Origin of the sequence: Allobosea sp. FBZP-16 (assembly GCF_002831785.1) — a bacterium.
GTDB lineage: Bacteria > Pseudomonadota > Alphaproteobacteria > Rhizobiales > Beijerinckiaceae > Allobosea > Allobosea lupini.
The window spans coordinates 56748-168980 of sequence record NZ_LNCQ01000022.1; the positions used below are offsets into that span (position 1 = coordinate 56748).

Here is a 112233-nt window from a genome sequence, read left to right on the forward strand (position 1 = left end):
CCGGCGCTCAGTGCGCTGCCTTGCGCCCCTTCGCGATCGCATCCTCGATGCCGCTCCAGGCCGGTTTCTCCGGCGCGAAGCGGCCGCGCAGATAGGCTGCGAGATCCGCGATCTGGCGATCGTCGAGCGCAGTCGCGAAGGACGGCATCGAGCCGATGCCATGCTGGCCGCCTTCGAGCAGCATGTTGACCAGGTTGGCCGGCGTCGCGGCATGGAGCTTGGACGAGACGCCCAGCATCGGGCCGGCATTGAGCAGCGGCGCGGCGCGGCCGGTCTCGTGGCAGGCGGCGCAGGCGCCCTCATAGAGGCGCGCGACCGGGGAGGTCGTAGGGTTTGTCGCCCGCGCCGTCTGCTGCTCGATACGCGCCGCCAGCGCTTGGGCCTCGGCTGCTGGAAGGGGCTCGCTCAGCGAAGCCAGATAGGTTGCCATCGCCCGCATATCGGCGTCGGGCAGCTCTTTCAGCTCGGCGATCACCGGCGCCATCGGCCCGGAAGCTGCGCCGTGATGCTGCGAGGTGCCGGTCTTGAGATAGGCGTAGAGTTCAGCCTCGCTCCAGGGAATCGGCCCGGCCGAGAGCTTCGTCAGGGCCGGGGCCTCCCAGCCTTCCGCCTCGCCGCCGGCGAGATAGGCGCTGCCGGCCTTCTCGGCGCCGAGCGCGTTGCGCGGCGTGTGGCAGGCGCCGCAATGGCCGAGCCCGTCGACGAGATAGCGTCCGCGACTCCACTCGGCCGAGCGGGCGGGATCGGGCTTGAGCTCGCCGCCACGGTTGAACAGCAGGTTCCAGCCGGCCAGCAGCGGGCGCAGGTTGAATGGGAAAGTCAGCCGGCTCGGCTCGTTCTCCTGCCGTACCGCCGGCTGCGACATCAGGAAGGCATAGAGCGCCTGCAGATCGGCCTCACTCGCCTTGGCGAAGCTCGGATAGGGAAAGGCCGGGTAGAGCTGGCGGCCGTCACGGTGCAGGCCGGCGCGCATCGCCCGCTCGAAGGCGGCATAGGACCAGGCGCCGATGCCGGTTTCGACATCGGGCGTGATGTTGGTGGTCATCACCGTGCCGAACGGCGTCGGCAGACCGAGCCCGCCGGCATAGGGCACGCCGTCCTTAGCCGTATGGCAGGTCGCGCAGGCGCCGAGCGCCGCGAGCTGGCGGCCGCGCTCGATCGTCGCCACCGACCAGGTTGACGGGTCCGGCCGGGCGATCGGCGCGATCGAGGGCGCGAAGGCGAGCGAGACGGCGGCGAAGGTCGCGGCGCCTGCCACGGCAGCGCGGAGCTTGCTCCACCAGGGAATCCGCTTGGCTGGCTCGCGCGGCGGTGGCTTCAAAAACGGGGCGCCGTTGAGGCCGGCGAGCACGCGCTCGGGCGTCAGCGGCAATTCGCGGAAGCGCACCCCGGTCGCGTCATAGACGGCGTTGACGATTGCGGCCGCGCTCGGGACGGAGGCCGACTCGCCCGCGCCCATCGGCGGCAGATGCTGGCGATCCATCAGCATGATGTCGATCGCGGGCAGTTCCGGGAAGCTCAGCACCGGATAGGAGCCCCAGTCGCGGCTAGCGACGGCGGTCGTCTGCGAGAACGTCACCTCCTCGCGCAGCACCCGGCTGGTCGATTGCAGGACGTTGCCATGGATCTGGTGCGTCACCCCGGCGGGGTTGACCATCATGCCGGTGTCCTGGCCGACGGTGACGCGGGAGACGGTGACTTCGCCGGTCGTCCGATTGACCGCGACATCGGCGACCCAGGCGGCCCAGGCGGCGCCGACACCCGGCCAGCCGCCATGGACATAGCGCGCCTGGGCGAAGCCACGCCCGCGCATGATGTCGCCGTCCTGCTCCAAGCGCGGGCCGACATGCGACTGCCAGTTCGCGCGCTCTGCCGTCGCCCGCGTCAGCTCGGCGGCGCGCTCGTCATTGATGTGGCGCAGGCGGAACTCTACCGGGTCGACGCCGGCTTCGTGCGCGAGCTCGTCGATATAGCTCTCATGGGCGAAGACGTTCGGCATGGCCGAGACGCCGCGCAGCCAGGACGCCCGCACGATCGGCGGCATGTCATAGGCCGTCAGCCGCATGTTTTCGTAGGTGTAGGACGGCAGCGCGGTGCGGTCGCCCATGCGGAGCGTCGCCGGCTGGTTCGGGATGCGCCCGGTCAGCAGCAGCGCCAGGGTCGGCGCGGCGTTCGACGGGTACCAGGTGTGGAAGTCGTAGGCTTTCAGCGAGCCGCCCGGCCCGAGCCCGCCCTTGATGTCGATCAGCTGGGCAGCGCCCTTCGGCTCCCAGAGATGCTCCTGCTCGCGGGTGAGCTGGACTCGCACCGGCGCGCCGACCGCACGCGAGAGCAGCACCGCGTCGGCGACGACGTCGTCGGCACAATTGCGGCCATAGCAGCCGGCGGCCTCGAAGCGGATGACGTCGATCCGCTCCTTCGGCAGTCCTGTCAGCACGGCCAGGTCGTTCTGCAGCGGATAGGGATTCTGGCTGCCGGTCCAGACGGTGATGCTGTCCGCGCGCACATCGGCGACGGCGCAGGACGGGCCGATCGAGCCGTGCATGTGATAGGGCCAGACATAGGTACGGTCGAGGCGCGTCTCGAGGTTCTCAAGCGCCGTATCGACGTCGCCCTCCTCCGCGAGAAGCCTCGGTGTCGAGGGATGGGTGCGCAGCGCCTGGCCGAGATCGGAGAGGTCCGGCGGGGTGAACTCGCGCCATTGCGTCCTGAGCTTGAGCGCGGCTTCCGCTGCCCATTCCTCGCGCTCGGCGACGATGCCGATGAAGTCGCCTTCGATCACGACTGCGCGGATGCCGGGCACGTCGGCAATCGAATCGCGATCGACCGCGATCAGGCTCCTGCCGACGAAGTCGCCGGCATCCATGCCGGCATAGGGCGGGCGCACCACCCGGCCATGCAGCATGCCCGGCACGCGGACATCGTGGACATAGGTGAAGTTGCCGGTGACCTTGTCCGGAATGTCGACGCGCGCGACCGAGCGACCGACGAGCTTGTGCTGGTCGACCTGTTTGAACTCAGCGCTCCCGGCCAGCGGCAGCAGGATGCGCTCATTGGCGAGCAGCGTGTCGAGGGCGATGGCCGGCGCCATCTCGCCCTTGCGCAAGATCACGCCGTCGCTGAGCGCGATCTCGTCCTCGGTACAGCACAAGGCGGCGGCCGCAAGGGCGATCAGCCTCGCGCGGATCTGCGTCGCCGCGATCCTGATCGCGAGCGAGGTGACCTGGATCGTCTCGCTCGCGATGGTGGGCCCCTGATCGGGTGTATCGGCGGTGTCGCCGAGCACCATCTCGACCGCCTCGAAGGGGAAATCGAGCTCCTCCGCCACCATCTGGGCGAGCGCGGTGCGGATGCCGGTGCCGAGGTCGACATGGCCGTTGAAGGCGAGGATGCGGCCCTCCGCCGTGAGGCAGACATGCAGGTCGAGCCCGTCCTCGGGCGCGGCGTCGGCAGTTGCCCCCTTGCGCGGCGCGACCACGCCGATCACCCCGGCGCGCTTCAACAGTGCCTTGCGGGACAGGGGCTCGCTCATGACGCCGCCGCGTCCTGCCGGCCGCGCTCGGCGGCGAGCAGGACCGCCTTGACGATCTCGACATGGGTGCCGCAGCGGCAAAGGTTATGGCGCAGCGCCTCGCGCACTTCCGTCTCGCTCGGATCAGGCCGAACATCCAGGAAGGCCTTCGCGGTCATCACCATGCCGGCGATGCAGTAGCCGCATTGCGCGGCTTGTGCGTCGATGAAGGCCTGCTGCAGCGGATGCGGTGCATCGACGCTGCCAAGGCCTTCGAGCGTGACGATCTCGCGATCAGCCGCCAGCCGGACCGGCAGGACGCAGGCGCGCGCCGCCTGGCCGTCGACCAGCACGGTGCAGGCGCCGCATTCGCCGAGGCCGCAGCCGAATTTCGGGCTGTTGAGACATAGGTCGTTGCGCAGGAAGAACAGCAGAGGCGTCTGGGCTTCGCCCTCGACCTCATGGTTCGCGCCGTTGACGCGAAGCGAAAAACGCCGCGTCGTCCTCATGGCTCGCCCGTGCCGGGCGAGGCGCGCCTGATCGTCCTGATCGTCACGGCCACCGAGATCGTTCGTATACGAATGAGAATAATGACAAATCGGAGCGGGCTGCAAGCGGGATTTCAGCGCTGAAGCAGACCACCGTCATGCTCGCCCTCGTGGCGAGCATCCGTGTCTTGAACACAGCCCTCGACGAAGGAAGGCGTGGATGGTCGGGACAAGCCCGACCATGACGGGAAAGGCGCGGGGAACGGCCGGTCAATGCCCCACAGACGGGATCTTCTCCGCCGGCGGGGTGTTGCGGCTGATGCCGCTGCGGACGATGCCGTCGATCACGATCATGCCGATGCCGGGCAGGTCGCCGAGCTGGATCGAGTCGAGGAAGTTCCGGCCGGCCGAGTGCTGGGCCTTGTCCATGAAGACGAAGTCGGCGGCGCGGCCGACCTCGATCAAGCCGCAATCGAGGCTGCGCATCCGGGCGGTGTTGCCGGTGGCGAAGCAGAACGCGACCTCAGCCGGGACATCGCCGAGCGAGGACAGCATCGAGACCATGCGGACGATGCCGAGCGGCTGCACGCCGGACCCCGCCGGCCCGTCGGTGCCGAGGATGACGCGTTGCAATTCACCCATCTCGCGGGCGACGCGCAGCGTGTAGAGCGCGGCGCGCTCATTGCCGTTATGGACGAGTTCCAGGCCGCGCTTGCAGCCCTCGCAGATGCAGCGGATCTCCTTGTCCGGCAAGGCGGTGTGGCCGCCATTGATGTGGCCGACCACATCGGTATCGGCTTCGAGCACGACATCGGCGCCGATCAGCCCGGAGCCGGGGATCGAGGGGCCGCCGGTGTGGATGGTCGACTGGATCCCGTATTTGCGGGCCCAGGCCACCATCTCCTTCGCCCGCGCTCCATCCTTGACGCCGCCGAGTCCGACCTCGCCGAGCAGCTTTACGCCGGCATCCGCCAGATCCTTGAAGTCCTGCTCGACCATGCCGGGCTCGATCACCGGCGCGCCGGCATGGATCTTGACGCCGCCGGGGCGGAAGGCGGTGAAGGCGCGCTGGGCATAGATCGCCATCGCCTTCAGGCCGACGATGTCCTTCGGCCGGCCGGGGGTGTGGACCTCGCCGGCCGAGATCATGGTGGTGACGCCGCCATGCATGGTCGAATCGATCCAGCCGAGCTGGTTCTGGCGCGGCGTCCAGTCACCGGCGACCGGGTGGACATGGCTGTCGATCAGCCCAGGCGAAAGCACCGTGCCATTGGCGTCGATGACGGTGTCGGCCCCGTCCGTGTCGAGATCCTTGAAGCGGCCGACCGCGGCGATCCGGCCGCCGATGGCGACGAGCGTGTCGGCCTCCAGGATCGGGCGCTCGATGTCGCCGGAGAGCATCAGGCCGATATTCTTCACCACCAGCTTGTGGGTGCTGCTGACCGTCGTCGCCTGCTGTTCAGCCATCGTATCCGCCCTGTCGTCGTTGTCCGAAATCCGCCGCCATCCTCATCGCCACGAGCCTGATTGACAAGCGCCGGAGGATGCGAGATATTGTTTGTATACGAATGAATTTCTGCCCCGTCCGGACCCGGCTGTCAAGCAGCAAGGATCGCGCATGCCTTACGCCGTCACCAGCGCCTGCATCCGTTGCAAGTACATGGATTGCGTCGAGGTCTGTCCGGTCGACTGCTTCTATGAAGGCGAGAACATGCTCGTCATCCACCCGGACGAATGCATCGACTGCGGCGTCTGCGAGCCGGAATGCCCGGCCGAGGCGATCGTGGCCGACAGCGCCGACGGAGCCGAGCAGTGGCTCGCCTTGAATGCCCGGCTGGCGCCGCTCTGGCCGAACATCACGCAGAAGAGCGAGCCGCCGGCCGATGCCGACGACTGGAAGGGAATACCGGACAAGATCGACCTGCTTTCCGAACGTCCGGCAATGTGATATTGGGTGGCCTGCATCCGATAATCTGCTAAATCGCTAGACTATCTGAGGATCGACGAGATGAGCAATTTCTACGAGGAGCGCGTCCTCTCCGTCCATCACTGGACCGATACGCTCTTCAGCTTCACGACGACCCGCGACACGACCTTCCGCTTCAAGAACGGCCAGTTCACGATGATCGGTCTCAAGGTCGGCGAGAAGCCGCTGCTGCGCGCCTACAGCGTCGCCAGCACCAATTACGACGAGAACCTCGAGTTCTTCTCGATCAAGGTGCCGGACGGCCCGCTGACCTCGCGCCTGCAGAACCTGCAGGTCGGCGATCCCATCATCATCGGCAAGAAGGCGACGGGCACGCTGGTGCTCGACAACCTTAAGGACGGCAAGCGCCTGTTCCTGCTCGGCACCGGCACGGGCCTGGCTCCCTTCCTGTCGCTGATCCGCGATCCCGAGACCTATGAGCGCTACGAGAAGGTCGTGCTCGTGCATGGCTGCCGCCAGGTCTCGGAACTTGCCTATGGGGAGCGCATTCAGAAGGAACTGCCCAACGACGAGTTCCTGGGCGAGATGATCCGCGAGCAGCTGATCTATTACCCGACCGTGACGCGCGAGCCCTTCCGCAACCGCGGCCGGATTACCGACCTCATCACCTCCGGCCAGCTCTTCAGCGACACCGGCCTGGGCCCGTTCGATCCGGCCGGCGACCGCTTCATGCTCTGCGGCAGCCCGCAGATGCTGGTCGACCTCAAGCAGATCTTCGAGGAGCGCGGTCTCGAGGAAGGCAATCACGGCGAGGCCGGCGACTACGTCATCGAGAAGGCCTTCGCCGAACGCTGAGGCGCTCCTTCCCTTCTCCCCTTGCGGGAGAAGGTGGCCCGAAGGGCCGGATGAGGGGTCGCTCAGGTCTTTGAAGTTCGGGCAAGCGGCGCCGGGCTTACGATCCGCGTCGCGAGACCCCTCACCCTAACCCTCTCACGCAAGGGGAGAGGGGATAGCGTGTGCCGGTTTTTGCCGAATGCGCCCTGGCCTGCTACCTGTCCGGCAAATCACTTCCGCAGACGAGCAGCGCCATGACCGACACTCTCCCCGACCGCCTGTCCTCCAACCCCAACAGCCCGTTCTACAACGAGGAACTGCTGGCGAAGGACATCGGCGTCCGCTTCAAGGGCGTCGAGAAGACCAATGTCGAGGAATACTGCATCAGCGAGGGCTGGGTCCGCCTCACCGCCGGCAATGCCAAGGATCGCCACGGCAACCCGATGACGGTCAAGCTCAAGGGCACGGTTGAGCCCTATTTCCGCAACGCCGAGTGAGGCGCGCTCAGCCGAGCTGTTTGTAAAAGAAGGTCGAGCCGCAATCGCGCCCGTCCGGCATCAGCGCATAGCGCGGGATAGTGCCGAGTTCGGTCCAGCCCAGGCGATTGTAGAGGCGGCGCGCCGCGCCGGCCTCGTCGGTGTCGAGCACCAGGAGGTCGCGCCCGTGCGCCAGCGCGGCGGCCTCCGCGGCGCGCATCAGCGCCTCGCCGATGCCGCGGCGGCGCGCCTGGGAATGCACCAGCACCTTGGCGATCTCGGCGCGATGCGGCTGGTTCGGCTTGCCGATCAAGTGAAGCTGGGCCGTGCCGACGATGCCGCGGCCGTCGCGCGCGACGAACAGATGGATGCGCCCGGCGGCGACCTCCGCCGCAATGCCGGCCCAGAAATCCTCGAAATCGGCTGATGTGTTCCAGTCCATGAAGCCGACCGAAGCGCCGTTCGCCACGGAATCGCGCAGGATCTCCGCCAAGGCCGGAACCGCGGCCCGCGCCGCATCCCCGTCGAGCTGCTCGATGGTCACGCTGTCCAGCGCCGTCATGATCCGTCTCCTTCGCGCCGCCGATCAGCGGCATACTCCATCATGCAAGAATAATTCCAACATAGTGGATTATGCTAAAGCAAGATCGCCGAGGCCCGCCGTCAACCCGGATTTTACGACGTTCGGCGAATTCCGGTCTCCCCTGCCCAAATCAGCCAGGTGATTTCCGAAAAAGTCACGGGCTCGCGTTTTGACTGAGGGCCGGAAGACGCCGGGAACGGCGCCGGCGCAAGGGGAGGCGTCGATGAACAGGGGACTGGACTTCATCGGCCGGTCGGTGGTCCGCTTCATTACGCGTGGCAAGCCGCAGGCAGGTCCGGTCGACGCGAAGGCGCTGGCCCGGCTCAAGGCGGCGCTGCGGCCAGGCGATGTGCTACTGGTCGAAGGGCACATGAAGGTCTCGGCCGCGATCAAGTACCTGACGCAATCGACATGGTCGCACGCCGCGCTCTATGTCGGGGACACCGGCAAGGTCAGCCCCGAGGGCGAGCCGCTGGTGCTGGCCGAGGTCGAGATGGATGTCGGCTGCGTGCTTTCGCCGCTGTCGAAATACGGCGCCTTCGGCACCCGCATCTGCCGGCCGCAGGCGCTCGACCGCGAAGGCCGCCAGAGCGCCGTCGACTACGTGCTCGCCCGGCTCGGCACGCAATACGACCTCAAAAACATCCTCGACCTCGCGCGCTGGCTGATCCCGATCCCATGGGCGCCGGCGAGCTGGCGCCGGCGCATGATCGCGCTCGGCTCGGGCGACCCGACGCGGGCGATCTGCTCGACGCTGATCGCCCAGGCCTTCGAGGCGGCGCGCTATCCGGTGCTGCCGACCGTCGAATATGCGCAGGCGATGGGCGCGGAGGAGCGGAGTGAAGTCCTGCACATCCGGCATCACTCGCTCTACATGCCGCGCGATTTCGACATCTCGCCCTACTTTGCCGTGGTCAAGCCGACGCTGGAAGCCGGCTTCGATTATCGGGCGCTGAACTGGGCGCAGGAGCACCGGCTCGCGGCAGAATAGCGCAGCGGCGCAGCAAACCGGCGGCGCGACCCTTGGCGCAACCCGCGCGCACTGCTATGGCGCGCGCATGAGCACCCGCAGTTTCGACAACATCCGCAATTTCTCGATCGTGGCGCATATCGACCACGGCAAGTCGACCCTCGCCGACCGGCTGATCCAGCAGACCGGCACGGTGGCGGCGCGCGATATGAGCGAGCAGATCCTCGACTCGATGGATATCGAGAAGGAACGCGGCATCACCATCAAGGCGCAGACCGTCCGGCTGGACTACCTGGCCGAGGATGGCAAGACCTACATCCTCAACCTGATGGACACGCCCGGGCACGTCGACTTCGCCTATGAGGTCTCGCGCTCGCTGGCGGCCTGCGAGGGCTCGCTCCTCGTCGTCGACGCCTCTCAGGGGGTGGAGGCGCAGACGCTGGCCAATGTCTACCAGGCGCTCGACGCCAACCACGAGATCGTCACGGTCCTCAACAAGATCGACCTGCCGGCCGCAGAGCCGGAGCGGATCAAGCAGCAGATCGAGGATGTGATCGGCCTCGACGCCTCCGAGGCGGTGCCGATCTCGGCCAAGACCGGCCTCAACATCGAGGGCGTGCTCGAAGCGATCGTCAAGAAGCTGCCGGCACCCAAGGGCGATGCCGAAGCCCCGCTCAAGGCCCTGCTGGTCGACAGCTGGTACGACGCCTATCTCGGCGTCGTCGTGCTCGTGCGAATCATCGACGGCGTGCTGAAGAAGGGCATGACCATCCGGATGATGCGCGCCAACGCCAGCTATGGCGTCGATCGCGTCGGCGTGTTCAAGCCGAAGATGCTCGAAGTGAAGGAACTCGGCCCGGGCGAGGTCGGCTTCTTCACCGCCTCGATCAAGGAAGTAGCCGACACCGCCGTCGGCGACACCATCACCGACGACAAGAAGCCGATCGCCGAGCCGCTGCCGGGCTTCAAGCCGGTGCAGCCGGTGGTGTTCTGCGGCATCTTCCCGGTCGACGCCGCCGATTTCGAGGTGCTGCGCAGCGCCATGTCGCGGCTGCGGCTGAACGATGCCAGCTTCTCCTACGAGATGGAGACTTCGGCCGCGCTCGGCTTCGGCTTCCGCTGCGGCTTCCTCGGGCTGCTGCACCTGGAGATCATCCAGGAGCGGCTTGAGCGCGAGTTCAACCTCAACCTGATCTCGACGGCGCCCTCGGTCGTCTACCATCTCAAGCTGCGCGACGGCACGACGCTCGAACTCCACAACCCGGCCGACATGCCGGACGTGATGAAGATCGAGTTCATCGAGGAGCCGTGGATCCGCGCCACGATCTTCACTCCGGACGAGTATCTCGGCTCGGTGCTGAAGCTCTGCCAGGACCGGCGCGGCCTGCAGATCGACCTCAGCTATGTCGGCTCGCGCGCCAAGGTGGTGTACGACCTGCCGCTGAACGAGGTGGTGTTCGATTTCTACGACCGGCTGAAGTCGATCTCGAAGGGCTACGCCTCCTTCGACTACAACATCACCGACTATCGCGAGGGCGACCTCGTGCGCATGTCGATCCTCGTCAACGCCGAGCCGGTCGACGCGCTCTCCATGCTGGTCCACCGCTCGCGCGCCGACGCCCGTGGCCGGGCGATGTGCGAGAAGCTCAAGGACCTGATCCCGCCGCACATGTTCCAGATTCCTGTCCAGGCGGCCATCGGGGGCAAGATCATCGCCCGCGAGACCATCCGGGCGCTGCGCAAGGACGTGACCGCCAAGTGCTATGGCGGCGACGCCTCGCGCAAGCGCAAGCTCCTGGACAAGCAGAAGGAAGGCAAGAAGAAGATGCGGCAGTTCGGCCGCGTCGAGATCCCCCAGGAAGCCTTCATCGCGGCGCTGAAAATGGACGACTGAGCCGGAAGGCTCAGCTCGGGCAAACATATTAGGGGAACCATCCCGCCCGGCACGGTGTTGATCCACAACCCTGAACAAAAGGGAGGACAGCATCGTGGACAGACGCTCTTTCCTCGCGAGCCTGGTCGGTGGCTTGGCCGCGGCGAGCTTGGGCACGGCCGCACTTGCAAGGCCGCAGCCGAAACCGGCGGCAGTAGAGCCGCCACTGCCTGAGGCTCCGCCACAGGTCGATACCGAGGCACTGGACAAGGCCGACGCCGATTACGCCCAGTACTACTATCGCCGTCGCCGACGCTGGCGCAGACGTTACTGGCGCCGCCGCTACTATCGGCCGCGGTACTACTACCGCCGTCGTTACTACCGGCCGCGCTATTACCGCCGCCGCTACTGGTAGCGCTGGGTGAAGCCCGGACGTCCTCCGCGAGCTATCGCACTCGCGGAGGACGCGTTTGGCGATCAGAGGTTGGCGCCGAGGCCGCGCAACTGGGCCCTGAGGTCGATCGGCTCGACGAAATGGACCGCCTGCATCCCGATCGAGCGGGCGGCCTCGACATTTTTGGCGCTATCGTCGACGAAGATGCACTCGCCGGCGCTCAGCCCATAACGTTCCAGCAGGACATTGTAGATCGCCGGATCGGGTTTGAGCAGTTGCTCATGCGCTGAGACGATCACGCCGTCGAAGCTCTGCAGGAACGGGAAGCGGATCAGGCACTCCGCCCATTTCTCGCGCGAAAAATTGGTGATGGCGTAGACCTGTTCGCCCTTCGCTTTCAGCTCCGCCAGCGTCGCGACGCTGTCCTCGATCGTCGACGGCACCGTCTCGTGCCAGCGCTCGTCATAGGCCTTGATCTCGGCCTCCCATTCCGGATGCTCCGCCACCAGCAGCGCCACCGCCTCGGACCAGGGCCGGCCGCGATCCTGCTCGACATTCCAGGCGGCAGTGCAGACATTCCTGAGGAACCAGTCGCGCTTGGCATCATCCGGGATCAGGCTGCGGTAGAGATGGAACGGATCCCAGCGCAGCAGGACATTGCCGACATCGAACACGACCTTGCGATTTCCAGGCATGGACAGGCTTCCCCACTCCGTTTGCGGCGACGGCGCCGACGCGACTCACGCCCTTGTGTGCGGGCCGGCGTAACCTTCACATCGATTCTGGCGTATTCGCGTTGGGGTTCGGCAACAAGGCACAGTTCATGGCTTCAGCGGGAACAGGCAGCTATTGGCCATGGAATGACCGGCAGGGGCGCTTTTCCGCTCTGCGCGCCGGCTGCTTCGCTCTCGTGCTCGTCCCGGCGCTGATCCTCGCCTGGCAGGCCTGGACGCACCAGCTCGGTTCGAAGCCGTGGACGCAGGCCGTGCACGACACCGGCACCTGGGCCCTGCGCATCCTCGTCATCACGCTCGCCGTCACGCCGCTGCGCCGCATCCTCGACTGGAACAAGCTGATCGGCATACGTCGCATGCTCGGTCTCTCGGCCATGGCCTATGCGCTCGGCCATCTCGCACTCTACTGCATCGACCTCGCCTTCGACTGGGGGCTGATCCTCTCCGAGATCGTCAAGCGCTTCTATCTCGTCGTCGGGATCACTGCCCTGATCGGGCTCGTCGCGCTCGGCATCACCTCGACCGACGGCATGATCCGTCGATTGGGATCGGGCCGCTGGCAGCGCCTGCACAACCTCGTCTACCCGATCGCCTGCCTCGGCCTGTTCCATTTCGCCCTGCAGTCGAAGATCGACGTGACCCAGCCAGTGCTGCTCACCGGGCTGTTCGCGCTGCTGATCGCTTACCGCGGCCTCAGCCGGTTCAGGATTCCGCTGAGCTTCACCTCGCTGGCGCTGACGGGGCTCGCGACGGGCCTCGCGACCGCTTTGGCTGAAACCGCCTGGTACGCCTTCGCCACCGGCGCCTCGGCCTGGCTGATCTTCCAGGCCAATGCCGACATCGTCGTCTACCAGGACTGGACGGCGCTGAGGCCCGGCCATTGGGTCGCAGCTGTCGGGCTCGCGCTTGCGGTCCTGCATCTCTTCCGGAAGCCTGCACCGAAGCCGGAACGACGCCAGCGCCGACAGGCGATGGCCTCCGAGGCGGCGGGGGGCTGATGAGACCTGCGCAGACTTGACGGCAGGAGAGCAGCTCCGATGCAGATGCGGGATATCGACCAGGGCCCACGCATCGAGGCGCGCCGCTCGGCTCGCGAAGCGCGTATCATGGCGCCGATCTACTTGGCTGTCGGCGTCGCGGTCGGCGTCATGGCCCTGTTCGTCGATTGGCGCGCCGCGATCCTGCCGGTCCTCATCGGCCTGGCGCTGTACGGCGCCGTCCTGATCGGCGCGCCGCAGCCGGGGCAGGCCAATCCGCTGCTGTTCGCCATCGACGGGGCCGGAATTCAGCTCGGCGATGCATCCCCGGATCCGTGGAGCGCCGTCTCGGCCGTCAAGCTCCAGAGCCAAGTCTTCGGCGCACGCGGGGCCTATCTCGTGATCGATTACGCCGACCCCGGGCGAAGATCGGCGTCCGTGGCCCTGAGCGAGCTCGACGTCGGCGTCGACGAGATCAGGACGGTCGTGCGCCACTATGCGCCGCATCTGCTGGGTTCGGAGAATCCGTTGCTGCGGGCATGACGGGACGACGTAGCCGCCTGAGGGCGGCGGCCGCCTCGGTCGGACTCAACCTTCGCGCCGCGCCAGTTCCAGGATCGTCTCGATCAGGACGCGGATGGCGATGCCGGCATCGAGCTCGGTCATGTTCTCCAGCGGCGAATGGCTGATGCCCTTGTCACAGCGGACGAACAGCATGGCGGCGGGGCAGAGCTTGGCCATCTCCATCGCATCGTGCCCGGCGCCCGAGGCCAGACGCCGCGCCGTCAGGTTCGAGCCGGTGCGCGCGATTCCGGTGGCGAACGCCTCCTGCAGGCCCTCGTCCATCGGCACGGCGTCGCCACGCGAATAGGGCGTGATCGTAAGGCCGACACCGCGCCGCGCCGCGATCTCGGCGAAGCGGCGATGGATCTCCGCATCCATGCCGGCGACGGTCGCGCCCTCCGGCGCGCGGAAGTCGATGGTGAAGTCGACCGCGCCCGGCACGACATTGGTGGCGCCGGGGTCGGGCCGAAAGACGCCGACCGTGCCGACCGCGCGCTCATGCTCATGAGCGATCGCCTCCAGCGCGAGCGCCATCTCCGCCGCCGCGGCGAGCGCATCCTTGCGCAGTTTCATAGGCACGGTGCCGGCATGGCCGGCCTCGCCGGTGACGCGCACGCCGGCACGGCCCTGCGCCGCGATGGCGGTGACGATGCCGACCGCCTCGTTCTCGGCCTCGAGCACTGGTCCCTGCTCGATATGAACCTCGAGATAGGCCTTTACTGAACCCGGCTTGCGGGCGAGCGCGGCGATCCCGGCAGGATCGCCCCCGAAGGCGGTGAGGGCATCGCGCAGTACGACGCCGTCGGCATCGCGCGCCGTAAGCCAGCCCTGGTCATAGCGGCCGGTCAGCGCCGCCGAGGTCGAGAGCGAGGTCGGGAAGCGCACCGTCTCCTCGTCGCCGAAGGCAATGACCTCGAGCGCGAAGGGCAAGGTGATCCCGGCGTCGCGGATCGCCTGCGCCGCCAGGATGCCGGCGACGACGCCGAGATTGCCGTCGAAACGGCCGCCATCGCGGACCGTGTCGATATGCGAGCCGATCATCACCGCCGGCAGGCCTGGGGACGCGCCCTCGCGCCGTCCCTGCACCGAACCGGCCGCGTCGATGAAGGCGGTCAGCCCCGCGACCTCCATCGCGCCCTTGACGTATTCCGCGCCCTGCCGGTGCGAGGGCGAGAGATAGAGCCGGGTCAGCTTGCCCGGCTCGTCGGTGAAGCGGTTGAGGCCGGCGAGGGCGGCGAAGGCGCGGGCGCCGAGGACGGCGGGTGAGGGCAGGGTCGTGGTCATCGGGTCAACCTAGCGGGCCAGCCGTGGATGTGGCCAGCCCGCTTTAGCGCGGCGGGATCGATTTGCGTGTCAGTAAGTTGCGCGCCCGCCCGAGAGGTCGAAGACCGCCCCCGTCGTGAAGCTGTTCTCGGCCGAGGCGAGGAAGGCGACCATGGAAGCGACCTCGTCGGGCTGCAGGAAGCGCCCGCGCGGGATCTTGGCCAGCATGTAGCCGATATGCTCCTCGCTCATTTGGTCGAAGATCCGGGTGCGCGCGGCGGCCGGGGTGATGCAGTTCACCGCGATGTCCTGCTGCGCCAACTCCTTGCCGAGCGATTTGGTCAGCGCGATCACCGCCGCCTTCGAGGCCGAATAGGCCGAGGCGTTGGGGTTGCCCTCCTTGCCGGCGATCGAGGCGACCAGCACGAGCCGGCCGTAGTTGCGCTTGATCATGCCGGGAATCACCGCCTGGCAGCAATGCAGGGTGCCGTCGACATTCAGGCGCATGATCTTGGCCCATTCGTCGAGCGGGTATTCCCAGGTCTTCAGGTTCGGCCCGGCGATGCCGGCGCTGGTGACGAGGATGTCGACGCTGCCATGGCGCTGCTCCAGCTCGGCGGCGGCGGCGTTCACGGCCTTTGCGTCGGTCACATCGATCGAAAGCCCGCTCGCGGCCGGCCCGATCGCGGCGGCCGCCTCATCGGCGAGCTTGCCGTCGAGGTCCCAGATCGCGACCTTGGCGCCGCTGGCGGCGAGACGCTCGGCAACGGCACGGCCGATCCCCTGCGCGCCACCGGTGATGATGGCGACCCGGTCCTTTAAATCGATTTGGTTCATTGAAAAGGCATCCCTCCCTGGAACTTGCAGCTGAACTCTACCGCAAAGCCGGCCGCCGCAAAGCCGCGATGGTCCGGGGGGAGGGTTGCGTCAGACCATCTTTGTCGTCGCGCGAATTCTTATCGTTCGGCCGAATCCGGCCGAACGGAAAGCGCCCTGGCGCTCAGCGCGCATTCCGGAAGGCGCGCGGGCTGAACGCGGTGCGCAGCAGGATGCCGATATCGAGCCAGAACGACCAGTTGTCGATGTACCAGTGATCATAGGCGATGCGGCGGGCCATCTTGTCGTCGGTGTCGGTCTCGCCGCGCAGGCCGTTGACCTGGGCCCAGCCGGTGATGCCGGGCTTGACGTTGTGGCGCCTGGCATAGAGCGCGATCTTGCGCTGGAACTCGCGGTCGTGGGCGAGCGCATGCGGGCGCGGGCCGACCAGCGACATCTGTCCGGCGATCACGTTCAGGAGTTGCGGCAGCTCGTCGAGATTGTAGCGCCGCAGGAAACCGCCGATCCTGGTGATGCGTGGATCGTTGCGCGTCGCCTGCTTGACCACCTCGCCATCGTCGGTCGTGGTCATCGTGCGGAACTTGAAGATCCGGAAGGGCTCCTGGTTGAAGCCGTAGCGGCGCTGCAGGAACAGGACCGGCCCCTTCGAGTCGAGCTTGATCGCGAGCGCGATCAGGAGCAGCACCGGCAGGCTGGCCAGCAGGATCGCACTCGCGGCGACGACGTCGAAGACGCGCTTGAACATGATCTGGGCGAAGGACAGGGCCGGGCGCGTCAGCCTGAGCGAGGCGAGCGAGCCGATCCGGACGATATGGGGGTTGTCGAAACGGTCCATGACGCGTTCCGGCGTCAGGTGGATCGCGACTGGCAGGTTCATGAAGGCGTCGATGCAGGCGTCGATCGTCTCCTGGTCCGACCAGGGCAGGGCGATGAAGACGGCATCCGGCTTGAGGTCGCGGGCGCGCGCCGAGGCGGTGGCGAGGTCGGCGGCGAGCGCCGCCTGAGGATCGTTGATGCGGCGCGGATCATTGCTGCGCAGGAAGGCGACGTCGACGATCGAGAAGCCGATGTTCCACGGCTGATGGCGCGAGACGAAGGACATCACCTCGCTCTCGCGGCCGATCAGGAAGACCCGCTCGGAGGTGATGCGGCCGGTCTTCGAGGCCATCGAGATGGTGCGCACGATCGCCGAGCGAGCGAGCGCGATCAGCGGGGCGCCGGCGAGATAGGTGGCAACCACCACTGCGCGCGAGTACTGGTCGTTGATCTTCGCCATGAAGACGATGGCGACGAAGGCGATCATCGTCAGGTTCCAGACCGCGAAGGCCGAGGCGATCTGGCCCTTGGTCGAGAGATAGTTCTCCAGCCGGTAGCGGCCGCGCATCATATTGGTGAAGACGAAGATCGCGGCGATCATCGAGGCGAGCTCGACCGTGACCTTGTCGTTGCCGAGATGGCGATAGGCGACGAAGTGGTAGACGATCGAGGTGCCGGCAACCACAGTCGCGACAGTCGCCGCGTCGACCAAAGCGGTGATCAACCCGATCCAATGCCGCAGTGCATTGGCGCGCTGGTCGGCTGCTGTTGCGACTTCATAGTCCAGGTCGTTGACACTCATCATGCCGCGCTCGCTTGGTCGCACGGCGGTCCGGATTCGGCACAGGAGATGCGCCGGAGGCCGCCTTGCCGGTCGAGGTGGCAAGGGCGATGCCGTAGCGGCATTGCGGCGTTTCCGGCGAAAACGCGCCGGAATCGGGCTGATCCGGTCAATGTCGAGTGAGGCATGACGACAAGGCGTGTCATAACGGAACAACCTCCGGGACAACCGCGCCACGAGGCGGCAAGATCGGCTACAAGATCGGGGAAAGGCCGCGTTCATCCTATGGCGGGGTTCCGCTTGACCCTGGCTGGAAACGCAACGAAGACAAAGGCCTACGCCGTCAGAATGGCGATGCGTGCGCCAGCAGCGATCGAGATGAACGTCGTTCTCTTCAAACCCTCGCAGCGTCCGGCTGCCTTCGGCGCTCCGCCCGAACCGTCGCGCCGCGACATCGCCGGCGTCCCGGTCGCGGCCATGACGCGGGACGAGGCGCTCGCGCTGATCGAGCACGCCTTCGGCGGCGGCCGCCATCTCCACCTGGCCTATTGCAACGCCAACCTCGTCAACATCGCCGCCCGCGATGCGGCTTTGCGCGAGCGTCTCGCCGGTTTCCTGATCCTGCCCGACGGGATCGGCGTCGATATCGCCTCGCGCCTGCTCTACGGCGCCCCCTTCCCCGCCAATCTCAACGGCACCGACTTCACGCCGACCATCCTCGCCGCCCGCAAGCAGCGGCTGCGCGTGATGCTGCTGGGCGGCCGGCCAGGCGTTGCGGAGCGCGCGGCGGCAAGGCTGCGCACGGACTATCCGCAGCATCGCTTCTCCGTGCTGAGTCACGGCTTTTTTGGACCGGACGAGGAGGCGGCCCTGCTGGCGCGGCTCGCGCATGAGCGGCCAGACCTTCTGTTGGTCGCCTTCGGCAATCCGCGGCAGGAGCAGTGGATCGCAGACCATATCGATGCCCGCCATTGCGCGGTCGCAGCCGGCATCGGCGCGCTGTTCGACTTCCTCGCCGGCGAGGTGGCGCGGGCGCCGGAAACCTTCCGTGTCCTCAGGATCGAGTGGACCTACCGCCTCTGGCTCGAGCCGCGCCGGCTTTGGCGGCGCTATGTCGTCGGCAACCCCGCCTTCCTCCTGCGCGTGCTGCGCCAGAAGCTGACCCGGCCGACACCTGAGGGCGCCTAAGCCTTCTTCCCGACGATGACGCCGAAGAATGGGCCGGCGCCGATCATCACCAGGAACACCCGGATGATGTGGTGAGCCGCGACGAAGGCGACCTCGGTGTGCAGCGCCAGTGCGATCAGGCTCATCTCGGCGAGCCCCCCCGGCGAATAGGCCAGGATCAGCGGCACCGGCTTGTAGCTGGAGACATGCGCAACGGCGAAGGCGAAGACCAGCGTCAGCGCCACCAGGATCACGGTCGAGCCGACCGAGATCATAAGGATGCGCAGGATCGCCTGCGGCGGCGTGCCGACGAAGCGGCAGCCGATGGTGACGCCGAGGATGAGCTGGGCGACGTTGACGATCTCGTAGGGCGGCACGGAATCGCTGAAGCCGACGAGGTGCACGATCGCCGAGACCAGCATCGGCCCGAGCAACTGCTTGGCAGGCATGCGCAAGGCATGGGCGAGCATCACGCCGGCGATCGCGCTGGCGACCAGCCAGAACCAGCCCGAAGCCGTCGTCTGGAACATTGACGGGCCCTGGTTGCGGTTGATGCCGAGCGAGACGCCTTCGAGCCATTGCACGATGAAGGGCAGCGTCATCACCACCAGGAGGATGCGGGCGGAATGGATCAGCGCGATGGTGCGGGCATCGCCGCCCTTCTCCTCGCCGGTGATCACCATCTCGACCAGGCCGCCGGGCATGCCGGAGAAGAAGGCGGTCACGGGGTCGTAGCCGGCGACGCGGCGAAAGTAAGTGACGCAGCACAGGCCGCAGGCGGCCATGAACAGCACGAGACCGCCGATCGTCGGCAGCCAGTTCGGCATCTGCGCGACGATCTCCGGCTTGAAGCCGGAACCCAGCATCACGCCGATCACCGCCGACATGGGCGGGCGGATCACCGATGGCGCCGCGACCGGCGCACGGGCGATGGCGGCTATGGTGCAGAACACCATCGAGCCCAGCATCCAGGGCAATGGCAGGCGGCAATAGGCAAAGAGCCAGCCGCCGATCGTGCCGAGTGCGAGGGCGAACAGGAAACGACGCCAGGGAAATCGTCGCGACGACAATTCTCTGATGCCGTCGACCGTATCCCGCAGCAGATCCCGCATTGCCCCGATCACCTCCCCGGACGCATGCCTGTGGCGAAGCCACGGCGCTGCTATACGCCATTTGCATGGCGATGACAGGGCGTTGTCGGCATGTCGCCTCTGCCCCCGTGGCGGAGCGAATGGACGTGGCGGCAAACGTGACAGGCAACCCTGCCATGCCCGCAAGTGACTGACGAACGGGGGGAAAATCGGCGACAGTCGGGTCCTGCAGGATATCTGACAGGCCGTCGGCGTCGTCCGCCCGGCTCGGGGCAACGATGAGCGAAGACCGCCTTTCGGACACGACCGGCCGCGGCAGCGAAAGCATAGGCTTGGCCGAAGCCCTGCCTGGCTCGGCCGAAGAGGATGGCAGTCGGCCGGAACCTTCGGAATCCCGCCCGCCGCAGCTCCCGTTACCGCCGGCTCTGTCCGCCCCATCCGGCGAGAGTTGGCTCGCTGCGCGCCGCAATCGCACGCGTCTCTGGTGGCGCGGGGCGAGCCCCAATCTGCGCGGCACCGTCTACATGATCACCGCGCTCCTGGTTTACGCGGTGATGGTCGGCGCCTTCAAACATCTGGGCACCGCGATCCCGCTGATCGAGACGCTGATGATCCGCCAGATCATCATGAGCGCGGTGGTCTTCGTCATCGCCGGCCGCAGCCTGCCTCTGGCCTTCAAGACCGACCGGCCGGGCCTGCAGATATTTCGCGGCCTGATCACACTGGCCTCGATGCTGTGCGGCTTCAGCGCCCTCGTCCACATCCCGCTGGCCCAGGCAACCGCGATCAGCTTCAGCCAGGTGCTGTTCGTCACCGTCGCGGCCGTGCTGATCCTGAAGGAGCGCGTCGACGCGGCGCGCTGGATCGCGACCGGCCTCGGCTTCGTCGGCGTGCTGATCATGCTCAACCCCTCGAGCGAGGGCTTGAACGTCTGGGCGTTGCTGTCGGTCGGCGGGGCATTGTTCGGGGCCGGCATCACCATCAGCGTGCGCATCCTCGGTAGCAGCGAGCGCACCGAGACGATCCTGATCTACCAGGGCCTCGTCCTGATGGTCGTGCTCGCCTGGCCGGCCTGGGCGCTTTGGGTCTGGCCGACGGCCGAGCAATGGTTCTGGCTGGTGCTGCTCAGCCTGTTCGGCACCGCCGGGCAATGGCTGATCACCAAGGCCTATCAGGTCGGCGAGGCCGCCGCCCTCGCGCCGCTCGATTTCAGCCGCCTGATCCTGGCCGGCTTCACCGGCTTCGTCTTCTTCGCCGAGGTGCCATCGCTGACGACGCTCGCCGGCGCCGCCATCGTCATCGGCGCGACGCTCTACACCATGCGTCGCAATGCCCGCGGCCGCATCGGCTCCGACCTCTCCGCCCCGCCTTGACCACTCACGGATAGACCATGACGCATCATCAGCTCGATGCCTCCCTCGCCACCTGCCATTGGGGCTATTTCGACGCCGCGCTGACGCCGGTGCTCGAGATCGAGAGCGGCGACAGCGTCACCATTCGCACCGTCACCGGCGGGCCCGCCCATCTGCCCGAGGGCAATGCGACGATCCCGCCGGAAATCCACGAGATCCATGACAAGGCCGAGCGCATGCTGCCCGGCCACATCCTCACTGGCCCGATTGCGGTGAGGGGCGCCAAACCCGGCCAGGTGCTGGAGGTGCAGATCAGGAGCGTCAGCCCGCGCACCGATTTCGGCTACACCATGTTCCGCCCGCTCGGCGGCACGCTGCCGGACGAGTTCGATTATCACGCCTTCCGCTATATCCATCTCGACCGCGAGCGGAACGTCGCCAACCTGCCCTGGGGCATGGAGCTGCCGCTTTCGCCGTTCTTCGGGGTGATGGGCACGGCGCCGCCGGCGCATTGGGGCCGGGTGACCTCGCTGATCCCGCGTGCCTTCGGCGGCAATCTCGACAACAAGGAGCTCGGCGCCGGCGCGACGCTGTACCTGCCCGTCTTCGTCGAGGGCGCGCTGTTCTCCTGCGGCGACGGCCATGGCGCGCAGGGCGATGGCGAGGTCTGCATCACCGCGATCGAGACCGCGCTGGAAGGCACCTTCGAATTCCATCTGCGCGAGGACCTGTCCTTCGCCATGCCGCGAGCGGAAACGAAGAGCCACCACATCACCATGGGCATCGACCCGGACCTCGACATCTGCGCGCAAGACGCGCTGCGGGAGATGATCGGCCTGATCACCTCCAGGACGAAGCTGACGCGGGACGAGGCCTATATGCTCTGCAGCCTCGCCGCCGATCTGCGCGTGACCCAGACGGTCAACGGCTTCAAGGGCATCCACTGCATGCTGCCGAAGAGCCTGGTGGCGTAGCCCCCATCAACTGCGAAGCCGCAACGCGTCCGCGAGCAGCGGATGCAGCGGATCGGCGAAGGGATTGGCGACCGTCACGCCGCGATGGACGAAACCGTCCTGCATGTCTTCGGACAAGAGCAGGGCGCAGCCGGCCTCCGCGGCCGTGACGAGGATGAGCGCATCCCAGAACTGCAGGCCGTGGGTGGCGGAAAGGGACAGGGCTTCGGTGAAATCCCTCTCGGTCGCCGCCCGAACATGAGCGCTGAGGCGCAGCCATTCGCAGGCACGAGCCGCCTCCCGCCGGTCGATCCGGAACTTGCCGACAATCGCATGGTAGAATTCGCCGATAACTTGCGTGGGAATGACCGACTGCTCCGGCGGCAAAGCGTCGCGGATTGCATTCGCCTTGGCCGCCCGCTCCTCATCGTTGAAGCGGCCCGCATAGATCAGGACATTCGTGTCGAACGCGACGAGCATCAGTCGTAGAAGTCGTCGCGCGTCAGCTTCGGAAAATTCTGGACCGGCCGGCTGTTCAGCCAGGTCGTCAACCTGTCGAACGCCTCGCGCCGCCGCGCCTTTTCGGCGTCGGGCTCCTCGACGCGGGTGATCTGCACCTTCGGCTGGCCGCGCGAGGTCACGACGACGCGCTCGCCGCTCTCGGCGAGCTTCATCAGCTTGGAGAATTCGCGGTTGGCCTGCGCAGCCGAAACCGTCTTCACCATGACGGCCTCCCGATGTAGTGATGTCACTACCTTTATGGATAGCGCGCGGCGGGAATGCAAGCGCGATCGAGCTGAAGGATACCAATGAGCGTCCGCATCGTCCGTCTCGGCAGCACGCGCGATCCCGGCGAGGGCACGCGCATCGGCACGGTCCGGCGCGTGCCGCGCGGCGTGCCGAAGGAGCGTTATGCCAGCGAGAACTGGTTCGACGTCTGGTTCCCGGTGCTGTCGCCGACGCCCGGATTGATGGCGCAGGCCAAGGCCGCCGAAAGCGAGAAGGACTGGGCCGGCTTCACCCGCGCCTTCAAGGCTGAGATGGCCGAGCCGGCGCCGCGCCAGGCGCTCGACCTGCTGGCGACCCTGTCGCATGGTAGCGACTTCTCGGTCGGCTGCTATTGCGAGAACGAGGCGCATTGCCATCGCTCGGTGCTGCGGGCCCTGCTGACCGAACGGGGCGCCAGCTTCGCCTGATCCTCCGTGCAGCCGCGCCCTCTCGCCAGCCGAGCGCGGCCATGCTAACCGCTCCGGCATGACCGAGACTGGACAAGCCCGCATCCAAGCCCGCTTTGCCGCCTGCGCCGCGGCGGGCCGCGCCGCCCTGGTGACCTATGTCACCGCTGGCGATCCCGATTTCGACACCGGCAGCGCGATCCTGAACGCCTTGCCGGCGGCCGGCGCCGACATCATCGAGCTTGGCGTGCCCTTCACCGACCCGATGGCCGACGGCGTGCCGGTTCAGCTTGCCGGCCAGCGCGCGCTCAAGGCCGGGCAGACCCTGCACAAGACGCTCGCCATGGTCACGGCCTTCCGCAGGGCCGGACAGGACACGCCGATCGTGCTGATGGGCTACTACAACCCGATCTGGGCCTATGGCGTCGAGGCCTTCCTCAAGGATGCCCGCGCCGCCGGGATCGACGGGCTGATCGTCGTCGACCTGCCGCCCGAGGAAGACGAGGAGCTCTGCCTGCCGGCACTGGCCGCGGGCGTCAGCTTCATCCGCCTGGCGACGCCGACCACCGACGACAAGCGCCTGCCGCGCGTGCTGCAGAACACCTCCGGCTTCGTCTATTACGTCTCGATGACCGGCGTGACCGGCGGCGCGATCGCGAACTACGACGCGGTCGGCGCGGCGGTCGCCCGGATCAAGCAGCACACGACGCTGCCGGTCGCGGTCGGCTTCGGCGTCAAGACGCCGGAGGATGCGATCGCGATCGCCAAGGGGGCCGACGGCGTCGTCGTCGGCTCGGCTCTGGTCGACCGCGTCCGGCTCTCGCTCGACGCCGACGGCAAGGCCACGGAAAAGACGGTTTCGGCTGTCACCTCGCTGGTCGCCGAGCTCGCGGCCGGCATCCGCTCGGTCGCCAAGGCGGCCTGAGTCGCCAGACTGGAAAGAGAGACGGATTCACCGGTCGCTTCGACGCGATCTCATCGGATCCGGCTTCAGCATCATTCAAGGATGATCCGATGAACTGGATTTCCGAAGTCGTCCGTCCGCGCATCAAGACGCTGTTCAAGCGCGAGACCCCGGAGAATCTCTGGATCAAGTGCCCGGATTCCGGGCAGATGGTCTTCCACAAGGATGTCGAGGCCAACGGCTTCGTCATCCCCGGCTCCGACCACCATATGCGCGTCACCGCGCAGGACCGGCTGCGGCTGACCTTCGACGAGGGCAAGTGGATCGACGTCGCCCTCCCCGAGACCGTGGCCGATCCGCTGAAATTCCGCGACGAGAAGCGTTATACCGACCGGATCAAGGACGCCCGCACCAAGACCGGCGCGACGGACTCCATCAAGGTCGGCTATGGCCGCGTCAAAGGCCTGCCGATGACGGTCGCGGTCCAGGACTTCCACTTCATGGCCGGCTCGCTCGGCATGTCCGCCGGCGAGGCCTTCATCAAGGCGGCCGAGACGGCGCTGGAGAAGAAAACGCCTCTGGTCGTGTTCGCCTGCGGCGGCGGCATGCGCATGCAGGAAGGCATTCTGTCGCTGATGCAGATGCCGCGCACGACCGTGGCCGTGCGGCGCCTCAAGGCAGCGAAACTGCCCTATTTCGTGGTGCTCACGGACCCGACGACCGGCGGCATCACGGCGTCCTACGCCATGCTGGGCGACGTCCACATCGCCGAGCCGGGCGCGCTGATCGGCTTCGCCGGACCGCGCGTGATCGAGCAGACGATCCGGGAGAAGCTGCCCGACGGCTTCCAGCGCGCCGAATATCTGAAGGAGCACGGCATGGTCGACATGGTCGTCCACCGCCACGACATCCCGGCGACGCTGGCGCGGCTCGGCCGCTTTTTCACCAAGCAGCCGCTGCCGGCCGTGAATGCCCCTGAACCCGAGCCGCAGCCCGCCGCTGCCTGATCGCCTCCACCCCGGCCGGGAGGCCGGTGTCCGCATGAGCACATCCGACCTGTTGCTGGCGCGCTTCCTCGCGCTGCATCCCAAGCTGATCGACCTGTCGCTCGGGCGCATCCTGCGCCTGCTCGAGCGGCTGGGCGATCCGCAGAAGAAGCTGCCGCCGGTGATCCATGTCGCCGGCACCAACGGCAAGGGTTCGACCATCGCCTTCATGCGGGCGATCCTCGAAGCGGCCGGCCTCTGCGTCCATGTCTACACCTCGCCGCATCTGGTGCGCTTCCACGAGCGCATCCGGCTCGGCCGCCCCGGCGGAGGGCGTTTCGTCGACGAGGCGCTCCTGGTCGATGCGCTGGAGCGCTGCGAGAAGGCCAATGCCGGCGATCCCATCACCTTCTTCGAGATCACCAACGCCGCCGCCTTTCTGCTCTTCTCCGAGCACAAGGCCGATGTCGTGCTGCTCGAGGTCGGGCTCGGCGGTCGCTTCGATGCGACCAATGTGATCGACCACCCGGCCTGCACGGTGGTGACGCCGGTCTCGCTCGACCATTCCGAATATCTCGGCGACACCGTCACCAAGATCGCCGGCGAGAAGGCCGGCATCTTCAAGCGCGGCGCGCCGGCGGTTATCGCACCGCAGGAGCCGGAGCCGACCGCCGTGCTTGAAGCGGCGGCCGAGCGCGTCGGCGCCTCGAAGCTGCTGGTCGGCCTGCAGGACTTCAACGTCCACGAGGATGGCGGCCGGCTGGTCTATGAGGACGCCGACGGCCTGCTCGACCTGCCATTGCCGCGCCTCGCCGGCCGCCATCAGCACACCAATGCCGGCACGGCGATCGCCGCTTTGCGCGCTGCCGGCTATGGCGGCCTGCCGGCCTCCGCCTTCGAGCGCGGCATGACCGAGGCCGAATGGCCGGCCCGCCTTCAGAGGCTGGCGCGCGGCAAGCTCGCCGAGCTCGCTCCCGCCGGCGCCGAGCTCTGGCTTGATGGCGGTCACAACCCCGATGGCGGGCGCGTGCTCGCCCAGGCAATGGCCGATCTCGAGGAGAAGAACCCGGCGCCGCTCGTGATGATCGCCGGCCTGCTCGCGACCAAGGATGCGCGCGCCACGCTCGGCCATTTCAAGGGACTGGCGCAGATGTTGTTCGCCGTCTCCATGCAGAACCAGCTCGCGGCCCGCACGGCCGAGGAGGTCGCGACGCTGGCGCGCGAGGCCGGTCTCAAGGCCGAGATCGCCGGCTCGGTGGAGCAGGCGTTGCGGGAGATCGCGTCACGGACCTGGCCGGCCCCGCCGCGCATCCTGATCTGCGGTTCGCTCTACCTCGCCGGCGAGGTGCTCGCGGCCAACGGCACGCCGCCGGTTTGATCAGACCGCACGAGAAGCGCCATGCCGATCTCCGAATTGACGACGCTCGGGCTGATCCTGCTCTGCGGGGCGCTCGGCGGCTGCGTCACCGCGAGCGACAGGAGTGGCGCCGGCATCGACCGCGCGGCCCCCGGCGAGCCGACCTTCATGCAGCAGACCTATATGACCATGGACAAGCGCTGCCGGCAGGTGAAGCGGCCGACCGCCGTGCTGACACAGAAACCGCAGCATGGCAGCGTCCGGATGCTGACGCGCAAGGCCACGGCGGTCTATGGCCCGGGCGCTTACGAGCATTGCGACGGCAAGGTCGGCAAGGCGCTTGCCTTTGAGTACACCTCCGCTCCCGATTATCGCGGCCGCGACAGCTTCGAGGTGCGGGTGCGCTATTCCGACGGCGAGATCCGCCATGGCCGCTATGAGGTCGAGGTGCGCTGAGGCCGTCAGCGGCGGCCGGTGAAGCCGATCGTCGCCAGGAAGCCGTCGACCTTGCCGCGCCATTGGTCGATCGCACGGATGTAGCGATGCCCGTCCTCGCCGAAGGGCGGCGCTGCGACGAACTCCGCCCGGCCTCCTGCCTCCTGGAAGGCGCGATGGAGCCGGCCGGCAATCTCCGGTCCGAAGAAGCGGTCATTGCTGCTGTAGAGCCAGAGCTGCGGCACGCGTGAGCCGCTGCCATAGCGGCCGGCAGCCGAGACCAGCGCGTCAGGCGAGCAGACCTCGCCGGCCTTCAGCGAGCCGCGTCCCCCCGCGAAATTGACGACGCCGAGGAGGCCGGGGACGGATTGCGAGGCAGCCGCGAGCGAGCCCCAGCCACCGGCTGACACCCCCATCAGCACGACGCGGCGCTGATCGGCATCCGGCCGGGACAGCACCGCATCGAGCGCCGCGCGAATGTCGCGGGCGCTGGTCAAACCGGCACGATGGAACTCGGCCCGATCGCAGGCGCCGTAGCCCTCGGCCCAAGCGCCGTCGTCCGTGCCATAGCCGCGCCGGATCGGCACCGCGACCATGACGCCGCGCGCCGTGAAATGGCGGGCGACCGCGGCGAGCGTGCCCTTGCCGAACTCCGCCCGTCCCGCCGCATCGCGTGGGCTGCCATGCGACAGCACCAGGACGGGGAAGGGACCGGATCCGTCTGGCTTGTGGAGGTAGACCGCGATCTGCCGGTCGTCGATGCGCGCCTGCAGGGCCTCGACCGTTTCAGCCGCCGCCGAGGTAACGGCTAGCATGGCGGCCAGCCCAGCCGAAGCCAGCGCTGCAATGATCCTGCGCATGACCAGCTCCCCAGCCGCGACCTGCCTATTGGATCGCAGCTTGCTCGCGCGACGGCAAGACGCTCGCCGCCATGGCCTTGTCCGCGCAGCGCCGCTAGGATCGCGCGCATGACGGCACAGCAAACGTTCGGCAAGGGCGGTCCGGCGGTCTCGCGGATCGGCCAGGGCACCTGGAACATCGAGCGCGCCCCGCGGAGCGAGGCGATCGCGGCGCTGCGGAGCGGGCTCGATCTCGGCCTCTCCCATATCGACACGGCCGAGATGTATGGCGATGGCCTTGCCGAGGAGATCACCGGCGAAGCGCTCGCCGGCCGGCGCGACGAGGTCTTCCTGGTCTCGAAGGTGCTGCCGCACAACGCCTCGAAAGCCGGCACGCGCAAGGCGTGCGAGCAGTCGCTGCGCCGGCTGCGGACCGACCGGCTCGACTGCTATCTCTTGCACTGGCGCGGCTCCTATCCGCTGGCCGAGACTTTTGCCGCGTTTGAGGAGCTTCGCGCCGAGGGCAAGATCATGTCCTGGGGCGTCAGCAATTTCGACGTCGCCGATCTCGACGAGGCGCTGCGCGTCGTCGGCCCCGGCAGGATCGCCTGCAACCAGGTGCTCTACCACCTGCGCGAACGGGCGATCGAACACGCGGTGATGCCCTGGTGCGAGCGCAACGGCGTCGCGGTCACCGCCTACAGCCCGTTCGGGCAGGATGATTTTCCGCAAGGGGGCTCGGCGCAAGGCAAGGTGCTCGCTGAGATCGCCGCGGCCCACGGCGCGAGCCCGCGCCAGGTCGCGCTCGCCTTCCTGACGCGCAGCTCCGGCGTCTTCGCAATCCCGAAAGCGGCCAAACCAAGCCATGCGCAGGACAATGCCGGCGCGCTGAAGCTTGAACTCAGTGCCGAGGACGTCGCCCGGCTCGACGCCGCGTTCCCGCGCGGCCCGAAACCGCGCGGGCTGCCGATGCTGTAGTCTTTACTTCTCGATGCGCCAGACCGTGCGCAGCGCGGCGCTGACGGTGACCTCGCCCGGCTCGACCTGGACCGGTGCGGCACCGGCGGCCATGCGATAGGCGCGTGTATCGCCCATCGGCCGTACCGGCGGCTCGGCTTCCGCCTCGACGATCGAGACGAGCTCGCCCACTTTCACGCCAAGGCGCTTGGCATAGATCTCGGCCCGGGTGCGCGCCGCTTCGGCCGCCTTGTCGCGGGCCTGGTCCTTGGCCTTGTCCTCGTCGGCGAGGCCGAAGCTGATGCCTGACATGTCGTTGGCGCCGGCGGCAACCAGCGCATCGATCAGCGGGCCGGCCTTGGCGAGGTCGCGCACGATCACGGTGATGCCGGTGCGCGCCTCGTAGCCGTCGATCTTCGGCGCGCGCGCCTGCGGCGAGGAGGAGGCGGAGGGCTGCGTCATCCGCGGCGTCAGCGCGATCTGCGAGGTCGAAAGATCGCCCTGGGCGACGCCGGCGGCCTTCACCGCGTCGATCAGCCTGGCCAGCGCCGGCGTGTTCTTCGACAGCGCTTCCGCGGCGGTCTTGCCCTCGCTGACCACGCCGGCATGGACGGTGGCGAGATCGGGCTTCACCCTGACTTCGCCGGTGGTCTGGATTACGATGCCTTCCGCCGGCGCGAGCGGCCCAGCGGTCTGGGCGTGCACGGGGGCGGAAAACGCCGCGAGCGCGGCGATGAGCAGGGCCTTCTTGGTCTTCGACATGGTCGTCCTTCGCTGAGGAATAGTCCGCAGAAGCGGAGACCACTCCTGCCGGGCGACCATGCGCAACCTATTGGGGCAGCATCAGGACGACACGCTCATCGCGCCGCCAGAATCTCCGCGACCTGCGGGATGTCCTTGTCGCCGCGGCCGGAGAGGTTGACGACCATCAGATGGTCCTTGGGCTTTTTCGGAGCGAGCTCGGCGACACGGGCGAGCGCATGCGCCGATTCCAGCGCCGGGATGATGCCTTCGAGCTTCGAGATCAGCTGGAAAGCCTCGAGCGCCTCCTCGTCCGTCGCCGAGAGATAGGTGGCGCGGCCGATATCGTGCAGCCAGGAATGCTCGGGGCCGATGCCGGGATAGTCGAGCCCGGCCGAGATCGAATGGGCGTCGTTGATCTGCCCGTCCTCGTTCATCAGGAGATAGGTGCGGTTGCCGTGCAGCACGCCCGGGCGTCCGCCGGTCAGCGAGGCCGCATGCAGTCCGGAGGGGATGCCGTGGCCGGCGGCCTCGACGCCATAGATCTCGACGCTGGTGTCGTCGAGGAAGGGATGGAACAGCCCCATCGCATTCGAGCCGCCGCCGATGCAGGCGACGAGCGAATCCGGCAGGCGGCCTTCCGCCTCCAGCATCTGCTCGCGCGTCTCCTTGCCGATGATCGACTGGAAGTCGCGCACCATCGCCGGATAGGGGTGCGGGCCTGCGACCGTGCCGATGCAGTAGAAGGTCGTGCCGACATTGGTCACCCAGTCGCGCAGCGCCTCGTTCATCGCGTCCTTCAGCGTCTTGGTGCCGGATTCGACCGGTACCACCGTCGCGCCCAGCATCTGCATGCGGAAGACGTTCGGGGCCTGCCGGGCGACGTCGACCGCGCCCATGTAGACGATGCATTCGAGGCCATAGCGGGCGCAGAGCGTCGCGGTGGCGACACCATGCTGGCCGGCGCCGGTTTCGGCGATGATCCGCTTCTTGCCCATGCGCCGGGCGAGCAGGATCTGGCCGAGCACATTGTTCACCTTGTGCGAGCCGGTGTGGTTCAGCTCCTCGCGCTTCAGGTAGACCTTGGCGCCGCCGAAATGGTCGGTGAGCCGCTCGGCGAGATAGAGCGGCGAGGGCCGGCCGACATAATGCTTCAGCCCGCTCGCCATCTCTGCCTGGTAGGCGGGATCGATCTTGGCGGCGTTGTAGGCCTGCTCCAGCTCGAGGATCAGCGGCATCAGCGTCTCGGCGACGAAGCGGCCGCCGAACTGGCCGAAGCGGCCGTTCTCGTCCGGGCCGTTCCGGAAGCTGTTGCGTGCGTGCGGCGCGTTCATGCCTGGCCTGCCTTCTTCAACTGGTCGTCATTCAAAGCCTTGGCCGCCGCGCGGGCCGCCCTGACGAATTCCGAGATCCGCCCGATATCCTTGACACCCGGAGCGCGCTCGACCCCCGATGATACGTCGACGCCCGCAGGTCGGACGACGCCGATGGCCTGCGACACATTGGCCGGGTCGAGGCCGCCCGATAACATGAAGGCGAGAGCCGGGTCGAGCCCGGCGACCAGATTCCAGTCGAAGGGCTTGCCATGGCCGCCGGGATAGGCGGCATCCTTGGGCGGCTTGGCATCGAGCAGGATGGCGTCGGCGACGCCATGATACAGCGCGACCTGGTCGAGATCGGCAGCCGTGGCGACGCCGAGCGCCTTCATCACCGGCAGGCCGGTCGCGGCCTTGATCGCGGCGACCTGCTCCGGCGTCTCCTTGCCGTGCAATTGCATCCAGTCCGGCCGCACGATCCGCACCAGCTCGGCCGCCTGCTCCGGCGTGTAGTCGACGACCAGCGCGACGATCCCGGTCCGGCCGCGGGCCTGGTCGGCGAGTTCGGCGGCGCGCTGCGGCGTGACGTATCGCGGGCTCTTCGGGTGGAAGTTGAGACCGATCATGTCAGCGCCGGCGGCAAGCGCCGCCTCCAGCGTCTCCGGAGTCGAGAGGCCGCAGATCTTGATCGGAAAGGCGTCGCCATGTGTCATTCGGGCGCTCTAGCACATAGCCCTTCCCACCGCACTCGTGACATGATGCCGGTCGAAAGCGAAGCATGGGGGCGAGAGCGGACGACGAATGGGGCGGCGTTTCTTTGCAGGTCTGGCGGCGCTCCTGCTGATGGCCGGTCTCGTTGCGCTCGGCGTCTACATGTGGACCCAGCCCCGGACGCTGAAGCTCGCGGTCGGCCCGCTCGGCTCCGACGATGCCAGGCTTGCCGCGGCCCTCGTCCAGGGCCTCAGCCGCGAGAAGAAGCCGGTGCGCCTGCGGCTCGTCCTGACCGAGGGCTCGGCCGAGAGCGCCTTGAAGATCGACGCCGGCACGGTCGATCTCGCCATCGTCCGCCCCGATGTCGCGCTGCCGGCCAAGGCCGATACGGCGCTGATCACCCGCCGCTCCTTCCCTTTCTTCATCGGCTCCAAGGATTTCGGCACCGACCGCATCTCAGGACTGCGCGGCAAGCGCATCGGCGTGGTGCGGGCGCCATCAGGCAATCTCGATCTCCTGAAGCTCGTGCTGTCGCAATACGAGGTCTCGCCGGAGGCGGTGACGATCGTCCCGCTCGGGCCCGAGGACGTCTCCGCCGCTATCGCCGATGGCCATATCGACGTGCTCTTCGCCGTCAACGTGCTGAATGCCCGCGTCGTCACCGAAGTCGGCGCGCGCCTGCACCGGGCCTTCGGCGAGAGCCCGACCATCATCCCGATCCGCGAGGCCGATGCGCTCGCCGCCCGCAACCGTGCCATCGAGAGCGGCGAGATCGTCCGCGGCGCGCTCGGTGGTGATCCGCCAGTGCCGGCCGAAAACCTGCCGAGCATCTCGATCACCTCGCGCCTGATGGCGGCGCAATCCCTCGACGATGCCAGGGTCGGCGAGCTCGTCAGCGCGATCCTGTCGTTGCGCGTCACGCTCGCCGCCGACCTGCCGGCGATCCAGGGACTAGAGACGCCCGAGACCGACAAGGACGCGCCGCTCGCGGTGCATACCGGAGCAGCCGCGTTCATCGACGGCGAGCAGGAGACCTTCTTCGAGCGCTATGGCGACTGGTTCTATCTCGGCGTGATGGTGCTCTCCGTGCTCGGCTCCGGCGCGGCCGGCCTGCTCGGCGTCGAGAGCGCGTCGCGCCGCAAGCGGGCAATGGCGGACCTCAGCCGTCTCGTCGTCCTGCTCGCGGCGATGCGGACGGCCGAGGACGAGCGGGATCTGGCGGCGATGGAGCGCGAGGCCGACGCCATCCTTGCCGGCGTGCTCGAGAATTATGCGCGCGGCGACATCGATTCCGGCGGGATCGGCGCCTATCGCTTCGCCATGGACCAGCTCGGCCGCGCGGCGACCGAGCGGCGCATCGTCTTGGCCGAAGCGGCAGCCGAGTGACCGGCTTTATTCCTGCCGCAAAGCGCGTTCAAGCGGGTGGCACGGTCGTACCGACAGCTTCGAGACCTCCTCATGACCTCCGCCTTTGCCTCGCTCGCCCTCGGGACACTGCTGGCGCTATCCACTGCCGTGCCGCTCCGGGCTCAGGCGCCCGAAAACTGGCCGCAGGTGAAATGCGAGCGCTGGCGCAGCGCCTATGACGAGGCGCTGAAGCGCATCGGCAGGAAGGGGCTCGGGCCGGAGTTCGTCGCCGGCAACGAGGCCTTCATCGCTTCCGGTTGCCAGAACCCGCCCGATGTCTGCCCGCGCAGCGCCGAAGAGCTCAACTTCGCCAATGTCATGGTGATGGCGGGCATGAACGCCGGGGTGTCCTCGACCTTCATGCCCTACGCCTGCCGGAAGTCGTGACCCGCCTCTAGAGCAGGGACATGTGCAGGCCGGTCCCGGCGACGACGCCATCGGCAACGGCGAGCGCGACGCTGTGCCGGGCGGTCGCGGCATCGCCCGCCGCATAGACGCCGGTGACGCTGGTCTGCTTCATCCCGTCGACGCGCAGCAGCGGACCGAACGGGCCGTCATCGAAGGCGCAGCCGAGCTCTTCCGCCAGCGGGCTCGCCGGGCAGATGCCGGCGGCGATGAACAGCGCCTTGATCGGCGCCAACCGGCCGTCGGCGAGGCGCAGGCCCGCCATCGCCGTCCCGTCGCCCTCGGCTGCCACGATCCGGGCACGCTCGACCGCGACGCCGCGCCGCTCCAGCAAGGCGGTCGCCTCGGCGTCCGGCTCGGCCTCGCCGTTGAGGAACAGTGTAACCGCGCCCCAATCGGCGACGAGCGCCGCCTTCAGGGCCGAGAAGGCACCGCTCGCCAATACGCCGAGCTTGCCGCCGCCGAGCTCATAACCGTCGCAATAGGGACAATGCAGCACGCTCTTGCCCCAGCGCTCCCTCAGGCCGGGGATCGCGGGCAGTTCGTCGCGCACGCCAGTCGCGAGCAGGAGGCGGCGCGCTTGGTGCTCGCCTCCCCTGGAATCGGTGACTCTGAACCCCTCTCTTTCGGCTTTCGCCTCGCCGGCCTTGGCATCGCGCCAAGCCACGGTCGGATAGGCGCGCAATTGCGCCTTCGCCTCGGCGACGATCGTCGCCGGCTCGCGCCCATCCTGGCCGAGGAAGCCATGCGAATGGCTGGAGAAGCGGTTGCGCCGCTGCCCCTCGTCGATCACCAGGATGTGGCGGCGCGCCCGCGCCAGCTGCAATCCGGCGGAAAGGCCGGCGAAGCTGCCGCCGACGATGATGGCGTCATAGGGTGTGGTTGTGCTTGGCATGGACCTGTCTCCGTTCGTCGAAGCGGCGGCTGAAATCCGCCGCGAGATCGGACAGCCGGACCCGGTCGAAATGGCCGGCGAGCAGCGCTTCGGCCTCGGCGAAGGCCTCGCCGAGGGCCGAATTGACCGCCTGCTCGACCAGGCATTGCGGGTTCTCGCTGCGATGGCCGAGCGCGATCAGAGCGGGCTCGCCGAGTGCGCGATGCACGTCACCGAGCGTGATCGCGTCGAGCGCACGCGCCAACGTCCAACCACCGCCATGGCCTTTTTCGGAGTGCACCAGCCCGGTTTCCCTGAGGCCCGCCATGGTGCGCCGGATCACGACCGGATTGGTGCCGAGGCAGGCCGCGAGCTCCTCCGAGGTCATCGGGGCGCCACGATCGGCCATGTGCAGCAGCACGTGCAGGGTGGCTGAGAGGCGGCTGTCCTGTTTCATGTAACAATACATGTTACATGAAACAGGAGCATGTCAAGCGCACCGTGAAGCACGGGTATCGTGCGGTTGCGGTTGCCCAAACGGCGTCAAGCGTTTATGTGCAGCGCAACGAATTCCAGATTCACGCAACACACAGGCTGCGCCGGCCGGGTTCTCCCTGCCGGCTCGCGGTCTTGAACCAAGGCCGCTTCCCGCATGTCCATGCGCAACATCGCCATCATCGCCCACGTCGACCACGGCAAGACCACGCTGGTCGACAAGCTGCTGCAGCAGTCCGGCGCCTTCCGCGAGAACCAGCGCGTCGCCGAGCGGGTGATGGACTCGAACGATCTCGAAAAGGAGCGCGGCATCACCATCCTGGCCAAGGCCACCTCGGTCGTCTGGAAGGATACGCGCATCAACATCGTCGACACCCCCGGCCACGCCGATTTCGGCGGCGAGGTCGAGCGCATCCTCAACATGGTCGACAGCGCGATCGTGCTGGTCGACGCCGCCGAGGGCCCGATGCCGCAGACCAAGTTCGTGGTCTCGAAGGCACTGAAGCTCGGCCTTCGCCCGATCGTCGCGATCAACAAGGTCGACAAGCCCGACGCGCGCGTCACCGAGGTGATCAACGAGGTCTTCGACCTCTTCGCCGCGCTCGACGCCACCGACGAGCAGCTCGACTTCCCGATCCTCTACGGCTCGGGCAAGCAGGGCTGGATGGCGCCCTCGCCGGAAGGTCCGCAGGACCAGGGCCTGGCGCCGATGTACGACCTGATCCTGAAGCACGTGCCTGAGCCGCGCATCGAGGAGGGGCCGTTCCGCATGATCGGCACGCTGCTCGAGGCCAATCCCTATCTCGGCCGCATCATCACCGGCCGCGTCGTCTCGGGCACGGCCAAGCCGAACCAGACCATCAAGGTTCTCTCGGGCGACGGCTCGCTGGTCGAGACCGGCCGCATCACCAAGATCCTCGCCTTCCGCGGGCTCGAGCGCACCCCGATCGAGGAAGCGATCCCGGGCGACATCGTCTCGATCGCCGGGCTGGTGAAGGGCTCGGTCGCCGACACCTTCTGCGACCCGTCGGTCGACACCCCGATCAAGGCCCAGCCGATCGACCCGCCGACCGTGTCGATGACCTTCATGGTCAACGATTCGCCGCTGGCGGGCACGGAAGGCGACAAGGTCACCACCCGCGTCATCCGCGACCGCCTGTTCAAGGAGGCCGAGGGCAATGTCGCGCTGAAGATCGAGGAAGCGTCCGACAAGGACAGCTACATCGTCTCCGGCCGCGGCGAATTGCAGCTCGCCATCCTGATCGAGACCATGCGTCGCGAGGGCTTCGAGCTCGGCGTCTCGCGTCCGCGCGTCGTGCTGAAGCGCGACGAGGCCGGCCAGCTGCTGGAGCCGATCGAGGAGGTCGTGATCGACGTCGACGAGGAGCATTCCGGCGTCGTCGTGCAGAAGATGTCCGAGCGCAAGGCCGATATGCTGGAGATGCGCCCCTCCGGCGGCAATCGCCTGCGCCTCGTCTTCCACGCCCCGACCCGCGGCCTGATCGGCTATCAGGGCGAACTGCTGACCGATACGCGCGGCACCGCGATCATGAACCGGCTGTTCCACGACTACCTGCCCTATAAGGGCGAGATCGGCGGGCGCCGCAACGGCGTGCTGATCGCGATGGAGACCGGCGAGGCCGTCGCCTACGCGCTCTGGAACCTCGAAGACCGCGGCCCGATGATGATCGAGCCCGGCTGGAAGGTCTATCAGGGCATGATCGTCGGCGAGCACACCCGCGAGAACGATCTCGAAGTGAACGTGCTCAAGGGCAAGAAGCTCACCAACATCCGCACGACGTCGAAGGACGAGGCGGTGCGCCTGACGCCGCCGATCCGGATGACGCTGGAGCGCTCGCTCGCCTGGATCGACGACGACGAGCTGGTCGAGGTCACCCCGAAGTCGATCCGCCTGCGCAAGGGCATCCTCGATCCGAACGAGCGCAAGCGCTCGCAGAAGCAGAAGGCCGAGGTCGCCTGAGCCTGGCCGCGGCCGATATCTCGGTCGAGAGCCGTTCCAGCGGTCAGCGCAGCTTCGCCAGCGCGCTCGCAAGCATCTGGTCGAGGGCGCGCCGCACGGACGCCTCGGCGGACAAGGCGCTCGTCCGCGCCGGCCCGTGCGCCTTCCGATGGGCCCGTGGCGCCGGTTTCTGGCTCGCCAGCATCTCGGCGTCGAGAGCAGCGATCGTCATCTTGCCAACGACGTCGTCGGCGCGCTTCTGGTAACTGCGGTTGACGATATCGCGGCGCGTCTTGAAGGCCAGCACGGCGCGTGCCGTGGACGGCCCATAGAAGCCACGATTGAACTCGGCCGGATCGATGTCGGCGCCGTCGAGATGGACCAGCGCGGTCTGGATCAAGCAGACATGCTCGCCGCCGGCTCCGCGCGCGACATGACTCGCATCGTCGCGCAGGCAGGCCTCGAGCCGCTTCTGGCCGGCGAAGATGAACGACCGCAATGTCATTGCCGATTCCTTCCGTCGTCTGCGAAACAGGCTTGCATCGTCACGCGACCTGCTTCGCGACCATGCGCAGCACCTCGATCTGCGCATAGTCGAAGGGGATGAACGGGGCGCTCGAGCGCTGTGGCTGCATGATCGTGATGTCGCCGCGCGGACGGTCGATCAGGCGCAGCGCATGACCGAGCTCGTGGGCGGTCACCATGCTGCGGTTGCCCCAGTCGATGAAGCAGACGTTACCGCCGAACTCGGTCAGTCCGGACGACAGATTGGCGGCGTTCGGCGGCTTCGGCTCCGATTCGAAATCCCAGCCATAGACAAGGTTCTTCAGGTGGCCGCGCCCCGAAGCCGTGATGTGATCGCGTATCAGGTCGCCGTGACGACTGTCGGTGATGATCTGCGGGCCGAGCGACATCGTCTTCAGCTCGAGAAGGTGGATCGGCCCGACGCGCACCAGCCGGATGTTGGCCTGGGCGTAGCTCGTCTCGACCTCGCGCAGCAGAGTCAGAAGCTCGGAGCGCGAATACTGCTCCAGCGTCTGCGAGCAGTCGCGAAGGATGACGTTCACCGCATAATGCACCGTCAGGGTCCCGCCCGCGTGCGCATACAGCAAGGGCTTATCGGCCTCGCCCGGGGTCGACATCACGAGGGCGAGAGCCGCCTCGGCATTGCCGATGAGGTCGAGCGGGTACTTCATTCCCGGCTCCAGCGCATAGGTCTGGAACGGACCGATTACGGTCTTTCGAGCGTTCAGGCGGACGTCGATGCCGCCGGACATCGTCAGGTCGACCGCCGTGAGGGTCCACGGCCTGTGGTCGGTCTTGAGCGAGAGCGCGCGCGACTGGCCGACCGGCACGAACTGGTAGGCATTCTGCGCCGGCCAGAGATAGGAGAAGCCATCGGGCGGGCGGCTCCAGCGCCCATTCGCATCGCACCCTTTCGTGCTGAAGGGACTTGGCATCGCGCCGCCTTTTCCTGCCCGCCGGCGACCAGGCTAGTCCGCCCGCTGCAACGGCCGCATCCTTCATTCGGCGGATGTCCCTCGGCCGGGGCGCAGCCGCCCTGCGTCCGCTGCGCTTGCCGTCATCGTGCCGCTCTGGTCGGGTGCCCGCGACCGAAGGAGGATCATCGCCATGCAGTTCCGCAATCTCGGCCGCTCCGGCCTGCGCGTCTCGCTCGTCGGCCTCGGCTGCAATAACTTCGGTGGCCGGATTGACCTGGAGGCGGCGCGGAAGGTCGTCGACGCCGCGATCGAGCACGGCATCACCCTGTTCGATACCGCCGACATCTACGGCAATCGCGGCGGCTCGGAGCTTGCGCTCGGCGAATTGCTCGGCGCCCGCCGCAAGGACATCGTGCTCGCCAGCAAGTTCGGCATGAACATGGACGAAGCGGGCGTGAAGAAGGGCGGCTCGCGCCGTTACATCATCGAGGCGGTCGAGGCTTCGCTGAAGCGGCTGCGGACCGACTGGATCGACCTCTACCAGCTGCACCGGCCCGATCCGCTGACCCCGATCGAGGAGACGCTGCGTGCCCTCGACGACCTGATCCGCCAGGGCAAGGTCCGCTATATCGGCTGCTCGAACCTGCCGTCCTGGCAGGTTGCCGACGCGCATTGGACGGCCAGGACGCTCGGCCTCGAAGGCTTCGCCTCGGCGCAGGACGAATACAGCCTGCTCGTTCGCGGCGCCGAGAAGGAGCTGATCCCGGCCATCAGCCATTTCGGCATGGGGCTGCTGCCCTATTTCCCGCTCGCAAACGGCCTGCTCACCGGCAAGTATCAGCGGAACGCCCCGATGCCGGAAGGGGCGCGCATGACCCGCGAGGCGCAGCGCGCCGGCGAGGTGCTGACCGAGGCGAACTGGCAGCGGACCGAAAAGCTTGCCGCCTTCTGCGACGCACGTGGCAAGACGCTGCTTGAGCTCGCCTTCTCCTGGCTCGCCGCCCAGCCGGTCGTGTCCAGCGTCATCGCCGGCGCGACGAAGCCGGAACAGGTCGCGGCCAACGTCAAGGCGGCGGACTGGGCGCTGACTCCGCAGGAGCTCGCCGAGATCGACGCGATCACGCGCTGAAATCGGCCGCGAGAGCGCCTCAAAGAAGCCCAACCGGCAAGCGAAAGCGTTTAAGCTGTCTCCCTGTCCCTGCGACGGGGCACGGAGACTGTTGTCAAATCCCCGCGCCTGGGGTTCCCTTGCGCAATTGCAGTTGAGGCCGCCGACTCCGTGATGCGCATCGCCCGTCTCCTGGCGTTCGCCCTGTGCCTAGCCGCTTCGCCGGCCGTGGCTCAGGACAAGCCCGCTGCGGCACCTCCGCCGGAGCCGATGCGCATCGTGCTGACGCGCAGCGCCGAGCCCTGCGAGCCAGATTGCCGCGAATGGCTCGCCGCCCAGGGCGCGATCACCAAGGACACGCCGGCCGAACTGCGCCGCGCGCTCGCCGAGCTGAACGGGCGCAAGCTGCCGCTGCTGGTCTATTCCACCGGCGGCACGGTCGAAGCGGCGATCGCCATGGGCGAGCTCGTGCGCAAGAGCGGCCTCGATATCGCCGTCGCCCGCACCGTCTTCAGCCAGCGCGAGCCGGCGCTCGGCACCATCGACGAGCGCAGCCCGCTCTGCGCCTCGGCCTGCACGCTTTTCCTCGCCGGGGGACAACGCCGGATCATCCCGCCGCAATCGCGCATCGGCGTGCACCAGCAGACCATCGTCGAGACCGAGACCACGACGGTGCGCGATTACAAGATCGTGCGCGGTCGCAGGGAGCTGGTCGACGAGAGGACGGAGACGCGGACGGTCAAGCAGGAGCAGGCGACCGGCGAGATCGACGCGAAGATGCGGCGCTATCTCGACGCAATGGGGCTCGACCGCTCCTTCATCGAGGTAACGGTGTCGACCCCAGCCGACACGATGCGCTACCTCAAGCCCGACGAGATGCGCGCGACCACGATCGCGACCGAAGTCGGGCCGGCTGCGCTCGCCTTCTCGGATCTCCGCTCCGGACTGGCTCCCGCTCCCGGCCCTTCAAGGAGCCTGGGAACGGCGCCGGTGCTGCCGGCGACGCTGGCTGCGCCGGCGACCCCGATCGGCTCGGTCGAACTCGGCCCGCATCGCGGCGGCAGGCTGCGGCTGGCCTTGTCGGTCGGCGAAGGGCGATATCAGCAGACGACCACCCTCCAGATGCAGTTGTTGTTCGGCGATGCCCCGATCCCGTCGCGGCTGCGGACGGTCACGCTGACCCTGCCGGGCAGCCCACCGATCGTCGCGCAGAACGAGGATGGCAACGACCCGGCAGGAGCAATGACCGCCGATGTTTTGCGCGAGACCTTGTGTGGGCTGACCGATCGCACCGCCGTGTCGCTGAAGATCGATCCGCCGGCCGAAGATGGTACGCCCTCGACCTGGCAGCGCAGTGGCACCGCCGCCGAGCTGCTGCGCCTGTCGAACCTGCGCTCGCAGATCTGTCGCTGACGCGGGGCAACGCCGAAATTCCCGTTTGGAACCAATTGGCCTTCGATCCGCGAGCTCTAGCAGAAAGTATTGAGGTGCGTACCTCAAATTTTGCGATATGGCCGCTTGACAGGCCACCTGCCAATGGGCTCACCTTCGCCTCAGGATGCGCCGAGCCCAGAAGCGCGCATGAGACAACAAGGGAGAGACGCCGTGTTGAGACGCAATCTTCTTGTCGCCGGATTGGCGCTCGCGACCTTTGGCAGCGCATTCCCCGCTTTCGCCCAGAGCAAGGGCCCGGTGATCGGGGTCAGCTGGTCGAACTTCCAGGAAGAGCGCTGGAAAACCGACGAGGCCGCGATCAAGGCCGCGATCGAGAAGGTCGGCGGCACCTATCTCTCGGCCGATGCGCAATCCTCGCCTGCCAAGCAGCTCACCGATGTCGAGAGCTTGATTGCGCGCGGCGCCAAGGCCCTGATCGTGCTGGCGCAGGATGCTCAGGCGATCCGCCCCGCCGTGCAGAAGGCGGTCGACGAGGGTATCGCCGTCGTCGGCTATGACCGGCTGATCGAGATCCCGCAGGCCTTCTACCTGACCTTCGACAATGTCGAGGTCGGCCGGATGATGGCGCGCGAGATCCAGAAGGCGAAGCCGGAAGGCAACTACGTCTTCATCAAGGGCTCGAGCTCGGACCCGAACGCCAACTTCCTGTTCCAGGGCTCGATCGAGGTGCTGAAGCCCGCTATCGACGCCGGCAAGATCAAGAATGTCGGCGAGGCCTATACCGATGGCTGGCTGCCGGCCAACGCCCAGCGCAACATGGAGCAGTTCCTGACGCGCAACGCCAACAAGGTCGACGCCGTGATCGCCGCCAATGACGGCACCGGTGGCGGTGCCATCGCGGCGCTGGCCGCGCAGGGCCTCGCCGGCTCCGTGCCCGTCTCCGGCCAGGACGCCGACCGCGCCGCGCTCAACCGCGTCGCGCTCGGCACCCAGACGGTGACGATCTGGAAGGATGCGCGCGAACTCGGGCGCACCGCCGCCGAGATCGCGATCAAGCTCGCCGGCGGCGCCAAGCTGACCGAGGTCGCCGGTGCGACCGCCTGGGACCAGGGCCCGAGCAAGGCCAAGATGACCGCACTCTTCCTGAAGCCGGTGCCGGTGACCAAGGACAATCTCGGCGTGGTGATCGAGGCTGGCTGGGCGCCGAAGGCGGCCGTCTGCCAGGGCGTCGCCGCCGGCAAGGTCAAGGCCTGTGACTGAAACCGTTCCCGCGCCGGCAACGCCGTCGCAGGATGCGAAGAGCCTTGCCGATCATCTGCGCGCCATCGAATTCGACGCGCGGATGGTCGGCATGGTCGCCGCGCTGGCGGTGATCTGGCTCGGCTTCAACTGGCTCTCCGGCGGCGCCTTCCTGACGCCGCGCAATCTCTGGAACCTCTCGGTCCAGACCGCCTCGGTCGCGGTAATGGCTTGCGGCATGGTGCTGGTCATCGTCACCCGCAACATCGACCTCTCGGTCGGCTCGATGCTCGGCTTCGTCGGCATGGTCACCGGCCTCGTCCAGGCGCAATTGCTCCCCGGCCTCATCGGCTTCGAGCACCCCGCCACCTGGCTGCTCTCGATCCTGGCCGCGATCGTGCTCGGCGGGCTGATCGGCCTGTTCCAGGGCGCGCTGATCGCCTATCTCGCCATCCCCTCCTTCATCGTCACGCTCGGCGGCCTTCTGGTCTGGCGCGGCGGCGCCTGGTGGGTGACGCAGGGCCAGACCATCGCGCCGATGGATTCGCGTTTTCGCCCGCTCGGCGGCGGCATCGAGGGCGCGATCGGCACCACCGCGTCCTGGGTCATCGGTCTCGTCATCTGCGCCCTGATCCTCGCGGGGATCGCCTTCGCCCGGCGCCGGCGCAAGCGCTACGGCTTCGCCCTGCGCCCGCTCTGGGCCGAGATCGTGCTCGGCGGGCTCGCCTGCGGCACGGTGATCGGCGCGGTCATGATCGCCAACGCCTATGCCCTGCCTGCCGGCGTCGCCCGCCGCCTCGTCGAGGCCAAAGGCGGCAGCTGGCCCGAGGGCGGGCTCGTCATCGGCCATGGCCTCGCCGTGCCGGTGCTGCTCGCGCTCGCGGTCGGCGTCGCCATGAGCTTCCTGGCGCGGCGCCTGCGCTTCGGCCGCTATGTCTTCTCGATCGGCGGCAATCCCGAGGCGGCCCAGCTCTCCGGCGTCAACACGCGCAAAGTGCTGATGCTGGTCTACGGGCTGATGGGCATGCTGGTCGGCATCGCCGCCTGCATCTCGACCGCCCGCCTCAACGCCGCCACCAACTCGGCCGGCCAGCTCGACGAGCTCTATGTCATCGCCGCGGCGGTGATCGGCGGCACCTCGCTCGCCGGCGGCGTCGGCACCATCGCCGGCGCGATGCTGGGCGCGCTGGTGATGCAGTCGCTGCAATCGGGCATGGTGCTGATCGGGGTCGACACGCCCTTGCAGAACATCGTCGTCGGCATCGTGCTGGTCCTCGCCGTCTGGCTCGACGGGCTCTATCGCAAGCGGCTCGGCTAAAGGAGGGCGCCATGGACGCAACTACGCCCCTCGTCGAGATGCGCGAAATCTCGATCGCCTTCGGCGGAATCAAGGCGGTCGACCGCGCGAGCGTCGATCTCCATGCCGGCGAGGTCGTCGGCCTGCTCGGCCATAACGGCGCCGGCAAGTCGACGCTGATCAAGATCCTGTCGGGCGCCTATCGCGCCGATGCCGGCGAGATCAGGATCGCCGGCGAGCCAGTCGCCATCTCCAGCCCACGCGACGCCAAGCGCCACGGCATCGAGACGATCTACCAGACGCTGGCGCTGGCCGACAATGTCGACGCCGCCGCCAACATCTTCCTCGGCCGTGAGCTCTTGACCAACTGGGGCACGCTCGACGACAGCGCGATGGAGGCCGAGACCCGCAAGGTGATGGGCCGGCTCAACCCGCATTTCCGCCGCTTCAAGGAGCCGGTGAAGGCGCTCTCCGGCGGCCAGCGCCAGTCTGTCGCGATCGCCCGCGCGATCTATTTCAACGCGCGGGTGCTGATCATGGACGAGCCGACCGCGGCGCTCGGGCCGGCAGAGACCAAGCAGGTCGCCGATCTCATCCTCGAACTGAAGAAGCAGGGCATCGGCATCTTCCTGATCAGCCATGACCTGCACGATGTCTTCGACCTCGCCGACCGCGTCAGCGTGATGAAGAACGGCAAGGTGGTCGGCAGCGCCCATGTCCGCGACGTCACGCAGGACGAGGTGCTGGGGATGATCATATCCGGCAAATGCCCGCCCGGCGCGGTAGCCGGGCCGGGCGGGCTGCGGAGCTAGAAGCGCTGTCGAACCGACGGGACGCGCCTCAGCGCAACCCGTCCTCGCCCTTCGCCTCGGCATGGGTGAGCCCGCCGACGCGCGGCAAGGGCCGACCGCCGCTGGTCAGCGCCACCGCAACGACGATCTCGCCGGCGCGGGGCGCGTCGGGGATGCGGACCTCCATGCCGTCGAAATGGCTGCGGACATAGGCGGCCGCCTTGTGGCCGAGCGGCACGTCGAGGACGACGCCGAGCGAGCCGCGCTTCTTCGAAGACGGGATCAGAGCCGGCGCCTTGCCCAGAAGCTTGCGCAGGGGGGCGCCGAGCTTGGGATGCAGGATCGCCGCGGCGTGCTCCAATTCGCCATCCTCGCCGACGGCCGCGGCCTTGCCATAACCTTGGACCGCCTCGCCCGCGATGCCGAGCGCGGCGAGCGCATGGCGGCCGAGCAGGTCGCCGAGCTCCTCGCCGATGTCGATCAGCTCGGAGAGGTCGTCCTGATAGGTGCCGGCGAAGGGATTGGCGATCACCGCGACGGCGGCAGCGCGCTTGATCGGCGGCGAGACGGGGCGCCCGAGCTCGCTATGGGTCTCGTCGAGGACGGTGACGATCTTGCGGATGCTGGCTTTCATCTCAGGCCGTCCTCGCCCTTGATCTCGCTCGCCTTGAGGCCGCCGACGCGGGCATGGATGCGCGAGCCGGTGGTCATCACCAGCGCGAACAGCAATTCGTCGGCCTTGGGAGCGTCGGTGATGCCGATCTCGAAGGCGTCGAAATGGCTGCGGACATAGGAGGCATTGATGTGGGTGACGGGAATGTCGAGGCGCGTGCCGGGGCCGCCGACCTTTTTGGTCGAGGGAACGATCGCCTTGGCATCGCCGAGCAGTTCGCGCATGGCGTAGCCGCCCGGCACATGCCAGAGCGCGCCATGCTCCAGTTCGCCCGCGGCGCCGACGATGGCGCCCTTGCCATAGCCCTGGATCGCCTTGGCATCGCCGCCCATCGCCGCGAGCAGGCGCTGCGCCATGGCGAGGCCGAAGGGCTTAAGGTCGTCCATGAAGCCCTGGATGTCCTCGACATAGCGGCCGGCATAGGGGTTGGCGATCACCGCCAGAGCCGCGCCGCGCTTCAGCGGTACCGAAGCGGCTGGGCCGCCCTCGTGATAGATCTCCTCGACGGTCACGGCGTATTTGCGGACAGCGATCTCAGGCACGGGCCAGTCTCCTCTCAGGCTTTTCTTGAACGATCATAGGCGTGGCGAGCATGTGACTCACGCCCTGAAGATGCATGGCCGCAGAGACGATCAGACCTGCCGCCCGCAGGCGCTCCGCCTCGGCCAGCCCGGCGGCAAGCGCGGTCTCGATCTCGTCGGTGGATAGCGGACCGACGTCGCGAGTGACGAGCCGCTCGCCGAGATCGCTGTCGCTCTGGATGGAGTTTGCCGGCAGGCGCTCGATCGCGGGATGGCCGGGCAGGTCGATCGCATTGGCGATCACGGTCGCGGCAGCGTCGGCCATGGCGGCGGTTGGGGCCAGCACCGTCACCGCCTCGGCGATCCCTAGCGAAAAGCTGCGGCCGGGATAGCCTGATGTGGCGATGCCGGCCACGCCGTCCCCAGGCCGGATCGTCGCGGTTGCGAAGAACTCCGGCCGGTCGGGACGCTTCACCAGGCCGATGCGGAACTGCTCGCCAGGGGCGAGATGCATGGCGATGTCGCCGCCATTGTTGACATAGGCGCGCCGCAGCGGCGCGGCCTGGCAGATCACGCCGAGGATCTCCTGTGCGACCGAGCCGGCGACGGCGGCCATCGGAGTGATGAAGCCGCCGATGGCGAAGGGGCTGACGGCCGCATGCATGCGCCGAGCGACGGGGCCAAGCGGCAGCGGGCTCGTCCGGGTCACCGCCGTGCGCAGCAACTGCAGCTCGTCACAGAGTTCGACAAGCAGGCCGTCGAAGCGAAGGATGGCAGCCTCATGCGCGGCCCTGACCGCGGCTTGCTCGCCGACGGCCTCGATGACGAGATCGATCGGGCCCTGCTGCAGCAGCAGGCGCCGGCCATCCGGCAGGACGCGCGCGGAGGGCTTCTCCCACATCGCCCTACCCCAGCGAGCGGCGCGGCTGCTCCGGCGCCAGCGGCCAGGGATTGTCCGGGCGCTGCGGCAGGCGCAGACGGCTGCCGCCCTTGAGCGAAGCCAACGGCTGGATCGCGTCCATATGGCCGCCGAGCGCCTCGTAATCGGTCAGGCTCATGGTGAACTCCAGCGGCGCGACCAAGGCCGGGGTCGGCACATAGCCGAAGGCGTTCTCGGGCAGGCGGGTAACATCGACCATGAAGGTGATGCCGCCGCCCGGCCAGATATACACGGGGGCTCCCCCGCAGGTGACATAAGTCAGCGCGTCCTTGACCGAACGGGTCAAACGGACCGGATTTTCGGTGACGCCGGCACGCAGCGAGCCGCCGGCGCCGCCGATGAACAGCACGGTCGACAGCGCCGGCTCGCAATTCTCGGCGATGCGCTCGACCGGCTCGACCAGCGGCTGCGGTATCTGCATCTCGACCGGAACGAGGTTCTCGTCGAGCTCGTAATAGGCGGCGTGCTCGCCGGTGGTCGAGACCATCAGCAGGCGCAGGCCGGGATAGGCGACCTTGGGGTCGAACGGCCCGAGAATGGTCAGAGGGTCGCTGATATTGGTGCCGCCCCAGCCGGTGCCGGGCTGAGCCACCTGGAAATAGCGGCCGGGGGTCGAGCGCCGGCCCTTCAGCTTGATGCCGGTGCCGGCCATGCCGAGCAATTTACCGGCCTGGTGCTCGGAGAGCACGCCGGTGATGTGGTCGTCGACGACGACGACCTCGTCGACCTTGCCGTGCCATTGCTTGGCGAAGATGCCGATCGTCGCCGAGCCGCAGCCGACGCGCATCCGGCTTTCCTGGATGCCGTTGACGATCGGCGGCTTGCCGGCCTGGACGATCACGGTCTCGCCCTCGTCGATGGTCAGCTCGACCGCCTTGCCGTTGCTGAGCTGGAGCAGGGCGTCGCAGGTGACGCGGCCCTCCTTCTTCGAGCCGCCGGTGAGATGGTGGACGCCACCAAGCGAGAGCATCTGCGAGCCGTATTCGCCGGTGGTGACATGGCCGATCGCCTCGCCCTCGACGCGCACCGTTGCCTGCTCGGGGCCGAGGAAGCGGTCGGTGTCGATCTTCACCTTGACGCCGCAATAGCTGAAGATGCCCTCGGTCACGACGGTGACCATGTCGACGCCGTCGACATCGGACGAAACGATGAAGGGGGCGGGCTTGTAGTCGGGATAGGTGGTGCCGGCGCCGATAGCGGTGATGAAGGTGCCCTGCTGGTGGACGATCTCGCCGTCCCACTCGCGCGATCCGGCGAAGGGAACGATTTCGCCGCCATGCTCCAGCGTGCGTTCGAGCACGATATGCGGCTCCATCCGCACCAGCTCGCCGTCGACATTGCCGTAGCGATCGCAGGCGCCGACGGCGCCCGGCTTGATGAAGCACATCACCGGGCAGGCATCGCAGCGGATCTTGTCGTCCGCGACCGGGCTCGCTTCGTCCAGCGCCATGCTTGATCCTCCCGCAGAGCGGGCCTTGAGGATTTTGTTTGTGTACAAACGATACTGGCGCGCCTCTTGGAGCAAGTCAAGACAGCCGCGAGGCGCGGGACCGCCCCCACCCTACGCCTGTTCCCAGGGCTGGCCCACCGCTTCGGCCGCGACGGCCGAGCGCGTGCCGATTCGTCGATGAGAGGACAGTGTGCCCACGTAATCTTGCATACAAGATTATTCGAGGCGCTTCTGTGCGGCGCTTCTACCCGGCCGAGGTGACTTCCATATGACGCGATTGGCGGTTGCAAGCACGGCATCGATGGCGCATTGACAGCCAAATTTTCCCGCTGCTATTGTTTGCATACAAACATGTTTGAAGCGGTATCGCCGCGGGAGAGAGGGCCCTGCCATGTATGACGTCTTCGCCACGGACCGCCTGATCGATCATTGGCTTGTCGAGGACATCGGCGCCTGCGACCTCACCGTCCAGGTGATGATCGAGCCGAACGAGACCGGCAGGTTCCACATGAACGCCCGCGAGCCGATGATCGTCGCCGGCGTCGAGGTCGCCGCCCGGGTGTTCAAGCGCTACGACCCCGATCTCAAGGTGACCCTGCGCGTCAAGGACGGCGACAAGGTCGAGAAGGGCGCGATCCTGGTCGAGATCGAGGGCTCGGCCCGCAGCGTGCTCACCGCCGAGCGCACTGCGCTCAACATCGCCCAGCGCCTCTCCGGCATCGCCAACGAGACCGCCCGCTACGCCGCCGCCATGGCCGGCAGCAAGGCGCGCCTGATCGACACCCGCAAGACCACGCCCGGCCTGCGCATGATGGAGAAGCACGCCGTGACCTGCGGCGGCGGCCTCAACCACCGCCTCGGCCTCGATAACGGCGTGATGATCAAGGACAACCACATCGCCGTCTGCGGCAGCATTACCGCCGCCGTCGAACGCGCCCGCAAGAAGCTGCCGGTGCTGACCAAGCTCGAGGTCGAGTGCGACCGGCTCGAACAGGTCGAAGAGGCCGCCAGGGCCGGCGCCGACGTGATCATGCTCGACAACATGTCGGTCGCCGACATGACCAAGGCGGTCGCGCTGATCGCCGGCCGCGCCAAGGTCGAGGCCTCCGGCGGCATCAATATCGACACGATCGGCCCGATCTCCAGGACCGGTGTCGACTATATCTCGACCAGCAAGATCACCCAGTCGGCGCCGGCGGTGGATATCGGCCTCGACGAAGCCTGAGCAACGATGCGGCAAGGCACCTTCTTCCTCGTCGTCGGCCCGAGCGGGGCCGGCAAGGACTCGCTGATCGACGGCGCCCGCGCCTTGCTGGAGCCGACCGGCCGCTATGTCTTCGCGCGCCGCGTCGTCACCCGCCCCGCGGGATCGCCGGGGGAGGACCATGAGGCGGCGACGGACGAGGCATTCGACGCACGCGAGGCCAAAGGCGACTTCCTGATCACCTGGGGCGCCCACGGCCTACGCTACGGCCTGCCGGCCGAACTGAAGCGGCTGGTCGAGGCCGGCCGCAACGTCATCGCCAACGGCTCGCGCGCCACGATCGCGGCGCTCGCCGCCCGCCTGCCGCGCTTCGTCGTGGTCGAGGTCACCGCGCCGCCCGAAGTGCTCGCCGCCCGTATCGCCGGGCGCGGGCGCGAGAGCGGCGAAGCGATCGAGAAGCGCCTGTCGCGCACGGTCGAGCCGCGTCCGGACGGAATCCGGGCGGCGACGATCTGCAACGACCAGAGTGTCGAGATCGGCATCGAGCGCTTCGTCGCTGCGGTCGAGGCCGCCGCCAACACGATGCGCCTGCGCCGTCTGCCGCTTTTCGCGGGACGGGCGCACTGCGCCTATCTCCCGGCCAAGGGCGAGATCGTCAACGGCTTCGATTATCTCGGGCCGGGCCGGATCGAGATCTCAGGCGCGACCGCCAGCATTCGCTCCGACGTGCAGGTGGTCGATTCACCCGCGCTGCTCGGCGGCGACGAGATCGGCCTCTCGGCCGAGGCCTTCGACGAACTCGGCCTGCCAGAAGGCAGCGAGGTCACGCTCAGGCGCACGCCTTCGCCCGAAAGCCGGGCTGCGCTGACCCGCAAGATCCAGGGCGGCGAGCTCACGGAAGAGCAGTACCACACGCTGATCCGCGACATCGTCGAAGCCCGCTATCCCGATGGCGAGGTCGCGGCCTTCCTGGTCGCGGCGACGCAGACGCTCTCCGACGACGAGATCGTCGCGCTGGCGCGGGTGCGCACCCGCTTCGCGCAAAAGATCACCTGGCCGGACGGGATCGTCGTCGACAAGCATTCGATGGGCGGCATTCCCGGCAGCCGGATCACGCTGATCGTCGTACCGATCGTCGCCGCGCATGGCGCCTTCCTGATGCCCAAAACCTCGTCGCGCGCCATCACCTCGGCGGCGGGCACGGCCGATGCGATGGAGGCGCTCGCCCGCGTCGAGCTGAACCCGGCCGAATTGCGCGCCTGCGTGGAACAGGCGCGCGGCTGCATCGCCTGGAACGGGCGGCTCAACCATTCCGTCGTCGACGACGTGATGAACGCGATCACGCGGCCGCTCGGCATCGATTCCAACCGCTGGTCGGTCGCCTCGATCCTGTCGAAGAAGCTCACGGCGGGCTCGACCCATGTCATCGTCGACCTGCCCTATGGCCCTCGCGCCAAGCTGAGAAGCGAAGCGGAAGCCGCCGAATTGGCTGATTTGTTCGAGACGGTCGGTGCCGGGCTCGGCCTCGTCGTCAAGGCCTTCCCGACCGATGGCAGCCGCCCGATCGGGCGCGGCATCGGCCCGGCGCTGGAATGCCGCGATGTCGGCTGGGTGCTCGATAACGACCCGCAGGCACCGGCCGACCTAGTCGAGAAGGCGCTGTTCTTCGCCAGCCGCATCCTGGCTTGGGACCCGGCGCTTGGCTCGGTCGCGGCCGGGCGGGCACGCGCGGAGGAGCTGCTGCGCTCCGGCGCGGCGCGCGCCGCTTTCGAGCGGATCATCGATGCGCAGGGGCGACGCGAGCCGCCGGTCGCGCCGGGATTGCTGGTCCATACCGTGCGCTCGCCAAAGGCGGGGCTCGTTACCGAGATCGACGGTTGGGCCGTCGCCGGGATCGCGCGGCGTGCGGGTGCGCCCTTCGACAAGGCGGCGGGCATCGACCTGCGCCGCCATGTCGGCGACAGCGTCGCAATGGGCGATCCGCTCTTCGCCATCCATGCCAGCGCCTCGAGCGATCTCGACGAGGCTAGGGCGATGGCGGAGAGCTGTGAGTGCTATGTGATCGGGTAGCTGAATTCCTGCACACCCAAACGCGAGTCATCCCGGACAAGCGGCGGAGCCGCGCCGATCCGGGATCCATCCCGGAACCTCTATCGGAAAGGCTCCGGAATGGATCCCGGGTCTCCCTTCGGTCGCCCGGGATGACTCGCGTTAAAGCCTGATCAGTCTGCGAAGCCTCAGCGCAGCTGCTTCAGCAGCGCGATCAGCGTCGCCCGCTGGTTGGTCGCGAGCGGGGCCAGCGTCACCTTGGTCACTGTCTCCGCCTTGGGCAGGAGCTCGCGCGTGTAGTCGACCCCGGCCGGGCTGAGCTCGACGATGAGTCGGCGGCCATCCTCCGGATCGGGCTTGGTCTGCACCAGCTTGCGCTTGAGCAGACGGTCGACCACGCCCTTGATCGTGGCCGCGTCCATCGCGGTCTGGCGTCCCAGAAGGTTCTGCGAGGACCCGCCATCCTGGTAAAGCCGCGCCAGCACCGCCCATTGCGTCGGCGTCAGGTCGGCGCCCATGATCTCGTTGAAGATCGAGACATGGCGCTGCGCTGCCTGGCGCATGATGAAGCCGACCTGCTCGGCGAGATCATAGCTCTCGTCGGCGGGTTCGGGCGTCTCGGCTGCAGTGCTCGATCGCGCCATCGCTGGTCCTCGTTCGTATACGAACGATATTCCTAGAGCATCTTTCGCAAAAGTGGGATCCAGTTTTGCGGTCGCTCACACCGTTGTCCAGCGCCCTTCGCGGAAACTCCGGGCCGCGGCGTCGACCGTACGCTCGATGCGCAGGCCTGCCTCGAAATCGAGGAGATGCGCAGGCTCGCCGGCGATGGCGCGGAGCAGCTCCCGGCATTCGATGATCTTGAGCTCGTTGAAGCCGAGGCCATGACCGGGTGCCGGGATGAAGCGGTCATAGGGCGCGTGCGCCGGGGCGGTCAGGATGCGGCGGAAGCCCTGGACGTCGCTGTCGCCCTCGGCGGTGTAGAGCTCGATCTCGTTCATCCGCTCCTGGTCGTAGGCGATCGTCCCCTTGGCACCAAAAACCTGCAGGGCGATGCGGCCCTTGCGGCCCCAGGCCGAGCGGTTGAGCGCGACGAGCCCGGAAGCGCCGGACGAGAGGCGCAGCAGCAAGGTCGCAATGTCGTGGGTCTCGACCGCGCGGGTACCGCCAGCCCGGAGCGGGCGTTCGGCGCAGGGCCTGGCCATATCGGCCATGACGGCCTCGACCTCGCCGATCAGCACCTTGATCAGCGAGAAGGCGTGCACGCCGAAATCGTCGAGCGCGCCATGGCCGGACGCCGCCTCGCTCTTCCAGGAGAACAACGCGCCGGCATCGGCCATGAAGTCCTCGTCCATCTCGACGCGGACATGGTTGACAGGCCCGATCGTGCCGTCGGCGATCAGGCGCTGTGCCAGCCGGATCGCCGGGTTCTGGATGTAGTTGTAGCCGAGCGCAGCGACCGTCCCGGCCGCGTTGGCCGCCGCCAGCATCGCTTGCGCATCGCCAAGGCTGGTCGCCATCGGCTTCTCGCACCAGACATGCTTGCCGGCTTTCAGCGCCGCGATCGCCATCTGCGCATGGAAGGCGTTCGGCGTGGTGATCGAGACGACGTCGACATCAGGATGGGCAATGAGCGCCTGCCAGTCGGGGGTCGATTCAGCGAAGCCGAACTCGCCGGCCCGCTGCGCCGCTAGGGCCTCGTCGACCTCGCAGAGCATGGCGAGCTTCGGACGACGCACGTCGCCGAAGACCGGCGCGACGGCGTTCCAGGCCAGGGCATGGCATTTGCCCATATAGCCGGTACCGATCAGGCCGACGCCGAGCGCGCGCATGAGACCATCCTTCTTCCGCTACAAATTCGGGTCATCCCGGACAAGCGGCTAAGCCGCGCCGATCCGAAATCCATGCCTGAACGGTTCCGGAATGGATCCCGGGTCTCCGCCTCGCTACGCCCGGGACGACAGGCTTGAGGATATGCAACAGAAGCGTCAGACCGTGCCGCCGAGCTCCTCGGAGACCGCCTGCAGCTCCTTGCCGCCGGCCATCAGGTTCTGAATTCGTCCATGGCGATCCCGGACTTGGCGTAGGTGCCGAGCGTCTTGCCGCGGTTGAGCACGGTGAAGCGGTCGCCGACGGCATAGGCGTGGCGGACATTATGGGTGATGAAGATCACGCCGAGACCCCTGGCGCGGACGAGGTTGATGTATTTCAGGACCATCGAGGTCTGGGCGACGCCGAGTGCGGAAGTGGGCTCGTCCAGGATCAGCACCTTGGCGCCGAAATAGACGGCGCGGGCGATGGCGACGCATTGACGCTCGCCACCCGAGAGCGTGCCGACCGCCTGATGCGGATCGCGGATGTCGATGCCGATCCTGTGCATCTCGTCGCGGGTCACCGCATGGGCGAGGTCGAAATCGATCCATTTCAGCGGGCCGAAGCCGCGGATCGGTTCGCGGCCCATGAAGAAATTCCGCGTAATCGACATCAGCGGGATCATTGCCAGATCCTGGTAGACGGTGGCGATGCCGGCATCGAGCGCGTCGCGCGGGCTGGAGAAGGCGACCGGCCGGCCCTCGACCAGGAACTCGCCCGAGCTCGGCTTGTGGCAGCCCGAGAGCGTCTTGATCAGCGTCGACTTGCCGGCGCCGTTGTCGCCGAGCAGGCAGAGCACCTCGCTGGCGGAGACCTTGAGCGAGACGCCCGAGAGCGCGATCACCGAGCCGAAATGCTTGACGATGTCGCGGACCTCGATGAGGGGCGTCTGTTCGGGAGATGCAGTCATATTCAGCGCTCCCCTGTCGCCTTGCGGCGGATGAAGTTGTTGAACAGAACGGCGAGCAGCAGCATCCCGCCGAGGAAGACCTGGAACCAGTCGCTGTCGAAGCTGGTGTAGGTCAGGCCGATCGAGACCATGCCGAAGATGATCGCGCCGAAGAAGGCGCCGATCGCCGAACCATAGCCGCCGGTGAGCAGGCAGCCGCCGATCACCGCGGCGATGATCGCCTCGAACTCCTTCTGGAAGCCGCGGCGGGCATCGGTCGAGCCGGCGTCGAGCACGGTCAGGATGGCGACGAGGGTGGCGGCGCAGGCGGTCAGCACGAACAAAGTCGTCTTGACCATGTTGACCGGCACGCCCGAATTGCGGGCCGCATTGGGATCGCCGCCGGCGGCGAAGATCCAGTTGCCGAAACGGGTGCGCAAGAGGACATAGGTCGCGAGGGCGGCGATGGCGAGGAACCAGAGGACCCCAACGGGAACGCCCGTCACGGTCGGCGTGCCGTTGGGAAACTTGGCGATCAGGTTGGCCTGCGCCAGCCAGGCGAACAGCCCCTCCAGCGCCTGGCCGGAGAAAAGCTCGCGCACGACGCCTGTGCCGGCCTTGTCGCCGATGCCGCGTAGTTGCGTCGAGCCGCCCGTCGCCCATTTCAGCCCGACCAGTGAGAGCCCGCGCAGGATGAAGAGAAAGGCGAGGGTGACGATGAACGAGGGCAGGCGCGTTCTGATGACGATCTGCCCGTTTACCGCCCCCATCAACCCGGCGAAGACGAAGGTCGCGACGATCGCCGCCAGCAGCGGCAGGTCGCCGACGACGATCAGCGCGCCGAAGATGAGTCCCGCGAAGGCGATCATCGAGCCGATCGAGAGATCGAATTCGCCGCCGATCATCAAGAGCGCCGCCGCGATGGCGAGGATGCCGAGCTGGGCCGCCGGCGAGAGCACAGTCATCAGCCCGGCGAGGGTGAACATCGCCGGATTGGCGGTGAGCCCGAAGAAGACGGTGACCAGGACGAGGCCGGCGACCGCGCCCAGCTCGGGCCGGCGCATCAGCCGGGCGATCAGCGAGACGCGGCGCAGGCGCTCGTCGCGGGCCGCAGCGGCCGGGTCAGGAATACGGGACGAGCCCGCAGCGAGATCGGCGGTCGATGTGGCCATGGCGCGCACCTTCAGCTTCTGCACTGTCCGGAGAGGGGGCGGCGGCGCTGGATGCGCCGCCGCAAAAGCTCAGCGGATGCCCTTGGCCGAGAGGTCGACGACCTGGGCCGCCTTCTCCTTGGTGACGAGGTTCGGGCCGGACGGGACATTGCCGCCGGGCACGAGCCCGTACTCGGCGTTGAGCGCCAGGAAAGCGACCGGCAGATAGCCCTGCAGGAACTGCTGCTGGTCGATGCCGAAGGCGGCCTCACCCGCGACGATCGCCTTGAGGAAATTGGCCGAGAGATCGAAGGTGGCGACACGGACGCTGGCGATCTTGCCGGCCTCCTTGACGCCTGCAAGCGTCGGCTCGCCGCCGAGCGAAGCGCTTAGCGCCATCACCGTGTCGACGCTGGCGTCGGAGAGCGCCGCCTTGACCTTGGAGCGGATCTCGGACGGGTCGTTCGAGACCGGCAGCACGGTGACCTTGCCCTTGAAGCCTTCGGCGAAACCCTTGCAGCGCAGGTCTAGCGCGACATTGCCGACCTCGTGGTTGACGCAGACGCCGACCTTGCCGCCCATGCTGGCGAGCTTCTCGCCGGCGGCCTTGCCGGCGTCGAACTCGTCCTGACCGACATGCAGGAGGGCGCCGAGCTTCTTCGAGACGTCGGAGCCGGAATTCATCGAGATCACCGGGATGCCGGCGGCGACGGCCTTCTGGATCGACGGGCCGAGCGCCGAGGCGTCGGGGATCGAGACGACGAGGCCGGCCGGCTTCTGGTTCACCGCGGCATCGATCAGCTGGCTCATCGCCACCATGTCGAAGGTCTCGGGCGCGCGATAATCGACGGACACCTTGAGATCGGCCGCCGCCTTGGCGACGCCGTTCTTGACAACCGACCAGAACGGGTCCGCGGCCTGGCCATGGCTGACGACGATGATCCTGGTCTGCTGCGCGACGCTCGGCGTCGCCCCTGCAACCGCGATGGCGGCGGCAGCAATCATCCCTGCGAGAAAACGCTTCATCTCATCCTCCCTTGCGGGGATGTCCCCCGCTTTCGTTATCGGTCCGATCGGGCTCGATCGGCCGGTTTCGGGCGATTTGGCCGGCCGCGAAGCGCCGCGGACTGCCTGGGATGGCGTAGGAGGGAGGGCGCGCCAGGCGCGACCGCCGACTCTGCGCTTCATTCAAAACGAAACAAAAAAACCGTTTTCAATATTCAATGGAACAATCATTCCATCGCGCATGCGCAGCTGTCAAGCGCCTTCTGCGCCGCTGACATACCTGAGCGTGTATCTGGTCGTTCCACCGGGACCAGAGAAATTCATCACCAATATCGATTTGCCAGGATCGGGCTGCGGCCTCGATTGTCGGTGATGAGGCGGCGCGCTCAGCGCCCGGTACCGGGGGAATGTCATGGGCCTGCCAGCGACTGCGCGCATCGATATCGGGCGCTTCTGGACGACGATCGAGCGCTCTGCCGAGATCGGCATTGGCCGACCGGGCGGCCTGTCCCGGCTGGCGCTCGGCGATGCCGACCGGGAGGTCCGCGACGTCTTCATCGCCTGGTGCCGGGAGGCGGGGTTGCGCGTCCGGATCGACGGCATCGGCAACATCTTCGCGCGCCGGCCCGGTGAGGACGACAGCCTGCCGCCGGTGGTGATGGGCAGCCATCTCGACACGCAGGTGAATGGTGGGCGCTTCGACGGCATCGCCGGCGTCCTCGGCGGACTCGAGGTCTGCCGGACGCTCGACCAGCTCGGCCACCGCACGAAACGGCCGATCGAGGTGGTCAACTGGACCAACGAGGAGGGCGGGCGCTTCTCGCCGCCCATGGTCGGCTCGGGCTGCTTCACCGGCGCGTATACGCTCGACTGGGCGCTGGGCCGGCGTGACGACGACGGCCGAACGATCGGCGAGGAGCTCGACCGGATCGGTTATCGCGGTGAGATGGAGGCTACGCCCCATCCCTTCGACGCCTATGTCGAGTTCCATATCGAGCAGGGCCCGATCCTCGACCGCGAGGGCATGCAGGTCGGCGTCGTCACCGGCGGTTATGCCAGCACCGGCATGCTGGTCGAATTCCGCGGCGAGACCGCCCATACCGGCCCCTGGCCGATGGAGCGGCGCAGGAATGCGCTGATCGCCGGCGCGCGCCTGCTGGTCGCTGTCGACGATCTCGGCTGGGAGCATGCCGGCAGCGGCGGCAAGGCGACGGCTTCACGCCTCGTAGCTTGGCCGAACAAGCCCGGCATTCTCTCCGACTGGGCCCAGGCGACCTGCGACGTCCGCCATGCCGATCCGGAAACCAGCGCCGTGATGGCCGAGCGCGTGCGCCGCGCCGTGCATGAAGCGGCGGCGCGGGCCGATTGCACGGCCGAGATCCTCGATGTCTGGAACTGGGGCGGCAAGGTCTTCGCCGACGAGTTGATCGAGCAGGTCCGGGCCACCTCGCTCTGCCTCGGCTACCGCACCCGCGACATCCTGAGCCAGGCCGGGCACGACGCCTATTTCGTCGCCCGCCATGCGCCGACGACGATGATCTTCGCGCCCTGCAAGGGTGGCGTCACCCACAACAATCAGGAGCTGTGCACGCCGGATGATCTCGAACCCGGCCTCAACGTGCTGCTGCACACGGTGGTGGCGCGGGCGAATCGCTGAACCCGCTGGCGCTCCGGAGCGGCAACGACCCATCTCCGGTGGAAGCACGGCTGACCCGCATCACCGGAAGGTGAGCCAGCCTTGACCCTGCGGCCGCCCGTTCATAGCTTCAGCCTCGAATAGCGGCATTGTTGCCGCACTCAGAATCGAAAGGCGATGAGCCATGGCGACGACCAAAGTGACCGATGCGAGCTTCGAGGCCGATGTGCTGAAGTCAGCTGAGCCGGTGGTGGTGGACTTCTGGGCCGAGTGGTGCGGCCCCTGCCGGATGATCGGCCCGGCGCTCGAGGAGATCGCCGGCGAGCTCGACGGCAAGGTCAAGATCGTCAAGATGAACGTTGACGAGAACCAGCAGATTCCGGCCCAGTTCGGCATCCGCTCGATCCCGACCCTGATGCTGTTCAAGGACGGCAAGCTGGCCTCGCAGAAGGTCGGCGCTGCCCCCAAGAGCGATCTGTCGCGCTGGATTTCGGCCGCGGTCTGATCCGGCGATCGCAGAATCAGGAAGGCCCGCTCTCGATGAGGGCGGGCCTTTTTCGTTTCAGGCTATGCGCTGCGTCACTTCGAGCGGTTGTCGAGAGCCCAGGCGCCAGCGCCGGCGAAGACGAAGTAGAAGAAGACGAAGCAGTAGAGGATCGCCGCATCGCCATTGTTCAGCAGCGGGTAGACGTTCCGCGGCGCATGGAACATCCAGTAGGCATAGGCCATCTCGCCCGAGAGGATGAAGGCGACCGGGCGGGTCCACAGGCCGATCAGGATGAGCAGGCCGCCGAAGGCCTCGAGGATCGCGCCGAACCAGAACAGCGTGAACGCTGCAGGCAAGCCGCTCGCCGGCGGAGCCGGGAAGCCGAACAGCTTTTGCGTGCCATGGGCGATGAAGATCAGCGCCGTGGCAATGCGAAGCAGTGCGAGCGCCTGCGGCGCGTAGCGATTGAGGGAGTTGAGAGCCTGCATGTGCGGGTGGCCTTCCGTCCGGATTGGAATTGGAAAAATTTGCTAAGTGATTGGGTTTGCTGGCGAAGAAGTCTTCCTCATCGCCTCGCGCTTGTCCCCATGCAAAGAAGATCTATCAAGTCACGTTTTCGTTTGCAGTGCAGCAAAATCACCGAGCGGCAAATCCGCAACAGCGGCCGCTTCGTTCACCCTTGCGGAAAGTTCGCCGAAATCGGGCTTAACCACCCCTTAAAAGCGCCATGTTTGAATCCTGTCTGGAAAACGCCGGGCTGCGGATCGCAGCGCGGTGGCGGGGCCTGAACGGGGCGGGATGAACGACCGGTCGAAACGAGGCGGTGAGCGGCGCGAGCCGTCGTTCGAGCGTGCGCGCGACGATTACGGGCGCGACGACGGCGAATTGCGCCTGTCGGCCGAGGACCGCCCCTATCGCGGAGGAAAGAATTCGGTGGCACCGCGCCAGCAACCGCGCCGACCGCAGAACGAGCGCAGCAAGGGCGGCCGCAAGCCGCGCCGCAAGCGCGGCTCCTTCCTCGGCCGCATCTTCTATTGGGGCGTCGTCATGGGGCTCTGGGCGGTGCTCGCCGTCGGCGGGCTCGTCGCCTACCACGCCGCGCAATTGCCGCCGATCGACCAGCTAACCGTCCCGAAGCGGCCGCCGAACATCGCGATCCTCGCGGCCGACGGCACGCTGCTCGCCAATCGCGGCGAGACCGGCGGACGCACGATCACCATCGGTGAAGTCCCGCCCTATCTGCCGAAAGCCTTCGTCGCGATCGAGGACCGGCGCTTCTACGACCATTTCGGCATCGATCCGATCGGCCTCGGCCGCGCCATCGTTAACAACCTGACCAAGCGCGGCGGCGTCCAGGGCGGCTCGACCCTGACCCAGCAGCTCGCCAAGAACCTGTTCCTGACCCAGGAGCGCACGGCGGCGCGCAAGATCCAGGAAGCGATCCTCTCGCTCTGGCTGGAGCGGACCTACACCAAGGACCAGATCCTCGAGCTCTATCTCAATCGCGTCTATTTCGGCTCGGGCGCCTATGGCGTCGAGGCGGCGGCGCAGCGCTATTTCAACAAGTCGGCGCGTTCGGTCTCGGTCGCCGAAGCCGCCATGCTCGCCGGCCTCGTCCAGGCGCCCTCGCGCCTCGCGCCCAACCGCAACCCGGAAGCGGCGGAGAAACGCGCCCAGCTGGTGATCTCGGCGATGGCAGAGCAGGGCCTGATCTCGCAGGCCACGGCCAAGACCGCGCTCGGCGCACCGGCCGAGGTGCCAGAGCGCGTCGGCGCCGGCTCGGTCAATTACGCCGCCGATTACGTCATGGACGTGCTCGACGACTTCATCGGCGCGATCGAGGGCGACGTCACCGTGCTGACCACGGTCGACACCAAGCTACAGAGCTCGGCGGAAAACATCCTTGTCGAGGCGCTCTCGGCGCAGGGCGCCAAGCTCAACGCCTCGCAGGGCGCGGTGGTCTCGCTGGCGCCGGACGGGGCGATCCGCGCTTTGATCGGCGGGCGCGACTACACCAAGAGCCAGTTCAACCGCGCCACGGCCGCGCATCGCCAGCCGGGCTCGTCCTTCAAGCCCTTCGTCTATCTCACCGCGCTCGAGAAGGGCATGACGCCGGATACGATCCGCGACGACTCGCCCGTCTCGATCAAGGGCTGGGAGCCTGAGAACTATTCGCGCACCTTCCGCGGCCCGGTGACACTGCAGACCGCCTTCGCCCATTCGCTGAACACGGTCGTGGCGCGCCTGATCCAGGAGGTGACGCCGCGCGAGGTCGTGCGCACGGCCCAACGCCTCGGCGTCAACTCGTCCCTGCAGGCCAATCCGTCGCTGTCGCTCGGCACCTCGGAGGTGACGCCGCTGGAGATGACCGCGGCGTATGCGACCTTCGCCAATGGCGGCCAGTCGGTGCTCCCCTATGTCATCCGCGAGGTCAAATCGACCAGTGGAAAGGTCGTCTATGCCCGCAAGGCGAATAATTTCGGCCCGGTGATCCAGCCGCAGACGCTCTCGATGATGAACTCGATGTTCCATGCAGTGATGACCGGCGGCACCGGCAGCAAGGTCAACATTCCCGGCTGGGAGGTCGGCGGCAAGTCGGGCACGACGCAGGATTATCGCGACGCCTGGTTCGTCGGCTTCACCGGCCGCCTCGTCACCGCCGTCTGGGTCGGCAATGACGACAATTCGACGATGAAGCGCGTCACCGGTTCCGGCCTGCCGGCCGAGATCTGGGGCAAGTACATGAAGACGGCCCATGCCGGCCAGCAGCCGATCCAGCTGCCGGGCGGGCTCTGGCAGTCGGCGCCGAAGTCGATCTTCGATGGCGGCGAGCCGGTCGCCGGCGTCGCGCCCTCGCCACGGACTCAGCCGGTCGCTTCCGGCGACCGCGCCTGGACCCCGCCGGCGCCGCAGGAGAAGAACTTCTTCGAGCGCCTGTTCGGCGGCTGACCCCTTAGGTCCCGCGCGGCTTGGCCCGCGTCGTCGGTGCCGCCGCAGCAGGATCGTCTGGCCAGGGATGGCGCGGATAGCGACCTTTCATCTCGCTCTTCACCGCAGCCCAGGAGCCTCGCCAGAAGCCCGGCAGGTCGCGGGTGATCTGGATCGGCCGGTGTCCGGGCGAGAGCAGCTCCAGCACCAGCGGTACCCGCCCACCGGCGAGCGAAGGGTGCTGCGCCAGCCCGTAGAGCTCCTGCACCCGGACCGAAATCGTCGGCCCGGCCTCGGCACCATAGTCGACCGCGAGTTGCGAGCCCGTCGGCGCGGTAAAATGCGTCGGCGCCTCCGCATCGAGCCGCCGCTTCAACTCCCAGGGCAGCAGGGTCGACAGGGCCGCATCGAGATCGCTCGGCGTGATCGCCGCCAATGAATTGCGCCCGACAATGTGTGGGGCCAGCCAATCCACGGACGCCTGGGCGAGCCCGCTATCGGACAGATCGGGCCAGCCGGCATCCTCTCCCTCTGCCGCGCGCAGGAAGGCGACGCGCTCGCGCAATTGCGCCTGCGCCTTGCTCCAGGGCAGCGTCTCGATGCCAGTGATGGCGAGGCCCTTTGCCAGCACCTCGGCATTCTCCGGGGACGACTCGACCGGCAAGGGCCGCTCGGCCAGCACCAGCGCGCCGTATTTGCGGACGGCTCGGGCCCGCAATGCCCGTGCCTGCCGGTCGAAGAGGGTCTCGTTGCGCTCGGACAGCCCGATCCGGATCAGGCCGGAGGCGGCGAGCGCGGCGATCTCGGCCTCGCTCATCGCGACGGCGCTGAGGATGCGGGCCTGCTGGGCGCTGCCGGTCATCTCGCCGACGACGAGATAGGGCTCGCGCGCCAGCCTCTGGCCGGGTTCGAGGCCAGCGCCCCGACCATTTGCCAGCAGGTACTGGCCGGAGCCGGGCTGGCGCGCCTTGGCGACGCGATCCGGAAAGGCGAGGCCGAGCAGGAAACCGGGCGAGAGCGGCTGCTCCGCGCCGGCCTTGACCTTGCTCGCCGCCTGCCTCGCCCAGCCCTCGGCGAGGCGGCGCATGTCGGCCGCGCGGCCGCCGCGCTCGCGGCCGAAGCGCTCCAACCGCTCGGACAGGTCGATCGCATCGCCGCCGAGCCCGCGCTCGACCAGCAGCGCCGCCAGCAGGGCGGCGGGCTCGGCCTGGCGAAGATGCGCCGCACCGACGACCATATGCGCCAGCCGCGGTGGCAGCGGCAGGCCCTGCAGCGCCTTGCCGTCTTCGGTGATCCGCCCGTCGGAATCGAGCGCGTCGAGGTCGTTCAGCAGCGTCCGCGCTTCTTTCAGCGCCGGCGCCGGCGGCGGGTCGAGGAAAGCGAGCGTGGTCGGATTGGAGACGCCCCAGGCGGCGCAGTCGAGCAGTAGCGGCGCGAGGTCGGCCGAGAGGATTTCCGGGCGGGCGAAGGCTTCGAGCGCGCCGTTGCCCGCCTCCTCCCAGAGGCGATAGCAGATGCCGGGCTCGGTGCGGCCGGCGCGGCCTCGGCGCTGGTCGCAGGCTGCCCGGCTGGCGCGTTGGGTGACGAGGCGGGTGACGCCGATGTCGGGCTCGTAGAGCGGCACACGGGCGAGGCCGGAATCGATGACGACGCGCACGCCCTCGATCGTCAGCGAGGTCTCGGCGATCGACGTGGCTAGCACGACCTTGCGCCTGCCCTTGGGCGCCGGCAGCACGGCGCGGTCCTGCTCGGCCTGGTCGAGCGCACCATAGAGCGGCGCGATCTCGATCGCTGGATTGCGGATCTTCTCGCGCAAGCGCTCCTCGACGCGGCGGATATCGCCCTGGCCGGGCAGGAAGACGAGTAGGGAGCCGGCCTGTTCGTTCAGCGCCTGCAGCACGGCCTCGCTGACCTGATCCTCGATGCGCTTCAGCGGGTCGCGGCCGAGATAGCGCGTCTCGACCGGATAGGCGCGGCCCTGGCTCTCGATCACCGGGGCATCGCCGAGAAGCCTGGCGACGCGCGCGCCGTCCAGCGTCGCCGACATCACCAGGATGCGCAGGTCCTCGCGCAGGCCGACCTGCGCATCGAGCGCCAGCGCCAGCCCGAAATCGGCATCGAGCGAGCGCTCGTGGAATTCGTCGAACAGCACGGCGGCGACGCCGTCGAGCGCGGGATCGTCGAGGATCATCCGGGCGAAGACGCCTTCGGTGACGACCTCGATCCGCGTCTTCGGGCCGATCTTCGAGCCGAGCCGGACGCGCAGGCCGACCGTCTCGCCGACGCGCTCGCCCAATGTCTGTGCCATGCGATTGGCCGCGCCGCGGGCTGCGAGGCGCCGCGGCTCCAGCACGATCAGCTTGCCGCCGCTGGTCCAAGGCTCATCCAGCAGAGCGAGCGGCACACGCGTGGTCTTGCCGGCGCCGGGCGGAGCGACGAGCACGGCGCTCGACTTCTCGCGCAGCGAGTTAGCGAGTGCGTCGAGAACCGCGTCGATCGGGAGGGCTGTATCGAAGGCGCGCATGCGCCTGCGATGTGGCGCAGGCGGCGCTGCTGTGCAAGCCGCCTCAGGCCGCCTGCCGCAATCCGACCGTAAACGGCGTCATGCTGACGGTGCCGGCCCTGACCGAGACCAAAGTGTTGCAGGGCAGCGCCTGCCAGCAATCGCGGGCGGCATCGACCGGCTCGGAGGCGATCACCACGGCATCGCCGCGATCGCAGAGATAGAGCGTCGGCGGCTTCGGATCGGACGACCAGCGCACCGCATGGATCGTCTCGCCGTCGGCCAGCGCGGCGGCGCAGCGCAAGGGCTCGCGCACGCCGGCTTCCTGCATCAGCGCGAATGCATCGCCGAGCGCGCCCGCCAGGGCATCGCCAGGCGCAGCGCCCTCGGCGATGCGGGCCAGTGCCAGCAGGAACAGCGCCTCGGAATCGGTCGTGCCGACACGCGCGCCGTAGAGCCCGTCGGGGATCAGGTTCTCGAGCCTGCGCCGGATCAGGGCGTAGCCGCCGATCTGGCCATTATGCATGAACAGATGCCGGCCATGGACGAAGGGGTGGCAGTTCGCCCGCGTCGTCGCCGTTCCGGTCGCGGCACGCACATGCGCGAAGAACAGATGCGAGCGCACCAGTCGCGCGATCGAGAGCAGGTTCTCATCCGACCAGGCCGGCCTGATCTCACGATACTGGCCGGGCTCGGCCCGCTCGCCATACCAGCCGACGCCGAAGCCGTCGCCATTGGTGCCGGTCTTGGCCTCCTCGGCATGCAGCGATTGGTGGATCAGCGAATGGCAGGGCGAGGCGATGAAGTCCTCGAGAAAGACCGGGGCGCCGGCATAGGCGAGGAAACGGCACATGGTAGTCCCGAATCAGGTGCGGGCGGGACGCCGCAGGAGAAGATTATTCCACGAGAATGAACGCCTGCATAACGATTTGGAGCTAGCCGCTGCGGTTGCCGCTCCCATAGCCTTGCTATAACCGTCGCGGCGATGGGGTGACGACGAGGTCCCGCGACAAGCGGGCGGGGGAAGGGCCGATATTCATGCTGACGAAGCTCGCCGGCGCGGCGCTCCTGTTCGCCCTTTTCCCCGAGGCAGCCTTCGCCGCAGGCGACATCGGCGGAGCGACCATGGGCGTCGCCTGGGCCCTGCCCTTCGCCGGCATGCTGCTCTCGATCGCGCTCGGCCCGATCCTGTTCCCGCATTTCTGGGAGCTGAACTACGGCAAGTTCGCTGCCTTCTGGGCCGTGCTGGTGGTCGTGCCGCTCGCCCTGTTCCGTGGCTTCGATCCGGCGCTCGGCGCCTTGCTGCACACCGGGCTGCTCGAATACGTCCCCTTCATCATCCTGCTCTTCGCGCTGTTCACCATCGCCGGCGGCATCCTGATCACCGGCAACCTGCACGGCACGCCGGCGACGAACACCGTGCTGCTCGCGATCGGCACGCTGATGGCGAGCTTCGTCGGCACCACCGGCGCTTCGATCATCATGATCCGTCCGGTGCTGCGGGCCAACGACAACCGGCGTTTCAACGTCCATGTCGTCGTCTTCTTCATCTTCCTGGTCTCGAACATCGGCGGCTCGCTGACGCCGCTCGGCGACCCGCCGCTCTTCCTCGGCTTCCTGCGCGGGGTCTCCTTCTTCTGGACGACGACACATCTGCTGCCGGAGACGCTGTTCGCGGTCGTCGTCCTGCTCGCCTTGTTCTACGCGCTCGACAGCTGGTTCTTCCGCAAGGAGGAGAATTTCCCGCCGCTGCGCGACCCGACGCCGGACCGGGCGATCAAGCTGTTCGGCAAGGTCAACATCCTCCTGCTTGGCGGCGTCATCCTCGCCATCCTGATGTCGGCGAGCTGGAAGCCGGGCGTTGCCTTCACCATCCACGGCATCGCCGTCGAATGGCAGAACCTGGCACGCGACCTCATCCTGCTGGCGCTGGCCGGCCTCTCGCTCACCCTGACACCCAAGCCGGTGCGCGCCGGCAACGAGTTCAGCTGGGGGCCGATCAAGGAGGTCGCCAAGCTCTTCGCCGGCATCTTCGCCTGCATCATCCCGGTGCTGGCGATGCTGCAGGCAGGCCGCAACGGCGCCTTCGCCCCGCTGGTCGCCCTCGTCAGCAATCCTGACGGCAGTGCCAACAACGTCGCCTATTTCTGGCTGACCGGCGGCCTGTCGTCCTTCCTCGACAACGCGCCGACCTATCTCGTCTTCTTCGAGCTTGCCGGTGGCAATGCGCAGGCTCTGATGACGACCGGTGCCCTGACGCTGACCGCGATCTCGGCCGGCGCCGTCTTCATGGGCGCCAACACCTATATCGGCAACGCCCCCAACTTCATGGTCTACGCCATCGCCAAGGACCGGAAGGTCGCGATGCCGAGCTTCTTCGGCTACATGCTCTGGTCGGGCGCGATCCTGATCCCGCTCTTCGTGCTGCAGACGCTGATCTTCTTCCGCTGAGGCGCGTGCCGGCAGCATAGACACCGGTCGGATGCGCGCCTAAAGGGGCGGCTTCCGAAGGAAGCCCCGATGCCCCTGCGCCCCGACACGCTGGCGATGACCGCCGTCCTCGCCATGCTGACGGCGCTGGGCCCGCTCTCGACCGATTTCTATCTGCCGTCGCTGCCCGAGATCGCGCGGGTGATGGGTACCGATTTCGCCGGCGCGCAGGCGACGCTCTCGGCCTTCCTGTTCGGCTATGCCGCCGGCCAGATCATCTGGGGGCCGCTCTCGGACCGGCTCGGCCGCCGTCCGGTGCTGATGATCGGCCTTGGCCTGTTCATCGCCACCACGCTCGCCTGCGCCTTCGCGCCCTCGATCGAGGCGCTGATCGGCGCCCGTTTCGCCCAGGCGGTCGGGGCGTCCGGGCCGATCGTGCTCGGCCGTGCCATGGTTCGCGACCTCTATGAGGGGCCGCGCGCCGGCCGCGAACTCGCCCGCATGGGCATGATCATGGGCCTCGTCCCGGCGATCGCCCCCGTGGTCGGCGGCCTGCTGCAGAACGCCTTCGGCTGGCGCTCGACCTTCCTGGCCTCGCTCGTCTTCGCGCTCACCATGCTCGCCATCATCGCGACGATCATGCCGGAGACCCTGCGCCAGCGCTCGCCCGACGGCCTGTCGCTGCCGGCGATCTTCCGCGGCTACAGGCTGCTGCTGCGCAACCCGGCCTACCGCGTCTATGTCGCGCTGACCTCGCTGGCCTATGCCGGACTCTTCGCCTTCATCTCCGGCTCGTCCTATGTGCTGATGGGGGTCTACGGCCTGTCGGCGCCCGCCTATGGCCTGTCCTTCGGCTGCGCCGTGCTCGGCTTCATCCTGGGCACGATCATCGCGCAGCGCCTGGTCGGCCGCCGCGGCCTCGACGGCGTGATCGGGCTCGGCGTCATCTGCCTCGCCGCCGGCGGGCTCGCCATGCTGGCCGGCGTCGCGACCGGCTTCGGCGGGCCGTTCGGGGTCGTCGCCCCGATGGCGCTCTATGCCTGCGGCGTCGGCCTCGTCATGCCGCAGGCGCAGGCGTCGGCGATGATGCCCTTCCCGGACCGGGCCGGCGCGGCGTCCTCGCTGACCGGCCTCTGCCAGATGCTGCTTGCGGCCTGTGTCGGCCTGCTGGTCGGCCATCTTCTCAAGGGCAGCGCCCTGCCGCTGCCTGCCGTGATGTCGGTGATCGGGGTGGCGACGCTGATCGTCTTCCGCGTCAGCGCCGCAATCCGCGCTGGCAAGACCTGAGCGTCAGTTCCCCATCCGGTCGCGCCATTGCCGCTCGCCCTGCATGCAGGAGACGCGCGGCGCCTTCGCCTGCGCCTTCTGGATCAGGGCATCCGGGCCAGAGGCCGGCATCTCGGCGATCTCGCGCACCAGCTTCGTTCTGGTCGCATCGACGAATTGGTTGCGTTCGCGGATCGGGATCACGAAGGCGCCGACGCCGGTGACGACGCAGTCCTCGTAGTAGACGTCGAGATTGTCGATGTCGAAATAGCTCGCCTGCTTCAGCATCACCGGCAGGCCGTTGATCGCGATGCCCTTGTCGCGCGCAGCGTCGCGGGCAGCCGTCACCGGGCGCCCGTCATTGTTGGCGCCGTCGCCGGAGATGTCGATGACGCGGCGCAGCGGCGTCACATTGCTCTTCTCGAGCAGGGCGACGGCAAGATCGATCGCGCCGGAGATCGAGGTGCGCCGCCCGCGCCGCGTCGGCGCTTCGCCGAGCTCCTCGGCGAAGGCGATCGCCGATTGCGGGGTCTCGATCACCGTCCAGGGGCGGACGATGTGCTGGAAATCGCCGCCCGCCCATTCGAAATAGGTGACGGCGATCTTGCCGATCGCGCCCTTGGCGATGGCATCATGCAGCACCTTCGAGCGGAAGGCCTCGATATAGCCGTTGCGCTGCAAAGCGAGCTCGTCGAGGTCCATCGAATAGGACACGTCGACTGCCAGCACGAGGGCGACATCGACCTCTTCGGGCGGCGCGCTGGCCTGTTGCGCGTCGGGCGCCGATGCAGGCCAGGCGCCGGCGGCGGCGAGACAAAAGAGACCGAACAGCCAGCGCCGCATCGAAACCTCCGTCATCTGTCGTCGAAGCGTGACGCCGAAAGGAGGATGGTTTCGGGCGAAGGCAGGCTTCAAACGAATGTCGTCGAAGTCTGCGCTCGGTTTCGATTCGCGCAAAGCACGAAAACGCGACTATGAGCCGGAAAAGTGAGCATCGGCCTGCCCAAAGCGATACCGCGATGGGATTATCCGCGCCGGCGATCCTCGACGATGGCGAGCGCCGCCTGGAAGGCCTCCTCGACGCCGAGCGCCGAGGTGTCGAGCTGCACCGCATCCTCAGCCGCCTTCAGCGGCGCATCGCCACGGCCTGAATCCCTGGCGTCGCGCCGGCGGATATCGGCGAGGATGCCGTCGAGCGTAGCGGCTTCGCCCCGCCCCGCCAGCTCCTTGTGCCGGCGCGCGGCACGGACCTCGGGGGTCGCGGTGACGAAGAGCTTTACCGTCGCCTCAGGGCAGATCACCGTGCCGATGTCGCGCCCGTCGAGCACCGCCCCTTCCCCTGCCGCGGCGAAGCGGCGCTGCCGGTCGATCAGCGCCCGCCGGACGGCGGGGATCGCCGCCACCACCGAGGCGGCCTCGCCGATCTCGCGGCCACGCAGCCGCGATTCGTCCATAGCAGCATCGTCGAAGCCGGCCGCGCTCGCCGCTGCGGCCTGCGCATCGTCGAGCGCCTCGCCGGCATCGAGCATGGTGCGGGCGACCATGCGGTAGAGCAGGCCGGTGTCGAGATAGGGCAGGCCGTAATGGGCGGCGAGCCGGCGCGCCAGGGTGCCCTTGCCGGAGGCTGCCGGCCCATCGACGGCGATGACCAGCCCGTCGGCCTGCTGGGTCGGAGAGGCGGAGGGCTGGGTCGCGGGCACGATTCTCGGTCTTTCGTCAGTGCGCTGGTGAAGGCAGAGTTCTAAAGCACCGGGTGCACCGATGCGAAGCGGTTTTGCGCCCGGCGTCGCCAGCTTGCGCGGCAGCCAAATCAATATTTGACAGCGACGCTTCGCCCGACTAACGGACGCCCCTGCTTTTTACGAACCCTGTACGAACTTGAAGGTCCGACGCCGTGGCGAAACCGGAACTTGGTACCAAGCGCGTTTGCCCGGTCACGGGCCGCAAATTCTACGATCTCGACAAGGATCCGATCGTCTCGCCCTATACCGGCCAATCCTATCCGCGCTCGCTGTTCGAGCCGCAGGCCAAGGCGGCGGCAGCTCCAGCGGCCAAGCAGGCGGACGACGAGGATGAGACGGAGGCCGCCGACGGCGCGGTCGAACTCGTCTCGCTCGACGACGCCGATGCCGAGGCCGCCGAGAAGGAGCCGGTGGTCACCAGCGACGACGACATCGAGATCGAGGATGACGGCGACGCCAGCGATGACGACGACACCTTCCTGGAAGAGGACGAGGAAGGCGACGACGACGTCTCCGACCTGATCGATGGCGACATCGAAGGCGACGAAGACGCCTGATCAACGGCAGGATCGCGTCAAATCGCGCGCCTGAAAAAAGCGCGACGATAACGTGACATCAGTGCTTGTGTCTTGGCGCAAGCTTGCCTATAGAGCGCTTCGTCGCTGCGGCGACGAACGCGGACCGCCTCGAAAGAGCCCTCGGTCAGCGACGATTTCCCGGCCTTTCCCCAAGAAGGCCGGCAAAGTGGGGCCATAGCTCAGTTGGGAGAGCGCTTGAATGGCATTCAAGAGGTCGGCGGTTCGATTCCGCCTGGCTCCACCAAATCTCTCCTAACCGACATTTGCGAACGACCGGTGCCGGCTCTGACTGAGGCCGGCTTTTCCGTTTTGACGGTGTCCCGGTCGATCCGGGCGCGCTCGCCGCTCAACGACAGACGACGCTCTGTCCGCGCATGGCACAGGTCGAGGTAACGCGCTCGTCGGCTGGCGGTGCGTAGGTCGGCGCGACATCCGCCGGCACATAGCGCGATCCATCGCTTTGCATCGGATCGATGCCCGCGGACATGCCGGTCGCGGTGCAGCCGGCCAGCAACAGGCAGCACGCGGCCGCGAAGAGCTTTGTCATGAGAACTCCTTACTGGAGCGATCCTGCCGGTATGCGCCAGCGAAGTCACGTGCCGAGACGCGACTTTGCCCTGATGGCGTCGATCAACGGATTCCGTGAGGAACTGCGGAGGACTGCAACCGTCGTGGTTCCGAGGAGTCAGCCGAGCTCGGGGCAGGTGTGCTCGGAACGGAGACACGAACACCATCCATCGACTCGTACTGCCGGCGGACCGCATGCACCCTGCTTTCAGGACGCGTGCGGCCCCGAAATGAGAATATCCTTTTGAATCTTCAGCGTAATGAGCGATGAAAATCCCAAATTCTGAAGTGAATTCAGTCTATTTATTTCTGTCGGTCGCATCAATCTTTCAAAATGACAGTGCGGAAATCGAGTAATAATTTCCCGAACGAACCGTTCTTTTTAAAAAACACTTCTCTTGACCACCTGCTCTGCTGGCCGCCATCGTGAATGACCAGGGATGCACGCTTCGCATCCCGCCAGATCATTCGCTCCATGCGAGGTGCGCGATGTCCAGTGCCGGCCGACAGCTCACGCTCAACCTGTTCATCTATCCTGGTGGCCACCATGAGGCGGCCTGGCGCTACAAGGAGTCCGAGCCGGCGCGCGTGCTCGACATCCGCTACTATCAGGAGCTGGCGCAGAAGGCGGAGGCTGCGAAGTTCGACGCGATCTTCTTCGCCGACGGGCCCTCGCTGCCGGAGAATGTGCGCTACTCTTCGCGCGTTCGCTTCGAGCCCATCACCTGGCTGACCGCGATTGCCGCGGCGACGGAGAAGATCGGCCTGATCGGCACGGCCTCGACCACCTATAACGAGCCTTACAACCTCGCCCGTCTGTTCGCTTCGCTCGACCACATCAGCGGCGGCCGCGCCGGCTGGAACATCGTCACCACCAGCGATGCCGGGGCCGCCCATAATTTCGGGCTGCCCGAGCATCCGCCGCATGGCGAGCGCTACGAGAGGGCCCGCGAGTTCCTGAACGTCGTCACCAGGCTCTGGGACAGCTGGGAGGACGACGCCCTCGTCGCAGACGCGCAAAGCGGCGTCTTCGCCGATGCCGACAAGGTTCATCGCATCGACCATGTCGGCAAGCATTACCGCGTCCGCGGGCCGCTCAACGTCTCGCGCTCGCCGCAGGGGCGGCCGGTCTATGTCCAGGCCGGCTCCTCCGAGGATGGCCGCTCCTTCGCGGCCCAGTTCGCCGAGGCGATCTTCACCGCGCACCAGACGCTTGCCAGCGCGCAGGAATTCTATTCAGACATCAAGACCCGTGCGGTGGCGCTCGGCCGCCGGCCGGACCATCTGCGCGTCCTGCCGGGGATCAGCCCGTTCCTCGGCTCTACGGAGGCCGAGGCGAAGCGGCTGGAGCAGGAGATCGACGATCTGATCCAGCCGGCCGCCTCGCTCGACCAGCTCAAGCGGATGATCGGCGTCGACCTCGGCGGCTATGATCTCGACGGGCCGGTGCCGCGCCACATCATCGATACCAATGGACCAAAGGGACTGGCGAGCCGGTTCCAGCTCGTCGTCGACATCGTCGACCGCGAGAACCCGACGATCCGCCAGTTGATCCGGCGCCTTGCCGGAGCGCGCGGGCATCGCGTCGTCGTCGGCACGCCCGAGCATGTCGCGAACGAGATCCAGACCTGGTTCGAGCAGGGCGCTGCCGACGGCTTCAACGTCATGCCGCCCTATCTCACCGGCGGCTTCGACAGCTTCGTCGCCGAAGTCGTGCCGATCCTGCGCAAGCGCGGCCTGTTCAGGCAGGAGTATTCCGGCACGACGCTGCGCGACCATTACGGGCTGCCGCGCCCGGAGAGCGTCTTCGCTACGGAGCAGCGCCAGAGCGCCTGAGCCTGCCTGCGGAGGTTTCCAATCCAGCCATGACGCGACGGGCCTTGCCAGGCCCCGCAGAGGACATCCGATGAAATTCAGCTACGTCCTGCCATTCGCGGCCGCCTTGCTGGTCGGCCCGGCCGCAGCCCAGCCCTTGGCGGAGAGCGCGCCACTTCCCGAGCGGGTTCCGCCGGGCACGACTTTGGTGATCGGCGATCCGCAGACCAAGGTCGCGCTCACCCTGTCGGGAGAGCTTGCCAAGCTGCCCTTCAAGGTCGAATGGGCCAATATCTCCGGCGGCCCGCAGACGATCGAGGCGTTTCGGGCCAAGGCGCTCGATATCGGCTCGGTGGCCGACATCCCGCCGATCCACGCGCAATGGACCGGACTCGAGGTCAGGATCGTCGCCGCCAAGTTCCGGCGCGATCCGATCGGCCATCCGATCTATGTGATCGCCACCGCCCCCGGTTCCGGCATCACCAAGCTCGAGGAGATCAAGGGGCGCAAGATCGCCTTCAGCCCGGGCCAGGCCCAGGGCGCGCTGGTCCTGCGCGTCCTGAAGAAGCTGAACCTCAGGCATGACGAGATCCAGCTCGTCGAATTGCCGAGCGTCGGCGACGCCTATGTCAACGCCCTCGCCAGCAAGCTGGTCGACGCCGCGCCGATCGCCGAAGCGAACAAGCAGCGCTTCGTCCAGAACTATGAGCGGGACGGCGCCAAGGCGTTGCCGCACGGCCTGCGCGACGATCCGGCCTATCTCTATGTGGTGAAGGCCTCGCTGGAGGATCCCGGCAAGGCGGCGGCGATCCGCGCCTATGTCCAGGCCTGGGGCCGCGCCGCGAAATGGATCGAGACCCATCCCGAGGAATGGATCAAGGGCTATTACGTCAAGGACCAGGGGCTAAAGCCCGATTCCGGGCGCTTCCTGGTCGAATCCAATGGCGATCCCGATGTGCCGCTTGACTGGAACGGGGCGATCGAGCGCCAGCAGGAAACCATCGATCTCCTCGCTGCCGAACTGAAGAAGCCGGTGCTCAAGGCCGCGACGCTGTTCGACCAACGCTTCGAGCGGATCGCCGGCGCGGCCTATCAGGGAGAGTGAGCCATGGCCGATCTCTCGCTCACCGGCGGACAGGGCGCCGTCGACCCGGGCTGGCTCCGGCTCCGTCGCGGCCAGACCAACGGTGCGGTCGACAAGCCGCGCCGCCGGCGCAAGCTCGGCCCGGGCCGGCCGATCCCCTATGGCGCCGCGCTCGGCCCGGCCCTGCTGCTGATCCTCTGGAGCATCGGCTCGGCCACGGGCTTCATCGACGACCGCATCCTGTCGGCGCCGTGGACGGTGGCGACGACAGGCTGGGAGCTGATCCAGGACGGGCGCCTGCAGGAGAATCTCTGGACCTCGTTCCAGCGCTCCTTCTGGGGACTGTTCTGGGGCATCGTCGCCGGCGCCTCGCTCGGCGTCATCGCCGGCCTCAGCCGTATCGGCGAATACCTCGTCGACGGCCCGATCCAGATCAAGCGCGCCATTCCGGCGCTGGCGCTGATCCCGCTGCTGATGCTCTGGTTCGGCATCGGCGAGGGCATGAAGATCCTTACCATCGCGCTGATCACCTTCGCGCCGATCTATATCCAGACCCATGACGGCCTGCGCTCGACCGATGCCCGCTTCATCGAGCTGGCCGAGACGCTCGATCTCTCCAACGGCCAGTTCCTGCGCCATGTCGTGCTGCCGGCGGCGCTGCCCGGCTTCCTGCTCGGCCTGCGCTTCGGTGTGACCTATTCCTGGCTTGCGCTCGTCGTGGTCGAGCAGGTCAACGCCACCTCCGGCCTCGGCTACATGATCAACCTCGCCCGCACCTATGGCCAGACCGAGGTCATCATCCTGTGTCTCGCCGTCTACGCCGCGCTCGGCCTGAGCTCGGACTGGCTTGTCCGCTTCATCACCCGAAAGGCTCTGCCATGGCGCAAGATTCTGGCCGACTGACCCAGCAGCCCGTGGTCGCGGTCCGCGGCCTGACCCGCCGCTATGGCGAGTGCACCATCATCGACAATGTCGATCTCGACATCGGCCGCGGCGAGTTCGTCGCCCTGCTCGGCCGCTCCGGCTCCGGCAAGAGCACCTTCCTGCGGGCGCTCGCCGGGCTCGATCATGGCGTGCCAGGCTCCGGCCGGCTCGGCATCCCCGACGCGGTTTCGGTCGTCTTCCAGGATGCGCGCCTGCTGCCCTGGAAAAGCGTCGTCGACAATGTCTCGCTCGGGCTGAAGGGCGCGACGCCGCGCGAGCGCGCTCTGCACGCTCTCGCCGAGGTCGAGCTGACGGCGCGGGCAAGGGCCTGGCCGATGCAGCTCTCCGGCGGCGAGCAGCAGCGCGCGGCGCTGGCCCGCTCGCTGGTGCGCGAGCCGGAACTCCTACTGCTCGACGAGCCATTCGGCGCGCTCGATGCGCTGACCCGCCTGCGCATGCAGGCGCTGCTGCTCGATCTCTGCGCCCGCCATCGCCCAGCGGTATTGCTCGTTACCCATGACGTCGACGAAGCGATCCATCTCGCCCAGCGCGTGCTGGTGCTCGACCAGGGTCGCTTCACCGTCGACCTCAAGATCGACCTGCCGTCCGAGGCCGGGCCGCGGCAGCGGCGCTTCGCCGAGGTGCGCAGCGAATTGCTGACGAGCCTCGGCGTGACCCAGGAGGAGCTGCGCCGCGTCGCCTGAGCAACCAGGCTACTTCTTGATCGCCGGGCAGGCGCTCTGGGCGAGCGGGCGGAAGGCCTGGTCGCCGGGTATGGTGGCGACGAGGTCGTAGAGGTCCCACTCGCCCTTCGACTCGGCCGGCTTCTTGACCTGGAAGACGTAGAAGTCGTGCACCATGCGCCCGTCCTCGCGCAATTTGGCGTTGCGAACGACCTCATCCTCGATCGGGACCTCACGCATCTTGGCGATCACGGTCTTGGCCTCGTCCGACTTCGCCGCGACGACCGCCTTGAGATAGTGCCGGACCGAGGAATAGACGCCGGCCTGGATCGCCGAGGGCACCGCGCCATGCGCCGTCTTGAAGCGCTCGGAGAAGGCGCGGGTGCGCTCGTCGATGTTCCAGTAGAAGCCCTCGGTCAGGATCGTGCCTTGCGCCGAGGCGAGGCCGACGCTCTTCACGTCCATCGCGGTCAGGAAGAAGGCGACCAGCTTCTGCTTGTCCTGGCCGATGCCGAAATCGCGGGCGGTCTTGATCCCGGCGACGGTATCGCCGCCGGCATTGGCGAGCGCGATCAGGTCGGCACCCGAGCCCTGCGCCGTCAGCAGCTGCGAGGAGAGATCAACCGCAGGGAAAGCATGCCGGACAGAGCCGACATAGGTGCCGCCCTTGGCGGTGACGAGCGTCTTGGCATCGGCCTCGAGCTGGTGGCCGAGCGCGTAATCGGCGGTGACCAGATACCATTTGGTGCCGGGCTTGGTCAGGTGATTGGCGATGCCGGCGACCTGGACATAGGTGTCCCACATCCACTGGACGACATGGTCGGGCTGGCAGGCATCGCCGGTCAGGCGGGCCGTGCCGCCGGGGAAGAGGCCGACCCGGTTCTTGTCCTTCAGCAACGGCGGGATGGCGAGCTGCAGCGACGCGTTGGACATGTCGGCGAGGACGTCGACGCCCTGCCGGTCGATCCATTCGCGGGCGATCGCCGAGCCGATATCGGCCTTGTTCTGATGGTCGGCCGAGACGATCTCGATCTTCATGCCCTGGCATTCGGCCTTCAGGCAGTCCTCGACCGCCATGCGGGCGGCCGTGATCGAGCCCTTGCCGGTGATGTCGGAATAGACGCCGGACATGTCGGTCAGCACGCCGATCTTGACGGCGCCGTCCGAGATCTCGGCCGCGGCGGGCAGTGCTCCGAGCAATGCGGTGGTCAGAGTGAGCGCCGAAACCAGAGCCTTCATGTGAATTCCTCCCGTGCTTGTCGTTTGTCGTGGCTAGCGGTCGTGCCAGTGCGCCATCGGCAGGCCGGCGACCGGTGATCTGAAACTGGGAATGCGGCTGCCGCGCAGGCTGCCGATATGGGCGGTACGAAGGTCCGCGCCGCCGAAGGTGATGCTGGCGAACCAGGGGGCGATCGTGCCGCCGCAGGCGAGCATCAATTCGGGCGTTGCCTCGTCGCGAGCAAAGGCGGCCATCAGCGCCTTGCCGGCAGTGCTGCCGCGATCGTCGTCGAGCAGGATGCGCAGCTCGCCCTCGGGCGTGATCGCGAAGACCCGGTCGAGCATCACATGCGTGCCCCAGAGATTGCCATGGGCGTCGAACGCGATGCCGTCGATGAAGGCGCCATGATCGCTCGGGCCGAAGATCTCGCGGTCGGTCAGGCTGCCATCGGCCCCGACCCGCAATCGCGTCACCCGGCAGGCGCAGGTCTCGGCGACGTAGAGCCATTCCTCGGTGGCATCGAGACGGATCTCGTTGGTGAAGGCGAAGCCATCGGCGACGATGCGCAGGCGTCCGCCATCATAGAGCGCGACATAGCCGTCGCGGACATTGGGGCTCATCGCCCGCATCCAGTTCCTGGTCCGCGTCGAGATCGTCAACCAGATCCGGTCCTTGCTGTCGCGCAGCACGAAATTGACCTTGCCGATCGCCTGCCCGTCGATGCTGTCGACGAGCACGCGCGTCTCGCCCGAGCGAGTCATCAGCTCCAGCCGGTCGGTGCCGAAATTCGAGATGAGGACATCGCCATTGCGGGCGAAGGCAAGGCCATTCGGCAAGGTGCCGGAGACAAAGCGCGCCTCCTCGTCGGCGGCCTCGGCAAAGCCGCGGCTCGCCGTCTGCGTGATCAGCAGCTGCGTGCCGTCCGGCCGGATATGGACGACGCCGCCGCGCGCATCGGCTGACCAGAGCGAGCCGTCGCGCTCGGCCAGGATGCACTCCGGCCGCTGCAGGCCCTCGCCGACATAGGTGATCGCGGCGGGATCGATGGCAAAGCCGTCAAGCGGGTTGGGGGTGGGTGACATCAGAAGTTCACGCGGTCGCCGCCCTTGAGGCCGAGCGTCGCGCGGGCCTCATCGGGCGTCGCGATCTCGTAGCCGAGCTCCTCGACGATGCGGCGGATCTTGGCGACCTGCTCGGCATTGGACGTGGCGAGCTTGCCCCTGCCGATGAACAGGCTGTCCTCGAGCCCGACGCGAACATTGCCGCCGAGCATCGCAGCCTGCGTGCAGAACGCCATCTGGTGGCGTCCGGCCGCGAGCACCGACCAGTGGTAGTCCTTGCCGAACAGTTTGTCGGCGGTGCGCTTCATGAACATCAGATTGTCGAGATCGGCGCCGATGCCGCCGAGGATGCCGAAGATCAACTGTAGGAAGACCGGCGGCCGGAACCAGCCGCGATCCAGGCAATGAGCGAGATTGTAGAGGTGCCCGACATCGTAGCATTCGTGCTCGAATTTGGTGCCGTGGCCCTCGCCGAGCAGTTTGTAGATGCGCTCGATGTCGCCGAAAGTGTTGCGGAAGATGAAGTCCTTGGTACCCGCGAGATAAGGCTGCTCCCAGGGATGCTTCCAGTCCCTGTACTTCTCCGCGAGAGGGTGCAGCGCGAAGTTCATCGAGCCCATATTGAGCGAGCACATCTCCGGCGCGGCCTTGAGCGGCGCGGCGAGGCGCTCCTCGACGGTCATGGTCAGGCCGCCGCCGGTGGTGATGTTCACGACCGCATCGGTCGCCTGCTTAGGGCTCGGACCCATAAAGTAGTTGGCTTTGGCGGCTCGGCGTGATTCACGGCTTCCGGGAGGAGGCACGGATGAATCGGGATCGTTTCTGGCTCACAGACGCGCAATTTGCTCGGATCGAGCCGCATCTGCCGACGGATACGCGCGGCAAGCCTCGTGTTGACGACCGCCGCGTGATCAGCGGCATCGTTCATGTCCTGAAGTCCGGCGGGCGGTGGATCGATGCGCCGCCTGACTATGGGCCACGCAAGACGCTCTACAACCGCTATGTCCGCTGGGCTGCCAAGGGCGTCTGGGTCGATCTCTTCCATGCTCTGGCCAGCGCTGGCGGCCCCCCGGCCCAGGTGCTCATCGACTCCTCCGCCGTGAAGGCGCACCGCTCGGCCTCGGGCGGAAAAGGGGGGAACGTAACCAGGCCATCGGCCGCTCGCGCGGCGGGCGCACGACCAAAATCCACGCGCTGACCGATCGCGACTGCCGGCCCATCGCCTTCCTGCTCACCGGCGGACAGGTCGCTGATTGCACGGCCGGATCGGCCTTGCTGAAGCAGATGCCGGCCGCTCGAATCCTCCATGGCGACAAGGGCTACGACAGCAATGCCATTCGCCGCCAGGTCGAGGAGAACGGCACGATGCCCAACATCCCGCCCAAGGCCAACCGGCGCTGGAAGAACTGCTTCTCGCCCGTCCTCTACCGAGATCGAAACGCCATCGAACGCATGTTCTGCCGCCTCAAGGACTTCCGCCGCGTCGCAACCCGATACGACCGCAACGCCGTCAACTTCCTCGCGGCCGTCTGCATCGCCGCGACCGTCAGCTATTGGTTGTGAGTCCGGACCCTAGAAGGCTTTGACCCGGTGCTTCCCGCGGGCTGGGCTTGGTCGCGCGTCGATGGGGCGGGCGAGGTGACCCTCGGCCGCCAGCGTTCACCCAAGCATGAACGCGGCAAGCACATGCGGCCCTATCTTCGGGTCGCCAACGTCTATGAGGATCGGATCGATACCTCGGACGTGCTCCGCATGAACTTCGAGCCTGAGGAAGTGGCCATCTATGAATTGCGCGACGGGGACATTCTGCTGAACGAGGGACAGAGCCCTGAGCTGGTGGGTCGCCCAGCGATCTACCGAGGTGAGGTGCCGGGCGCGTGCTTCCAGAATACGCTTATACGCTTCAGAGCGTATGAGCACGTGGACCCCAATTACGCGCTGTTGGTCTTTCGACACTACATGCATTCGGGTGTTTTCAAATCCATTGCCCGGTGGTCGACCAACATTGCCCATCTAGGCTCAGGACCTATTAAATTGCTTGCATGACGGGCGTTGCTCTGATTCCCGATAGGGATCGGGGAGGCGTTGATGAGCGATCTTTTGTGGTTGTCGGACAGGCAGATGGCGGTGATTGCGCCGTTCTTTCCGTTGGCGCACGGCGTACCTCGGGTGGATGACCGGCGGGTGGTGTCGGGGATCGTGTTCGTGATCCGGAACGGCCTGCGCTGGCGCGATGCGCCGTCGGCCTATGGGCCGCACAAGACGCTGTATAATCGGTTTGTGCGCTGGAGCCGCCTGGGGGTGTTCGACCGCATCTTCGCGGCCCTGGCCGGACAGGCGGGAGAGCCGGACGCCATCATGATCGACAGCACCCACCTGAAGGCGCATCGCACGGCGGCGAGCCTGCTCAAAAAGGGGATGTTCCCCGCCGCATCGGGCGAACCAAGGGCGGCCTGAACTCCAAGCTGCACACCGTCTGCGACGACCGGGGGCGGCCCCTGGTCATGCTGCTCACCGAAGGCCAGATGAGCGACCACAGGGGCGCCGCCCTCATGCTGGGCGCCCTGCCGCGCGCCCGCGTCCTCATCGGCGACAGGGGCTACGACAGCCGCGGCTTCCGCGACGCTCTCGCCGCCCGCGGAACCGACGCCTGCATCCCCTCAAGCCGCAGCCGCAAGATCCCAATCCCCCACGACCCGGCCGTCTATCGCCGCCGACACAGGATCGAGAACCTCTTCGCCCGCCTCAAGGACTGGCGCCGCATCGCCACCCGCTACGACCGGTGCGCCCACACCTTCATGGCCGCCATCACCATCGCCGCCATCATGATCTTCTGGATCAATGAGTCCTGAGCCTAATCCGCGGCAGGAACTCCATGAACACCGCCGGATCGGGTGTCGGGCGGCCATCCCGGGGATCGCGCGCGTGCAGATGCAGGATCGCCGCGCCGGCTTCCGCTGCCGCGATCGCCTGGCTGGCGATCTCGTCCGGCGTGATCGGCAGATGGTCCGACATGGTCGGCGTATGGATGCCGCCGGTGACGGCGCAGGTGATGATGATCTTGCTCATGAGGCTTTCCTTCGTCCCTGCGCTCAGACCGGTAGAATGGCGACTGCCCGTGTCCAGCCGGCCGAGCCGTTGCGGACCTTCACCGGCAGGCAGCTGATGGTGAAGCCGCTCGCCGGCAGCGCTTCGAGATTGTGCAGCTTCTCGATCTGGCAGTAGCCGGCCTCGCGCCCGGCCTTGTGTCCCTCCCAGATCAGCGAGGCGTCGCCGGTCTGCGCAAAGCGGCGGGCGGTGTGGCTGAATGGCGCATCCCAGCTCCAGCCATCGGTGCCGACCACCTTGATGCCCTGCCGGACCAGATGCAGCGTCGCCTCGCGGCCGAAGCCGCAGCCGGAATCGACATAATCGGCCTCGCCATAGCGCGCGCCCGCCCTTGTGTTGGCGACGACGATCTCCAGCGGACTCAAAGTATGGCCGATCCGCATAAGCTCGGCGTCGATCTCGGCGGGGCTGACGACGTGGCCATCGGGGAGATGGCGGAAATCCAGTTTCACGCCCGGCTGCAGGAACCATTCCAGAGGGCATTCGTCGATCCGGAGCGCTGGCGCGCCACCATCTTGCGTCGGGTGATAATGCCAGGGCGCATCGACATGGGTGCCGTTATGGGTCGAGATCGTCGCGAGCTCGACTGCCCAGCCCATTCCGCCCGGGAGTTGCTCGGGCTTCAGGCCGGGAAAGGCCGCCGCGACGTCCTTCGCCGTGGCCTCGTGCGTGCGATAGTCGATTTTGACCTTCTGGAAGGGCGGGTCGGCAGGAACGTCGTTCTCAAGTGGAATCGACAGATCGACGAGGCGGCCTGGCAGCATGCCGGTATGCCCTCCCTTGAGGATGCGTTCTCTTTGGTTCGAATTTGGACGAACGTCCGACCTATAGCAGGGCGCCATGTTTCTGGTAAGAGGGGAATCGCTGGATTCTGGAGGGGCAAGATGTCCGCGATGCCGACGCGCGACCGTATTCTCGACGCTGCCGAACGGCTCTTCGCCGAGCGCGGCGGCGCCGACGGCGCCTCGATGCGTGACCTTGCGGCCGCGGCCGGCGTGCGGCTCTCGCAGCTCAGCTATCATTTCGGTTCGAAGGAGGCGCTCTACCGCGCCGTCTTCGCCCGCCGGGCGCATGCCCTGGCGTTGGCGCGCGCCCAGGCTCTGGGCGAGGCCATGGCCCGGCCGGTGCTCGACGTCGGCGAGATCGTCGCCGCCTTGATCGGCCCGTCCGTGCGCCAGCGCTTCAGCGAAGGCGTGCAGGGCGCGGCCTTCGCCATGATGACCGCCCGCGAGGCGGTCGACCCGCGCGAGGCGGCACGCGGCGTGGTCGCCGAGCATTTCGACCCGACAGCGCGGCAGTTCGTCACGGCGCTGGGCAAGCTTTACCCGCAGGCGCCGGAGGGCGCGCTTGTCGACGCTTATCTCTTCATGGTCGGCGCGCTCGTCATGACCATGGCCGCCGGTGACCGCGCCAGCCGGCTCGACCAGCCGCGCGAGGCGGTGCCGGTCGTGGAGAATGCCGAGCACCTGCTGCAGCGCCTGACCAGCTTCTGCGCCGCCGGTATCGACGGCCTGCTGCGAGGCCGCTAAGCCGGCCTGCCGTCTGCAAACAAGCGGGGAACATCATGCGCCGCGAGATCATCGAAGTCCCCGTCATCTCCGAGGCGATCCGCCGGCTCGGTGCGCCGACTTCGGCGCTGGCGCGCGTCGGCGACCTGCTCTTCACCTGCGGCATGCCGCCGATCGATGTCACCACCGGCGAGATCGTCAGTGGCGATATCGAGACGCAGACCCGCGCCGCGATGGAGGCGCTCGCCGTGACCCTGCGCCATGGCGGCGCCTCGCTCGACGCCGTCGTCAAGGCGACGATCTTCGTCACCGATCCAGCGCTGATGGCCGGAGTGAATGCGGTCTACCGCACCTTTTTCAGCGACGGTTTTCCGGCCCGGACCAGCGCCGCGATCCGGCCCTGGCCATTGCCCTTCGACATCGAGATCGAATGCGTCGCCGCGATCGGCTGATCCATCAGTGCGGGGAGGGTGCCGCCATCCCTGCCAGGGCCGCATCGAGCAGCTCGGCCGACGCCTCCAGCGGCTTCAGGCTCGCCGTGTAGATCGCCACCGCCCTGACGCGCCGGCCGGGATAGATCTCGCCGATCAGCCGGCGATAGACCGCGAGCTGAACCAAGGTCGAGGCCGGCAGCGCGGCAGCGTCCTGCGGCGGGCGGGCAGCCGTCTTGAAATCGGCGATCAGGACCTCGCTCTCGCTGACCGCGAGCCGGTCGATCCGGCCCTGCACCGGGCGCCTGCTGCCATCGCCCATGGTGATCACGCCGGCGAGCGGCACCTCGGCCAAGCTGCCCGGCCCGAACAGCCCGCCGAACTCCGGCGCGGCGATCAGCGCGAGCGCGTCGTCGACGATCCTGGTGCGACGCTCATCCGGCAGCGAGCCACCGCGCGCCTGCGCCAGCGCATGGGCAGTGCTGGCGCGGCGTTCGTGCGGCACCTCCGGCAGGACCTGCAGCAGGAGATGCGCGAGCCGGCCGGCCGCGGCGGCGTTGGCAAGGAAGGGCCCGTCATGCGGACGCTCCTGCGCATCGGCCGCGGACAGCGCGCTCGACGGCCGCAAGGGCGGAGCCGGCTCGGCCTCTTCCGGCGCAGAACGCATCAGCCAGTCCGGCGGCACCGCCGCCGCCCGCACAGCGACAGCGTCCTCGACTGCCCCTTCTCCCGGCTGCGAAACCATGAAGCGGCGGACTTCACCGTCGCCATCGGGTGCAGGAACGTCACGCAGCCAGGGCTCGGAGCCGGCGAGGCCAAGCTCTGCCATGGCGTACCAGGATCCTTCAGGCGCCTCGCCCTTGGCCTGCACGCCGCAGAGGATCAGGCGCTCTTCGGCCCGCGTCAGCGCGACATAGAGCAGGCGGTGATGCTCCTCGACCATCTGCGCGACGATCGCATCCTTGGCGCGCCGCATCGCCGCGGGGTCGTCGGCGCGCCTGTTCGGCCAGACCGGCACCTGCGCGCCGCGCGGCGGCGCGACCGCCATCAGCTTCGGCAGGCGGCGTTCGCCGGGCGCGATGCCGAGATCGGCGAGAATGACGACCGGCGCCTCCAGCCCCTTCGAACCGTGCACGGTCATCACCCGGACCTCGCCGGCGCTGGCCGAGAGATCGCGCTTCACCTGCGTCGCCACCGCGCCGATATGGTGCAGGAAACCGGCGAGCGAGGGGCCGTAACGCCGCTCATGGTCGAGCGCGGCGCTCAAGAAGGCGTCGAGCGCATCGCCCGCTTCCGGGCCGAGCCGGGCGAGGGCGAGATTGCGGCCGCCGCCCGGGCCGAGCAGGCCGGCGTAGAAACGGAACGGGCCGCAGCGCCCAGCCTCCTCGGCAAGCTCGGTCAGGCGCGCCTCGATCGCGGCGTAGCGCGGCTCGGTCTGCGCCGCCGTGCGGAAGGCGTCGCGCAGCGAGCCTTTCCGCTCCGGCGCAAGGCGCATCAGATCGTCGTCGTCGAGACCGAAGAGCGGCGTCTTCAGCGTGATCGCCAGCGAGAGATCGTCCTGCGGTAGCAGGATCGTGCGCCCGAGCGCGAGGAGGTCCTCGACCGCCGGATGGTCGGCCAGCGTCAGGCGGTCGCGGCCGGCGACCGGCACTTCGCGATCCTTCAGCGCCTTGACGATCGCCTCGAACAGCGCGCCGCGCTGGCGCAGCAGGATCATCACGTCGCCGGGCTTGAAGGGACGGCCGATATCGTCGCGACCGGCCTCGCTCCAGCGCTTCAGCACGTCGGCGATGCGGGCGGCGAGCTTCACGAGGCCCGAGCGCCGCTCGGGTGCGTCGACCGGCGCGGTCCAGGCATCGGGCTTCTCGCTGGGGTCATCGGCCGAGACGGGCCAGAGATCGACCGCGCCGACCGAGGCGCGCCTGACCGTATCGTGTCGCTCGGGCCCGGCGCCGCCGTCGAAGACGAGGCCGCGCCAGTGCTCCGGCGGCGCGAACACCGCATCGACCGCACGCATGATGTCGGGCGCCGAGCGGAAGGAGGTGGTGAGACTGATCGGCTCGAAGCGCTGCCCAGCCTCTGAGAGGCGCCGGCCGAGCAGCCGCCGCTCCTCGCTGAAATGGGCGGGGGCCGCGCCTTGGAAGCCGTAGATCGACTGCTTCTCGTCGCCGACGACGAAGACGGTGCGCGGCCGCACCAGTTCGCGCGCGCCCTCGCCGGCCGAGAACTCCTCGGCGAGGCGGCGCAGGATCGCCCATTGCGCCTCGCTGGTGTCCTGGGCTTCGTCGAGCAGGATGTGGTCGATGCCGGCGTCGAGCTTGTAGAGCGCCCAGGCCGGATCGACCCGGTCGAGCAAAGAACGGGTCTTGGCGATCAGGTCGTCATAGTCGAGCAGCGAGCGCTGCGCCTTCAGCCGGCGATAGGCGGAAAGGATATGCGTCACCAGCACGGCCAGCGCCGCGCTGCGCTCGCGCACGGCGATGGCGTTGAGCTGGTCGATCGCGGCGGCCAGACAGGCCGCTAGCGCATCGAGCGCCGCGTCGAGATCGGCGGGCAGGGCGCTGTTGCCCTTGCCACGCACATGCTGGGCGACATTGCCTTCGGCGGTGAGCAGGCCGGCGCGGCAGGCGGAGACCGGATCGATGCCCGGCGCATCCGACAGCGCGAGCCTGATCGCTGCCGCCGCCTTGGCCCGCGTCGCGCTGCCGGCCTCGAAGGCGGCGATCAGCCGCTCGAGATCGGGGACAGCAGCCAATTCGCGTTGGAAACGCTCTCGTACCGTCTCGGCGGCCAGCTCCGGCCCGATGCCGAGGAAGGCGCTGAGCCCCGAAACGATCTCCTCCGGCTGCCGCGCCCGCCCCTCGGCATCGCTGAACACGGCGCGCTGGTGCAGGGCCTCGCGCATGATCTGGTCGAAAGTGTCCTGAGCGGCGTGCTCGGCCATGAAGCGCAGTGCCCGGGCCTGCGGCCCGTCCGGGTTGGCCTCGGCCGCGGCGAGCAGGTCGCGCCTGGCATCGCGCATCAACTCGTCCTGGGCGAGATCGTCGGCGACCTCGAAGCGCGGCGGGACATTGGCCTCGAAGGGGGCGCTCTGCAGCACGCGGGTGCAGAAGGCGTGGATCGTCTCGATCTTCAGGCCGCCCGGCGTCTCCAGCGCCTGGGCGAACAGGCGCCGCGCCCGGCTGATGTCGCTCGGGGGCGGCAATTCTCCCGTCAGTTCCTTCAACGCCTTCCACAGGTCTCCGTCTTTGGCGACAGCCCATTTCGAGAGCGCCCCGAAGACCCGGTTCGACATGTTTGCAGCGGCCGCCTTGGTATAGGTGATGCAGAGCATCCGGCCGGGCGCGACGCCTTCGAGCAGGAGCCTGAGCACACGGTTGACCAGCACATGGGTCTTGCCCGAGCCGGCATTGGCCGAGACCCAGGCGCTGAGATCAGGCTGCGCCGCCAGCGCCTGGTTGCGGCGCGTCTGCTCGGGAATGGTCCAGCCGGCCGGGGTCATGCCTCGTCTCCGGCATCGGCGCCGAGCTCGGGCGCCGCCGACCATTCCTTGACACGGGCGAGCTGGTCATAGGGGCTGGCGTACTTGATGTAGGCCGGTGCACGGCGCGAGAGCCAGGGCTCGCGGCCGGCGCGCAGCACGGAGAGATGGTCGAGCAATTGCGCGAGATGGCGGGCGGTGACGTCGGCCTGCGTTTCGTCCTTGAAGGCGAGCTTCTTGTCCTTCTCCCAGCTCTTCGGATCGTGGTTGAGTCGCAGATAGAGCAGCGCCTCGACCGGCCCGGGCAGGATGTCGGGCGAGAAGCCGTGGCGCAAAGCGAGCTCGGCCTCCAGCGTCAATTGCGGGGCGAAGCCGAGGCGGACCTGCTCGTCGCTCGGCGGCGCGCCGGTCTTGAAATCGATGATGCGCAGGGTGCCATCGCGCGTGATCTCGACGCGGTCGGCCCGGCCGGTCAGCAGGATCGAGGAGCCATCGATCAGCGGAAATTCGCCTTGCGTATCGCGCTCGACCGCGACGCGGGCGAGCCCCGGCCGGCGCCTCTCCTCCCAGCCGAGGAAGTTCTGTGCAATCAGCAGGAAGCGCGGCCACCAGAAGGCGCGCACCTCCGGCGTCTCCTCATAGGCGCGGAAGAAGCGCTCGCCGATCTCGATTAGGCTGCCGAGGGCGCCGGCCGGAATCTGCTCGGGGTAGGTTTCGGCGAAGGTTCCGACGATGTCGTGCAGCAGCGAACCACGATCGGTCGCGCCGGGATCCTCGACCAGCTCGGGCAGGGCGTCGAGCCTGAGGATCTTGCGCGCATAGACCGCATAGGGATCGCGATAGAGCGTCTCGACCTCGGTGACGCTGAGCCGCTTCGGCTGCAGATGCGCCGCCGGAAAGGGTTTTGGCCGCGGCACCGGCAGGAGATCGGCCGGCTTGCCGAGCAACGCGGCCCAGGCGATCAGCTCGCGCCCGCGTCCCTCGGCCGCTTCCCAGCCTTCAGCTGGCGCCACCGCCTTGAGGCGCTGCCAGAAGCGCGAGGGGATCGTCTCGGCCTCGCCGGCCTTGCGGGCGCGGGTCAGCGTCACCTTGCCGGCGAGCGCGGCGGCGACGAAGTCATGCGCGGTCTGGCCGATGCGCCGTTCCGGTGGCGAAAGGCCGAGTTCCGCCCGCATCGGCCGGTTGATGAAGGAATCGGTCTCGGTGGCCGGCGGCCAGACGCTCTCGATCAAGCCGCCAAGCACGATATGCTCGGCTTCGAGCAGGCGGGCTTCGAGCAAGCCCCAGATCTTGACGCGCGGATGGCCGGGGTCACGGCGCTGCACGACGCGCTCGCCGATCAGGGCCTCAAAGATCGCGACCCAGTCGCGGGCGCGGCCCTCGCTGGGGGCTTCCGGCAAGGCGGCGTCGAGATCATCGAACAGAGCGGTGAGCGCCTCGCCATCCGGGCCGCGCCAGGCGAGTATGGCGCCGTTCTCGTCACCACTCAGCTTTTCGACGGCCCGGCGGGCCTGCGCCGCGATCTCGCGCAGCTCGGGTGCTGGGCCCGCCAAGGCCGCCACGAGCGGCGCGAGCGCATCTTCCAGCCCGGCGAGCACCTGTTCGGCGGCGCCGACATCCTCGTCCGTGAGCTTGCGGCGCGGGCGCGGCGCATAGGTCGCCTCGCGCAGCTCCGGCAGCGCCTCGAAGGCGCGGCGCAGGCCGGGGAAACCGGGGCCGACCGGCTCGCCGCGCCAGCAGCCGATCTCCAGCGTCGCCGCGCCTTGCCGCAGGCGGAGCTCGGCCAGGCCCAGGCGGCAGAGCGGATGCGCCAGCAGTGCGACGAGGCTCGCCGGCGAGAGGTCGCCCTCGACCGCATCGAGCGCCAGTCGCAGCAGGGCGCCGGCCGGCCAGCGGCCGAGCGGCATGCCGGCGGAATTGTCGGCCTGGATGCCCCAGCGCCGGAGCTCGACCGCGACGCGCTCGGCAAGGCCGCGATCGGGGGTAATCAGGGCGGCACGGGCATTTGGCTCTTCCAGTGCCTCACGCAGTGCGAGCGCCGCGACCAGCGCCTCCTCGCGTTCATCTGCCGCCTCGACGATGCGAAGCCCGTCGAGCGCGCCGGCAACTAGGGGCGCAGCGCCGGCCCAGTCATCCGTGATCGAGGCCGGCAACAGGGCACGGCGCAGCAGGTCGCGGCGCGTTTCCAGCCCAGGTGAGGGCTCGGCAAGGGTGACGACCTCGTCCCGGTTCGCACCGATCTCGTCGAGCAGTCGATGCAGCGCCGCCTGCGGGTGGGACGGCGCGGGTTCCTGGACGATGGCGCGCCAGCCCTGTTCGGAGAGAGCCTCGTCGAGATCGGGCAGCACGACGGCGCCGTTCGGGGCGCGGGCGAGCGCGGCGAGCAGGCGCGCCGTCGCCGGCACCGTGCCGGTCGATCCGGCCGCGATCACCGGCCCGTGGAAATCGCCGGCGAGCAGGCGCTCGCGCTCGGCCGCGAGCATGCGGTTGCGGAACTCGGCCGGGTCGCATTCGGCCCGCTGTTCGAGGATCGCCGGCCAGGCTTGCGCGATGATGTCGAGGAAACGGGCGTTGAACTGCCAGATCTCGTCGAAGCGGGCGGCATCCAACCCCTTCAATCGTGCCGGCGAGATGCCTTCGGTCTGCAGTTGGTCGAGCAGATGAGCGAGGTCGCCGGCAAGCCCCCAGGCCTCGGCCAAGGTCGCCGGCATCAGCGAGGGCTCGGCCGGATCGAGCTTGAGGTGCTGGCGGTTGGCGGTGCGGCCCCAGGCCGAGATCAGCGTCGTCAGGATGAAGCGGCGGCGGAGCGGATCGATCGGCGCGAGGCGCTGCAGCGCCAGGGCATCGCCGGCGCCGGCGATCAGCGCGGTCTCGGCCTCGTCGACATCGCCGAGCGGGACGATTCGCGGCAGGAGCAGCGGCCGGCCGCCGAGCTTTTCCGACAGGATCGTGCCGAAAGCCCGCGCTGCGCGCTGCGTCGGCAGATAGAGCGTGGTGCGCGAGAGGGCAGTGGGATCGCCTGGATCATAGGCCCGGCCGAAGCGGCCGGCGATCAGCGCCTGCGCCAGCACCGAAAGGAAGGGCGCGCCGGCCGGGATGCTGAACAGGTTGAGCCCGGCCATCGCGGCTCACCCGCCCTGATGGGCGGCGTAAGCCTGCTCCGCCAGCGGGATCGCCTCGGGCGTGCCGACATGCAGCCAGCGCCCATCGAGCAGATGGCCGAACAGGGTGCCGCTGGCGATGCAGCGGTCGAACAGCAGGTTCAGCGAGAACGGTCCCTCCGGCGTGTCGGCGAAGAGCTCCGGCTTGATGATGGCGACGCCGGCATAGACGTAAGGCGCGCTTGCAGCCTGCCCGCGCCGCGTCAGCCGGCCGGCTTCGTCGCGGAAGAAATCGCCGGCGCCGTCGAAGCCGACGCTGCTCTCACGCTCCGCCAGCAGGAGCAGCATGTCCATGAGCCCGGCATCCCAGGCGGCGGCCATGGCGGAAGTGTTCGACGCCCCCCGCTCGCTCCACAGCGAATCGGAGTTGACGTGGAAGAAAGGCTCGGTGCCGAGCAAAGGCAGCGCCTTCTTCACGCCGCCACCGGTTTCGAGCAGCAGGTCGCGCTCGTCGGAGATCGCGATGCGCGGGCTGGAGCGGCCGGCGACGCGCGCCTCGATCTGCTCGGCGAGATAATGGACATTGACCACGGCGTCCGCAACGCCAGCTTCAGCCAGCCGGTCGAGCGCGTGGTCGAGCATGGTCTTGCCGGCGATCGCAACCAGCGGCTTCGGCATGGTGTCGGTGATCGGGCGCATGCGCTTGCCGAGCCCGGCGGCGAGCACCATGGCCCGGCGGATCGGCGGCGAACTGGTCTGCATGACGTGAACGAATCTCCCGCCGGCCAAGACTGCACCATCAGCCATGGCCGGCGCGATAGCTCAAGTGCGGCGGGAGCCTCACAGGAAGCTGGCGATCTCCTCCAGAGGCTTCTTGCCGATCGCCGGGACGACGCAGCCCTCGGCAGGATAGCCGACGACCAGCAGGATCAGCGCCTTCTCGTTGTCGGGCCGGCCGCAGAGTTCGTTGAGGAAATTCATCGGCGCCGGCGTATGCGTCAGCGTCGCCAGCCCGGCCTGATGCAGCGAGGCGATCAGGAAGCCGGCGGCGATGCCGACCGACTCCGGCACGTAGTAATGCTTCAGCTTGCGGCCATCGGCATCATAGCCCCAGCGCTGGGCGAAGATCGCGATCAGCCAGGGCGCGGTGTCGAGGAAAGGCTTGTGCTCGTCGGTGCCGAGATGGGCGAGCGCGCCCAGCCATTCCTCCCCGGCGCGGCCGGCATAGAAGGCGCGCTCTTCTTCCTCGGCGCCGTCGCGGATCTTCCGCTTGATCTGCGGATCGGAGATGCAGACGAAGGTCCAGGGCTGCTGGTTGGCGCCGGAGGGTGCGGTGCCGGCGGTCGCAACCGCCGCCTCGATGATCTCGCGCGGGACCGGCCTGTCGGAATAGTCGCGCACCGTGCGGCGCGTCCTCATCGTCTCCAGGAACCTGAGCGCCTGCGCCTTCATCTCCTCCTCGGGCAGGCCCTGGAAGGCGAGCGGCATGGTGACATAGGCGTTCATCGATGTCCTCCTGACAGCTTCTTGCGGGCACTGCTGCTTGCACAATAGACCATCCCGGTCTGCCGCCCTATGGTCCCGCCCATGACGAACCCGGCCTCACAGCTCAAGCCCGGCGACCACCTCTTCCTGGTCGATGGCTCGAATTTCATCTTCCGCGCCTATTTCCAGTCGATCAACCAGGACCGGAAATACAATGCCCGCTCCGACGGTTTGCCGTCGGGCGCGGTCCGGTTGTTCGCGACCAAGCTGTTCCAGTTCGTGCGCGATGGCGTGCTCGGGGTAAAGCCGACCCATCTCGCCATCGTCTTCGACAAGAGCGAGAACTCCTTTCGCAAGGAAATCTACCCGGCGTACAAGGGCAATCGCTCGGACCCGCCGCCGGACCTGATTCCGCAGTTCCCGCTGATGCGCGACGCCGTGCGCGCCTTCGGGCTGATTCCGGTCGAGCAGGACATCTACGAGGCCGACGACCTGATCGCGACCTATGCCAGGCAGGCGCGCGAGGCCGGCGCCGACGTGCTGATCGTCTCGGCCGACAAGGATCTGATGCAACTCGTGCGGCCGGGCGTCGCGATGTACGACCCGGCTTCCGGCGACGCCAAGAAGGGCGCCGGATTCCGGCCGGAACGGCGCATCGGCGAGCCTGAGGTGGTCGAGTATTTCGGCGTCACGCCGGACAAGGTCACCGACGTCCAGGCGCTCGCCGGCGATGCGACCGACAACGTGCCCGGAGCGCCCGGCATCGGCATCAAGACCGCGGCACAGCTGATCGGCGAGTATGGCGACCTGGAAACGCTGCTGGCCCGTGCCGGCGAGATCAAGCAGCCCAAGCGCCGGGAGACGCTGACCAATCCCGAGGTGGTCGAGAAGGTCCGCATCTCGCACAAGCTCGTCACGCTTGTGGAGGATGTGCCGGTCGAGACGCCGCTCGGCGAGCTCACCCTGAACCAGCCCGATCCGGCCAAGCTGATCGCCTTCCTCAAGGCGATGGAGTTCACCACCATCACCAAGCGCGCGGCCGAGGCCTATGAGGCCGATGTCGGCGCGATCGATGCCGACCCCGATCTCGCGCCGGGCGGCGCCCGCGCCGCTGCGCTCAAGGCGCTCTATGCCGAGACCGATGCTCCGGTGGCTGGGGCAGGCGAGCTCGCCGCGACGGCTCCCGTCGCGAACGGTGCCGCGCCGGCGGGCTCTCCTTCAGCCGATGGCTGGCTGCGGCCGGCCGATCTCGCTGCCGCACGCAAGGACGCGGCGCTCGCGGTGAAGATCGACCATGGCGCCTATGAGTGCGTCCGCACCGTCGCCGATCTCGCGCGCTGGATCGGCTGGGCCTACGAGGCCGGCTGCGTCGCGCTCGACACCGAGACCAACTCGCTCGATGTGATGCAGGCCGACCTGATCGGCATCTCGCTCGCGGTCGCGCCGGGCAAGGCCTGCTATATCCCGCTGCAGCACCGTGCCGGCGACGGGTTGTTCGATTCAGGCCTGCTCGAAGGCCAGATCCCGCTGGACCAGGCGCTGACCGAGCTGAAGCCGCTGCTCGCCGACCCCGGCGTGCTCAAGATCGGACAGAATCTCAAATACGACATCGCCGTGTTCAATCGGCACGGCGTCGAGGTCGGCCCCATCGACGACACCATGCTGATCTCCTACGCGCTCGACGCCGGCAATGGTGGACAGGGCATGGACCGGCTCTCGGAGGTCCATCTCGGCCACAAGCCGATCGCCTATTCGGAGGTCGCCGGCACCGGCAAGAGCCAGGTCACCTTCGACAAGGTACCGCTCGACAAGGCGACCGCCTATGCCGCCGAGGACGCCGACGTCACGCTCCGCCTCTGGCTCGCGCTGAAGCCGCGGCTGGTGCCGGAGCGCAAGACCACGGTCTACGAGACGATGGAGCGCCCGCTTGTGCCGGTGCTGGTGCGGATGGAGCGGCGCGGCATCTCGATCGACCGGCAGATCCTGTCGCGCCTCTCGGGCGAGTTCGCCCAGTCTCTGGCGCGACTGGAGGACGAGATCCACACGCTCGCCGGCGAGAAGTTCACGATCGGCAGCCCCAAGCAGCTCGGCGACATCCTGTTCGGCAAGATGGGCCTGCCCGGCGCCAAGAAGACCGCGACCGGGCAATGGGCGACCGGCGCCGGCGTGCTCGAGGACCTCGCCGAGCAGGGCAACGAGCTGCCGGCCCGCATCCTCGACTGGCGCCAGCTGGCCAAGCTGAAATCGACCTATACCGACTCGCTGCCGACCTATGTGAACCCGCAGACCCAGCGGGTCCACACCTCCTACGCCCTGGCGGCGACCACCACCGGTCGGCTCTCCTCCTCCGAGCCGAACCTGCAGAACATCCCGATCCGCACCGAGGCCGGCCGCAAGATCAGGACCGCCTTCGTCGCCGAGAAGGGCCACAAGCTGATCTCGGCCGACTACAGCCAGATCGAGCTGCGCATCCTCGCCCACATGGCCGACATTCCGCAGCTCAGGCAGGCCTTCGCGGATGGCGTCGACATCCATGCGATGACGGCCTCCGAGATGTTCGGCGTGCCGGTCCAGGGCATGCCGAGCGAGGTGCGCCGGCGCGCCAAGGCGATCAATTTCGGCATCATCTACGGCATCTCGGCCTTCGGCCTCGCCAACCAGCTCGGCATCTCACGCGAGGAAGCCAGCGCCTATATCCGCAAATATTTCGAGCGCTTCCCGGGCATCCGCGACTATATGGACCAGGCGCGCACCACGGTGCGTGCCAAGGGCGCGGTCGAGACCATCTTCGGCCGCGTCTGCCATTTCCCGGCGGTCGCCTCGAAGAATCCGTCCGAGCGCGCCTTCGTCGAGCGCCAGGCGATCAACGCGCCGATCCAGGGCTCCGCTTCCGACATCATCCGCCGGGCGATGATCCGGATGGAGGATGCGCTCGCCGCCGCCAGGCTCGACGCGCGCATGCTGCTCCAGGTGCATGACGAGCTGGTCTTCGAGGTCCCGGAGGGGCAGGTCGAGGCGGCGTTGCCGGTGATCCGCAAGGTCATGGTCGAAGCGCCGCAGCCGGCCGTCGCGCTCAAGGTGCCGCTCGTCGTCGATGCGCGCGCCGCCGACAACTGGGACGAGGCGCACTAACCTTACGGCCGGGAACCGTCCTGTTGCTGACGCGTTGAGCTTTGCGCCGTGCGTTGCGCATGGCATCGTTCATTGCAGGCACCAGGAGGCATTTGATGGCCGCAACCAGTTCCACCGCAAAGCGACAGGCTGCGGCCTCGGTCAAGCGTGCCAAGGACGAGGTGGCCGATGCTGCCGCCGATACGGCCGAGCGCGCCCGCCGCGCCGGCCGTCGCGTCAAGGACGAGGCGGACGAGATCGAGGCCAGCCTGACGCGCGGCGCCGAAGACCTCGCCGCGACGGTCAGCGAAAAGCTGAGATCGGTCGGCGTCGACACCGACCGCATGGCTGCGGTGGCGCGCGAGCAGGCCGGCGACCTGGAAGAGCTGATCATCCGCGAAATCCGCGAGCGGCCCCTGCGGGCGCTTGGCCTTGCGGCCGCGGTCGGGCTGTTCGTCGGCTTCCTCTCGGCGCGCTGAGCCATGCTGGGGGGGCTGACCGGTCTGGTCACGCGCGAGGTCGGCGGCGTCGTGCGCCGCAACGTCACGGTCGTCGTGCTCTACCTGCTGGCAGGGGTGCTGGCGGCCGGCGCAGTCGGCTACGCGCTCAATGCGCTGCACACGGTGCTGACGCTGCATTACGGGGCGGTCACCGCCAGCCTGTCGATCGCCGGCGGGTTGCTGGTCGCCGCCCTGCTCATGATCGGCATCGCCCTTTATGTGAAGAGCCGGCCGCGGCCGGACCGGCGCCTCGCCGCCGCGGTCGCCGCCGCCCCGATCGCGGCCACGCTGGTCGGCAATCGCAAATTCGGCTGGCGCACCGGACTGGTCGGCGGCGTCGTGCTGCTGGGGCTCATCCTCGGGCGGCAGTTTGCGCGGGGCGACGACGACGCTGAAAGCTAGAGCAGATTCGCCCTGAATCGGCGGCCTTTCCGCCGCCGGTCTGGGGCGATGTGTCTTTTTACCTTGGGCGATCAAGTGTCAGCGTCTATTCAAGACGGCAATGAATGCCCAGCTGAAGCTCCGTCCACGCTGGCTCTCGCCGGGACTGCCCTTGCTCGGTACGCGCCGCTACACCGCATCCTCGGCCGCGATCGCGATCCTCGTGGTTGCTGCCGCCGTCCTGATCGCGGGGTGGATCAACATCCGGGCGGACGAAGCCTCGAAGCTGGTCTCGCGCTCGATCGATATCCGTGAGCGCAGCGAGCGGTTCCTTAGCAACGTGCTCGATACCGAGACGGGGCAGCGCGGCTTTCTGCTCACCGGCGACGAGCAGTATCTGGAGCCCTACGACGACAGCCGTGCCAAGCTGCTGCCGAGCCTGGCCGAGATCGAACGCCTCGTCGCGTACAGCCCGGCGCAGACCGAACGCATACAGCGTGCCCGTGCCGCGACCACCCGCAAGCTCGTCGAGATGACCGACACCGTGGCGCTGATGCGGGCCGGCAAGCGCGGCGAGGCCGCCGCCATGGTGAGTCGCGGGACCGGCAATCGCCTCACCCAGGAACTGCGCGACATCGTCGGCGAAATCCAGCTGGAGGAGAATCACCGCCTTACCGCCAGCAGCCGCCACGAAGCCCGTCGCCGTGTCCTGGCCAGTGCCGGCATCCTGATCGCGCTCGCCGGCCTGTGCCTCGCCGCCTGGCTGCAATTGCGGGTGCGGCATCGCCGGACGGTATCCCTGTCCACCTCCAACGCCGAGTTGGAGCGGAAGGTGGCCGAGCGCACGCTCCAGCTCGAGAATGAGCGCTTGCGGATCGAGGCGCTGCTGCGCGACGTCAACCATCGCGTCGGCAACAATCTGGCGATGGTTTCCGCCCTGCTCAACGTCCAGGGCCGGCAGACGCGCGAGCCCGCCGTCAAGCAGGCCCTGGCCCAGGCGCAATCGCGCATCCAAGCGATCGCGGCCGGCCAGCGACGCCTGCGGCTCGATATCGAGGCCGACGAGATCGAGGCCCGGCCTTATCTGGAGGATCTGCTGGCCGAAATCGGCAAGGCGGCCGAAGGGCGTCCGATCGAGATCGCCCTGGCGATGGATGCGATCCGCCTGCCGGGACGCGACGCCGTTTCCTTCGTCGTCGTCATCAACGAGCTGGTGACCAACGCGATCAAGCACGCCTTTCCGGACGGTACCGCCGGCAGTATCACGATCCGGCTCGCGCGCACGCCCGAAGAGAATCTCGTCCTTTGCGTCGAGGATGACGGCGTCGGCATGCCGGAAGACCAGCAGAGCGCCGGGCTGGGCAAGTCGGTTATCAACGCCCTGCTGCGCAGCATGCGGGGCGATATGGAGATTGCACCGCTGTCGCCCGGTGTCGCGCGGCCGGGTACCCGTGTCGCCGTCACCTTCCCGAAACGGGAGCAGCGGACCGAGGAGGACGCGGCAGCATAAGCCCTTTCTCAGCCCTTGTTCACGGCCTTGGAGACGAAGCGGCCGAGCTCGTCGGCCGAGAAGGGCTTGCGCACGAAGCGTATGTCGCGCAATTCGGGCGGAACCTCGCTGGGGGCGGAGCCGGAGACGAATACCAGCGGAGTGCCCTTGGCGCGCAGGCTGGCGGCGATCGCGAAGGTCTTTCCGCCGACGACGTCGATGTCGAGCAAGGCGCAGTCTATCGGCTGGTCGGCGGCACGCCGTGCCTGCGACACCGAGTCGACCACGATCAGCTCGGCGTCGCCGCCGAGCTCTTCGCTCACGGCGCTCTCGATATCCATCGCAATGAAGGGGTCGTCCTCGACGATGAGGACCCGAATACCGGCCATGAGACCCAGATCACCTTCCAACTTCACGACTCAACCCCAAGCTGTTTCCTGCTTGTGAGCTTGATGAACGCCCGCTCGGTCGGCCTTGTTCCGTTCTGAGCCGGATTGTCCGCCCCGAACCCTTCAAATTCAACTTAAATTGCCTGGATATGGTTAGGAAAGCGTAAGTACCTCCGATCAGCGCTTGCGCGGCGAGCGGACGAGACTGAGCTCGAAGGCGGTGACGCCGAGGGCGACATTGGCGCCCCGCTGGATGGGCAGGGACCGCGGCACCAGACGGACATCGCCGTCATGGCTGCCGAACAACCTTACATCACCTTCCTTGCGGGCATAGGGACCGCTGAGGACGCCGAGAGGTGCGCGCGCATAGGGCCCGTAGACCCGCCATGCGAGCAGGCTGCGCCCGACCGTCCTGGCGTCGAGCGAAAAACCACGGATCACTCCGGTATAGGTCTGAAGCGGCCCGCGTCGCGGGCGAAAGCGGCATTCGAGCGGCTTCTGTGTGGCCACGGCCTGGGCGAGGCCGGCGCCGATCGTGCAGGTCAGACGCCCCGCCGGCGCGGTGCTCTGCGCCAGGGCCGGAACTGCGGACAGGCTGGCACCGGCCGCCAAAGCGAGCATTGCGATAAGACGTCTCATTCACCTTCTCCTGCGCCCTACTCCGAATGCACCGCACCGACACGAGGCCGGTTTCGCCGAATCGTCCGCTGCGCCTCGAAACCGCACCAAAGCGCCGCAATCACTCCATAGTTCCCAAATAATCCGGAACCTCAATCCGGTGCTTGCGTTGATGGGAACTGACCAGTGGACGCGCGAATGCCAAAGCAAGGACAGACCAGCCCTGCGCAGATGTTCCCTACTCCCAAGCTGGCGCGCGATCTTCCGCCATTCTGGGACCTTGAACAACTTCTGCGCGAGGGTTTTGACCATGATTCGGCGCTGGCCGAGCTTGCTATCCGGCGTGAGAGCTGGTCGAGCGGAAGGCGTCCGCCACCGGCTGCGACCCAGCCCGACACGCCCGACGCCATCTTCACGATCGCGTCATAGGATGTCGCCGGGATCATTGACAGAAGCGGCTTGAAGCCGCCCGGCGCTGCTGGATATCGACATGGAGATGGTTGGCGTGGGCGGCGTCCGCGCCCGGACCCAGGACCGTCATGAAGGCGCCGCAGGCTGATTGGCGCACGCCGTCCAGGAAGCGCGACTGCTCCAGGCCCTTCGGCCGCTCGACCACCACGACCGCTCCGCCCTGTTTTTCCTCGCCCAGCTCGAAGGCGAAGATGTCGAGCGCCTGCCCCGTGGCGTGCTCGCTCAGCGCACCTGACGCCTGACGATTGCGCCGGCGGCATTCGTGCCCGCCGCCGACGCGCAACGCCGTCAGCTCGCGACCGAACGTCCCGCGCGCCAGAGGCTGAAGGCCGCTGTCGAGCCACAGCGAAACGGCCCGCGCCAGCTCACAGCTCAGCGTCGGTGGCGGCACCAGTTTGACCTGCCCCGGCCCGGCGGCGGTACGAACTGCAAGCGCCTCGACCACGACCGGATCGACCACGCGGCAGCCTTCCGCCTCCGGCTTCGGGGCCGGCGCGATCGGGCGAACCCTGTTCCCGGGGATGCCTGCCAGCATCCGCACGCAGCCACTGCCTTCTGTCGCGGAGACCGGCTTGTCCTCCGGCGGGATGATCGCCGGAGCCGAGGCGGGCTTCTGCAGGGAGGCGGGCCGCGGCGGGGGCCGTGGAGCGTTCGTCGGCTTGGCATCCTGGCTCGCGGCCCGATCGGCCTCGACCAATCCGGCGGAGGCGACGAGGGCTACCAAGCAACCCCACCAAATGGGCCTGCGCCGATACATGCGTTCAGCCGACGGTCGTGAACAGGACCGTGATCGAAGCCGCGACAATCAGCGCCGCCAGCAGAGCCATGGACATGGCCGATCTCCCTCGCATCCCCCGGGCCGGGGCAACGCGAGGGATGGCCGATTTGTTCCCGGTCACCTCGATCGGTGGGTCAGGCCGCCTTGCGGCCGGCGCGGCGATCGAAGAAAAGCGCCTGGCTGATCGCGGCCTTCACCGCTTCCGGCTGGAACGGCTTGGTGATCAGGAAGGCCGGCTCCGGGCGGTCGCCGGTGAGCAGACGCTCCGGATAGGCGGTGATGAAGATCACCGGCACCTCGATCGCGGCGAGGATTTCGTTGACCGCCTCGAGGCCGGAGCTGCCGTCGGCCAGCTGGATGTCGGCCAGCACCAGGCCCGGCCGCTTCTTGGCGACGAGCGCGATGGCCTCGCGATGTGTCCGGGCGACGCCGGTGACGTTGTGGCCGAGCTCCTCGACCATGGTCTCGATGTCGAGGGCGATGATCGGCTCGTCCTCGATGATCAGCACGTCGGTGGCGACCTGCTCGGCGATCTCCTGACCGGCGGTCTGAACGAGGGCTGCGGCGTTGCTCGGGGCGATGTTCATGACCTGCGCGACCTCCTCGATGGAGAACCCTTCGACCGTCCGCAGCAGGAAGGCCTGGCGCGAGCGCGGCGTCAGCGCGTCGAGATTTCGCTCGGCGGCGGAACGCTCCGTCTCCGGCGCCGATGCCTGGGTGTTGAGTCCTACGGACGACCACATCTGCAGGAACAGCCGGTAGAGGCCGACCCTCGCGCCGAGATCGCGCGGAAAGGTGCCGGGGTCGGCGATGAGCGCTTCCAGCGTCGCAACGACATAGGCATCGCCGCTGGCCTGCGTTCCGCTCAGCGCCCGGGCGAAGCGGCGCAGATACGGCAAATGCGGCGCGATTTCAGTGGCGATCGACATCTTGCTATCCCCCACGAAGTCCGGCCCGATCTGCTTTCGATGGCAGCTGATCGGGTCGGTTACGATCCAGAATTGAGAGGCGGAACCACCGATCGGACATCCGACCAGACAAAATCCCACGTCCATCAAAGTTGCAGGAGAGAAGCACTCAAGTTACTGTTATGACAAGAAAATTATTTTTCGTCCGGAATGGAACCTTTTGCTTTCGGCCTCGTTATTGGGCCGAATGAAGGTACGTTTCCGGGTGGTTGCGCGCTGGCGTGCCGATGAGCGTGCGTGGCGTGGTGGGGTGTGATCGGCGAACATGTCGGCATGCCAATGGAGCTAGGGTGATGAATTTGATGAATGCCGATCCGCCCGAAGCGGCAAGGGCCGAACCGGACGACGAGAGGGTGCTCGACCCGCGGGTGCAGGAATCGATCGGCCGATCCCTCAAGGCGCATTACGACGACCTGATCAGTGCGCCGGTGCCCGACCGGTTTCTGGTGTTGCTCGCCCAGCTCGAGGATACCGAACGGCGCCTCAAAGCCGAAGGCGGCTCCGATGAGCGCAGCTGACTTCAAGGACGGGCTGATCGCCGAGATTCCGAATCTGCGCGCTTTCGCGGCGTCGCTTTCGGGCTCGATGCAGCTCGCCGACGATCTGGTCCAGGACACGCTGCTCAAGGCCTGGGGCAATGCCGAGAAGTTCCAGCCCGGCACCAGCCTGCGGGCCTGGCTCTTCACCATCCTGCGCAACACCTATTACTCGCTCTACCGCAAGCGCGGGCGCGAGGTGCAGGACAGCGAAGGCACTTATGCCGACAGGCTCGCGACCCACGGCAACCAGGAGAGCCATCTCGACCTCGCCGATTTCCGCAAGGCACTGGCCAAGCTCCCCGAGGAGCAGCGCGAGGTGCTGATCATGGTCGGCGCCACCGGGCTGTCCTATGAGGAGACCGCCGAGATCTGCGGCGTCGCGATCGGCACGATCAAGAGCCGCGTCAACCGGGCACGCGCCAAGCTGGCGGAGCTCCTGTCCATCGGCGGCGTCGATGATCTCGGCCCCGATCGCCGAATCACCGCAGCCGTGCAGCGCGCCGGACCTGAACCCGTCGGCAGCTAGAGCAGGATGCGAAAAGGTGCGACCGGTTTTTCGCAGGGATCCTGCTCTGAGCTCCTGGAATCGATCACATTTTTTGATTCTGGATCGGTTCGATCCAGAATCATCGTGATCTGATGGCCCTTTCGCTGTTCAGGACGGTCCGCGGCCGCCTCCTGGCACTGATGGTCGCGATCGTCCTGCCCATCGCCTGCCTGACGGCGGCGGCGGCGGTCGCGACCTATCGGACGGTGTTCGAGGCAATCCAGACATCCCAGGCGCGTGCAGCGGATGATTTCGCAGTGCGCGCCCGCGTTTGGTATCGCGGCGCGCTGCGCTCGCTCGTCGCCAGCTCCACAGCGATCCGGGCGGCAGCGCCGGCGGTGGACAGCTGTGGGCGCATCGCCGAGAAGGCCATTGCCGCGGTCTACGGCTACGAGTCACTGCTGCTGCGGGTCTCCGGCCAGCCGGACTGTGTCGGTGGGCTCGGAGGCAGCATCCCGCGCGGTGAGCTCACGGCCGTGGCGAACCAGCTCGCCACGCGGCCTCCCATCAAGCTCTGGGGCGGCACCGAGTTTACCAAGGCCCGCTACGATCAGGTGACGATCGCCGGCCGCTCCTATCTCGCCATCTATAGCGAGTTCGATGGAGGCGATGCGCTCCTGCTCACCAAGCCGGACCCGCTCGACGATACCTTCGACCTCGGCAGCAGCGACAAGGGCATGATGGCAGCGCTGCTCCGGCGCGGCGGCGACGTCGTGGTCGCACGCGGCGGCGCGCAAGCCGATGCATCCTGGCTTCCGAACGCCGAGATCGTACCCGAACCGACCGCGCATTGGGTTGCGCGGAGCCGGGCCGGACCAAGCCGGACCTACGCAGCCCGCATGGTGGCCGAGCCGGATCTCTATGTCGTGGCGAGTTTCGACGGCACGGCGGAGCAAGCTGCGCGGACGCAGTTCTACATTCTGCTGCTCGCACCCCTGCTGACGCTGACTCTCCTCGGCCTGGTCTATATGAAGGCGATCGACCAGCACTGCGTGCGCTGGCTGCGCGGTATCGAGACCACGGCCCGGGCGAGGTCGAGCTCGGCCAGTGCCCACGTCCCGCTCTCCGACGAGATGCCGCGCGACATCCGCAGCGTCGCCGAGGCCTTCAATGCCATGGTCGACGAGCAGGAGGTGCGCCAGAGCAAGCTCAGGCTCGCGCTCGACGACAACCGTTTCCTGGTCCGCGAATTGCACCATCGGGTCAAGAACAGCCTCCAGGTGGTGCAGAGCTATATCGGCCTGACCAAGCGCGACCATCGGGGCGAGGCGCGGATGGCGCTGTCGGATGCGGAGTGCCGCGTCCATGTGCTGTCGGCCGCCTATCGCTTCACGCTCGCCGACGGCGAGATGCAGCCCGTGCGGATCGACCTGTTCCTCGACGACGTCGTGGCGATGGTCTCCAGCCTGATTCTCGCCCGCGGCCAGCGGCTCGAAAGCCGCATCGAGACGCAAGCTGTCCTGCCGATCGATCGGATCATCCCGCTCGGCTTCCTGATCGTCGACGTGGTCAGCCGGGTGCTGCGCACAGCTCCGGGCATCGGCCTCGAACTCGCCGTGACCGCAGCCGGCGACGGCATCCTCGATATCGCCATCAGCTCCGACCGCGACACCACGCAGATCGCGCCGCCGCGCCTGTTCGCCGGACTTCTGATGCAGATCGAAGCCGTGGAGATCAGCCCGCCGCAGGGGCGCAGCCTCGGCGTCTGGCGCTTGAGTCACGGCGCTCAGCGCCAGAGCGACGAGGCTCAGCCGAGCTTGTCGACCGGCGTGATCTCGACGCCGACGCTGAGTCCGAGGAAGGCGCCGGTCGGCCCGACATAGCTTCCCGACACCGGCGAAGCATCCTCCGGTACACGCGCCACCGCGACCCGCAGCAATTGCCGGTCGGCGACGAGGTCGTTGGTCGGATCGAATTCGACCCAGCCGTCATTGGGAATGAAGACGTCGGCCCAGGCATGGGTCAGCCCGGCCACGGAGGTCATCGCCCCGCCCTGCGGCGAGCGGTCATGGATATAGCCGGTGACGAAGCGCGCTGCGAAGCCGAGCCGGCGCGCCAGCTCGATGAACAGCCAGGCGTAGTCGCGGCATGAACCCGCCCCCGCTTGCAGGGTATCGAGCGGATGCTGCGTCCCCTCGTCGAAGCGCACGGCATAGCTCAGGCTGGCGTTGATCTCATGCGCCAGGGCACGCAGCAGGTGGCCGCCGTTGAGCCGGGTCCGGAACGCCTGCAGCCAGGCGTCGAGCGCGCCATGGGGATCGGCGGCAGCCAGATCGAGATAGGGCTGGAGGACGGCCCGCTCGGCCGGGGTGTAGTTGATATCGGAGCTATCAATGTCGGGCTCGAGCCTGGAGCGCGGCAGGGCCGAGCCGAAGCGCTGGACGACGAGCTCGCTGACGACATCGAGCGTGTCCGACGGGCCAGCGAAGCTCGCCATGGCGACGGGGTTGCCATAGGCATCGTGCATCCAGCGCAGCGCGGCCGGCGGCGAGATGGCGATCGCGGTGTCGATGACGCGCAGATCGAACGAATCGCGCGGGCGCAGCATCAGCCGGTGGGGGCCGAAGACGACCGGCTCGGCGTAGCGATAGGTCGTCGCGTGGCGAATGCGCAGATACATTTGATCTCCAGCCGATCCATCTTACCTCGCCATCATGCGAAAAGCCGCCTCGCGGCGGCTTTGCTGGTCAGGCAGGTCAACTACGCGCGAGCGCCGGATCGGTTCCGGAGTTTTACCGCAGAACGGTGTTGCCCTTGAGGCTGGCCTCGCGCTGCGAGGTCGGGACGACGCGATGAGCGAAATCACGGCGCATCTCGGCCGGATTGACCGCCGCGAACTGGACGTCGGCCGGGGCGCCACGCTGGAGCTTGGTCTGTGCGACCGCTTCCGAGCTCTCGCCGAAACCGTTCTGGTACGAGGCGCCCATGGTCAAGGCGGTCACGACCAGCGCCATGCCGCCGAAGAAGGTAGCAGCGCGCTTGAAGGGGGCAAGGCTGGCAGTCGGCATCTTCGCTCTCCCGGTTCGTGTGGTCGTTCTTGAAAGGCGGAACGGCTTTTCAACCCGTCTGGCAGGGAATTGTTCCGGTTTGCGCGAAAATCGCAGCGATCCCGATTCTTTCTTCGGGGGCGATTCGTTTTTCAGGCGACCGAGCGATCATTGGCGGCTTCGCGCCGGCGGAAGAGCCGCCAGAGCGACCGGGTCAGGCGCTTCGAGGTCAGATGCGCGCCGGCCTCGCGCTTCTCGAAGGTGATCTTGCGCTCGTGGAAATCCTCGAGGCCAGGCCGATGCCCGACGCTGATGATCGTCGCATAGGAGAGTTCGCTGTCGATCAGCCCGAGCAGGGAATCCTGGCTGGCCTCGTCGAGAGCCGAGGTCGCCTCGTCCATGATGATGATGTCGGGCTTCTGAATCAGCAGCCGGGCGAAAGCGATGCGCTGACGCTCGCCGCCGGACAGGGTCTGGTCCCAACGCTCCTCCTCGTCGAGCCGTCGCCCGAGCGAGGCGAGCCCGCAGCGCTTCAGCGCGTCCCTGACCGCTTCGTCGTCGACGCGGCTCTCGGCTTCCGGATAGAGCAGCACGTCGCGGAGCGTGCCGATCGGAAGATAGGGCTTCTGCGGCACGAAGGCGATACGCTTGCCCGGGGGCAGCTTGATCGAGCCCGCGCCCCACGGCCAGAGGCCCGCGATCGCACGGATCAAGGTGCTCTTGCCCGTGCCGCTCTCGCCGGCGACCAGGACCTTCTCGCCGGCCTCGATCACGATCGACGCATCGGCGATGACGATCCGCCCGTTGAGATGGGCGATCGACAGATCCGCGATATGGATGTCGTCGTCCTCGCTCTCGCCCAGCTCGATCTGGGTCTCGCCTTCCATGATCGTGCCGACGTCGAGCGCCTCCAGCGCTTCGGCCAGCTCGTCGACGCGTCTCACCGAGGCGAACCACTCCGCCAGCCGGACGAAATTGTCGACGAACCAGATCAGGGCGGCCTGCACCGCGCTGAAGGCGGCGACGACCTGCATGACGGCGCCCAGGGTGATCTCGCCCGAGAGGTATTTCGGCGCGATCAGCAGCAGCGGCACGATCGGGAACAGCGCGCCATTGGTGTTCAGCACGATGGCGATGACGCCCTGCTGCCGGATCACCTTCAGCCAGGCAGCGACGACGCGACCATAGTTCTCTCCGACCGAATCGCGCTCGTCGGCGTCGCCCTTGATCAGGGCGATGCTCTCGGCGTTCTCGCGCAACCGCGTCATCTCGGCGCGAAACTGCGCCTCGGCCTCGTTCTTGGCGGCGATCCGGGGCACCAGGGGGCGCCCGGCAAAATAGGCCGCGATCGAGGCGATGACCGCGTAGACGATCGCGGCGATCGCCATGTAGCTGGGTATGACGATCTCGGCCCCGGCGAGCGTGAAATGCGCCGAGCCTGCGACTTGCCACAGGATCGCGGCGAAGGTCACCGCGGTCACGAAGGCGCTGAGCAGGCCGATGGCGAACTCGACCAGGGGCTCGATGGAAAGGCGGACATCCTCGGCGATGCGGTACTCGGGGGCGCTCTGTTCGCGCGCGACGAACTGCATCCGGTAATAGCGCTGGTCGGCGATCCACCAGCCCGCGAGGCGATGCGTCAGCCATTCGCGCCAGCGCATCTGCAGCAGCATCCGACTGATCACCAGGCAGGACAACGATGCAGCCGACGCCGCGACGATCAGCGGCAGCCAGCCGACAGCCGTCCAGATCTTGTCGAAATCGCGCTTTTCCAGCGCGTCGAAGAAAAGCCGGTTCCAGCTGTTTATGCCGACTGCGGCACCGAGCTGGGCGGCGACGAAGAGCAGCACCGCGAGGGTGAGTCCCCAGGCGCGCAATCTGGTCTTGCCGCGCCAGAAACCCAGGGCGACACGAAAGAACTGGCGCAAGCGCGAGCGCCGCAGCCCGGAGGCACGTGATTTCATGCGGCGGCCTCCCCAGCCGATCTGCTAATGCCGAGACGAAGCGCGATTGCTAAGCCAACGCTTTCGCGCCACACACAAACGCAAAGCATTCGCCGCGGGTTCCGGCGAATGAAGGAGCCGGGCGTGATCGTCGCATCGAGCAATCATCGCAATCACCGCAGCCCGTCCTGCCTGGCCTGTCCGTTGCGGCTGAAACCTGCCTTCAAGGACAAATCCGACGAGGAGATCCGCTTCATCCAGGAGATGAAGCTTGATCACCGGCAATTGCCGGCCGGCGCCGACATCATCCATCCCGGCCAGGAGGATGCCGAGCTCTACACGCTCTTTTCCGGCTGGGCCTTCCGCTACAAATCGCTGCCGGATGGACGCCGGCAGATCCTCAATTTTCTTTTGCCCGGCGATATCGTCGGCCTGCAGGCCTCGCTGCTTAGCGCCGCCCAGCACGGCATCGAGGCGCTGACCGAGGTCGAGCTCTGCGTCTTCCCGCGCCGGCGCACCTATGAAATGTTCGGGCGGATGCCGGCACTCGCCTATGAGCTGGCCTGGCTCGGCTCGCGCGAGGAGAGCCTGATCGACGAGAACCTGACCTCGGTCGGCCAGCGCAATGCGCAGGAGCGGATCGCGGCGCTGGTGATCTCGCTCTACCGCAGGGCCGACGCGCTCGGCCTGGTTGCCGAGAGGAGCTTCGTCTTTCCGTTGACGCAGCAGCAGCTCGCCGATGCGCTCGGCCTTTCGCTGGTCCATACCAGCAAGACTTGGGCCCGCCTGCGCAAAGCCGGGATGTTCTCGCTCGAGCGCGGCCGCCTGACCATCCACAATCCGCGCCTGACCGAGCGCATGGCGCTGCTGTTCGAGAGCGAGCTTCACCCGCGTCCGCTGATTTGATCGCTGAGGGCCGTGCGGGCGGCCAAGAAATCGCTGGATTCGACCCGCTCTTGACCCCATATGACAGCGGCGTAACGTCACGGCATTGTCATGTCGCTCCGGCGCGGGCTTTTTGCCTGGCCGCATCGAGGTTCTGGATGGCCCATTCCGCTTCCGGTCAGCGCCTGCGCGCCACTCGCCTCGGGCGCTCGTCCGTGGCAGCGCGGCTGGAGCATGAGGTGCGGCTGACGGCGGCGGATTTCGCCGACAGCGTCGCAGAGGCCAGGCTTCGGGTCGCCGCGGCGCGCTACAAGGTCGAGGACGAGGTCCGCAATACCGCCGGCAAGCTGAAATCGCAGGTGCGCAAGGCGGCCGACGAGGCCAAGGCCCGGTTCAGCGACGATGCCCGCTTCCTCAAGTCCTGGATCGATTCGCCTGGAAGGACCGGCGCGGTCGCGCCGTCGAGCCCTTTCCTGGCCCGGCGCATGGCTTCCTATGTCGATCCGCAGGCGCAAGGGCCGGTGGTCGAGATCGGCCCCGGCACCGGCCCGGTCACCGAAGCGCTGATCGAACGCGGCATCGATGAAGCCAGGCTGATCCTGGTCGAGTACAGCCCGGAATTCTGCGACTTGCTGCGTCGTCGCTTCCCGCGGGCAACCGTCATCGAGGGCGATGCCTATGCGCTCTCGACCACGCTCGCCGGGCATCTGACCGACAGGGCGAGCGCGGTGGTGTCCTCGCTGCCGCTGTTCAACAAGCCGCCGGCCGAGCGGACCGAACTGGTGCAGGACGCCTTTGCCAATGTGCTCAACCCCGGCGCTCCCTTCATCCAGTTCACCTATGCGGTGATCTCGCCGGTGCCGCGCAAGGGCTCCGGCCTCAAGGCCCAGGTCTCCGACTGGGTGCTGCGCAACATCCCGCCGGCGCGCGTCTGGGTCTATCGCCGCGCCAAGCCGTGACGGCGTGGGCTTGACGTCAGCCCTGCCTCACTCCGACATCACGAACTGAGAACGCCGGACCCAGCAGTCCGGTTATCAAGTCGGAGTGACCATGCCAAAAATCCTCGTCTTCGCCGGCTCCTGGCGCCCGGGTTCGATGAATACCCGGCTCGCAACCCTGATCGCGAGGAATCTGCAGGATGCCGGAGCCGAGGTGACGCAGATCTCGCTCGGCGACTACCCGCTGCCGCTCATCGACGCCCGTGCCTATGACAACGATCCGCCTGCCGAGGCGAAGGCGCTGGCGGCGCTGGTCGATGGTCATGACGGGCTCTTCATCGCCAGCCCCGAGTACAATTCCGGCTATCCGCCGGCACTGAAGAACGCGCTCGACTGGATCAGCATTGTCCGCTCCGGCGGCCCCGGGCTGCGCGGAAAGACCGTCGCGATCGGTGGCGCCTCTGCCGGCAATCTCGGCACCTATCGCTGCCTGACCCAGCTGCGCACCGTCCTCGAGCTCGGCTTCGGCGCGCTGCTCGTGCCGGACATGCTCGCGGTCAACGGCGCCGACAAGGCCTATGGCGAGGATGGCGACTTCACCGACAAGCGCCTGAAGGGCATGCGCGACAAGATGGTGGCCCGGCTGGTGAAGGTCGCGGCGCTGCATCCTTAGGGCGCGGTTACTCCATCCCGCACAGCCCGCTCGCCGGCGACAGGCGCCAGAGCCCGTCATCGGGCCTGGCGGGAATCCGCGCGGCGCCGTCGGCGATCTCCTCGGCATCGTAGGGGTTGGGATTGGCGATGATGCCGGCATTGCGGATGTCGAGCGTGCCGTTCGGGCCGCGCTGGATCCGCCAGTTGCCGGCCTCCCATTCCGGCACGCAGCGCAGCGCCTGCCCGGCCGGCTTGCAGATGCCGCCGAGCTGGTAGTCGAAGCGCTGATCGGCCTTCACGCGCTGGCGCAGGTTGAGATAGAGCGCGACGTAGAAGCCGCCCTGGCCGGCTTCGGCCCAGTTCTGCGGCAGATGGACGAGGCGGATCCGCGTGACCTTCTGCTGCGGGTGGCTGGCGAGATGGGCGGCATCATAGGTCCGCTCCCAGCAGGCGGCCTTCGCCGGCGGCAGCTCGCGCTCCAGCGGCCGGGCTTGCGCAAAGGCGGCAAGGCAGCAAATGGCGACAATCAGGGGCAAGCGCATCATGGCTCTCCTTGCCGGATCGCCGCAGCGTGAGGCGCGGGCCGCGGCCGATCCGCCCGGCTTGTGCGAACCGGGGATGGAATCGCGCAATGGCTGGCCATTGTGCTCCGAATCCGGCACATCCTCCACATGTCATCGCCCCGCGAATCAGAAGCCCGCGCGATCCTGAAGTCGGCCTTCGGCTATGACGATTTCCGCCCCGGGCAATGGGAGGTGATCGAGGCCGCGCTCGCCGGCCGCGACGTCTTCGCGGTGATGCCGACCGGCTCGGGCAAGTCGATGTGCTACCAGCTGCCAGCGCTGGTCACCGGCGGTTTGACGCTGGTGGTTTCGCCGCTGATCGCGCTGATGCGCGACCAAGTCGGCCAATTGGTGCGGGCAGGCGTCGCCGCCGCCTCGCTCAACTCGATGAACAGCGAGGCCGAGGCGGCCCAGGCCTGGGACAAGCTCAATTCCGGCGAGCTGCGGCTCCTCTTCGTCTCGCCCGAGCGTCTGGCCGGCGAGGGCCTCGTCGCCCGCCTGCGCCGCCTTGGCGTGACACGGCTGGCCATCGACGAGGCGCATTGCGTCTCGCAATGGGGCCACGACTTCCGGCCGGAATATCGTCTGCTCTCGAAGGTGCGCGAGGCGCTCGGCGACGTTCCGGTGACGGCGCTCACGGCGACCGCCGACCGCCAGACGCGCGATGACATCGCCCAGCAGCTCTTCCCGGCGCCGCCGCACCTCGTCGTCCATTCCTTCGACCGGCCGAACCTGAAGCTCGCCTTCGCGCCGAAGGATCAGCCGCGCCGGCAGATCGACGACTTCCTGAAGGTCCATCGCGGCGGCTCCGGCATCGTCTACTGCTCCTCGCGCGGCCGTACCGAGCGGCTGGCGCAGGGTCTCAGCGAAAAGGGCTGGAAGGCCTATCCCTACCATGCCGGGCTGGAGCAGGCGGAGCGCAACCGCAACCAGGACATCTTCCTGCAGGAGGACGGCGTCGTCGTCTGCGCCACCATCGCCTTCGGCATGGGCATCAACAAGCCGGATGTGCGCTTCGTCGTCCATGCCGACATGCCGGGCTCGATCGAGAGCTACTACCAGGAGATCGGCCGCGCCGGCCGCGACGGGCTGCCGGCTGATACGCTGACCCTCTACGGCGTCGACGACATGGCGCTGCGTCGCCGCCAGATCGACGAGAAGCAGATCGACGAGGAGCGCCGCCGCATCGAGCACAAGCGCCTCAACGCGATGATCGACTTGTGCGAATCGGCGCTGTGCCGGCGCTCGGCGCTCCTGTCCTATTTCGGCGAGGAGGTCGCTCCCTGCCGGCACGGTGAGGCGCAGTTCCGCTGCGATCTCTGCGGGCCGACCGCGCCCGAGCTCGCCGACGCGACGCTCGATGCGCGAAAATTGCTCTCGGCGGTGATCCGCTCCGGCCAGCGCTACGGCGCCGGCCATCTCGCCGACATCCTGACCGGGACCCAGACGGAGGCGATCCGGCGCCAGAACCATGACGGCCTTAAGACCTTCGGCGTCGGCAACGACAAGCCCAAGGGAGCCTGGATGGCGATGGCCCGCAAGCTCTTCGCCGCCGGCGCACTCGCCGAGGCCAGCACCGAGCATGGCGGCTTCTGCCTGACCGGGAAGGGCGAGGATATCCTGTTCGGGCGCGAGCCGATCGCGCTGCGGGTCGACCCGCTCGCGGAACGGCGCTCGCGCCGCGGCCAGCGCGAGGCAGCGCGCGCCGACGGGCTCGATGGCGACACCGCCGCCCTGTTCGAGCATCTGCGCCAGCTCAGGCTGAGCATCGCGCGCGAGGAAGGCGTCGCCGCCTACATCATCTTCACCGACCGGACGCTGATCGCCATGGCGCGGGAGCGTCCGCTCGGCCTCGACCAGATGCGCGCGATCGAAGGGGTCGGCGAACGCAAGCTCACCCAATACGGCGAGGTTTTCCTGGATGCGATCGCGACCTTCACTGGCTAAATCAGCGACTCTCGCGTACGTACGCGCACGCACGTGAAAAAGCCATCCTGAAGCACTATATTCTCCTGACGAATCAAGATCATCGCGGGCGCCTGCTGGCCCGCCGAAGGACCCCATCATGAGCGATTCTGCCCGCGACCTCGAGGATGCCGCCTATGGCGCCGATTCCATCAAGGTTCTCAAGGGCCTGGATGCGGTGCGCAAACGCCCCGGCATGTATATCGGCGATACCGATGACGGCTCGGGCCTGCACCATATGGTCTACGAAGTCGTCGACAACGCCATCGACGAGGCGCTCGCCGGCCATGCCGACCTCGTCACGGTGACGCTGAACGCCGACGGCTCGGTCACCGTCACCGACAATGGCCGCGGCATCCCGACCGATATCCACAGCGAGGAAGGCATCTCGGCGGCAGAGGTCATCATGACCCAGCTCCATGCCGGCGGTAAGTTCGACCAGAACTCCTACAAGGTCTCGGGCGGTCTGCACGGCGTCGGCGTCTCGGTCGTCAACGCGCTCTCGATCTCGCTGAAGCTCCGGATCTGGCGCGGCGGCAACGAGCATTTCATGGAGTTCCGCCATGGCGATGCGGTTGCCCCGCTCGCCGTCGTCGGCCCGGCCGGGGACAAGCGCGGCACGGAGGTGACGTTCACGCCCTCCCAAGAAACCTTCACGATGATCGAGTTCGACTACAAGACGCTCGAGCACCGGCTGCGTGAGCTCGCATTCCTGAACTCGGGCGTGCGCATCGTGCTGACCGATGCCCGCCATGCCGAGGTCGTGCGCGAGGAATTGATGTACGAAGGCGGCGTCGAAGCCTTCGTGCGCTATCTCGATCGCGCCAAGACGCCGATCATCTCCAAGCCGGTGATGCTCTCGAACGAGAAGGACGGCATCACCGTCGACGTCGCCCTGTGGTGGAACGACAGCTACCACGAGAACGTGCTCTGCTTCACCAACAACATCCCGCAGCGCGATGGCGGCACCCATCTTGCCGGCTTCCGAGCCGCGCTGACGCGGCAGGTCACCGGCTATGCCGAGACGTCCGGCATTTCGAAGAAGGAAAAGGTCTCGCTGACCGGCGACGATTGCCGCGAGGGCCTGACCGCGATCGTCTCGGTCAAGGTGCCGGATCCGAAGTTCTCCTCGCAGACCAAGGACAAGCTGGTTTCCTCGGAGGTCCGCCCGGTCGTCGAGAACGTCGTCAACCAGGCGCTCTCGACCTGGCTCGAAGAGCATCCGAACGAGGCCAAGACCATCGTCGGCAAGGTGGCCGAGGCCGCCGCCGCCCGCGAGGCCGCCCGCAAGGCGCGCGACCTTACCCGCCGCAAGGGCGCGCTCGACATCGCCTCGCTTCCAGGCAAGCTGGCTGATTGCCAGGAGAGGGATCCGGCGAAGTCCGAGATCTTCATCGTCGAGGGTGATTCGGCCGGTGGGTCGGCCAAGCAGGGCCGGGCCCGCGAGTACCAGGCCGTCCTGCCGCTCCGCGGCAAGATCTTGAACGTCGAGCGCGCGCGCTTCGACAAGATGCTGTCCTCCGACCAGGTCGGCACCCTGATCACGGCGCTCGGCACCGGTATCGGGCGCGACGAGAAGGACTCGAGCGCCTTCAACATCGAGAAGCTGCGCTACCACAAGATCATCATCATGACCGACGCCGATGTCGACGGCGCCCATATCCGTACCCTGCTGCTGACCTTCTTCTATCGGCAGATGCCGGAGCTGATCGACCGCGGCCACCTCTTCATCGCCCAGCCGCCGCTCTACAAGGCGGCGCGCGGCAAGTCGCAGACCTATCTCAAGGACGAGCGCGCGCTCGAGGACTACCTGGTCGATTCAGCGCTCGACGGCGCCGTCTTCCGCACCGGCGACGGAGCTGAGCGCGGCGGCACCGACCTGCGCGCTCTGATCGAGGAAGCCCGCAACGTCCGCCACACGCTGTCTCAGCTGCATTCGCGCTATGACCGGCGCGTCGTCGAGCAGACCGCGATCGCTGGCGCTCTGCGCCCGCAGGGCGAGCGCAGCGAGGCCGAGCTCGCCGAGGCGGCGGCCTATGTCGCGCGCAGGCTCGATGCGATCTCGGACGAGATCGAGCGCGGCTGGGAGGGCAGGGCCGCCGATGGCGGCTTCACCTTCTCGCGGCTGGTGCGCGGCGTGAAGCAGGTCGTCTCGCTCGATGCCGGACTTCTCGCCAGCGCCGAAGCGCGCAAGCTCGACGCCGCAGCCGTCTCCTTGCAGGAGGCCTATGCCAAGCCTGGCGTGCTCAGCCGCAAAGGCGACGACCATGTCGTCAACGGCCCGAGCGACCTGTTCGACGCGATCAACGCCATCGGCAAGAAGGGCGTTTCGCTGCAGCGCTACAAGGGCCTCGGCGAGATGAACCCCGACCAGCTCTGGGAGACGACGCTCGACCGCGACGTGCGTTCGCTGCTGCGCGTCAAGAACGACCAGAACGACGAGGCCGACGACCTCTTCGTCAAGCTGATGGGCGACGTGGTCGAACCGCGCCGCGAATTCATCCAGACCAATGCGCTGAACGCGACGGTCGATACCTGAGCGGTGTGGTGATCTGGCTCAAATGACTAAATTGTCACTAGAGCCTAGATCAGTTCAGCGGCACGGCTGGCGAAGGCGGCTGCCAAACGCCCCGTTCCAGCGGCGTCGGCTGCATTGGCCGTTCCGGTCCTGGCGCGTGCGGCAATGCCCTCGAAGATCATCGACCAGCGGAACAGCGCGAAGACCATGTGAAAGGTGTCGAGCCTGACGCCATGGCGCGCTTCGCCGTCATAGGCCGCCAGATAGCTCTCCAGCGAAGGGATCGCTAGCGTCGGAAGATCGAGCCCTCGAATACCGCCATATTCGTCGGGAGCGGAAACCCAGGCCATCGCGCTGTGAGCCAGATCCGCCAGCGGGTGGCCGAGGGTGGAGAGCTCCCAGTCCAGCAGGGCCACGATACGCGGCTCGGTCGGATGGAACATCAGGTTCCCGATGCGGTAGTCCCCGTGGACGATCGAGGTGGCATCGTCCGAGGGGATATGCTGTGGCAGCCAGGCGATGAGACGGTCGACGTCAGCATCGTCCCGTGTGCGGATGTCCGCCCATTGCCGGCTCCAGCGGCTCACCTGTCTGATGAAGTAGTTGCCGGGGCGGCCATAGTCACCGAGGCCCACGCCAGCAAAATCGACATTGTGCAGGGCGGCGAGCGTGCGTGCCATCGCGGCGTACATGGCGCCCCGCTCCCGCGGCGACACACCAGGCAGGGTGCAATCGTGGAAGACGCGGCCGTCCAGGCGCTCCATGAGGTAGAA

The 112233-nt window shown here is 67.6% G+C and carries 102 protein-coding genes, 1 tRNA gene and 3 pseudogenes (1 of these 106 cut by a window edge); 54 read left to right on the top strand and 52 right to left on the bottom strand.

From position 1 onward, the window contains the following. Positions 1-7 precede the first annotated feature (7 nt). From CXY91_RS06530 to CXY91_RS06540, 3 genes are all read right to left on the bottom strand, one after another. Positions 8-3532: a molybdopterin cofactor-binding domain-containing protein gene (locus CXY91_RS06530; protein ID WP_100959826.1), complete on the bottom strand. Its 3525-nt coding sequence runs from the start codon at positions 3530-3532 to the stop codon at positions 8-10. Further along, positions 3529-4020: a (2Fe-2S)-binding protein gene (locus tag CXY91_RS06535; protein WP_100959828.1), complete on the bottom strand. Its 492-nt coding sequence runs from the start codon at positions 4018-4020 to the stop codon at positions 3529-3531. The genes CXY91_RS06530 and CXY91_RS06535 overlap by 4 nt, the downstream gene beginning before the upstream one ends. A gap of 249 nt (positions 4021-4269) precedes the next feature. Then, positions 4270-5466 (bottom strand): amidohydrolase family protein, encoded by a 1197-nt coding sequence (locus CXY91_RS06540; RefSeq protein ID WP_100959830.1) that lies wholly within the window; start codon positions 5464-5466, stop codon positions 4270-4272. 151 nt (positions 5467-5617) lie between these two features. On the opposite strand from CXY91_RS06540, the gene fdxA reads away from it, so the two are divergent. The 3 genes from fdxA to CXY91_RS06555 all read left to right on the top strand — a co-directional run bounded on the left by fdxA (position 5618) and on the right by CXY91_RS06555 (position 7257). Further along, the gene (gene fdxA, locus CXY91_RS06545) at positions 5618-5947 is read left to right on the top strand and encodes a ferredoxin FdxA (protein WP_091835349.1); all 330 of its coding nucleotides are present in this window, start codon (positions 5618-5620) and stop codon (positions 5945-5947) included. 60 nt (positions 5948-6007) lie between these two features. After that, positions 6008-6781 carry a ferredoxin--NADP reductase gene (locus CXY91_RS06550; RefSeq protein WP_091835346.1) on the top strand — a complete coding sequence of 258 codons (774 nt, stop codon included), beginning with the start codon at positions 6008-6010 and terminating at the stop codon, positions 6779-6781. Between the two features lie 233 nt (positions 6782-7014). Next, complete coding sequence (locus CXY91_RS06555) at positions 7015-7257, top strand: DUF3297 family protein (protein WP_091836060.1); 243 nt, start codon at positions 7015-7017, stop codon at positions 7255-7257. Between the two features lie 7 nt (positions 7258-7264). On the opposite strand, the gene CXY91_RS06560 is transcribed toward CXY91_RS06555, so the two are convergent. Continuing rightward, positions 7265-7798, bottom strand: a complete 534-nt coding sequence (locus CXY91_RS06560; protein WP_100959832.1) for a GNAT family N-acetyltransferase — start codon at positions 7796-7798, stop codon at positions 7265-7267. Positions 7799-8042: 244 nt separating this feature from the next. On the opposite strand from CXY91_RS06560, the gene CXY91_RS06565 reads away from it, so the two are divergent. Together CXY91_RS06565 and lepA are read left to right on the top strand one after the other, a co-directional pair. Next, entirely contained in the window at positions 8043-8810 is a 768-nt protein-coding gene (locus tag CXY91_RS06565; RefSeq protein WP_091835341.1) for a YiiX/YebB-like N1pC/P60 family cysteine hydrolase, read from the top strand. Positions 8811-8877: 67 nt separating this feature from the next. After that, on the top strand, positions 8878-10683 hold the full coding sequence (gene lepA, locus CXY91_RS06570; RefSeq protein ID WP_091835338.1) for a translation elongation factor 4: 1806 nt from the start codon (positions 8878-8880) through the stop codon (positions 10681-10683). Between the two features lie 456 nt (positions 10684-11139). On the opposite strand, the gene CXY91_RS06575 is transcribed toward lepA, so the two are convergent. Further along, complete coding sequence (locus CXY91_RS06575; protein ID WP_091835335.1) at positions 11140-11751, bottom strand: HAD family hydrolase; 612 nt, start codon at positions 11749-11751, stop codon at positions 11140-11142. A gap of 128 nt (positions 11752-11879) precedes the next feature. Between CXY91_RS06575 and CXY91_RS06580 the strand changes: the two genes are divergently transcribed. Then, complete coding sequence (locus CXY91_RS06580) at positions 11880-12788, top strand: protein-methionine-sulfoxide reductase heme-binding subunit MsrQ (RefSeq protein ID WP_091836058.1); 909 nt, start codon at positions 11880-11882, stop codon at positions 12786-12788. 108 nt (positions 12789-12896) lie between these two features. Continuing rightward, positions 12897-13310 (top strand): hypothetical protein, encoded by a 414-nt coding sequence (locus tag CXY91_RS06585; protein ID WP_158673290.1) that lies wholly within the window; start codon positions 12897-12899, stop codon positions 13308-13310. A gap of 45 nt (positions 13311-13355) precedes the next feature. Here CXY91_RS06585 and CXY91_RS06590 read toward each other — a convergent pair whose 3' ends face one another. The 3 genes from CXY91_RS06590 to CXY91_RS06600 all read right to left on the bottom strand — a co-directional run bounded on the left by CXY91_RS06590 (position 13356) and on the right by CXY91_RS06600 (position 17049). Next, entirely contained in the window at positions 13356-14615 is a 1260-nt protein-coding gene (locus CXY91_RS06590) for an allantoate amidohydrolase (RefSeq protein ID WP_100959836.1), read from the bottom strand. 69 nt (positions 14616-14684) lie between these two features. Continuing rightward, positions 14685-15431, bottom strand: coding sequence for an SDR family NAD(P)-dependent oxidoreductase (locus tag CXY91_RS06595; protein ID WP_100959839.1), 747 nt, complete (start codon positions 15429-15431; stop codon positions 14685-14687). Positions 15432-15594: 163 nt separating this feature from the next. Then, positions 15595-17049, bottom strand: coding sequence for an undecaprenyl-phosphate glucose phosphotransferase (locus tag CXY91_RS06600; protein WP_158673291.1), 1455 nt, complete (start codon positions 17047-17049; stop codon positions 15595-15597). A 357-nt stretch (positions 17050-17406) separates the two neighbouring features. Here CXY91_RS06600 and CXY91_RS06605 point away from each other — a divergent pair, with 357 nt between their 5' ends. Then, positions 17407-18216, top strand: coding sequence for a WecB/TagA/CpsF family glycosyltransferase (locus CXY91_RS06605; protein ID WP_100960778.1), 810 nt, complete (start codon positions 17407-17409; stop codon positions 18214-18216). Here CXY91_RS06605 and CXY91_RS06610 read toward each other — a convergent pair. Next, on the bottom strand, positions 18213-19307 hold the full coding sequence (locus CXY91_RS06610) for an AbrB family transcriptional regulator (RefSeq protein ID WP_100959843.1): 1095 nt from the start codon (positions 19305-19307) through the stop codon (positions 18213-18215). The genes CXY91_RS06605 and CXY91_RS06610 overlap by 4 nt on opposite strands. A 257-nt stretch (positions 19308-19564) precedes the next feature. Between CXY91_RS06610 and CXY91_RS06615 the strand changes: the two genes are divergently transcribed. Together CXY91_RS06615 and CXY91_RS06620 are read left to right on the top strand one after the other, a co-directional pair. Further along, positions 19565-20659, top strand: a complete 1095-nt coding sequence (locus CXY91_RS06615) for a DMT family transporter (protein WP_100959845.1) — start codon at positions 19565-19567, stop codon at positions 20657-20659. A gap of 17 nt (positions 20660-20676) precedes the next feature. Next, on the top strand, positions 20677-21612 hold the full coding sequence (locus CXY91_RS06620) for an acetamidase/formamidase family protein (RefSeq protein ID WP_100959847.1): 936 nt from the start codon (positions 20677-20679) through the stop codon (positions 21610-21612). A 6-nt stretch (positions 21613-21618) separates the two neighbouring features. On the opposite strand, the gene CXY91_RS06625 is transcribed toward CXY91_RS06620, so the two are convergent. Continuing rightward, positions 21619-22071: a PIN domain-containing protein gene (locus tag CXY91_RS06625; RefSeq protein WP_100959849.1), complete on the bottom strand. Its 453-nt coding sequence runs from the start codon at positions 22069-22071 to the stop codon at positions 21619-21621. After that, positions 22071-22316 carry a type II toxin-antitoxin system Phd/YefM family antitoxin gene (locus CXY91_RS06630; RefSeq protein WP_091835302.1) on the bottom strand — a complete coding sequence of 82 codons (246 nt, stop codon included), beginning with the start codon at positions 22314-22316 and terminating at the stop codon, positions 22071-22073. The genes CXY91_RS06625 and CXY91_RS06630 overlap by 1 nt, the downstream gene beginning before the upstream one ends. A gap of 84 nt (positions 22317-22400) precedes the next feature. On the opposite strand from CXY91_RS06630, the gene CXY91_RS06635 reads away from it, so the two are divergent. The 5 genes from CXY91_RS06635 (at position 22401) to CXY91_RS06655 (ending at position 26469) form a co-directional block, all read left to right on the top strand. Further along, on the top strand, positions 22401-22787 hold the full coding sequence (locus tag CXY91_RS06635) for a DUF488 domain-containing protein (RefSeq protein ID WP_100959851.1): 387 nt from the start codon (positions 22401-22403) through the stop codon (positions 22785-22787). A gap of 58 nt (positions 22788-22845) precedes the next feature. Continuing rightward, complete coding sequence (trpA, locus tag CXY91_RS06640; RefSeq protein WP_100959853.1) at positions 22846-23691, top strand: tryptophan synthase subunit alpha; 846 nt, start codon at positions 22846-22848, stop codon at positions 23689-23691. 89 nt (positions 23692-23780) lie between these two features. Beyond that, a complete protein-coding gene (accD, locus tag CXY91_RS06645; protein WP_091835293.1) occupies positions 23781-24677 on the top strand; it encodes an acetyl-CoA carboxylase, carboxyltransferase subunit beta in 897 nt (298 codons plus the stop codon). 34 nt (positions 24678-24711) lie between these two features. Next, a complete protein-coding gene (locus CXY91_RS06650; RefSeq protein WP_100959855.1) occupies positions 24712-26034 on the top strand; it encodes a bifunctional folylpolyglutamate synthase/dihydrofolate synthase in 1323 nt (440 codons plus the stop codon). Between the two features lie 21 nt (positions 26035-26055). After that, complete coding sequence (locus CXY91_RS06655; protein ID WP_100959857.1) at positions 26056-26469, top strand: hypothetical protein; 414 nt, start codon at positions 26056-26058, stop codon at positions 26467-26469. Between the two features lie 5 nt (positions 26470-26474). Here CXY91_RS06655 and CXY91_RS06660 read toward each other — a convergent pair whose 3' ends face one another. Then, positions 26475-27308: an alpha/beta hydrolase family protein gene (locus CXY91_RS06660; RefSeq protein ID WP_100959859.1), complete on the bottom strand. Its 834-nt coding sequence runs from the start codon at positions 27306-27308 to the stop codon at positions 26475-26477. 108 nt (positions 27309-27416) lie between these two features. Between CXY91_RS06660 and CXY91_RS06665 the strand changes: the two genes are divergently transcribed. Then, positions 27417-28265: an aldo/keto reductase gene (locus CXY91_RS06665; RefSeq protein WP_100959861.1), complete on the top strand. Its 849-nt coding sequence runs from the start codon at positions 27417-27419 to the stop codon at positions 28263-28265. Between the two features lie 3 nt (positions 28266-28268). Here the strand turns inward: CXY91_RS06665 and CXY91_RS06670 are convergent, their stop codons facing one another. The 3 genes from CXY91_RS06670 to CXY91_RS06680 all read right to left on the bottom strand — a co-directional run bounded on the left by CXY91_RS06670 (position 28269) and on the right by CXY91_RS06680 (position 31014). Continuing rightward, positions 28269-29006 (bottom strand): SIMPL domain-containing protein, encoded by a 738-nt coding sequence (locus CXY91_RS06670; RefSeq protein ID WP_158673292.1) that lies wholly within the window; start codon positions 29004-29006, stop codon positions 28269-28271. A 95-nt stretch (positions 29007-29101) separates the two neighbouring features. After that, complete coding sequence (gene trpB / locus CXY91_RS06675; RefSeq protein ID WP_100959865.1) at positions 29102-30319, bottom strand: tryptophan synthase subunit beta; 1218 nt, start codon at positions 30317-30319, stop codon at positions 29102-29104. Then, complete coding sequence (locus CXY91_RS06680) at positions 30316-31014, bottom strand: phosphoribosylanthranilate isomerase (RefSeq protein WP_091835275.1); 699 nt, start codon at positions 31012-31014, stop codon at positions 30316-30318. The genes trpB and CXY91_RS06680 overlap by 4 nt, the downstream gene beginning before the upstream one ends. A gap of 130 nt (positions 31015-31144) precedes the next feature. On the opposite strand from CXY91_RS06680, the gene CXY91_RS06685 reads away from it, so the two are divergent. Together CXY91_RS06685 and CXY91_RS06690 are read left to right on the top strand one after the other, a co-directional pair. After that, the gene (locus CXY91_RS06685; protein ID WP_158673293.1) at positions 31145-32398 is read left to right on the top strand and encodes a TAXI family TRAP transporter solute-binding subunit; all 1254 of its coding nucleotides are present in this window, start codon (positions 31145-31147) and stop codon (positions 32396-32398) included. Between the two features lie 72 nt (positions 32399-32470). After that, the gene (locus tag CXY91_RS06690) at positions 32471-32806 is read left to right on the top strand and encodes a hypothetical protein (RefSeq protein ID WP_100959869.1); all 336 of its coding nucleotides are present in this window, start codon (positions 32471-32473) and stop codon (positions 32804-32806) included. Between the two features lie 7 nt (positions 32807-32813). Here the strand turns inward: CXY91_RS06690 and CXY91_RS06695 are convergent, their stop codons facing one another. Continuing rightward, positions 32814-33719 (bottom strand): NAD(P)/FAD-dependent oxidoreductase, encoded by a 906-nt coding sequence (locus CXY91_RS06695; RefSeq protein WP_100959870.1) that lies wholly within the window; start codon positions 33717-33719, stop codon positions 32814-32816. Further along, the gene (locus CXY91_RS06700; protein WP_100959872.1) at positions 33694-34155 is read right to left on the bottom strand and encodes an Rrf2 family transcriptional regulator; all 462 of its coding nucleotides are present in this window, start codon (positions 34153-34155) and stop codon (positions 33694-33696) included. Before CXY91_RS06700 ends, CXY91_RS06695 begins: the two co-directional genes overlap by 26 nt. Before the next feature lie 195 nt (positions 34156-34350). Here CXY91_RS06700 and typA point away from each other — a divergent pair, with 195 nt between their 5' ends. Further along, the gene (gene typA / locus CXY91_RS06705) at positions 34351-36174 is read left to right on the top strand and encodes a translational GTPase TypA (RefSeq protein ID WP_091835259.1); all 1824 of its coding nucleotides are present in this window, start codon (positions 34351-34353) and stop codon (positions 36172-36174) included. A 43-nt stretch (positions 36175-36217) separates the two neighbouring features. Here typA and CXY91_RS06710 read toward each other — a convergent pair whose 3' ends face one another. Both CXY91_RS06710 and CXY91_RS06715 read right to left on the bottom strand, forming a co-directional pair. After that, complete coding sequence (locus tag CXY91_RS06710; RefSeq protein WP_100959873.1) at positions 36218-36658, bottom strand: peptidoglycan-binding domain-containing protein; 441 nt, start codon at positions 36656-36658, stop codon at positions 36218-36220. 40 nt (positions 36659-36698) lie between these two features. Continuing rightward, positions 36699-37613 carry a hypothetical protein gene (locus tag CXY91_RS06715; RefSeq protein ID WP_100959875.1) on the bottom strand — a complete coding sequence of 305 codons (915 nt, stop codon included), beginning with the start codon at positions 37611-37613 and terminating at the stop codon, positions 36699-36701. A 172-nt stretch (positions 37614-37785) separates the two neighbouring features. Here CXY91_RS06715 and CXY91_RS06720 point away from each other — a divergent pair, with 172 nt between their 5' ends. From CXY91_RS06720 to CXY91_RS06740, 5 genes are all read left to right on the top strand, one after another. Continuing rightward, the gene (locus tag CXY91_RS06720) at positions 37786-38724 is read left to right on the top strand and encodes an aldo/keto reductase (RefSeq protein WP_100959878.1); all 939 of its coding nucleotides are present in this window, start codon (positions 37786-37788) and stop codon (positions 38722-38724) included. 153 nt (positions 38725-38877) lie between these two features. Further along, the gene (locus CXY91_RS06725; RefSeq protein WP_091835247.1) at positions 38878-40116 is read left to right on the top strand and encodes a COG3904 family protein; all 1239 of its coding nucleotides are present in this window, start codon (positions 38878-38880) and stop codon (positions 40114-40116) included. Between the two features lie 222 nt (positions 40117-40338). Next, positions 40339-41358: a D-xylose ABC transporter substrate-binding protein gene (gene xylF / locus CXY91_RS06730; RefSeq protein ID WP_465246846.1), complete on the top strand. Its 1020-nt coding sequence runs from the start codon at positions 40339-40341 to the stop codon at positions 41356-41358. Then, entirely contained in the window at positions 41351-42655 is a 1305-nt protein-coding gene (locus tag CXY91_RS06735) for a sugar ABC transporter permease (protein WP_442896481.1), read from the top strand. The genes xylF and CXY91_RS06735 overlap by 8 nt, the downstream gene beginning before the upstream one ends. Positions 42656-42666: 11 nt before the next feature. Beyond that, complete coding sequence (locus CXY91_RS06740; RefSeq protein WP_100959882.1) at positions 42667-43446, top strand: ATP-binding cassette domain-containing protein; 780 nt, start codon at positions 42667-42669, stop codon at positions 43444-43446. 28 nt (positions 43447-43474) lie between these two features. Here CXY91_RS06740 and CXY91_RS06745 read toward each other — a convergent pair whose 3' ends face one another. From CXY91_RS06745 to CXY91_RS06760, 4 genes are read right to left on the bottom strand one after another with little or no spacing between them, the layout of a single operon-like run. Beyond that, on the bottom strand, positions 43475-44059 hold the full coding sequence (locus tag CXY91_RS06745; protein ID WP_100959884.1) for an amino acid synthesis family protein: 585 nt from the start codon (positions 44057-44059) through the stop codon (positions 43475-43477). Then, positions 44056-44640 carry an amino acid synthesis family protein gene (locus tag CXY91_RS06750; protein ID WP_100959886.1) on the bottom strand — a complete coding sequence of 195 codons (585 nt, stop codon included), beginning with the start codon at positions 44638-44640 and terminating at the stop codon, positions 44056-44058. The genes CXY91_RS06745 and CXY91_RS06750 overlap by 4 nt, the downstream gene beginning before the upstream one ends. Beyond that, positions 44633-45520 (bottom strand): UPF0280 family protein, encoded by an 888-nt coding sequence (locus CXY91_RS06755; protein WP_100959888.1) that lies wholly within the window; start codon positions 45518-45520, stop codon positions 44633-44635. Before CXY91_RS06755 ends, CXY91_RS06750 begins: the two co-directional genes overlap by 8 nt. Before the next feature lie 4 nt (positions 45521-45524). Then, positions 45525-47009 carry a 6-hydroxynicotinate reductase gene (locus CXY91_RS06760; protein WP_100959890.1) on the bottom strand — a complete coding sequence of 495 codons (1485 nt, stop codon included), beginning with the start codon at positions 47007-47009 and terminating at the stop codon, positions 45525-45527. 391 nt (positions 47010-47400) lie between these two features. Between CXY91_RS06760 and nadC the strand changes: the two genes are divergently transcribed. Beyond that, complete coding sequence (gene nadC / locus CXY91_RS06765) at positions 47401-48234, top strand: carboxylating nicotinate-nucleotide diphosphorylase (protein ID WP_100959892.1); 834 nt, start codon at positions 47401-47403, stop codon at positions 48232-48234. A 6-nt stretch (positions 48235-48240) separates the two neighbouring features. Then, positions 48241-50283, top strand: a complete 2043-nt coding sequence (gene phnN / locus CXY91_RS06770; RefSeq protein WP_100959894.1) for a phosphonate metabolism protein/1,5-bisphosphokinase (PRPP-forming) PhnN — start codon at positions 48241-48243, stop codon at positions 50281-50283. A gap of 167 nt (positions 50284-50450) precedes the next feature. Here the strand turns inward: phnN and CXY91_RS06775 are convergent, their stop codons facing one another. The 5 genes and pseudogenes from CXY91_RS06775 to CXY91_RS06795 form a co-directional block, all read right to left on the bottom strand. Beyond that, the gene (locus CXY91_RS06775) at positions 50451-50906 is read right to left on the bottom strand and encodes a MarR family winged helix-turn-helix transcriptional regulator (RefSeq protein WP_100959896.1); all 456 of its coding nucleotides are present in this window, start codon (positions 50904-50906) and stop codon (positions 50451-50453) included. A gap of 75 nt (positions 50907-50981) precedes the next feature. Next, on the bottom strand, positions 50982-52094 hold the full coding sequence (locus CXY91_RS06780; protein WP_100959898.1) for a Gfo/Idh/MocA family protein: 1113 nt from the start codon (positions 52092-52094) through the stop codon (positions 50982-50984). Positions 52095-52250: 156 nt separating this feature from the next. Next, a pseudogene (locus CXY91_RS06785) lies at positions 52251-53044 on the bottom strand (ATP-binding cassette domain-containing protein). A 2-nt stretch (positions 53045-53046) separates the two neighbouring features. Continuing rightward, positions 53047-54195, bottom strand: a complete 1149-nt coding sequence (locus tag CXY91_RS06790) for an ABC transporter permease (protein WP_100960782.1) — start codon at positions 54193-54195, stop codon at positions 53047-53049. Between the two features lie 69 nt (positions 54196-54264). Continuing rightward, complete coding sequence (locus CXY91_RS06795) at positions 54265-55200, bottom strand: sugar ABC transporter substrate-binding protein (protein WP_091835212.1); 936 nt, start codon at positions 55198-55200, stop codon at positions 54265-54267. A gap of 391 nt (positions 55201-55591) precedes the next feature. On the opposite strand from CXY91_RS06795, the gene CXY91_RS06800 reads away from it, so the two are divergent. Both CXY91_RS06800 and trxA read left to right on the top strand, forming a co-directional pair. Next, complete coding sequence (locus tag CXY91_RS06800; protein WP_100959900.1) at positions 55592-56836, top strand: Zn-dependent hydrolase; 1245 nt, start codon at positions 55592-55594, stop codon at positions 56834-56836. 163 nt (positions 56837-56999) lie between these two features. Then, entirely contained in the window at positions 57000-57320 is a 321-nt protein-coding gene (trxA, locus tag CXY91_RS06805) for a thioredoxin (protein WP_091835207.1), read from the top strand. A 74-nt stretch (positions 57321-57394) separates the two neighbouring features. On the opposite strand, the gene CXY91_RS06810 is transcribed toward trxA, so the two are convergent. Then, positions 57395-57790, bottom strand: coding sequence for a DoxX family protein (locus CXY91_RS06810; RefSeq protein WP_100959902.1), 396 nt, complete (start codon positions 57788-57790; stop codon positions 57395-57397). A gap of 310 nt (positions 57791-58100) precedes the next feature. On the opposite strand from CXY91_RS06810, the gene CXY91_RS06815 reads away from it, so the two are divergent. After that, positions 58101-60251 carry a transglycosylase domain-containing protein gene (locus CXY91_RS06815; protein ID WP_100959904.1) on the top strand — a complete coding sequence of 717 codons (2151 nt, stop codon included), beginning with the start codon at positions 58101-58103 and terminating at the stop codon, positions 60249-60251. A 4-nt stretch (positions 60252-60255) separates the two neighbouring features. Here the strand turns inward: CXY91_RS06815 and hrpB are convergent, their stop codons facing one another. Continuing rightward, positions 60256-62754, bottom strand: a complete 2499-nt coding sequence (gene hrpB, locus CXY91_RS06820; RefSeq protein ID WP_100959906.1) for an ATP-dependent helicase HrpB — start codon at positions 62752-62754, stop codon at positions 60256-60258. Between the two features lie 43 nt (positions 62755-62797). Next, entirely contained in the window at positions 62798-63586 is a 789-nt protein-coding gene (locus tag CXY91_RS06825) for a class II glutamine amidotransferase (RefSeq protein ID WP_100959908.1), read from the bottom strand. A 185-nt stretch (positions 63587-63771) separates the two neighbouring features. Between CXY91_RS06825 and CXY91_RS06830 the strand changes: the two genes are divergently transcribed. Continuing rightward, entirely contained in the window at positions 63772-65184 is a 1413-nt protein-coding gene (locus CXY91_RS06830; protein ID WP_100959910.1) for a sodium:proton antiporter, read from the top strand. Between the two features lie 69 nt (positions 65185-65253). Continuing rightward, positions 65254-66450: a multidrug effflux MFS transporter gene (locus CXY91_RS06835; RefSeq protein WP_100959912.1), complete on the top strand. Its 1197-nt coding sequence runs from the start codon at positions 65254-65256 to the stop codon at positions 66448-66450. A 3-nt stretch (positions 66451-66453) separates the two neighbouring features. On the opposite strand, the gene CXY91_RS06840 is transcribed toward CXY91_RS06835, so the two are convergent. Beyond that, a complete protein-coding gene (locus CXY91_RS06840; RefSeq protein ID WP_091836049.1) occupies positions 66454-67272 on the bottom strand; it encodes a DUF1194 domain-containing protein in 819 nt (272 codons plus the stop codon). Positions 67273-67454: 182 nt separating this feature from the next. Beyond that, complete coding sequence (cmk, locus tag CXY91_RS06845) at positions 67455-68129, bottom strand: (d)CMP kinase (RefSeq protein WP_248307384.1); 675 nt, start codon at positions 68127-68129, stop codon at positions 67455-67457. A gap of 194 nt (positions 68130-68323) precedes the next feature. Here cmk and CXY91_RS06850 point away from each other — a divergent pair, with 194 nt between their 5' ends. Together CXY91_RS06850 and CXY91_RS06855 are read left to right on the top strand one after the other, a co-directional pair. Further along, complete coding sequence (locus tag CXY91_RS06850; RefSeq protein WP_091835185.1) at positions 68324-68728, top strand: TIGR02300 family protein; 405 nt, start codon at positions 68324-68326, stop codon at positions 68726-68728. Between the two features lie 189 nt (positions 68729-68917). Continuing rightward, a tRNA-Ala gene (locus CXY91_RS06855) sits at positions 68918-68993 on the top strand. A 102-nt stretch (positions 68994-69095) separates the two neighbouring features. On the opposite strand, the gene CXY91_RS06860 is transcribed toward CXY91_RS06855, so the two are convergent. After that, the gene (locus CXY91_RS06860; protein ID WP_100959914.1) at positions 69096-69296 is read right to left on the bottom strand and encodes a hypothetical protein; all 201 of its coding nucleotides are present in this window, start codon (positions 69294-69296) and stop codon (positions 69096-69098) included. 509 nt (positions 69297-69805) lie between these two features. On the opposite strand from CXY91_RS06860, the gene CXY91_RS06865 reads away from it, so the two are divergent. From CXY91_RS06865 to CXY91_RS06880, 4 genes are all read left to right on the top strand, one after another. Beyond that, entirely contained in the window at positions 69806-71152 is a 1347-nt protein-coding gene (locus tag CXY91_RS06865; protein ID WP_100959916.1) for an LLM class flavin-dependent oxidoreductase, read from the top strand. A gap of 70 nt (positions 71153-71222) precedes the next feature. Then, a complete protein-coding gene (locus CXY91_RS06870; RefSeq protein ID WP_100959918.1) occupies positions 71223-72236 on the top strand; it encodes an ABC transporter substrate-binding protein in 1014 nt (337 codons plus the stop codon). A 3-nt stretch (positions 72237-72239) separates the two neighbouring features. Further along, a complete protein-coding gene (locus CXY91_RS06875; RefSeq protein WP_100959920.1) occupies positions 72240-73118 on the top strand; it encodes an ABC transporter permease in 879 nt (292 codons plus the stop codon). Further along, on the top strand, positions 73094-73843 hold the full coding sequence (locus tag CXY91_RS06880; RefSeq protein WP_100959922.1) for an ABC transporter ATP-binding protein: 750 nt from the start codon (positions 73094-73096) through the stop codon (positions 73841-73843). The genes CXY91_RS06875 and CXY91_RS06880 overlap by 25 nt, the downstream gene beginning before the upstream one ends. A gap of 9 nt (positions 73844-73852) precedes the next feature. On the opposite strand, the gene CXY91_RS06885 is transcribed toward CXY91_RS06880, so the two are convergent. The 3 genes and pseudogenes from CXY91_RS06885 to CXY91_RS06895 form a co-directional block, all read right to left on the bottom strand. Continuing rightward, positions 73853-75061, bottom strand: a complete 1209-nt coding sequence (locus CXY91_RS06885) for an ABC transporter substrate-binding protein (RefSeq protein ID WP_100959924.1) — start codon at positions 75059-75061, stop codon at positions 73853-73855. A gap of 33 nt (positions 75062-75094) precedes the next feature. Next, a complete protein-coding gene (locus tag CXY91_RS06890; protein WP_100959926.1) occupies positions 75095-76123 on the bottom strand; it encodes an SMP-30/gluconolactonase/LRE family protein in 1029 nt (342 codons plus the stop codon). Continuing rightward, positions 76123-76845 (bottom strand): annotated as a pseudogene (locus CXY91_RS06895) (beta-keto acid cleavage family enzyme); the annotation flags it as partial. The gene CXY91_RS06890 and the pseudogene CXY91_RS06895, both read right to left, overlap by 1 nt. A gap of 62 nt (positions 76846-76907) precedes the next feature. Between CXY91_RS06895 and CXY91_RS06900 the strand changes: the two are divergent. The 3 genes from CXY91_RS06900 (at position 76908) to CXY91_RS06910 (ending at position 78954) form a co-directional block, all read left to right on the top strand. Continuing rightward, positions 76908-77665 (top strand): IS5 family transposase gene (locus CXY91_RS06900; protein WP_100959932.1). Its coding sequence is split into 2 segments (ribosomal slippage): positions 76908-77241 and positions 77241-77665, totalling 759 coding nucleotides; the frame shifts between segments, so codons are not numbered across the junction. 75 nt (positions 77666-77740) lie between these two features. After that, positions 77741-78148, top strand: a complete 408-nt coding sequence (locus CXY91_RS30065) for a restriction endonuclease subunit S domain-containing protein (RefSeq protein WP_158673294.1) — start codon at positions 77741-77743, stop codon at positions 78146-78148. Between the two features lie 42 nt (positions 78149-78190). Further along, a protein-coding gene (locus tag CXY91_RS06910) for an IS5 family transposase (RefSeq protein ID WP_099503638.1) occupies positions 78191-78954 on the top strand; the annotation gives its coding sequence in 2 pieces (ribosomal slippage) (positions 78191-78524 and positions 78524-78954; 765 coding nt in all). Here the strand turns inward: CXY91_RS06910 and CXY91_RS06915 are convergent. Both CXY91_RS06915 and CXY91_RS06920 read right to left on the bottom strand, forming a co-directional pair. Continuing rightward, positions 78947-79171 (bottom strand): annotated as a pseudogene (locus tag CXY91_RS06915) (3-keto-5-aminohexanoate cleavage protein); the annotation flags it as partial. The gene CXY91_RS06910 and the pseudogene CXY91_RS06915 sit on opposite strands and share 8 nt — an antisense overlap. A gap of 23 nt (positions 79172-79194) precedes the next feature. Next, positions 79195-79974 (bottom strand): cyclase family protein, encoded by a 780-nt coding sequence (locus tag CXY91_RS06920; RefSeq protein WP_465246843.1) that lies wholly within the window; start codon positions 79972-79974, stop codon positions 79195-79197. 120 nt (positions 79975-80094) lie between these two features. On the opposite strand from CXY91_RS06920, the gene CXY91_RS06925 reads away from it, so the two are divergent. Both CXY91_RS06925 and CXY91_RS06930 read left to right on the top strand, forming a co-directional pair. Then, positions 80095-80739, top strand: a complete 645-nt coding sequence (locus CXY91_RS06925; protein WP_100959936.1) for a TetR/AcrR family transcriptional regulator — start codon at positions 80095-80097, stop codon at positions 80737-80739. A 35-nt stretch (positions 80740-80774) separates the two neighbouring features. Next, the gene (locus tag CXY91_RS06930) at positions 80775-81170 is read left to right on the top strand and encodes a RidA family protein (RefSeq protein ID WP_091835155.1); all 396 of its coding nucleotides are present in this window, start codon (positions 80775-80777) and stop codon (positions 81168-81170) included. 4 nt (positions 81171-81174) lie between these two features. On the opposite strand, the gene addA is transcribed toward CXY91_RS06930, so the two are convergent. The 4 genes from addA to CXY91_RS06950 form a co-directional block, all read right to left on the bottom strand. Beyond that, positions 81175-84651 (bottom strand): double-strand break repair helicase AddA, encoded by a 3477-nt coding sequence (gene addA, locus CXY91_RS06935; RefSeq protein ID WP_158673295.1) that lies wholly within the window; start codon positions 84649-84651, stop codon positions 81175-81177. Beyond that, the gene (gene addB / locus CXY91_RS06940) at positions 84648-87752 is read right to left on the bottom strand and encodes a double-strand break repair protein AddB (protein WP_100959940.1); all 3105 of its coding nucleotides are present in this window, start codon (positions 87750-87752) and stop codon (positions 84648-84650) included. The genes addA and addB overlap by 4 nt, the downstream gene beginning before the upstream one ends. 6 nt (positions 87753-87758) lie before the next feature. Further along, positions 87759-88493: a nucleotidyltransferase family protein gene (locus tag CXY91_RS06945; RefSeq protein WP_100959942.1), complete on the bottom strand. Its 735-nt coding sequence runs from the start codon at positions 88491-88493 to the stop codon at positions 87759-87761. A gap of 78 nt (positions 88494-88571) precedes the next feature. After that, a complete protein-coding gene (locus CXY91_RS06950; RefSeq protein ID WP_199777374.1) occupies positions 88572-89237 on the bottom strand; it encodes a nitroreductase family protein in 666 nt (221 codons plus the stop codon). An 81-nt stretch (positions 89238-89318) separates the two neighbouring features. Here CXY91_RS06950 and polA point away from each other — a divergent pair, with 81 nt between their 5' ends. From polA to CXY91_RS06970, 4 genes are all read left to right on the top strand, one after another. Further along, positions 89319-92348 carry a DNA polymerase I gene (gene polA / locus CXY91_RS06955; RefSeq protein WP_100960790.1) on the top strand — a complete coding sequence of 1010 codons (3030 nt, stop codon included), beginning with the start codon at positions 89319-89321 and terminating at the stop codon, positions 92346-92348. A gap of 95 nt (positions 92349-92443) precedes the next feature. Further along, a complete protein-coding gene (locus tag CXY91_RS06960; RefSeq protein WP_091835141.1) occupies positions 92444-92806 on the top strand; it encodes a glycine zipper domain-containing protein in 363 nt (120 codons plus the stop codon). Between the two features lie 3 nt (positions 92807-92809). Continuing rightward, positions 92810-93229, top strand: coding sequence for a hypothetical protein (locus tag CXY91_RS06965; protein WP_091835137.1), 420 nt, complete (start codon positions 92810-92812; stop codon positions 93227-93229). Between the two features lie 100 nt (positions 93230-93329). Then, positions 93330-94718 (top strand): sensor histidine kinase, encoded by a 1389-nt coding sequence (locus CXY91_RS06970; protein ID WP_100959944.1) that lies wholly within the window; start codon positions 93330-93332, stop codon positions 94716-94718. Between the two features lie 8 nt (positions 94719-94726). Here CXY91_RS06970 and CXY91_RS06975 read toward each other — a convergent pair whose 3' ends face one another. The 4 genes from CXY91_RS06975 to CXY91_RS06990 form a co-directional block, all read right to left on the bottom strand. After that, the gene (locus CXY91_RS06975) at positions 94727-95086 is read right to left on the bottom strand and encodes a response regulator (RefSeq protein ID WP_091835131.1); all 360 of its coding nucleotides are present in this window, start codon (positions 95084-95086) and stop codon (positions 94727-94729) included. A 177-nt stretch (positions 95087-95263) separates the two neighbouring features. After that, entirely contained in the window at positions 95264-95725 is a 462-nt protein-coding gene (locus CXY91_RS06980) for a DUF992 domain-containing protein (protein ID WP_100959946.1), read from the bottom strand. 421 nt (positions 95726-96146) lie between these two features. After that, positions 96147-96872, bottom strand: coding sequence for an extensin-like domain-containing protein (locus CXY91_RS06985; protein ID WP_158673296.1), 726 nt, complete (start codon positions 96870-96872; stop codon positions 96147-96149). A 215-nt stretch (positions 96873-97087) separates the two neighbouring features. Next, positions 97088-97882 carry a response regulator gene (locus CXY91_RS06990; RefSeq protein WP_091835122.1) on the bottom strand — a complete coding sequence of 265 codons (795 nt, stop codon included), beginning with the start codon at positions 97880-97882 and terminating at the stop codon, positions 97088-97090. A gap of 341 nt (positions 97883-98223) precedes the next feature. On the opposite strand from CXY91_RS06990, the gene CXY91_RS06995 reads away from it, so the two are divergent. From CXY91_RS06995 to CXY91_RS07005, 3 genes are all read left to right on the top strand, one after another. After that, the gene (locus tag CXY91_RS06995; RefSeq protein WP_143079709.1) at positions 98224-98439 is read left to right on the top strand and encodes a NepR family anti-sigma factor; all 216 of its coding nucleotides are present in this window, start codon (positions 98224-98226) and stop codon (positions 98437-98439) included. After that, positions 98426-98986, top strand: coding sequence for a sigma-70 family RNA polymerase sigma factor (locus CXY91_RS07000; protein ID WP_091835116.1), 561 nt, complete (start codon positions 98426-98428; stop codon positions 98984-98986). Before CXY91_RS06995 ends, CXY91_RS07000 begins: the two co-directional genes overlap by 14 nt. A 113-nt stretch (positions 98987-99099) precedes the next feature. After that, positions 99100-100830, top strand: a complete 1731-nt coding sequence (locus CXY91_RS07005) for a histidine kinase dimerization/phosphoacceptor domain -containing protein (protein ID WP_100959950.1) — start codon at positions 99100-99102, stop codon at positions 100828-100830. Here CXY91_RS07005 and CXY91_RS07010 read toward each other — a convergent pair. The 3 genes from CXY91_RS07010 to CXY91_RS07020 form a co-directional block, all read right to left on the bottom strand. Then, entirely contained in the window at positions 100755-101627 is an 873-nt protein-coding gene (locus CXY91_RS07010; protein WP_100959952.1) for a transglutaminase family protein, read from the bottom strand. The genes CXY91_RS07005 and CXY91_RS07010 overlap by 76 nt on opposite strands. A gap of 112 nt (positions 101628-101739) precedes the next feature. Next, positions 101740-102015: a hypothetical protein gene (locus CXY91_RS07015; protein WP_091835108.1), complete on the bottom strand. Its 276-nt coding sequence runs from the start codon at positions 102013-102015 to the stop codon at positions 101740-101742. 131 nt (positions 102016-102146) lie between these two features. Continuing rightward, positions 102147-103958 carry an ABC transporter ATP-binding protein/permease gene (locus CXY91_RS07020; protein WP_100959954.1) on the bottom strand — a complete coding sequence of 604 codons (1812 nt, stop codon included), beginning with the start codon at positions 103956-103958 and terminating at the stop codon, positions 102147-102149. A gap of 123 nt (positions 103959-104081) precedes the next feature. Here CXY91_RS07020 and CXY91_RS07025 point away from each other — a divergent pair, with 123 nt between their 5' ends. The 3 genes from CXY91_RS07025 to CXY91_RS07035 all read left to right on the top strand — a co-directional run bounded on the left by CXY91_RS07025 (position 104082) and on the right by CXY91_RS07035 (position 106433). Continuing rightward, positions 104082-104843 carry a Crp/Fnr family transcriptional regulator gene (locus CXY91_RS07025; protein ID WP_244543840.1) on the top strand — a complete coding sequence of 254 codons (762 nt, stop codon included), beginning with the start codon at positions 104082-104084 and terminating at the stop codon, positions 104841-104843. Between the two features lie 137 nt (positions 104844-104980). Next, the gene (locus CXY91_RS07030) at positions 104981-105781 is read left to right on the top strand and encodes a class I SAM-dependent methyltransferase (RefSeq protein WP_100959958.1); all 801 of its coding nucleotides are present in this window, start codon (positions 104981-104983) and stop codon (positions 105779-105781) included. A gap of 91 nt (positions 105782-105872) precedes the next feature. Beyond that, entirely contained in the window at positions 105873-106433 is a 561-nt protein-coding gene (locus CXY91_RS07035; protein WP_091835096.1) for an NADPH-dependent FMN reductase, read from the top strand. A gap of 7 nt (positions 106434-106440) precedes the next feature. Here the strand turns inward: CXY91_RS07035 and CXY91_RS07040 are convergent, their stop codons facing one another. Further along, entirely contained in the window at positions 106441-106959 is a 519-nt protein-coding gene (locus tag CXY91_RS07040; protein ID WP_158673298.1) for a hypothetical protein, read from the bottom strand. A gap of 126 nt (positions 106960-107085) precedes the next feature. Between CXY91_RS07040 and recQ the strand changes: the two genes are divergently transcribed. Together recQ and gyrB are read left to right on the top strand one after the other, a co-directional pair. Then, positions 107086-108924 (top strand): DNA helicase RecQ, encoded by a 1839-nt coding sequence (gene recQ / locus CXY91_RS07045; RefSeq protein WP_091835090.1) that lies wholly within the window; start codon positions 107086-107088, stop codon positions 108922-108924. 118 nt (positions 108925-109042) lie between these two features. Further along, a complete protein-coding gene (gene gyrB, locus CXY91_RS07050; RefSeq protein WP_100959962.1) occupies positions 109043-111481 on the top strand; it encodes a DNA topoisomerase (ATP-hydrolyzing) subunit B in 2439 nt (812 codons plus the stop codon). Between the two features lie 44 nt (positions 111482-111525). Here gyrB and CXY91_RS07055 read toward each other — a convergent pair whose 3' ends face one another. After that, a protein-coding gene (locus CXY91_RS07055; RefSeq protein ID WP_100959964.1) for a phosphotransferase family protein crosses the window boundary here: on the bottom strand, positions 111526-112233 show its 3' portion. Its footprint extends 288 nt past the window's final position; 708 of the gene's 996 nt are visible here — the last part of the coding sequence; the start codon falls outside the window, past its right edge; it ends in the stop codon at positions 111526-111528.

Bases quoted from the DNA above. Each gene is read 5' to 3' on its own strand.
- CXY91_RS07005 (WP_100959950.1), top strand. From the start codon at position 99,100: ATGGCCCTTTCGCTGTTCAGGACGGTCCGCGGCCGCCTCCTGGCACTG.
- CXY91_RS06815 (WP_100959904.1), top strand. From the start codon at position 58,101: ATGAACGACCGGTCGAAACGAGGCGGTGAGCGGCGCGAGCCGTCGTTC.
- CXY91_RS06660 (WP_100959859.1), bottom strand. From the start codon at position 27,308: ATGCGCAGGATCATTGCAGCGCTGGCTTCGGCTGGGCTGGCCGCCATG.
- addB (WP_100959940.1), bottom strand. From the start codon at position 87,752: ATGGCCGGGCTCAACCTGTTCAGCATCCCGGCCGGCGCGCCCTTCCTT.
- typA (WP_091835259.1), top strand. From the start codon at position 34,351: ATGTCCATGCGCAACATCGCCATCATCGCCCACGTCGACCACGGCAAG.
- recQ (WP_091835090.1), top strand. From the start codon at position 107,086: ATGTCATCGCCCCGCGAATCAGAAGCCCGCGCGATCCTGAAGTCGGCC.
- CXY91_RS07020 (WP_100959954.1), bottom strand. From the start codon at position 103,958: ATGAAATCACGTGCCTCCGGGCTGCGGCGCTCGCGCTTGCGCCAGTTC.
- CXY91_RS07035 (WP_091835096.1), top strand. From the start codon at position 105,873: ATGCCAAAAATCCTCGTCTTCGCCGGCTCCTGGCGCCCGGGTTCGATG.
- CXY91_RS06590 (WP_100959836.1), bottom strand. From the start codon at position 14,615: ATGACCACGACCCTGCCCTCACCCGCCGTCCTCGGCGCCCGCGCCTTC.
- CXY91_RS06665 (WP_100959861.1), top strand. From the start codon at position 27,417: ATGACGGCACAGCAAACGTTCGGCAAGGGCGGTCCGGCGGTCTCGCGG.
- CXY91_RS06945 (WP_100959942.1), bottom strand. From the start codon at position 88,493: ATGCAGACCAGTTCGCCGCCGATCCGCCGGGCCATGGTGCTCGCCGCC.
- trxA (WP_091835207.1), top strand. From the start codon at position 57,000: ATGGCGACGACCAAAGTGACCGATGCGAGCTTCGAGGCCGATGTGCTG.
- CXY91_RS06920 (WP_465246843.1), bottom strand. From the start codon at position 79,974: ATGCTGCCAGGCCGCCTCGTCGATCTGTCGATTCCACTTGAGAACGAC.
- CXY91_RS06740 (WP_100959882.1), top strand. From the start codon at position 42,667: ATGGACGCAACTACGCCCCTCGTCGAGATGCGCGAAATCTCGATCGCC.
- CXY91_RS06775 (WP_100959896.1), bottom strand. From the start codon at position 50,906: ATGGCGCGATCGAGCACTGCAGCCGAGACGCCCGAACCCGCCGACGAG.
- CXY91_RS06540 (WP_100959830.1), bottom strand. From the start codon at position 5,466: ATGGCTGAACAGCAGGCGACGACGGTCAGCAGCACCCACAAGCTGGTG.
- CXY91_RS06745 (WP_100959884.1), bottom strand. From the start codon at position 44,059: ATGAAAGCCAGCATCCGCAAGATCGTCACCGTCCTCGACGAGACCCAT.
- CXY91_RS06825 (WP_100959908.1), bottom strand. From the start codon at position 63,586: ATGTGCCGTTTCCTCGCCTATGCCGGCGCCCCGGTCTTTCTCGAGGAC.
- CXY91_RS07030 (WP_100959958.1), top strand. From the start codon at position 104,981: ATGGCCCATTCCGCTTCCGGTCAGCGCCTGCGCGCCACTCGCCTCGGG.
- CXY91_RS06560 (WP_100959832.1), bottom strand. From the start codon at position 7,798: ATGACGGCGCTGGACAGCGTGACCATCGAGCAGCTCGACGGGGATGCG.
- CXY91_RS06860 (WP_100959914.1), bottom strand. From the start codon at position 69,296: ATGACAAAGCTCTTCGCGGCCGCGTGCTGCCTGTTGCTGGCCGGCTGC.
- phnN (WP_100959894.1), top strand. From the start codon at position 48,241: ATGCGGCAAGGCACCTTCTTCCTCGTCGTCGGCCCGAGCGGGGCCGGC.
- CXY91_RS06990 (WP_091835122.1), bottom strand. From the start codon at position 97,882: ATGTCGATCGCCACTGAAATCGCGCCGCATTTGCCGTATCTGCGCCGC.
- CXY91_RS06810 (WP_100959902.1), bottom strand. From the start codon at position 57,790: ATGCAGGCTCTCAACTCCCTCAATCGCTACGCGCCGCAGGCGCTCGCA.
- CXY91_RS06965 (WP_091835137.1), top strand. From the start codon at position 92,810: ATGCTGGGGGGGCTGACCGGTCTGGTCACGCGCGAGGTCGGCGGCGTC.
- CXY91_RS06875 (WP_100959920.1), top strand. From the start codon at position 72,240: ATGGCCGATCTCTCGCTCACCGGCGGACAGGGCGCCGTCGACCCGGGC.
- CXY91_RS06700 (WP_100959872.1), bottom strand. From the start codon at position 34,155: ATGAAACAGGACAGCCGCCTCTCAGCCACCCTGCACGTGCTGCTGCAC.
- CXY91_RS06930 (WP_091835155.1), top strand. From the start codon at position 80,775: ATGCGCCGCGAGATCATCGAAGTCCCCGTCATCTCCGAGGCGATCCGC.
- hrpB (WP_100959906.1), bottom strand. From the start codon at position 62,754: ATGCGCGCCTTCGATACAGCCCTCCCGATCGACGCGGTTCTCGACGCA.
- CXY91_RS06580 (WP_091836058.1), top strand. From the start codon at position 11,880: ATGGCTTCAGCGGGAACAGGCAGCTATTGGCCATGGAATGACCGGCAG.
- CXY91_RS06695 (WP_100959870.1), bottom strand. From the start codon at position 33,719: ATGCCAAGCACAACCACACCCTATGACGCCATCATCGTCGGCGGCAGC.
- CXY91_RS06865 (WP_100959916.1), top strand. From the start codon at position 69,806: ATGTCCAGTGCCGGCCGACAGCTCACGCTCAACCTGTTCATCTATCCT.
- fdxA (WP_091835349.1), top strand. From the start codon at position 5,618: ATGCCTTACGCCGTCACCAGCGCCTGCATCCGTTGCAAGTACATGGAT.
- CXY91_RS06890 (WP_100959926.1), bottom strand. From the start codon at position 76,123: ATGTCACCCACCCCCAACCCGCTTGACGGCTTTGCCATCGATCCCGCC.
- polA (WP_100960790.1), top strand. From the start codon at position 89,319: ATGACGAACCCGGCCTCACAGCTCAAGCCCGGCGACCACCTCTTCCTG.
- CXY91_RS06690 (WP_100959869.1), top strand. From the start codon at position 32,471: ATGACCTCCGCCTTTGCCTCGCTCGCCCTCGGGACACTGCTGGCGCTA.
- CXY91_RS06605 (WP_100960778.1), top strand. From the start codon at position 17,407: ATGAACGTCGTTCTCTTCAAACCCTCGCAGCGTCCGGCTGCCTTCGGC.
- CXY91_RS06720 (WP_100959878.1), top strand. From the start codon at position 37,786: ATGCAGTTCCGCAATCTCGGCCGCTCCGGCCTGCGCGTCTCGCTCGTC.
- CXY91_RS06650 (WP_100959855.1), top strand. From the start codon at position 24,712: ATGAGCACATCCGACCTGTTGCTGGCGCGCTTCCTCGCGCTGCATCCC.
- CXY91_RS06600 (WP_158673291.1), bottom strand. From the start codon at position 17,049: ATGAGTGTCAACGACCTGGACTATGAAGTCGCAACAGCAGCCGACCAG.
- CXY91_RS07040 (WP_158673298.1), bottom strand. From the start codon at position 106,959: ATGATGCGCTTGCCCCTGATTGTCGCCATTTGCTGCCTTGCCGCCTTT.
- CXY91_RS06575 (WP_091835335.1), bottom strand. From the start codon at position 11,751: ATGCCTGGAAATCGCAAGGTCGTGTTCGATGTCGGCAATGTCCTGCTG.
- CXY91_RS06710 (WP_100959873.1), bottom strand. From the start codon at position 36,658: ATGACATTGCGGTCGTTCATCTTCGCCGGCCAGAAGCGGCTCGAGGCC.
- CXY91_RS06630 (WP_091835302.1), bottom strand. From the start codon at position 22,316: ATGGTGAAGACGGTTTCGGCTGCGCAGGCCAACCGCGAATTCTCCAAG.
- CXY91_RS06950 (WP_199777374.1), bottom strand. From the start codon at position 89,237: ATGAACGCCTATGTCACCATGCCGCTCGCCTTCCAGGGCCTGCCCGAG.
- CXY91_RS06685 (WP_158673293.1), top strand. From the start codon at position 31,145: ATGGCCGGTCTCGTTGCGCTCGGCGTCTACATGTGGACCCAGCCCCGG.
- CXY91_RS06885 (WP_100959924.1), bottom strand. From the start codon at position 75,061: ATGAAGGCTCTGGTTTCGGCGCTCACTCTGACCACCGCATTGCTCGGA.
- CXY91_RS06830 (WP_100959910.1), top strand. From the start codon at position 63,772: ATGCTGACGAAGCTCGCCGGCGCGGCGCTCCTGTTCGCCCTTTTCCCC.
- addA (WP_158673295.1), bottom strand. From the start codon at position 84,651: ATGACCCCGGCCGGCTGGACCATTCCCGAGCAGACGCGCCGCAACCAG.
- CXY91_RS06995 (WP_143079709.1), top strand. From the start codon at position 98,224: ATGAATGCCGATCCGCCCGAAGCGGCAAGGGCCGAACCGGACGACGAG.
- CXY91_RS06615 (WP_100959845.1), top strand. From the start codon at position 19,565: ATGAGCGAAGACCGCCTTTCGGACACGACCGGCCGCGGCAGCGAAAGC.
- CXY91_RS06655 (WP_100959857.1), top strand. From the start codon at position 26,056: ATGCCGATCTCCGAATTGACGACGCTCGGGCTGATCCTGCTCTGCGGG.
- CXY91_RS06680 (WP_091835275.1), bottom strand. From the start codon at position 31,014: ATGACACATGGCGACGCCTTTCCGATCAAGATCTGCGGCCTCTCGACT.
- CXY91_RS07015 (WP_091835108.1), bottom strand. From the start codon at position 102,015: ATGCCGACTGCCAGCCTTGCCCCCTTCAAGCGCGCTGCTACCTTCTTC.
- lepA (WP_091835338.1), top strand. From the start codon at position 8,878: ATGAGCACCCGCAGTTTCGACAACATCCGCAATTTCTCGATCGTGGCG.
- CXY91_RS06960 (WP_091835141.1), top strand. From the start codon at position 92,444: ATGGCCGCAACCAGTTCCACCGCAAAGCGACAGGCTGCGGCCTCGGTC.
- CXY91_RS07000 (WP_091835116.1), top strand. From the start codon at position 98,426: ATGAGCGCAGCTGACTTCAAGGACGGGCTGATCGCCGAGATTCCGAAT.
- CXY91_RS06725 (WP_091835247.1), top strand. From the start codon at position 38,878: ATGCGCATCGCCCGTCTCCTGGCGTTCGCCCTGTGCCTAGCCGCTTCG.
- CXY91_RS06610 (WP_100959843.1), bottom strand. From the start codon at position 19,307: ATGCGGGATCTGCTGCGGGATACGGTCGACGGCATCAGAGAATTGTCG.
- CXY91_RS06620 (WP_100959847.1), top strand. From the start codon at position 20,677: ATGACGCATCATCAGCTCGATGCCTCCCTCGCCACCTGCCATTGGGGC.
- CXY91_RS06565 (WP_091835341.1), top strand. From the start codon at position 8,043: ATGAACAGGGGACTGGACTTCATCGGCCGGTCGGTGGTCCGCTTCATT.
- CXY91_RS06795 (WP_091835212.1), bottom strand. From the start codon at position 55,200: ATGAAGCGTTTTCTCGCAGGGATGATTGCTGCCGCCGCCATCGCGGTT.
- trpA (WP_100959853.1), top strand. From the start codon at position 22,846: ATGACCGAGACTGGACAAGCCCGCATCCAAGCCCGCTTTGCCGCCTGC.
- CXY91_RS06780 (WP_100959898.1), bottom strand. From the start codon at position 52,094: ATGCGCGCGCTCGGCGTCGGCCTGATCGGTACCGGCTATATGGGCAAA.
- nadC (WP_100959892.1), top strand. From the start codon at position 47,401: ATGTATGACGTCTTCGCCACGGACCGCCTGATCGATCATTGGCTTGTC.
- CXY91_RS06880 (WP_100959922.1), top strand. From the start codon at position 73,094: ATGGCGCAAGATTCTGGCCGACTGACCCAGCAGCCCGTGGTCGCGGTC.
- CXY91_RS06760 (WP_100959890.1), bottom strand. From the start codon at position 47,009: ATGGCGCTGGACGAAGCGAGCCCGGTCGCGGACGACAAGATCCGCTGC.
- CXY91_RS06530 (WP_100959826.1), bottom strand. From the start codon at position 3,532: ATGAGCGAGCCCCTGTCCCGCAAGGCACTGTTGAAGCGCGCCGGGGTG.
- CXY91_RS06870 (WP_100959918.1), top strand. From the start codon at position 71,223: ATGAAATTCAGCTACGTCCTGCCATTCGCGGCCGCCTTGCTGGTCGGC.
- CXY91_RS06625 (WP_100959849.1), bottom strand. From the start codon at position 22,071: ATGCTCGTCGCGTTCGACACGAATGTCCTGATCTATGCGGGCCGCTTC.
- CXY91_RS06715 (WP_100959875.1), bottom strand. From the start codon at position 37,613: ATGCCAAGTCCCTTCAGCACGAAAGGGTGCGATGCGAATGGGCGCTGG.
- CXY91_RS06835 (WP_100959912.1), top strand. From the start codon at position 65,254: ATGCCCCTGCGCCCCGACACGCTGGCGATGACCGCCGTCCTCGCCATG.
- CXY91_RS06925 (WP_100959936.1), top strand. From the start codon at position 80,095: ATGTCCGCGATGCCGACGCGCGACCGTATTCTCGACGCTGCCGAACGG.
- gyrB (WP_100959962.1), top strand. From the start codon at position 109,043: ATGAGCGATTCTGCCCGCGACCTCGAGGATGCCGCCTATGGCGCCGAT.
- CXY91_RS06670 (WP_158673292.1), bottom strand. From the start codon at position 29,006: ATGTCGAAGACCAAGAAGGCCCTGCTCATCGCCGCGCTCGCGGCGTTT.
- CXY91_RS06550 (WP_091835346.1), top strand. From the start codon at position 6,008: ATGAGCAATTTCTACGAGGAGCGCGTCCTCTCCGTCCATCACTGGACC.
- CXY91_RS06635 (WP_100959851.1), top strand. From the start codon at position 22,401: ATGAGCGTCCGCATCGTCCGTCTCGGCAGCACGCGCGATCCCGGCGAG.
- CXY91_RS06970 (WP_100959944.1), top strand. From the start codon at position 93,330: ATGAATGCCCAGCTGAAGCTCCGTCCACGCTGGCTCTCGCCGGGACTG.
- trpB (WP_100959865.1), bottom strand. From the start codon at position 30,319: ATGAACGCGCCGCACGCACGCAACAGCTTCCGGAACGGCCCGGACGAG.
- CXY91_RS07010 (WP_100959952.1), bottom strand. From the start codon at position 101,627: ATGTATCTGCGCATTCGCCACGCGACGACCTATCGCTACGCCGAGCCG.
- CXY91_RS06840 (WP_091836049.1), bottom strand. From the start codon at position 67,272: ATGCGGCGCTGGCTGTTCGGTCTCTTTTGTCTCGCCGCCGCCGGCGCC.
- CXY91_RS06980 (WP_100959946.1), bottom strand. From the start codon at position 95,725: ATGAGACGTCTTATCGCAATGCTCGCTTTGGCGGCCGGTGCCAGCCTG.
- CXY91_RS06975 (WP_091835131.1), bottom strand. From the start codon at position 95,086: ATGGCCGGTATTCGGGTCCTCATCGTCGAGGACGACCCCTTCATTGCG.
- accD (WP_091835293.1), top strand. From the start codon at position 23,781: ATGAACTGGATTTCCGAAGTCGTCCGTCCGCGCATCAAGACGCTGTTC.
- CXY91_RS06535 (WP_100959828.1), bottom strand. From the start codon at position 4,020: ATGAGGACGACGCGGCGTTTTTCGCTTCGCGTCAACGGCGCGAACCAT.
- CXY91_RS06555 (WP_091836060.1), top strand. From the start codon at position 7,015: ATGACCGACACTCTCCCCGACCGCCTGTCCTCCAACCCCAACAGCCCG.
- CXY91_RS06755 (WP_100959888.1), bottom strand. From the start codon at position 45,520: ATGTGGGAGAAGCCCTCCGCGCGCGTCCTGCCGGATGGCCGGCGCCTG.
- CXY91_RS06585 (WP_158673290.1), top strand. From the start codon at position 12,897: ATGGCGCCGATCTACTTGGCTGTCGGCGTCGCGGTCGGCGTCATGGCC.
- CXY91_RS06595 (WP_100959839.1), bottom strand. From the start codon at position 15,431: ATGAACCAAATCGATTTAAAGGACCGGGTCGCCATCATCACCGGTGGC.
- CXY91_RS06800 (WP_100959900.1), top strand. From the start codon at position 55,592: ATGGGCCTGCCAGCGACTGCGCGCATCGATATCGGGCGCTTCTGGACG.
- CXY91_RS06790 (WP_100960782.1), bottom strand. From the start codon at position 54,195: ATGGCCACATCGACCGCCGATCTCGCTGCGGGCTCGTCCCGTATTCCT.